The following is a 106,892-nucleotide window of genomic DNA, read 5'->3' as shown; positions in this document are numbered from 1 at the left end:
GTGCCGGGCCACCGCCTTCTCGTCGCCACCGAAGGCGTTGAGCAGCCAGGAACGCGCCGAGCCGGCGTTCGTGATCGTCTCGATCGTGGTGAACGTCTTCGACGCGACGATGAACAGGGTCTCCGCCGGGTCCAGGTCCCGGGTTGCCTCGTGCAGGTCGGCGCCGTCCACGTTGGAGACGAACCGGAATGTCAGGTCCCGTGCCGTGTACGGGCGCAGCGCCTCGTACGCCATGGCGGGGCCGAGGTCGGAGCCGCCGATACCGATGTTGACGACGTTCCTGATCCGCCTGCCGGTGTGGCCGGTCCACTCGCCGGAGCGGACACGGCCGGCGAAGTCGCTCATTCTGTCGAGCACCGCGTGCACCTTCGGGACGACGTTCTCGCCGTCGACCTCGATCACCGCGTCCCCGGGGGCGCGCAGGGCGGTGTGCAGCACGGCCCGGTTCTCGGTGACGTTGATCCTCTCGCCGCGGAACATGGCGTCGCGCAGCGCGAACACGCCGGTGGCGGTGGCGAGTTCCTGCAACAGGGCCAGCGTCTCGTCGGTGATCAGGTGCTTGCTGTAGTCGATGTACAGGTCGCCGACCCGTACGGTGAACCGCTCGGCGCGGCCGGGGTCCGCGGCGAACAGGTCGCGCAGGTGCGGTTGCCCCTCGGCACGGTGGTCGGCGAGAGCCGTCCACTCGGGCCGGTTGGTGAGCTTCGGGAACTCGGACTCTGCCATCTCAGGCGTTCTCCTTGGCGGCCTCGCCCTTGAGGGCGACGGCGTACATCTCGTCGGCGTCGAGGCGGCGCAGCTCCTCGGCGATGAGTTCGGAGGTGGGGCGGACCTTCAGGGCGAGCGTGCGCGGCGGCTGGCCCGGCAGGGACAGCGTGGCGAGCGGGCCCTCGGGGCGGTCGATGACGACCTCGCCGTGCTCGGTGCCCAGACGCACGGCCGTGACGAACGGGCCGGCGGACGGCACCCGGCCGACCGGAACGCGCAGCCTGGCCTCCAGCCAGCGGGCGAGCAGCTCGGCGCTGGGGTTGTCCGCCTCGGCCTCCACGGCCGCCGACGTCACCTTCTCGCGAGCCTGGTCCAGGGCGGCGGCCAGCATCGACCGCCACAGGGTGAGCCGGGTCCAGGCGAGGTCGGTGTCGCCGGGCGCGTAGTTGCGCATGCGGGTCTGCAGGACCTCCAGCGGCCGGTCGACCGCGTACAGATCGGTGATCCTGCGCTGCGCGAGGGCGCCGAGCGGGTCCTCGGACGGGGCTTCGGGCGCCTCCACGGGCCACCACACGACCACCGGGGCGTCCGGCAGCAGCAACGGCAGCACCACCGAGTCGGCGTGGTCGGACACCTCGCCGTAGGTGCGCAGCACGACCGTCTCGCCCGTGCCCGCCTCGGAGCCGACCCGGACCTCGGCGTCCAGTCGGGAGTGGGTGCGGTCGCGCAGGGTGCGCGCGTGCCGCTTGATGACGACCAGGGTGCGCGAGGGGTGCTCGTGCGAGGCCTCCTCGGCGGCCTTGATCGAGTCGTAGGCGTTCTCCTCGTCCGTGACGATGACCATCGTCAGGACCATGCCCACGGCAGGGGTGCCGATGGCGCGGCGGCCCTGCACCAGCGCCTTGTTGATCTTGCTTGCCGTGGTGTCGGTCAGGTCGATCTTCATGGCCTGCGCCAGCTCCGTCCGTCTCGTGCGAGCATCTCGTCCGCTTCCCTCGGTCCCCAGCTGCCCGACGCGTACTGCGCCGGCCGGCCGTGCGCCGCCCAGTACTCCTCGATCGGATCGAGGATCTTCCAGGACTCTTCCACTTCCTGGTGACGGGGGAACAAATTCGCGTCGCCGAGCAGCACGTCCAGGATGAGCCGCTCGTACGCCTCCGGGCTGGACTCCGTGAAGGACTCGCCGTAGGCGAAGTCCATGGAGACGTCCCGGATCTCCATCGAGGTGCCCGGCACCTTGGAGCCGAACCGCACGGTCATGCCCTCGTCGGGCTGGACCCGGATCACGATCGCGTTCTGGCCCAGCTCCTCCGTCGCCGTGGTGTCGAAGGGGGAGTGCGGGGCCCGCTTGAAGACGACCGCGATCTCCGTCACGCGGCGGCCGAGGCGCTTGCCGGTGCGCAGATAGAACGGGACGCCCGCCCAGCGGCGGTTGTCGATGCCCAGCTTGATCGCGGCGAAGGTGTCGGTCTTCGACTGCGGGTCGATGCCCTCCTCCTCGAGGTAGCCGACGACCTTCTCACCGCCCTGCCAGCCTTCCGCGTACTGCCCGCGCACGGTGCTGCTGCCCAGGTCCCTGGGCAGCCGTACGGACTTCAGCACCTTCAGCTTCTCGGTGAGCAGCGCCTCCGCGTCGAACGCGATGGGCTCCTCCATGGCGGTGAGCGCCATGAGCTGGAGCAGGTGGTTCTGGATGACGTCACGGGCGGCGCCGATGCCGTCGTAGTAGCCGGCCCGGCCGCCGATGCCGATGTCCTCGGCCATGGTGATCTGCACGTGGTCGACGTACGACCGGTTCCAGATCGGCTCGTACATCTGGTTGGCGAAGCGCAGCGCCAGGATGTTCTGGACGGTCTCCTTGCCGAGGTAGTGGTCGATGCGGAACACCTGGTCCGGCTCGAACACGTCGTGCACGATCGCGTTCAGCTCGCGGGCGCTGGCCAGGTCGCGGCCGAACGGCTTCTCGATGACGGCGCGCCGCCAGGAACCCCGGGGCGGATTCGCCAGGCCGTGCTTCTTCAGCTGCTGGACGACCTTGGGGAAGAACTTCGGCGGCACGGACAGGTAGAACGCGAAGTTGCCGCCGGTGCCGCGGGAGGCGTCCAGCTCCTCCACCGCGTCCTTGAGCTGCTTGAACGCGGTGTCGTCGTCGAAGTCGCCGGGGATGAACCGCATGCCTTCGGCGAGCTGCTGCCACACCTCCTCGCGGAACGGGGTGCGGGCGTGCTCCTTCACGGCGTCGTGCACGAGCTGCGCGAAGTCCTGGTCCTCCCACTCGCGGCGGGCGAAACCGACCAGGGAGAAGCCCGGTGGCAGCAGACCGCGGTTGGCCAGGTCGTACACGGCCGGCATCAGCTTCTTGCGGGACAGGTCACCGGTCACGCCGAAGATGACCAGTCCGGACGGGCCGGCGATGCGGGGGAGCCGGCGGTCGCGGGCGTCGCGCAGCGGGTTGTCCCAGTCGGCGGCCGGGGCCACCGGGACCCGTACCGCTCCGGACGCGGGCGCCTCGGGTGCGGCCGCCTGCGCGGCGGGTGCCTTCTCGGTCATCGGGCGTCAGCTCCCTTGCTCTTCAGGGACGTCGCCACGGCGTCCAGCAACTCCTGCCAGGCCGCCTCGAACTTGGCGACGCCCTCGTCCTCCAGCTGCTGGACGACCTCGTCGTAGGAGATGCCGAGCCGTTCGACGGCGGCCAGGTCGGCGCGGGCCTGCGCGTAGCCGCCGGTCACCGTGTCGCCGGTGATCTCGCCGTGGTCGGCGACGGCGTTCAGCGTGGCCTGCGGCATGGTGTTGACGGTGCCCGGCGCGACCAGCTCGTCCACATACAGAGTGTCCTTGTACGCGGGGTCCTTCACACCGGTGGACGCCCACAGCGGACGCTGCTTGTTCGCCTTCGCCCCGGTGAGCGCCAGCCAGCGGCCGGAGCCGAACACCTCCTCGTACGCCTCGTAGGCGAGGCGGGCGTTGGCGAGGGCCGCGCGGCCCTTGAGGGCCAGGGCCTCGCCGGTGCCGAGGGCGGTCAGCCGCTTGTCGATCTCGGAGTCCACGCGTGAGACGAAGAAGGACGCCACCGAGTGGATGCCGGAGAGGTCGATGCCGCGTTCGCGGGCCTTCTCCAGGCCGGCCAGGTAGGCGGCCATGACCTCCCGGTAGCGCTCCAGAGAGAAGATCAGGGTCACGTTGACGCTGATACCCAGCCCGACGACCTCGGTGATCGCCGGCAGGCCGGCCCTGGTCGCCGGGATCTTGATCATCACGTTGGGGCGGTCGACCAGCCAGGCGAGCTGCTTGGCCTCGGCGACCGTGGCCGCCGTGTCGTGGGCGAGGCGGGGATCGACCTCGATGGAGACCCGGCCGTCCCGGCCGCCCGTGGCGTCGTACACCTCCCGAAGGACGTCGGCGGCGTCCCGCACGTCGGCGGTCGTCATCATCCGCACCGCCTCGTCCACCGTCACCCCGCGCGCGGCGAGGTCGGCGAGCTGCTCCTCGTAGCCCTCGCCGGAGCCGATGGCGGCCTGGAAGATCGAGGGGTTCGTCGTGACACCGACGGCGCTGCCGCTCGCCACCAGTTCGGCGAGGCCGCCCGAGGTGATCCGCTTCCGCGACAGGTCGTCGAGCCAGATCGACACGCCCTCGTCGGCGAGGCGCTTGAGGGCTCCCGGGGTCGCGATTGCTTCGGTCACAGTGATCATTCTTCTTTCGGGTCGTTGTCGGGCGTCGGTGTCAGGCGCGCGCCGCGGCGAGGGACTCGCGGGCCGCGGCGGTGACGTTCTCGGGGGTGAAGCCGAACTCGGCGAACAGGGTTCCCGCGTCGGCGGAGGCGCCGAAGTGCTCGAGGGAGACGATCCGGCCGGCGTCACCGACGTACCGGTACCAGGTCAGGCCGATGCCGGCCTCCACGGCCACCCGGGCCTTCACGGCCGGCGGCAGTATCCGCTCGCGGTACTCGCGCGGCTGCTCCTCGAACCACTCCACGGACGGCATCGACACCACACGCGTGCCGATGCCCTCGGCCTCCAGCAGCTCCCGCGCGGCCACGGCCAGCTGCACCTCGGATCCCGTCGCGATGACGATCACCTCCGGGACCTCGGTCGAGGACTCGCGCAGCACATAGCCGCCCTTGGCCGCGTCCTCGTTCGGCGCGTACACCGGCACGCCCTGGCGGGTGAGCGCGAGCCCGTGCGGGGCGGGGCTGGTGGCGTGCCTCTTCAGGATCTCGGCCCAGGCGACCGCGGTCTCGTTGGCGTCGGCCGGGCGGACGACGTTCAGGCCCGGGACGGCGCGCAGCGAGGCCAGGTGCTCGACCGGCTGGTGGGTGGGACCGTCCTCGCCGAGGCCGATGGAGTCGTGCGTCCAGACGTACGTCACCGGCAGCTGCATCAGCGCCGACATACGGACGGCGTTGCGCATGTAGTCGGAGAACACCAGGAAGGTGCCGCCGTAGATCCGGGTGTTGCCGTGCAGGGCGATGCCGTTCATCTCCGCGGCCATGGAGAACTCGCGGATGCCGAAGTGGACGGTACGGCCGTACGGGTCCGCCTCGGGCAGCGGGTTGCCCTTCGGCAGGAAGGAGCTGGTCCTGTCGATGGTGGTGTTGTTGGAGCCGGCGAGGTCGGCCGAGCCGCCCCACAGCTCGGGGATCACCGGGCCGAGCGCCTGCAGCACCTTGCCGGAGGCGGCGCGGGTGGCGACGGACTTGCCCTCCTCGAAGACCGGGATGCTGTTCTCCCAGCCCTCGGGCAGCTCGCCCTTGCTGATCCGGTCGAACAGTTCGGCCCGCTCCGGCCGGGCGGCCCGCCACTCGGCGATGCGCTTGTCCCAGGCCGCGTGCGCCTCGGCGCCCCGGTCCAGGGCCTGCCGGGTGTGCTTCAGGACGTCGCCCTCGACCTGGAAGGTCTGCTCGGGGTCGAAGCCGAGCAGGCGCTTGGTGGCGGCGATCTCCTCCTCGCCGAGCGCGGAGCCGTGGGAGGCCTCGGTGTTCCGCGCGTTCGGGGCGGGCCAGGCGATGATCGTGCGCATCGCGATGATGGAGGGACGCCCGGTCTCGGCCCGAGCGGCCCTCAGCGTGGCGTACAGGGCGGGCACGTCGATGTCGCCCTCGGCGGTGGGCTCGACGCGCTGGGTGTGCCAGCCGTAGGCCTCGTACCGCTTCAGCACGTCCTCGGAGAACGCGGTCGCGGTGTCGCCCTCGATGGAGATGTGGTTGTCGTCGTAGAGGAGGACGAGATTGCCGAGCCTCTGGTGGCCGGCGAGCGAGGAGGCCTCGGCCGAGACGCCCTCCTCCAGGTCGCCGTCCGAGACGATCGCCCAGACGGTGTGGTCGAACGGGGAGGTGCCCTCGGGGGCCTCGGGGTCGAACAGACCGCGCTCGTAGCGGGCCGCCATCGCCATGCCGACGGCGTTGGCGACGCCCTGCCCGAGCGGGCCGGTGGTGGTCTCGACGCCGGCGGTGTGCCCGTACTCCGGGTGGCCCGGCGTCTTGGAGCCGTGCGTCCGGAACGCCTTCAGGTCCGCCAGCTCCAGCTCGTACCCGGCGAGGTACAGCTGCGTGTACAGGGTCAGCGAGGTGTGGCCGGGGGAGAGGACGAATCGGTCCCGGCCGGTCCACTCCGGGTCGGCGGGATCGTGACGCATCACCTTCTGAAAGATCGTGTACGCGGCAGGCGCCAGACTCATCGCCGTCCCGGGGTGGCCGTTGCCCACCTCCTGCACGGCGTCGGCCGCCAGAAGACGGGCGGTGTCCACGGCACGCCGGTCGAGGCCGGTCCATTCGAAGCCATCGGGAGTGTGCGTGGTCATCTTCAAGAAGTCCTCGTTCAGTGCGGAAAGGTCGGCCTGACGCGTTCAAACTTAAAAGTCTGACTTTTTCGGGGGAAGGTCGGGGTGTGTCAGCCTGTGGTGAATCTGGGACAGTGATCGCGCGACAGGGATGGCACGAAAAGGACATGGCCGACAGAAGACCCCCAGGCGGCGGCGAGGGTACGGGCCGCGCGGGGACCGAGGACGACGACGGCATCAGAACCCTCCCCTTCCCGGCCGAGCGGGCCGTCGGCGGCGTCGGCATGCAGATCGGCCCCATGGGGACGGACCACACCTGGCACACCGACGCCCCCCTGCACCGCGTCCACCGCATCGACTTCCACATCGTCATGCTGTTCAGCGGCGGCCCCGTACGGCACATGATCGACTTCGCCGAGTACGAGGCGGGCGCCGACGACCTGCTGTGGATCCGCCCCGGACAGGTCCACCGCTTCTCCCGCGAGGCCGTGTACCGCGGAACCGTCCTGACCATGCAGCCCGGCTTCCTGCCCCGCTCCACGGTCGAGGCCACCGGCCTGTACCGCTACGACCTGCCGCCCCTGCTGCATCCGGACCCGGACCGGCTCGCCGCGCTCCGGGCGGCCCTCGACCAGCTGCGCCGCGAGTACGCGGACACCACGACGCTCCCGCTCAGCCTGCACACCGCCGTCCTGAGGCACACGCTCACCGCGGTGCTGCTGCGCCTCGCCCACCTCGCGGCCAGCTCCGCCGAGGCCGGCCGGCAGCAGACGGACAGCACCTTCACCCGCTTCCGGGACGCCGTCGAGCACGGCTTCGCCACCAACCACAGCGTCAGCGCCTACGCCGACGCCCTCGGCTACTCCCGGCGCACCCTCGTCCGCGCCGTCCGTGCCGCCACCGGCGGGACGCCGAAGGGCTTCATCGACAAACGCGTCGTCCTGGAGGCCGAACGCCTCCTCGCCCACACGGACATGCCGATCGGCCGCGTCGGCGCGGCCGTGGGCTTCCCCGACGCGGCGAACTTCACCAAGTTCTTCCACCTGCACACCGGGCAGACCCCGGTGGCGTTCCGCGCCGAACTGCGCTGAGCCCCGTCGGGCCGTGCCCGGGGCTCTTCGCCGGCCGCTCTCACGGGTGCGGCCGGACCGTGACGGCGCCGGTGGCCGGCTGTGCGGGACGGTCGGCCACCGGCACCGGGCGGCTCAGTGGCCGAAGTCGAACCAGTTCACGTTCACGAAGTCGGCCGGCTGGCCGCTGCTGAAGGTCAGATAGACGTCGTGGGTGCCGGTGACCGAGCCGATGTTGGCCGGGACCGTCCGCCAGGACTGCCAGCCCCCGGTGTTGCCGACGGCGAAGCTGCCGACGGGGGCGTTGCTCCGGCTGTCCAGGCGCACCTCGACCAGCCCGCTGACGCCGTCGGCCGCGCCGCTCGCCACCCGGGCGTAGAACTGGGTGGCCGGGGTCGAGCCGAAGTTCACGCCCTTGTACAGCGCCCAGTCGCCGTTCGCGATCCAGCCGATGTCCTGGCCGCCGCCGGTGTCGGACGAGGTCTCGGTGCTGATCCCCGACTGGCTGTCGTAGGACTCGGCCTGAACGGCACTGTAGGCGTCGCGGTTGCCGCTCGGCGGGGGAGTGGTACCCCCGCCGCTGCCCGAGGACTGCAGGACCTGGACGTAGTCGACGACCATCGGGTGGCCGGACTCCGTGGCGCTGGTGGGGCCGCCGCCGAACGCCGCGGGGAAGCCGCCGCCCATCGCCACGTTCAGGATGACGAAGAAGCCGTGGTTCGTGGCGTTCGCCCAGGTCGTCGCGTCCATCTGGTTCGACGTGACCGTCTGGTAGTTGACCCCGTCGACGTAGAAGCGGATCGCCTCCGGGCTCACCGAACGGTCCCACTCCATGGTGTAGGTGTGGAAGCCCGACTGGCAGGTGGTGTTCGGGCAGGCGGTGGAGTTGCCGAGGCCCGTGGTCTCGTTGCAGGGGCCGCCCGGGTCGGTGCCGCAGTGCATGGTGGCCCAGGTCTTGTTCAGGCCGTTGACGTTCTCCATGATGTCCAGCTCGCCGACGCTCGGCCAGTTCTGGTAGTTGCCGCGGAACGGCGCGCCCAGCATCCAGAACGCGGGCCAGTAGCCGGCGGCCGCGTTCCCGGTGACGTCCGGCATCTGGATCCGGGCCTGCACGCGCAGCTTGCCGCCGGCCGGGGGCTGGAAGTCGGTACGGGTGGTCTCGATCCGGCCGGAGGTCCAGTTGCCAGAGGCGTCACGGCGCGGGGTGATGAGCAGGTCGCCGTTGCCGTCCAGGGCGACGTTGTTCGTGCTGGAGGTCATCGACTCGACCTCGCCGGTGCCCCAGTTCGCGGCGCCGCCCGGATAGGAAGTTCCGGTGTCGTACTGCCAGTTCGACGTGTCCACGCCGGAGCCCGCCGGGCCGTTGAAGTCGTCAAGGAAGACCTGGGACCAGCCGGAGGGAGGTGTGGGGGCGGTGGCGTTCGCGGGCGCGGTGGCCGCCGCGGCGGCGGCCGCGGCCAGGCCGAGCGTGGCGACGACGGCGACGAACGCGCGCCGCAGCGGGCGAGGTCTGGGTATGCCGGAGGATGCGCTCATGGGGAGGCCTCTCGGGTACGGGGAGTTGTGCGGGGGGTCCTCGAAGAGGGCTCCCAGGATTTCTGAGAGCGCTCTCACAATTCCGCCAATGTGCTCCTCGCCCTTGCGGTCGTCAAGCCTTGAAACAAACAAAGGTCCATCCTTGTACGGGAGTTCAGGGGGTGAAGTCACCCGTACCGGCTCAAGCCGTCCACCGAGCCCCGTCCGCGCCCCTCGGGCGCGGACGGCGCTCGCGGTCCGACCGATCCCGTCAGCGGTGGTCGTGGTCGTGGTGGTGGCCGGCGCCATGGCCGCCGCCGTCGTGGTCGCCGTGGCCGACGATCGTCCACGGACGCATCAGGTCGTCGTCCTCGTGCTCGAGAAGGTGGCAGTGGTGGACGTACGTCGCCGGCAGTTCGGTGCCGCTGCCCGGAATCGATGCGATGTCGCGCTTCGGCGGGATGAACTCATCAATGATGATCCTGGTCACCATCTCCGCATGGGCCTTGACCGTGTCCTTGCGGGACAGTGCTTCGTCCGGCTCCGGCGGAATCGGTGGGCCGGTGAAGTAGTCGGCCAGCACCGGCCGGTCCTCCGGTTTGCGGCCGCCGTAGACCCACTTGTCGTAGTCCGCCTGGTAGCGGGCGGCGTCGATCGGCTGCCTGTTCAGCACCTGGAAGTTGACGAGGTGGACATGCATCGGGTGGGCGTCGTGGTTGGGATTGATGTACTCCCAGATCTCGGCCGAGCCCTCCTTGACGAAGTCCTGGGACGGCTCCATGAACGGCACCGCGTTGAACGTCATGGTCGCGAAGAGCTTGTGCTGGTACACGACCCATTCCCGCCGCCGGGTGTGCGGTTTCGGCCTGATGGGTGCGACCCTCGGCAGCCTGAGTCTGTCGGGCGTCGTCGTCCTGTCCCCGCCCCCGGACAACGGCTTGGTGACCTGGAACTGCATGATCTCCGCGATCTCAGGTCCCTCGCCGGGTACGCCGGGGTAGTGCACCGGCGTACCCGGATAGTTCCTCATGGTGACCTTGGTGCCCATGGGCAGCCCGCCGAAGTCGACGATCAGGTCGTACCGCTCGGCCGGACCGATCAGGAATTCCAGCATCTGCAGCGGAGCACGGAGGCCGCCGTCGGTGCCGATCAGCCAGAACGGGAGCTGGGGCTCGAGCAGTACGTCCGTGGGAACGTCGAACCTCAGCCGCCAGAAACGCTCGTTCGAAGCGTTGAGGATGCGCAGCCGGTAGCGTCGCGGCTCGACGGCCAGGAAAGGGTATGCCTTCCCGTTGACGACCGGGGTGTCCTCGCCCTCCCGCCGGGTCATGGTGTAGGCGAGCGAGCCGTCCGGCTTGAAGGTCCGGTCCTGCAGGACGAGGGGGACCTCGAAGTCGCCTCGCGGCAGCCCGAGCCGCTCGTCGGCGGGATCACGGATGAAGTAGAGACCGGCCAGGCCCGCATAGACGTTGAGGCTGGTCATCCCCATGCCGTGATCGTGGTACCAGAGCATGCACGAATGGTCGTGGTTGGTGTACGCGTAGATCGCTTCGTTGGGTTTGACCCGGCCCGGGTCCAGGGTGCTGTAGGACGCGGCATGGACGCCGTCCGGACTGAACGACTGCAGCGGCATGCCGTCGGACTGCGGTGCCGTGTAACCGCCGTGCTGGTGCACGACGTTCCACACGTTCACGTTCGGGGGAAAGGGCTGGACCGCCTCGTAGGGAGGCGGAGGGGTCGGGGTGAGCTGGTCGCACCCGCTGCGGATGGCGTCGATCACGAACTGGAACATGTGGATGGTCGGCAGTTCGTTGCGGTACTTGACGACCGTCGGATGGTCCCTGGTCGTGTTGATGGTCGGCCCCAGATAGCCCATGCCGATCGACTTGTCGGGATCGTGCGGGTTCGTGGCCCAGTAACCCCAGACGGGTGAGGGTCCGAGATCACGGTGGAAGCGCCACGTGCCCTGACGCATCGTGATCTCGTAGTAGTCGGCGCCCGGATAGACGGAGGGATCCGGGACGGCCGTCGCCGGCCTGGGCAGCGGGTCGACGAACATCTCCAGCGGAGGGGTGTGCCACTCCGGCACGATCGGACACCTTGCCTCGTGCGCCGTCGTCGCGTACGCCCGCGTTCCCGGAACTCCCCGCGGAAGCATGGCCGCACCCGCCATGGCTCCGGCCATGAGGAACTTCCTTCGCTCGACCATCGTCCCCAGCCTTCCGTCGCCGCACATGGCGTTCAACAGATACTGGGCCGGCTCGGAACGGGGCGGCAGCGCGCCGATTCGGCCGAAGAAAGCCACTCATTGAGTCGATCCCGGAAAAATTCAGCAGAAAAGTGGAATGGCGGCAGAATTACCGCTGTCAGCGCCGCGGCGCGCCGTCCGAAGCACCCTGAACGCACCGAGGTTTCACCGGGCACCGTTCACGCGCTGCCCGGCGGCAGGGGTGCGGACCCAACCGGCCTCCGGCTCCTGAACCGTCACTGCCCGCGCCGCTCCGGCTGCCAGCCGAGCGCCCGGGAGATCCCGCGGGCCGCCAGCCGTACAGCCGGGGTCAGGGTCGGCACCTGGGCACCCGCCCGGGGCACCACCACCGACACGGCCGCGACCACGTCCCCGCCGGGCCCGCGCACGCCCGCCGCCACCGACAGCGCGTCCTCCGTCACCTGACGCCCGCTCACCGCCACCCCGGAGCGCCGCACTTCGGCGAGGGTACGGCGCAGCCGCTCCGGATCGGTGATCGTGTAGGGCGTGAAGGCGGCCAGCGGCCCGGCGCAGTACTCCTCCTGCAGATCGGGGGCGGCGTGGGCGAGCAGGACCAGGCCGACGCCGGTGGCGTGCAGCGGCCAGCGTGCGCCGACCCGGATGTGCACACCCACCGCCGAACGGGCCGACAGCCACTCGATGTAGACGACCTCCGTGCCGTCCCGCACCGCCAGCTGCACGTTCTCGTGTGTCGCCTCGTACAGGTCCTCCAGGTACGGCAGCGCCAGCTGTCTCAGGCCCAGGCCGCGCGGGGCGAGCGCGGCCACCTCCCACAGGCGCAGCCCCACCTGGTACACCCCTGACGGCTCGCGCTCCAGCGCGCCCCATGCGGTCAGGGTGCCCACCAGCCGGTGCGCGGTGGTCAGGCTGAGCCCGGCCCGGCGGCTGATGTCCGTGAGGGACAGGGCGGGGTGCTCGTGGTCGAACGCGGCGAGCACGGCCAGCAGCCGGTCGGCCGCGGACCGCTCGCTCACCCGCACCTCGCCCTGTCGCCGTACGTCCTCGCCCGGATCGTAGCCGACGTCCCGGAACGCCGCCGCCCGATCGTGTCGTGCACGAGTCCTCGGGGCGTCAGTGGCCGTGAAGGGGGTGACGGGCAGCGCCCGGGAGACGATCCGGAGTCGCCGGGCCGGCCGCCGCCACCGGGCCGGTCTTCCCGGCGCACCCGCGGCCGCGGCAGCCCGGCCGAGGCGATGCCGACCGCGGCGGCCTTCGGGTTCCGTACGACCGGGCAGCTCTCGACGTGCAGGTCGTGTGTGCGGTCGTCGACGACGCCGGAGGCGTTCCCAGGACGCGCGGGGTCCGGCTGCGGTGCGGTCCGCCGCGGATACCCTTCGTCGGCGGGCCCTTTCGCCGAGGACGATCCGCGCTGCACGCCGACCGGATCGTCCCCGGGCACCCGCGGGGCATGTCCCGGCGGGCAGGTGAGCGGGGCGTGGTCGAGGCTCGCGCGGCCGGGTCTGCTCGCCGGCTCGGCCGAGTTCCCGGGCAGAGGGAGGGCGAGGTCTGCGGCCCCGGGGGCCCTGGACGTGGTGGTCTGGGACGTACCGGTGGGCGCGGCACCCCGGTCCTCGTTGAAGGACGCGCATGTCGAAGTGATCGTGGCAGGAAAGGTGCAAGCGTGAAGCTGACGATTCTGGGCGGTGGCGGCTTCCGCGTCCCGCTCGTGTACGGGGCGCTCCTGACGGACCGCGCCGAGGGCCGCGTCACCCGGGTCGTGCTGCACGACCTCGACGCGGGCCGGCTCTCCGCCGTGACCCGCGTCCTGGCCGAGCAGGCCGCGGGGGTGTCCGGCGCGCCCGAGGTGAGCGCGACCACCGACCTCGACGAGGCCCTGCGCGGCGCCGACTTCGTCTTCTCCGCGATCCGCGTCGGCGGCCTCGAGGGCAGGGCGGACGACGAGCGCGTTGCACTGGCCGAGGGCGTCCTCGGCCAGGAGACGGTCGGCGCCGGCGGGATCGCCTACGGTCTGCGCACGGTACCGGTCGCCGTCGGCATCGCCCGGCGGGTGGCCCGGCTCGCCCCCGACGCCTGGGTCATCAACTTCACCAATCCCGCGGGCCTGGTCACCGAGGCCATGTCCCGCCACCTCGGCGACCGCGTCATCGGCATCTGCGACTCGCCGGTCGGCCTCGGCCGCCGTATCGCCAGGGTGCTCGGCGCGAACCCGAAGGAGGCGTGGATCGACTACGTCGGCCTCAACCACCTCGGCTGGGTGCGCGGCCTGCGCGTCGCCGGCCGCGACGAACTCCCGCGCCTGCTCGCCGACCCCGGCCTGCTCGGCTCCTTCGAGGAGGGCAGGCTCTTCGGGGCGAAGTGGCTGCAGTCGCTCGGCGCGATCCCCAACGAGTATCTGCACTACTACTACTTCAACCGCGAGGCCGTCCGCGCCTACCAGCAGGCGGAGAAGACCCGGGGCGCCTTCCTGCGGGACCAGCAGGCGCGGTTCTACGAGCAGATCACGCGGTCGGACGCCTCCGCCCTCGCGGTGTGGGAACGCACCCGCGCCGAGCGGGAGGCGACCTACATGGCGGAGAACCGCGAGAGCGCGGGCGCCGGCGAACGCGAGGCCGACGACCTGTCCGGCGGCTACGAGAAGGTCGCCCTCGCCCTGATGCGGGCCATCGCGCGGGACGAGCGCACCACTTTGATCCTCAACGTCCGCAACCGCGCCACGCTCTCCGTCCTCGACGACGAGGCGGTGATCGAGGTCCCGTGCCTGGTCGACGCCAACGGGGCGCACGCGGTCGCGGCCGACCCGCTGCCCGGCCACGCCACCGGCCTGGTCTGCGCGGTCAAGGCGGTCGAGCGCGAGGTGCTCGCCGCCGCCGACTCCGGTGACCGGGAGAGGGCCGTGCGGGCGTTCGCCCTCCATCCGCTGGTCGACTCCGTGAACGTGGCCCGCAGACTGGTCGACGGGTACACGGCGGTCCACCCCGGGCTCGCTTACCTCAGGTGAGCGAGCGGCCCTGGAGCAAGGCCCTCGAGATCCTGGGCCTGCGCCGCGCCGGGGCGGCCGGCCCTCGTGGGACCGGCCGCCGGTTCGGTGGTGTCAGCCGGTGAATCCGGCCGTGATGGAGGTGAACTGCCAGTCGTTCTGGCTGATGCCGGAACAGTTGCTCACCACGCCCCCGCCCGCGCAGGGCCGGTCCCGGTTGACCGCCCAGAAGGCGAGCCGCGCGATGTGGTGGGAGTTCGCCCAGTCCCGGATCTGGGTCCAGATCGCCGGGGTGGTCGTCTCCTGCTGGTCGGACAGGCCGTTCATGCCCGAGATGCCGATGTGGGCGTAGGCGGTCGCGTCGTCCCAGCCGAAGGTCGACTTCAGCTTGTTCTTCAGGCCCTCCGCGGCGTTCACGGTGTTGCCGTACATGTCCGAGCCGCCGCCGAAGTCGAACGGCATGATGGTGAACACGTCGATGTCCGCGCCGAGGGACTGCGCCTGCTCGATCAGCCGGTTGCCGTAGTACGTCGGCCCGGTGGTGGAGGTGCCGAAGGTGACGATGGTCTTCAGGCCGGGGTTGTTCGCCTTGACCGTCTTCAGCGCGGTGAGGATCTTCGCCTGGACGGCCTCGTTCTCGAACTCGTCCGTGTTCTCGATGTCCATGTCGACGGCCTTCAGGCCATAGGCGTCGATCACTTTCTGGATGGCGCCGGCGAGCGCGGCCGCCGAGGAGCAGTTGGCGCCCAGCTTGCTGCCCTGCCAGCCACCGAAGGACGGCACGACGTCACCGCCGGCGGATCGGATCGCGTTGATCGCGCTCTGGTCGGCGCCGCCGGTGAGCGGCCGGCTGCCGTCCCAGGCCGGGGTGCAGCCACCGGAGTCCAGCACGAACGCCATCGTGAACCACTTGATCCCGGTCGCGCTCATCACCGTCGTCGGGCTCGGCGGATCGCCCCACCCCTCGTACAGGTACGGCGCGGCCTGCGTGAGACCGGTTCCCCCGCCGCTGCCCGCGCTGGTCGTCACGGTGACGGCGTCGGAGGCGGCCGAGACGTTCCCGGCCGCGTCGTGCGCCTTCACGGTGAAGGTGTACGACGTGCTGGGCGACAGCCCGCTGACCGTGGCGGACGTGCCGGAGACGGTCAGCACCTGGTTCGAGCCGCTGTAGACGTCGTAACCGGTCACGCCCACGTTGTCGGTGGCGGCGTTCCACGACAGGGAGACGCTCGACGACGTCTTCCCGGTCGAGGTCAGGCCCGTCGGCGCGGTCGGCGCCTGGGTGTCGCCGCCGCCTGAGCCGCCACCCGGCCCGTCCAGGCTGATGTCGTCGGCCCAGTAGGTGCCCTGGGCGTACCAGCCGTGGACATAGACGGTGGCGCTGGTCTGCGAGGCGCCGGTGGTGAAGGAGACGCTCAACTGGCTGTACGCCGTCGGCGACGTCGTCCAGGTCGAGGCGCCGCCGTTCACGCCGAGGTACACATAGCTGCCGCGTACCCAGCCGCTGAGGGTGTACGTCGTGTTCGGCTGGACGGCGACCGTCTGGCTGCACTGTGCGTCGTCGCTGTCGCTCACCGCGCCCTGGAGCGCCTCGGCGCCGCTGTGCACGGGGGAGGAGACGACCGAGCCGAGGTTGCCGGTGCAGGTCCAGGGGGAGAGGCCGCCGGACTCGAAGCCGGGGTTGGTGAGGATGTCGGCCGCCTGAGCGGTGGCCGGGAGGGCGATGGCCCCGCCGACCGCGAGGGCGACGGAACCGAGGAGGGCGAGAAGCCGACGTCTGCGACGTCCGAGTGGATTGCGCACGCGATCTCCCTGTGGGGAAGGGGGTGTTCGGGAGTGCAGAGGTGTGCGGAGGTGCGCTGAAGAATTTGGTATGGACCAATCCTGCTGTCAAGGGATGCGGCGGGATTGGTCCATACCCCTGGTTGCGAGCGCCTAGATCGGCAGGGCCTCCACCGCCGAACCCGCCTGCACCGGCACCGCCGGAAGCGGCGTCTTCGCCTCCCTCTGCTGCGGAAGCACCGCCGGTACGGGCAGCAGCGACCGCGGTCCCGCCACCACCGTGTAGTCCTGACCCAGGAACGGCGGCTCGATGACCCCGGGGTCCTCGCCCAGCGCCAACTGCACGGCCGCCCACGGCGCGTTCACCCCGCACAGCGACAGCTGGTGCAGGCCACCCGCGGGCCGCGTGTTGACGTCCATCAGCACCGGCCGGTCGCCCGACATCCGGAACTGGACGTTGGACAGATGGTGCAGCCCGAAGCCCTCCGCGATCAGCCGGGCCGGCTCCAGCCACCGCTCGTCCAGCGTGAAACCCCTGCGGCGCCCGTTCTTGGTGCGGCCCACCGCGAGCCGCAGCCGGTTGTCCGTCCCGGTCAGGCAGTCCACGGACACCTCGGGCTGCTCCAGACGCGGCATCACCAGCCAGTCCACCGGCTCCCCGGACCGCCGCAGCGCCTCGACGACGAGGTCGAGCTGGACGTACGGGCCCGGGAATCCCTCGAGATGGGCCAGCGAGAACGGCGCGCGGGTGATCACCCGGAAGCCGACCCCGCCCGCCCCGGCGGCCGGCTTGAAACACGCCCTGTGCCCGTCAGCCTCCAACTCCTCGACGGACGCGAGGAGTTCGTCCGCGGTGCGGACCCGCCACCACGGTGGCACCGGGACTCCCACCGAGCGCACCGCCTCGTACGCGGTCGCCTTGTCCTCGAAGACGGCCACCGCCTCGGGCGTCGGCGCCAGCAGTGCCGTACCGGCCGCCGCGAAGTCCGCGCGGTGCGCCACGATCGCCGCCTGGTGCAGCCGGGGCACGAACACGTCGATGCCGCGCCGGGCGCACTGGTCGAGGGCGTACTCGACGTACGCGGCCGCGGACAGCCCCTCCGGCTCCAGGTCGGCGGTGTCGGCGGCGGCCAGGACGGGGGAGTCGGGATCGGCGTGCGTGGCGTGGATCTCCACCGCGCGGTCGCCGGGGTTTCTGCGCAGCTGATCCATGAAGAACACGTTCTCCGCGTACGTGCGGTTGAGCCAGACGCGTACGCGAGAGAGCATCCAGGCCGCCTTTCATGGTGTGCGGGCAGGACTCAGCGGCCCGTGCCCGGGCAGGAGGGAGGAAGGGACACCGGAGCACCCCTGCGAAAAGGGAGGTGGGGGTGATGGTGTCGGGGCGATCATACGGCTTTCAAGAGCCCGCGCGTGCAACGCGGACGTTACGGATTTCCGGTGCCCGTCCAGGAGGCGCGCCGGGGTCCGTACGGCCGCTGCTCGCCATGGCCGCGCGCCGCCGGCAGGCGGCCGGGGAGCGTCTTGTCCGGTCTGCGGAAATGTGTTCTCGTGGTCCCGGCAGAGAATGATCGGAAGGGGAGCCGGGTGGAGTCTGTGGCCGGGGCCGGACAGCTGCTGGCCATCAGCGACCTGCACATCGGCTATCCGGAGAACCGCGCCCTGGTCGAGGACATGCGGCCCGCCGGCGACGAGGACTGGCTGATCGTGGCCGGTGACATCGCCGAGACGGTCGCCGACATCCGCTGGACGCTGGAGAAGCTCGCGGCCCGTTTCCGCAAGGTGCTGTGGGCGCCCGGCAACCACGAGCTGTGGACCCATCCGAAGGATCCGGTCACCCTGCGCGGTGTGGCCCGCTACGAGCACCTGGTCGGGCTCTGCCGAGAGCTGGGCGTCGTCACCCCCGAGGATCCCTATCCGGTGTGGCAGGGCCCCGGCGGCCCGGCTGTCGTGGCCCCACTGTTCCTGCTGTACGACTACTCGTTCCTGCCGCCCGGCTGCGCCACCAAGGCCGAGGGCCTGGCCTACGCCGAGGGCACCGGCGTCATCTGCAACGACGAGTACCTGCTGCACCCCGATCCCTATCCGAGCCGTGACGCCTGGTGCCGGGCGCGGGTCGCCGAGACCGAGCGCAGGCTCGCCGAGCTGCCCGCCGGCCTGCCGGTCGTACCGGTCAACCACTATCCGCTGCACCGGCATCCCACCGAGGTGCTGTGGTACCCCGAGTTCGCCATGTGGTGCGGTACCCGGCTCACCGCCGACTGGCACCTGCGGTTCCGGGTCACGACGATGGTCTACGGCCATCTGCACATCCCCCGCACCACGTGGCACGACGGAGTCCGCTTCCAGGAGGTCTCCGTGGGCTATCCCCGAGAATGGCGCCGGCGCCCGGAGCCGCCGGGCAGACTGCGCCGCATCCTGCCGATGGAGGTCGAAGCCGGTGATCGAGGAGCTGCTCCCGGAGTCGGTCGTGGCCGTGGAGGCGCACGGTGACGACCCGCTGTGGGATGCCGGGTTCTACCCCGGGGAAGCAGCGCTCGTCGCGCGTGCGGTGGCCAAGCGCCGCCGTGAGTTCGCCGCCGTACGCGGCTGCGCCCGGCGCGCGATGGAGAAGCTCGGCGTGCCCGCGCAGTCCGTTCTGCGCGGCGAGCGGGGCGCACCGCGCTGGCCGGCCGGCCTGATCGGCAGCATGACCCACTGCGACGGCTACTGCGCCGCGGCCCTGGCCCGCGCCGGCGACCTGGCCTCGCTCGGCATCGACGCCGAACGGCACGCGCCGCTCCCGAAGGACGTGGGCCACTTCGTCCTCCTGCCCTCCGAGGCCGAGCGGATCGCCCGGCTGCGCGAGCGGCATCCCGCCGTGCACTGGGAGCGGATCCTGTTCAGCGCCAAGGAGTCCGTCTACAAGGCGTGGTTCCCGCTGACCGGTGCCTGGCTGGACTTCTCCGAGGCCGACATCAGCCTCCACCCGGGTCCCGGCGACCGGCCGCACGGCACCCTGCGCGCCGAACTCCTCGTCCCCGGGCCCCGGGTCGGCGGTCGTCGGCTCCAGACCTTCGACGGCCGGTGGGCCGTACGCGACGGCGTGGCCGTCACCGCCGTGGTCCTCCCGCACGACTGAGGCCCTCCGGCGGTCGCTCCTGCCCCGCGGTCAGGCCGGCGGGCACCAGTCGCGCAGCAGACGGAAGAACTCCTTCTCGTTGCCCGCGAGGCCCGCGTGCTCCAGGGCGCGCTCCGCCTCGGCCAGCACGGCGGGCGGCACCACGGCGGGCCGGCCGCTGTCCGGTGGCCCGTCGAAGGCGGCGCGCACCGTGTGCAGCAGCCGCAGATAGGCCTGTACGGCGGTGCGCTCATGGTCGGTCAGTACGGCGGTGGGCATCGGTCGGCTCTCCCCGAGTAGGCGTCACGGTCGCGCGCCGTGCGGCGCATCTCTCCAGCTTGCCGCCCACCACTGACAACGCCCCCCGGCTCCGCTCCGGTTCGCCCGCTCAGCGCAGCCCGAAACCCTCCGCCGGAGTCCGGAAGGGTGGCCCGGCGCGGGGTACACCGCGCCGCGGACCGCCGACCGACCGCGGCGGGCGCCGCCCGCGCACCGGTACCGGCCCCCGCTTCGTGCGGCCGTCCGGATCAGCCCTGCGGCCCCGGATACCCCAGCGACGCCTCGATGCGCCCCGCCACGTCGTCGCGCTGCACCGGACCGCGCAGGGCCGAACCGGCGAGCCAGGTACGGCACTTGCTGGCCAGCAGCAGCCCGAACGTCTCGGCCTGCCGCTCCTCGGTGAGGTCGAACCGGGTCCGTGCCGCGACCCGCTGCACCGTGGCCTGCAGCGCCTCCTGGTCGGTGTCGTCGTGCAGCAGTCGCGTGGCGACCCCGACCCCGTCCACATGGTGTCCGCGGTGGTCGGCCTGCATGTGCCACAGCTCGTGGCCGAGAATCACCAACTGGTGGTCGGGCGCGGTGCGTTCCTCCACGACCACGAGATCACGGTCGGTCAGGTCCAGCCACAGCCCGCTCGCCGTGCCCGTCGGGAACGCGGCCGCGCGGAAGTGCACCGGGCGGCCCCGGCGGCGGCTCATCGCCTCGCACAGTGCTCCGTACAGCTCGCCCGGCGGCGCGGGAGCGGGCAGCCGTACCCCGCCCACCAGCTCGTTGCACAGGCGGCGCATGTCCCTGCCGATGCCCACAGTCCTCCCCCGGCTCACGACTCGGGTCGCTTGACGCTCTCCAGGAGCATGTCGAGCCACTCCGCGACCTTGTCCCGGTGCTGGTCGGTGGGCAACTGCGCGGCCCGCCACGCTATTCCCCGCACCCCGTGGTCCTGCAGCAGCCGCTCCAGCGCATCCTCCTCGGTCCCGGCCGCGGCCCGCTCCCGGTCGGCGAGCTTGGTCAGCAGCTCCTGCTCGGTGCGCTGCAGCGCACCGGCCAGCGCCTCGGGGTCCTCCGCGGTGAGGAATCCGGCGTGCACCTTGAAGAAACGCTGCAGGGCGTCGCAGTGCTCCATCGTGGGCCGCCGGTCGCCGTTGATGAGCGCCCCGGCCTGCTGCCGGGACATGCCCGCGCCGTCGGCGATCTCCTGCTGGGTGTACCTGCGGCCGTTCGGTTTCAGCCGGGTCCTTCGCAGCAGGCCGAGGCGCTGCAGAAAGCGCGCCTGGACGTCCGGTTCGCCCGCGGGCCGGCCGGCGAGCAGGGCCTTGACCACAGGCTCGGGCACCCCGCAGGCCACGGAGAGCCGCCCGACGTCGAAGACCTCGGCGTGCGGCACGCCGAGCCGGTCGGCGAGCGCGGTGACGCGGGCGACGACGGCCGGCAGCTGGGCGGTCGCCGTGGCGCCCGGATCCTCGTAGCCATCCGTCACCGACAGAACTCCTACGTCTCTCGAGGGCTTCAGATGTGTCCGTGTTTCTGAGTCGGTGCTTCTCACGAGCGATCGCCGTGAACTTCCCGGAGAGTAGCGGGTGCCGCGAACCCACAGCCAGGTGTCGCCACAACTGTGGCGAATTTCAGCCGTCAACGACCGCGGAATGCCACGATAGTTGACACGGTCTTGCCGGGGGCCGCAGGATCGCAGGGCCGCGTGAAGGCCGCAGAGGCAAGAGGGGTGACCTCCCGATGGCACATCAGGCAGGAGGGCAGCGGCCGGCACCGCGGCCCGTCCCCGAGACCTGCGCGACCCAGGCGTTCCTCCAGGACTACGCCGTCCTGCTGGAGTCCCTCGCCTGCCCGTCCATGGTCGTCGACCACCGCTGGGACGTCGTCATGGCCAACGGCGCGTTCGAGACACTTTTCCGTGGGGTGCGCCGGCACGCGACGGCCATGCCCGGGGAGAACTTCCTGCGGTTCGTCCTGTTCCATCCGGACGCGGGCGATGTGCTCGGCGAGCACGAGCAGGGCTGGTGCCTGCCGATGATGGCCCACCTCAAAGCCGCCCTGGAGACGTACGGTCACGACCACGAACTCCAGGCGATCCGCCGCGACCTCGCCCAGGATCCGCTCATGGAGGCCGCCTACCGGCAGGGCCTGCCGCACTGGATCCGTGCCGTCGGCGAGAGCGCGGCACGGCTCGACGGGGCCGTGCGGCTGCTGCGCCACGTGGACCCGCGCCGCGGCTGCGTCGAGTGCCGTGTCGTCGAGGAGACGCCGTACGCCCTGCGGGACCTCGGCCACCGGCGCCTGACGCTGGTCCTGCGCGAGAACCGCCGGCCCGCCGCGCCGGTACGCCGCCCGGCCGCCCACCTCACCGTCGTCCCGGCCCCCGAGGACTGACCCGGCACCGCCGGCGTTCAGGTCGCCGGCGGCGCCGGGTCGAAGGAGAGCGAGATCCGGGCAACCGGAAGCGGCGTCCCTGTGCTGGCGCGATGACACCGGCGTTCGTCCCTTTCGCCGTGGTGGCCTGCGCCCGGGCGCTTGCCAACTGCCCGAGACGGCAGTGGTTCCATGCGATGAGCGGGCTACCGAGCCCCTCGGCGGCCTCGCCGGCCCGTACGGCGGCGGTCCTCCACGCGAGGTGGGCTGATCTCGCCGCGATCTTGCCGCGGTCGCCGACTTCGCGTGGGTGGCCCTGCGGACCCGGCGCGCCCGGCGGCGACCGGCGGAGTGACGCCCAGGATCCGTCCGACGGCCAGTCCGGTGCGCTGAACGTGTACGTCAACGGGGCCAGGCTCGCCAGGACCCTGCCGGTGACGTCCACCTACTCGTACATCGACACCGGCTGGATCCCCGGCGCCAAGACGCACCGCTTCTTCGACGACACCCGGATGCTGCTGGGCCAGAACGTCCAGCCCGGTGACAAGGTCGCCGTCGAGGCGACCGGCACGCAGGTCACGGTGGACGTCGCCGACTTCGAGCAGGTCGCGGACCCCGCCACCCCGCCCGCGGGCTCGGTGTCCGTCGTCTCCAAGGGCGCGGACCCCACCGGCACCGGCGACTCCACCCAGGCCTTCCGGGACGCCGTCGCCGCCTCCCGGGACGGCACGGTCTGGATCCCGCCGGGCGACTGCCGGATCACCTCGTCGCTGAGCGGCGTGCAGAACGTGACGCTCCAGGGCGCCGGCGACTGGTACTCGGTGGTGCACACGTCCCGGTTCATCGACCAGTCCGGCTCCGCCGGGAACGTCCACATCAAGGACTTCGCCGTCATGGGCGAGGTCACCGAACGCGTCGACTCCAGTCCCGACAACTTCGTCAACGGCTCACTCGGGCCCGACTCGTCCGTCTCCGGCATGTGGATCCAGCACATGAAGTGCGGGATGTGGCTGACCGGCGTCAACGACAACCTGGTCGTGGAGAACAGCCGCTTCCTCGACACCACCGCCGACGGCATCAATCTCAACGGCACCGCCAAGGGCGTCGTCGTCCGCGACAACTTCCTGCGCAACCAGGGCGACGACGCCCTCGCCATGTGGTCGCTCTACTCCCCGGACGCGAACTCCAGCTTCGAGAACAACACGATCTCGCAGCCCAACCTCGCCAACGGCATCGCGATCTACGGCGGCACGGACCTGTCCGTGAAGAACAACCTGATCTCCGACACCAACGCCCTCGGCAGCGGCATCGCGATCTCCAACCAGAAGTTCATGGATCCCTTCTTCCCCTTGTCCGGCACCATCACGGTCGCCGGCAACACCCTGGTCCGCACCGGCGCGACGAACCCCGACTGGAACCATCCGATGGGCGCCCTGCGCGTCGACTCCTACGACAGCGCGATCGGCGCGACGGTGAACATCACCGACACCACCGTCACCGACAGTCCGTACAGCACCTTCGAGTTCGTCTCCGGCGGCGGGCGCGGCTACCCGGTGGGGAACGTCAACGTGACCGGCGCGACCGTCAGGAACACCGGCACGGTCGTCGTCCAGGCCGAGACTCAGGGCGCGGCGGCCTTCCAGAACGTCACCGCCACCCGGGTCGGCTCCGCCGGCGTCTACAACTGCCCCTACCCGGCGAACTCCGGCTCCTTCACCCTGACCGACGGCGGCGGCAACTCCGGCTGGTCCAGCACCTGGTCGGACTGCTCCACCTGGCCCCAGCCCGGCCAGGGCAACCCCGAGCCCGACCCGAACCGCGACCTCGCCAAGGGCCGGCCTGCCTCGGCGACCGGTTCGCAGGACGTCCACACGCCGGGCAACGCGGTCGACGGGGACGCGAACTCCTACTGGGAGTCCACCAACAACGCCTTCCCGCAGTCCTGGACGGTCGACCTCGGCTCGTCCTACGCCGTGCGCCGCCTGGTGCCGAAGGTGCCGCCGTCCTCGGCCTGGGGCGCCCGCACCCAGACCGTCAGCGTGCTCGGCAGCACCGACGGCGCCGGCTACTCCACCGTGCTCGGCGCGCACGACCACCGCTTCGACCCGGCCACCGGCAACACGGTCACCGTCCCCCTGCCGGACGGCACCCGACCGCGGTACCTCCGCCTCACGGTCGGCGCCAACACGGGCTGGCCGGCGGGGCAGTTCAGCGAGGTGGAGGCCTATCTGACGAGCTGACCCCCAAGGGGCGCCCAGCCCCTCTCCGGTGCGGTGTGCCGGCCGTCGGCCCCGTGTGTGAGCAGCCGGTCACGAAACGTTCCGCCGCGCCGTGCACCGCACCGGAGAGGCTCTGAGGGTCCCGTGACGTTCCCCTCACGCCTCGGCAGGACGGCGGCGCGACGCCGGGCCCATGACCGACACCACTTCCGGCACCCCGGCCCCGGCCGTCACTCCGAGCCTGTTCGAGCAACTCGGCGGCGAGGACGCCGTCGCGGCCGTCGTCGACGCCTTCTACGCCAAGGTCCTCGCCGACCCCGCCCTGCAGCCGTACTTCGCGGCAGTGGAACTCGACCGACCGAAGCGGCACCAACGGCGCTTCATCGGCCGGGCGCTCGGCGCCGCCCACCCCTGCACCGGCCGCTCCGTGCGCAAGGCCCACGAGCATCTCTCGGTGACCGGGGCCGCCTTCGACAGCGTCGTCACCCACCTGGCCGCCGATCTGTCCGAGGCCGGGGTCGTCGAGGGGACGATCGGCGCGATCGCCGAGGTCCTGCCGCCCCTGAAGGAGGACATCGTCACCGCGTGAAGGTCCGGCCGCCCCTCACAGGTCCAGCACCAGCCGGGCGCCCCTGCACCGGGACACGCAGATCATCATCGTGTCGCCCGCCGCCCGTTCCTCCTCGGTGAGGACCGAGTCCCGGTGGTCCGGAGTGCCCTCCAGCACGTCCGTCTCGCAGGTGCCGCACGTCCCCTCCGCGCAGGAGTACAGCACCTCGACCCCGGCGGCACGCACCGCGTCCAGCACGGAGACGTCCGGAGGGACGGTGACGGTGCGGCCGCTGCGGGCCAGGGCGACCTCGAACTCGCCGTCCTCGCCCGCCTGTCGCTCCTTCGGCCGGAACCGCTCCACCCGCAGCGCACCGGCCGGGCAGCGCTTCTCCACGGCGTCCAGCAGCGGCCCCGGACCGCAGCAGTACACCAGGGTGTCCCCGGGGAGGTCGTCCAGCACCGGGCCAAGGTCCAGCAGGCCGGTCTCGTCCTGCGGGGCGAGGGTGACCCGGTCGCCGTAGCGGGCCAGTTGCGCCGTGAACGCCATGGCGGAGCGGGTGCGCCCGCCGTAGAGCAACGTCCACTGTGCGCCCGCCTGTTGGGCCGCGGCGAGCATCGGAAGGACCGGGGTGATGCCGATGCCGCCCGCGATGAACCGGTAGCGGGGCGCGGGTTCCAGCCGGAAGTGGTTGCGCGGCCCGCGCACCCGAACCGTCCCGCCCTCGCTCATCCGCTCGTGCACGTACTGCGACCCTCTCCCGGCCTCCGGCCGGGGGGACCCCGGTCGACCGGCGCCCTCGCGCAGCACCGCGATCCGCCACGCCGACCGGTCCGCCGGATCGCCGCACAGCGAGTACTGCCGTTCCAGTCCCGGCCGGAGCAGCAGGTCCACATGGGCGCCGGGCTCCCAGCCGGGCAGCCCACGGTCCAGCGGATCGCGCAGGGTCAGGGCCAGCACCCCGTCGGCCACCAACTGCCGTCGGCTCACGACAAGTTCGAATTCGGTCACCGCACGTCCTCTTCGCCGGTGCCGTGTCCTTCGGGATGCGCCAGCATCCACTCCCACATCAGCACCGGGTCCTCGGCGGAGTGCTCCGCGCCGCAGTGACAGGTGCCGTGCAGCACATCGGTGCCCGGAAGCCAGTCGATCCGGTGGACCTCGCCGGTGCCGGGACTCACCGGACCCCCTCGACCGGCTTGTCGCCCTCCTCGACCAGACGGGCCAGGATACGGCGGGCGGCGAGGCCGCCGGTGTCGATGTTGATGCTCAGTTCCTGGTAGCCGGTGCGTTCGGTGCCGAGCGTGCGCTGCAGCAGGTTGAGCGCGTCCACGTCCTGCATCACCACGGTGTGGTTGTTGGCCCGCAGGAACTCGCTGACCTCGGTGTCCTCGGTCGCCCAGTCCCGGGACACCGCCCAGAAGTCGTACACCTTGCCGTCTGTCGACGGGGTGATGGCGTAGGTGATCCCGGTGTGGAAGCCGTGCGGATCGCTGCCGTCCGGCTCGGGCTCGACGCCCGTCGGCGCGATACGGCTGTGCAGCAGATACAGGCAGGGCGCGTGGTACTCGATGTCCTGCCAGCGGGTGATCCGGCCCTCGATGCCGGTCGAACGGGCGTAGAACGGCGGGCACTCGGCATCGTCCATGTGCCGGCTGACCCGGACCACGCCCGCGCCCTCGTCCACCTCGGTGGTGATGGGCGTCTCGGCGACCTCGGGGGTGCCGATGTAACCGCCGTGCAGATACGTCTCGTGGGACAGGTCGAGGAGGTTGTCGACGAGCAGGCCGTAGTCGGCGTCGATCGGTTCCATGCCGCGTACGGTGGTCCAGCCGGGGGAGTCCAGGTGCCGGGCCCGGGGGATCGGCTGCGGGTCGGCGAGCGCCGGGTCGCCGATCCACACCCAGATCAGCGAGTCCTGCTCCACCACCGGGTAGGAGGCGACACGCGCGGTGCGCGGGATGCGTCGCTGTCCCGGCACGTACACGCAGGCGCCGGTGCGGTCGTAGGTGAAACCGTGGTAACCGCACACGATACGGTCGCCGTCCAGGCCGCTCGAGGACAGCGGAAACCTGCGGTGCACGCACCGGTCGTGCAGGGCGACCGGGGTTCCGTCCTCCTCGGAGCGGTACAGAACGAGCGGTTCCCCGAGGATCGTCCGGCCGAGCAGTTCGCGCCCGACCTCCTCGCCGTACGCGGCGACGTACCACTGGTTCCTCGCGAAAGCGGTCATGTGCGGCATGGTTGCGGCTCCCGTCCGTGGATGTGGCCACATCGTCGGGAGGCACCGCACGGGGCGCAACGCCGACTTCCGTCAGGCGGAAGGGAATCCGTCCCGTGCCTGCCACGTGGCGCGGCCCGGCGAGACTCCCTGACAAGCGGCCGGGTTGGCCACTACGCTCGTGAACGTGAGCTGGCAGAGTGCCGACACCGCGTTCACCCGGACCTCGGACGATGCCGTGCGCTGCATCCTGTGCCCGTACCGCTGCCGGTTGCGGGACGGCGAGAGCGGGGCCTGCAAGGTGCGGCGACGGCACGGCCGGACCGTGCAGACGCTCACCTTCTCCACGACCGTCCGGCACTGGGACGCGGTCGAGCGCAAGCCCTTCTACCACTTCCGGCCCGGCAGCAGGGTCCTGACCCTGGCACCACCCGGCTGCTCCTTCCGCTGCGACTACTGCGTCAACCACCGGCTGTCCCAGTACGGCAGGGGGCAGGGCCCGGACGCCGGTCCGTCGCCCGAGCCCGTGGACGTGCCGGGTCTGGTGCGTGCGGCGGCGCAGGAGTCCGCGTCGCTCGGGCTGTCGTACTCGGAACCCTCGCTCGCACCCGAACTCACCCTCGCGCTCGCCGCCGAGGCCCGTCCCGCCGGTGTCCCCGTGGTGTGGAAGAGCAACGGCTTCCTCACTCCCGAGGCCACCGCCCTGCTCGCGCCCGCCCTGTCCGCCGTCAACATCGACATCAAGGCGGCCGAAGAGGAACCGCACCGCAGACTGACCGGGGCGCCTCTCGCTCCCGTGCTGGACACACTGCGCCGCATGCACGCCGCGGGCGTGTGGGTGGAGGCGACCACTCCGCTGATCCCCGGCAGCAGCGCCGACGAGACCCAACTGGCCTCCATCGCAGGCTTCCTGGCCGCCGTCGACCCGGACATCCCCTGGCACCTGCTGCGGTTCACACCCACCTACCGGATGGGCGACCACCCGCCGACCGTCCCGGGCGACCTGGATCGGGCGCGCGCCATCGGCCGCTCCGCCGGGCTGCGGCACGTGTACGTCGAACGGGCCCTGGGCGCCGACGGGCGCACCACCTACTGCCCCGGGTGCGGAGCCGCCGTCGTGCGCCGGGACATCTGGGCCCTGGCGCACCTGGGACTGGATGCGCAGGGGCGGTGCCGGGAGTGCCGCACACCGATCAAGGGGATCTGGACATGAGGGGGAACCGCGAATGACGGAGAACGAGAACGGCACGGTGCCCTCCGCTCCGGTGTACCGGCTGGTGGACTCGCTGCCGGACCTCATCGATGCCGCGGAGTACCCGAGGCACCCAGAGGGCCGCCTGGTCCGGATCCGGCTGACCTGGAGCAGCGCCGGGGTGGACGTCCTGGGGGACGCCTTCCGCCCCGACCTGCTGGAGCGGCTTCTCGAAGGACTCGGACCGGACGAGATCGAGCAGATGATGTGCGGTTGAACGTACCGTCGGCGGGCGGGACTACAGTTCCGCCAACACGGACGTCAGCACGTCCGTCAGGCGTTCCGGGACCGGATCGGGTGCCAGCGTCCAGCAGTCGGCCTCCTCGCTCGTCGTGGGCACACCCGGATAGTGGACGCGGATCGTGAGCAGACCGGGGACGCAGAGGCGCGCCTGGTGGGGATGGGTGAGCAGCACGGCGCGCGGGGCGCCGCCGGTGCCCGCCGCCAACCTCGCCAAGGAGGCGTTCGTCAGCTCCGCCACCCGTACCGGATCCGGCGGCGCGGGCGGCACCACCTGCCACAGCCGGCGCAGACCGCTCGGCCCGGTCAGCGGCACCGGGCCGGTCAGCCCGTCGAGCCCGATCAGCTCCACCTGGCGGCCCGCGCCGGCCAGCGCGTCGGCCAGGGCATGTGCGCACACCCGCAGACAGGTGCCGACGCGCCCGTGGGCCGCCGGGCCGGTGTCGAGCACGAGCACGGCACTGCGCGTCGCGGGCGGCGCGGCACTGCGGCGGGTCCGGTAGAGCAGCGCGGCCTGTGCGTGGAGAGCCGCCAGCACATCGCCCGGAAGCGTCAGTTGACTGGGCACCATGCGGTCCGGCGGGCCGTGCCGCACCAGGTCCGCGGGATCTCCGGCCGCGGTCGGGCCGGTGATCCCGTCCCCCACGGGAGACTTGGGAAGCCGCAGTCCGGCGACGGGGTGACGTCCGTCGAGGACCGGGCCGGGCCGGCCCAGCCCCCGGGCCACCCGGTGCACCAGACCCGGGTCCTGCCGTACGGCGTCGGGGCCGAGAAGCCGCAGGGCGGGCAGCAGGGCTGTCCGGGTCCGCTCCAGTGCGACCGCCAAGTCACCCGCAGCGGACGGGAGCCCGGGAAGGTCCTGCGCGGGGCCGGTGAGTCCGCGACGCAGCGCCGCGCGCAGTTCGGCGCCCGGGACGCCGGACGGTGCCGCGAACCGGACGTCCGGCGGGAGCTGGGAGGCCGCGACGGCGGCCAGGGCGGGGTGCGCCTCGGGCGGCCAGTTCAGAGCGCGCAGTGCCGCGGCCGCACGGGTTCCGTACAACAGCCCCGTGGGTCCGGTGGGCCGGTCGGCGGCGGGAGCGCCGAGCAGGCCGGCCAGTTCGGCGAGGACCGACAACGGGACGGCCGCCTCGGCGGCAGCTGCCGCGCCGCCCAGTTCGGCCAGCCGGGGCGCGGGCAGGGGAAGCGGCACGGTGGCCGAGAGAGCGCCGGCGGGGTGCAGCTCCCAGAGGAGCACGGTGCCACCGCCGTACGTGGTGACGAGGCGACGTCCGTCCGGCGACCAGCGGACCGCCCACAGCGGGCCCGGTACCCGCGTGGGTTCGAGGGTGAGCAGCACCGCGCCCTCCGTCACGTCCCAGATCTGCACGGCGGACGGTGACCTGCCGGGGCCCGGGGCCGCCAGCAGCCTGCCGTCCGGCGACCAGGCAAGGGCGGGTGCCCAGCCGACGCCGCCCGGGGCGCCCAGCTCCCGGTGGATCTGCCAGTCCGCGGTCTCCCAGACCACGATGGGGCCTTGTCCGGCCTCCGGGGTGGCGGCCAGCCAGGAGCCGTCGGGGGACCAGGCGACCCGGGTCGCGAAGGCGCCGGACCGCAGCCTCAGTCGCGGGCTGGTCCGGGTGAACTCCGGCATGCGCCACAGCAGTACCTCGCCCAGGGTGCCGGCCGCCAGCCGGGAACCGTCCGGCGACCAGGCGGGCCGTCCGACCCGCCGGGGCACGGGGCGGCTCACCGGGCGGACCGGGGACGAGGGTTCGCTGAAGTCGTACAGGTACAGATGGGCCGGACGGGGACCGGGCTCGGGTACGACCAGTCGCGCGCCCCCGGTGGGGCACCACACCGGCGCCTGACCGCCGGGGCAGCGGGCGAGGACGGTGCCCGTGGCCGCGTCCAGCACGCTCAGCGGCGCGGCACCCTGCCGGGTGGCGACGGCGAGGGCGGCTCGGGACGCGGAGGCGGCGGCAGGGGCGAGAGCCTCGGCGGAGGGCTCGATGTCGACCGCCCCCCAGGACCCGGTCGGCACAGCCGCCGTCCACACCGGCCTCGGCACACCGGGGACGGTGAGCGAGAGCAGCCCCGGCCGCGACTCGGCGACGGTGGCGTCCGCGTTCAGCCAGGCGAAGCCGGGAGCCAGCGGGCGCCGGATGCCGCCCTCGGCTGCGCCCTGCCGCGCCGGCGCCTCCCGTTCCTTGGTGCCCTCGTCCGCGCCCTCCTGCGTGCTCGTCGTCTCGCTCCCGTCCGCGCCCTGCGCGTCCACCTCCGAGGCGAACGGGCGCGGTGGTCCCGCGGTGAGGGCGGCCGTCCCTCCCTCCGCGGGGAGCCGGCGTCCCACCGAACCGCACATCGCGGCCACCCAGCGGCGCACGGCCGCGTCCGCGCGCCGGCCGGTCGACGGCTCGCCCGCGTCGGGCAGCTCCCACAGCGCGTATCCCACCGTGGCGTCGTGCTCCGTCCGCACCAGCAGCCGGCCCGCCGCGCAGACGCCGAAGTCGGCCCCGGAGCGCGGCGCGGCCGGGATCTCGGAGACCTGTCGCAGCGCCGGGTCGAGGACCAGCACACCGCCGGCGGCTGCGACGGCGAGGAAGCGGCCGGTGCGGCTGAATCCGAGGCCGTACACCCCGGTGACGGCACGGGAGGCCGGGACCTCCGTGCCGTGGGCGTCTGCCAGGTGCACGCCCTCGGCGTCGGCGAAGGCGAGGGTTCTGCGGTCGGGAGACCAGGCGACCGCGTGCACACCGGTGCGCCCGGCGCAGGGGGTGGCGTGCGGACTGCGCGCCGCCGGACTCCACAGCTGCAGCGCGGTCGTGGTGGCCACGCACAGCAGCCGGCCGCCGGGGTCCCACACCAGGTCGGCCACCGGGCCGCCGACCGGGAGGTGGACGGACGCGCCGGTGCGGCGGTGGCGCACCGTCACGGTTCCGGGCCCGGAGAGCAGGGCGGTGCGCAGCCCGTCCGGGGCGACCGCGAGCCCTCGGCCGGCTGTTCCCCGGACCGCACGGAATCGGAGGCGCTCGGTACCGGTGAGGGCGTCCAAGGCGCGGACCACCGAGCCGCCCGTGAACACCAGTACCTCGCCGGCCCGTTCCGCCCAGGCCGCCGTCACCGGCATCGGACCGTCCGCCGGCACCGACCAGACGGTGCGTCCGCCGTCGTCCACCGCGTCCAGGGCCCCCGCAGCGGAGCGCAGGTACACCGTGCCGTCGGGACAGAGCCCGCCACAGTCGTCCGCAGTCTCCCGGAACCAGCGGCGGCGCGGCAGGTGGTCCGAGATCTGTGTGCTCACTCCGCGTCCCCGAGCCGCAGGGCAGCCTGCTCGAACAGGCGGCCGGCCTCCAGCGGGTCGCCGGCCGCGCGGTACGCCTCGGCGGCCTCCAGCAGATGCCCCTCGGCACGCAGCCGGGCCGCCCGTTCCAGCGCCGGGGTGACGTCCTCTTCGTCCGGGTCGGGAAGCAGGACCTGGTCCTGCGGCGAAGTCGGCACGCTCGGCCGGTCGGCCGTCAGCTCCTCGAAGGCCACGAGGAGTTCGAGGGCCACCTCGGACAGGCCGGGGGCCGTGATCGGTGGCTCCGGCGGGGTCCACAGGGTCCATGCCGGCACGAGCGGGTCGAGCCGGAAGACGGACCGCCCGCCCTGCCAGCACGCCACCGCCACGCCCGTCCGCAGTCCCAGCGCACGGATACGCGCCCCGGCGGGAAGCTCGGGCACCAGCTCGAAGCCTGACTGGACGAAGCAGGCTCCCGGCCCCACCCGGCGCAGGGGCGCGCCGAACGGCACGGAGGCTGCCATGCCCGTCGCGTCGACCAGCAGATGGACGCCGTCCCCCACGGCCAGGAAGGCCTGCTCGGCCAGCGTCCGGCCGAGCAACAGGCGACGCAGTAAAGGCAGTTCGGAATCCGTGAGCAGGACCGCGTCCACCCGTGTGTCCGCGTCGGGACGCGGTGCCACCCGTACACGGACCTCGGGCGGAACGGCAGGCGGGCAGGCCGGCTGCCGGGCGGCGGCCGCGGGCGCGTCCGGCAGGCGCTGGACCTCGAGCGGTGCCGGGCTGCTCAGCAGCCGCAGTGCGACGGGTGGCTGTTCACCCGAGTCCCCGAGCAGCCACAGCTCCCCATCGGCCACATCGGGCCGCAGGACCGCCTCGTCGAGCGGTGCGTCCAGTCGCACCTCCAGCAGCAGCCGGGCGCAGTGGGCGGCCGGGCGACAGACGGAGGTGCGGGGCAAGGAGAGCAGCGAGTGAACGAGTCCGTCGGGCAACGCAGGGTCGGTGTCCAAAAACCCCGGACCGTCCCCGGCGGCACGGGCGCGCAGCAGCACCAGCAGGCGGTCCTCCGAGGGCGCCGGCCGGGTGTCCGGGAACAGCGGACGCGTCCGGGTCCGTACGAACGACACCTCGGCCCGCGCCGACTGGGCCAGCCGCACCACGGTCGCCAGCAGGGCCGGCGCCGTCAGCACGTACAGCAGGGTGTGGCCGGTCGAGGGGGGTCCGTGGGTGGGGAAGGCGGCCAGCAGTTCGACCACCGTCACCTCCGGCCAGGACCGCACCTCCTCGGCGTCCCGGGAGTGTGGGCTGTCCAGCGGCGCGGGCCGCCCGCCGTGCAGCGCGATGACATCGGCGGCGGCCGGGCCGGGCAGCGTCGTCAGCAGCCAGTAGGCCGACCGGTCTCCCGCGCTCGGTCCGGGCTGCCGGTGGCAGGCCCAGTCCGCCGCGCCCGCGCCGTACAGCGAGCCGAGCGCGGCCAGCGTCTGCCCGGCAGAGACGAAACGGCCCGCGCAGCGCCAGCGGACGCCGTCGTGCCGGGGCGGCCCGGCGTATGCCGCGCCGAGGTCCTGATGTGGTCGGCCGCTGCCGACACCCCACGATTCCGACACGGCTCACCCCGAGGCGGTGGGCAGCCAGGCGGTGTCGCCGAGCCGGAGCGCTGCCCACTCCTGCCACCGGGCCAGCACCTCGGGCCGCCCCGCCGCCTGGTCCGGGCGCGCCCGGTAGGCGGCCTCGAACAGCCCGGCGGCCCGGTCGAACCGCTCGATCCGATCGGCCGCGGCCACCCCCCAGTCCAGCAGCCGCAGCCGCTCGGTGTGGGCGGACAGGGTGGGGATCAGCGCCTCGGCCTCCCTGAGCAGGCCGAGCAGGGGGCCGTCGTGGCGCAGCGGACCCTGCGGGGCGGGTTGCGCGAGCCTGCGGTGCAGGGCTACGGCGAGTTTCAGGCGCAGCAGCGGAGCCGGTCCGGTGGCCGGGGCGCGGGCGGCCGTCGCCAGCAGCGAGCCGGCCGCGGTCGGCCGGCCGGCCAGCAGCAGTTCCCAGCCCGCCTCCAGCGGCCTGCCCGCGTCCTGCCAGCAGCGGGCGGCCCGGTCGGGTCGGCCGAGCAGCCGGTAGCAGTCGGCGGCGCGATCCGGGTGGCCGGCCTTGCGGTAGGTCTCGGCCGCGTGTTCCAGGTCTCCCGCGCGGTGGTAGGCGTCCGCCGCGCTCCACCGCCGGCCCAACGCGTCGTAGCAGCGGGCCGCGTCCGCGTGGGCGCCTGCCTCGGCATACGCGCGGGCGGCGCGCAGCAACAGGTCGGCGCGGCGGCTCACTGCGTGCCCCGCTCTGCGTCCTCGGACTCCTGCTCCTCGTCCCGGTAGCCGTCCCCGACGCGTCTGACGGGTGACCAGAGCGAGGCATCCGCCCGGAACGCCGGCTCGACCGGTCGCACCTCCTCGACCTCGGGCCGGCACGCGGCGACCGCGCCGATCTCCGCGCTGATCCGGTCGTGCTCGGCGTCGTGCTCGGCCCCCGCCGCCCGCACACCGCCCGCCCGGCCGGCGTCGATGTCCTCGACCTGGAACAACTCCACCTCCCCGGAGGCGGCGTTGAAACGGAACCGCACCCTGACCCGCATGGCTCACGTCCCCATCTCGAACTCGATGTCGACGCAGCCGTCCGACTCGTCGACCTGCACGTTCCGTGCCCCGTGCTCGCGGGCGTACGCGACCAGCGCCTCCCGGTACGCGGTCGCCAGCACGGCGTTGACCGCCCGCAGCACGTCCTGTCCGAGCTGCTCGACACGGACCCGGTTGGCCGCGTCGAGTTCGTCCCGGACCCGGGCCCGCTCCGCCTCCAGACGGGTCGTGGCATCGGCCGCCGCCGCCTGCCGTACCCGCTCCTCGGCGTCCCGGCGGGCGGCGGCGGAGGCCTCCTGGGCGCGCCTGCGCACGCTGTCCAGGACCGCCCGCGCGTTGCGCTCCGCGTCGCTCTCGGCCCTCTGGCGGGCCTTCTCGCGGGCCTTCTGCTCGGTCCGGCCGAAGTGGCTGTCGTCGAAGTAGCTGCCTTCGCCCTCGCCGTGCGCCACGTCGGAGACGGTGCCGCCGAGGGTCTCGGCCGCGGTCCCCTCGACGTGAGCGGTGTCCGTCAGCCGGGCCCGCACGACGAGGTCGCCGGTGGCCGGACGGTAGGTCACCGAGCCGTCCCGCAGCTCCAGTTCCAGACTGCCGTCGGCAGCCTGCAGCCACTGCGGGTCGCGGGCGAGCGCGCGCTCGAAGATCGCGCGGGTACGGGCGCCGAGGGTGCCCCCGAAGGGATAGGAGATCTCCAGTTCGCTGACGACGGTGTCGCTCATCGCGACCCGCCGCTCCAATTCGACCTGCCAGGCCTCGGCGACCTCACGGGTCGCGGTGACCCTGACGCGGCGCGGATTGCACATGTCCTGTCGGCTCCCCTGTAGCGGGCTTGTCGTCCTGGCCCGCTCTCAACGGGGCAGGAGTTCGAGCGTGTCGGTGATGATGGTGCTCAGCTCGGCGCACGCGGCCTCGTCCCGCGGCCGCCGCCGCTCCAGCTGAAGCCGGAGCACGTTCAGCCCGCGCAGCGTCGCCTCGGTGGCGGCCGCGGTCGGTGCGGAGCCGAGCCGGTGAACCAGCTGCCTTGCCTCCGCGAGCAACTGCCAGGTCGGCCGATCCTGCACGCCGTCCTCCTCCGTGTCCACGACCCCGGCGCACCGACTCACCGTCTCCGCGACGACCGTCTCGTGCACCGGGTCCGACCAGAAATGGCGCAGCGGCCACAGGTCGCGGGGCTCGGCGCGCACGCGTTCGTCGCGCAGCGCTGCCGCAGCGACCAGCCGGGTGCCGCGCACGATCCTGCGGTCCGACAGCGTCACGCCCTGCCCGAGCAGCTCGCGGATCAGCGCCTGGTAGGCCGCGGCGGCCGGGCTCAGATCGACCCGGTCCACCTGACGGCCCAGCCGCCTCAGGGCCTCCTCGGTGAGCCACTGCTGGTCGGCGGCCGGATCGTCGGCGTGCGGGGCGAAGTGTCCCGCCAGCAGCTCCTCCAGACGGGTCCCGGCGACCGGAGCGACGTGCATCCGCAGCAGGAAGCGGTCCGCGAAAGCCAGCAGCGACGCGTCGCGGGGCAGCGCGTTCGCGGCGCCGATCAGGGTGATCAGGGGCAGCTCGACGGGGCCGGGACCGTCGTGGAACAGGCGCTCGTTCATCACCGTCAGCAGGGTGTTGAGGATCGGGCTGCCGGCCTGGAACACCTCGTCCAGGAATACGATCGACGCCTGCGGAAGCATGCCCTCGGTGCGGGTCTCGATCCGGCCCTCACGGAACGCGGCCACGTCCATCGGGCCGAACACCTCCGCGGGCTCGGTGAAACGGGTCAGCAGCCGGACGAACGGCCGTGTGCCAAGCCCGGCCGCGAACCGGGACACCAGGTCGGTCTTGCCGGTGCCGGGCGGCCCGAGCAGCAGGACGTGCTCCTGCGCCACGACGGCGATCTCCAGCAGGTCCAGGGCCTGTCGGCGACCCGTGAAGTGCGACTCGACGCTGCGTCCCAGGGCACGCAGCGTACGGATGGCCTTGAGGTCCTCGGCGCTCCAGCCGGGCGCCGCCCGGCCCGCCCCGCTCGTCGTGGGTGCCGTCACTGCTGCGCCTTGCGCTGTCGCCGCTCGTGCTGCAGGAGCCCCACCAGCCGGCCCATCTGCAGGGCGTCGGGCGAAACGCCGTGCAGATGTTCCTCGACCGAGGCGTCCCGCATGAGGGAACGCAGTTCGTCGCCGTTCCAGGCGGCGGTCGCGTCGCTGATCAGTTCCAACAGTTCGTCCTCCAGACGTACGCCGTACCGCCCGGCGTGGTGGCGCAGGATCTGTCGCCGGGCTGGTAGGTCGGGCAGGTCGATGTGGATGCTGCGGAAGCGGCTGGGGCGCAGCAGCGCGGGGTCGATGATGTCGATGCGGTTGGTCGTGCCGATGACCAGCATCTGCACGTCGGGGCGGAACCCGTCCATCTCGGTGAGGATCTGCGCCACGACGCTGTTGCCGACCCGCGCACCGCCGTCCTGGCGGGTGGTGCGCTCGGAGGCGATGGCGTCGAACTCGTCGAAGACGATGACCGAGGGGGCGCTGCGCCGGCCGTTGGCGAACACCTCGCGCACCGTCCGCTCGCTCTCGCCGACGTACATGTTCAGCACCTCGGGGCCGGAGATCACCTGGATGGTCGCCTCCATGACGTTGGCGATCGCCTTGGCGAAGAGCGTCTTTCCGGTGCCCGGCTCGCCGTGCAGGATGAAGCCGCGGGGCACCAGTTCGCCGCGCACCCCCTCCAGCGACTCCGGCAGCGCGCGGACCCCGGTGATGATGGACAGGGCCTGGGTGATCTCCTTCTTGACGTCCTCGTAGCCGCCGATGTCGTCGAGGGTGACGTCGGGCACGTCGAAGCTGGTGGACTGCCGCGCCTTGAAGGAGCGAAGGGTGGCGCGCAGGTCCTTGACGGTGGGGCGCCGGTCGTCCGGCGCCCGGTCCGTGTGCACCCGGTGGGCGTACCGCATGGCCTGGCGCAGCCGGACCGGGTTGAGGCCGGCCACGTGCTTGTGGAACTCCCGCGGCCTGAAGCCCTGGAAGCAGGCCGCCTCCTGGGCAGTCACCAGCGCGGTCCCCAGCGGGATGCGGGGCCGGCCGGGCTCGTGCCGGTCCGGCACCGTGGGCGGCACACCCGTGATGGAGACCCGGACGCTGAACCGCTCGGCGAGCACGTGCGGCAGCGGCAGCGAGGTGTCCGCGAACGCGAGCACCGGCCGGTCCGGGTACTCGTACAGCAGTTCCACGAGCTCCCTGGCCTCGGCGTGCCGGCCCAGGTCCTCCCCGCCGCACAGCAGGTCGAGGTGCGGCAGGACGACGACATCGCGGTCCTTCAGGCGCGCCAGGTGCTCGCGCAACTGCGACAGCCGGCGCTGCCGGGAGCCCTGGTCCGCGTCGTCCTCCAGGCCGCTCGCCAGGGCGGCCGCCGCGTCGGCCGCCGCCTGCTCGGGCGTGGTCCGGCCGACCGCGGCGGCGGCCATGTCCCGTGGCCCGTCCAGCAGCACCGGCTGCAGCAGGGCGAGCGTGGTCATCTGCGGCCAGAGGTGCCCGACGACGAGCTTCTCGGTGACGACCAGGACGGGCAGGTTGGCCCGGAGCAGGGACGCCACCTCCTCGATGTGCTCCCAGTACGCCAGATGCACTGCCTGACTGTCCGCCAGCTGTTCCGGATGTGCTGTCTCCTGGTGCCGGGGCGGTTCCCCGGCCGCGGGCTCGGCTGCCGCCGGGCACGCCACCACGGGCTCCACCGCGAACCGGTTCCACGGCAGGCCCAGCAGCGGCTCCGCCACCGGGTCGAGGAGCACGCAGGCACCTGAGGCGAGCACATCGCGCAGCGGCATCGTCGGTGGCGTCGCCAGCAGGTCGGCGCGTGCCTCGACGGAACGCACCAGCACCCGCAGCCGATGGGGGACTTCGCTCATCGGGCCGCCAATCCGCGCAGCCCGGCCCGGGCCCGCACACTCCGGTGCAGTCGGCACAGCCGAAGCGCGTCGTCGTAGTCCCGCAGCAGGGCCCGGGCACGCACCTCCGCGCCGTGCCGATGGGTCAGCACGGCCAGCGGACGCCACCAGTCGGCGAACGCCTCCGCCTCGTCCAGCTCCCGGCCCAACTCGGTGTTCCGTTCGCCGGGCCCGGGCGGCAGCGGGCCGGCGGCCGCGAGTACGGAGGCCGCGTGTGCGGTGCGGCGGCGCAGTACCGGCCGGTGGTGCAACAGCGCCGTCTCGTAGACGTCGTAGACCCACTGCCGGTCCTCGGGGGTGAACCTCCGGCGGCTGAACAGCCCGGCACGCCGCAGCGCGGCCCGCGGGCCGGCGGGGGGTTCGGCGAGGGCGGTGGTGACGGTGGTACGGCCCTCGGGGTGGGCGAGCAGCAGTTCCAGCGATTGTTCCTCCGCCGCCTCGGCGCCGGGCGCGGCGGCGGGGCTCAGCAGCAGACCGGTCAACGGCGAGTGTCGCAGCAGCTCCGCTCCGAGACGCTCGCCGGGCGCGAGCACCGGGCCGCCGGCCCACAGCGTCCGCCGGACCAGTCCGTGCCGGGCCAGCAGATCCCGTGCCGAGGCCGGCGGGGACACCGCATCCAGCGGGAGGCCGGCCGCCTCCGGGCAGTGGCGCAGGGCCACGGCGGTGGCCAGCAGCAGCGCGCCGAGCCCTGCCGGCCGGGGGTCGCCGAGCGGCGGGTCGGACAGCCGCAGCCGGGCGGCCGTGACGGACGCCAGCCGCTCCACCGCCGTGGCCGCGTCGCCGTCGTCGCACGGCGGCACGGAGTCCAGGGGCGGGGAGGTGTCAGAGGCGGCCCAGTGAAGGACGGGTAAGACGGTACGGCGCAGTGTCGTCATCTCGGCTCCACAGGGGGCACGCTTCCATCGAGGTCTCGGTCCGGCTGTAGCAGCGCACGACGCGCCGGCCGCCCGAGATGTTGATCAGGGCGGCGACCTGCCAGGGACGGCGGAAGGTGGCCCGGTGCAGTTCGACGTCGGTGGGGGACAGGCCCATGCCCCCGGCGGCCGAGAAGAGGTGGGTGTGGTACCAGCCGACCAGTTGGTCGTCGGGGTGGCGCTCCTCCATGACCCGGCTCATGGCGCGGAACGAGTCCCCGGTGAAGGTGAAGTGCATCTGCGAGGCCCCGGAGTGCTCGGCCGGCAGCACCTGTTCGACGATCACCACGTGGCCGTCGGCCCCGTCCGGCCTGCGGTACACCTTGCCCAGCAGGAAGCCGCCCTCCTCGATCTCGTCCGAGAGGGGCAGGTCGCGCTCCAGGAGCCGTTCGACATGCGGAGGCAGCAGCACGGTCACCGGGCGCACCTCCAGATCGCGGGGCAGCGCCGCGCCGTGCGTGTCGGCGGAGCCGATGCGTGGCACCTCCGGCTCCTCCGCGCGGCGCACCCCGAAGGAGAGCCGTGCGGAGCGGGTGACGTCGACATCCGTGGTGCCCGTCACGATCGGCGGCAGTCGGAAGGGGTCGCGGTCGGCGAGCCGGCGGGGGCGCCGGACGGCGGGGCCGAAGCCGGTGTCGCGGTCGAAGCCGGCGCGGCGGGCGTCGTCATGGCGTTGCGGCAACTCGCGCAGCAGGGCCGAGTCGACGCGGAACGACCAGCGCGGCTGCCCGGGGTCGAGGGTGCGGCCCACGGCGGCCAGCATCGGTCCGAGCAGCCCGGTCACCGTGTGCCGCCGCTTGTAGACCACCGCGTCCCCGACGTGCGCCAGGACCGTCACGTGGCCGAAGTCGGGGCGCAGGTTGATCACTTCGGGCGGTCCCTCGTACAGCTGGCGCCCCGCGAACTGGTGGAAGACCAGCACGAAACCGAAGCCGGGGTCCTCCGCGTACTCGCCCACCTCGCAGGCGAGGACCGCGTCCAGCAGGGGCACCAGGGGAAGCCGGCGGGTGACGTGCGTGGCGTCGCCCCGGTACAGCTCGACCTCGGGTTCGCTGTCCATCTCCAGGCCCACGCCCGGCCATCCGCGCGCACCGGCGTCAGGTGTCATCGCCGACCACGCGCGCCTTGCGGAGCCGCAGGACCTTCACCCGCGGGCTCGAATCGTCGCCGTCCGGGTTCTCCTGTGGCGGTGCCGCCGGAACGCCACCGATCGCCCTGATCATCGCCTCCCCCTTCTCCGAGGCGGCCCACCGCGCCGCGCGCGCGTTGAACCACCCCTCACCGCCCTCATTGTGGTGGCGGACCTCATAGGTCTGGTAGGCCGCGATGTCGACCAGCATCTGGCAGAGCCTGCCGAAGTCCATCGTCGGCCGGTACGCCCGCTGCAACGGTCCCAGACACACCAGTCCGTCGGGGGCGTCCTCCGGAAATCCGGTGGGTCGCTCGGGCCCCAGGATGTTCGGGTGGAACACCGGGGACCTCCAGACCGCGAAGGGCGCCGCATAGGGGAACTCCGGACCGAGCCAGATGGTCACGCTGTGCTCGTTCTGCGGCATCGGGGGCGAACCGGGGGGCGCGTCCGCGGGCGGGGGGCGGAAACCGGGCGCGTCGAAGGAGATGTCGTAGCGGGTGGGGAACTCGGGGTCGTCCATGCCGTCGATACGGAAGCTGTCCCTGTGCCGTTCGGCGTACTGCCGGATCTCCCGGCGCACCCGCAGGATCGCCCGGGTCCGCGCGTGCGGCGCGCCCGCACCCGCCGTGCTCTCGGGGAAGACGTGCAGGGTGTCGCCGTCGCGCACCCCTGAGTCGTACAGCGTCCGGGACAGGTCGGGCAGCCGCTGGAAGCTGCCGTCGGGCAGCACCCGGTCGACGACGGTACGGCGCCGCTGCCTCACCCGGTCGCGCAGCTCGTCCCCTCCGTAACCGAGGACGGCGGCGGCGATGTCGTGGCCGGTGGTGGTGGAGGGGACGTTGTCGAAGACGAGGGGCTGCTGGTCGGGGCCCTGGGCGTGCAGTTGCTGGAACAGGTACGGGCGGTGCCTGTGGACCTGCTGCTGGATCTCCAGGTCCCCCGGGGCGCCGACCTGGCGCAGCAGGTTCTCCAGTGCCCCGACCTCCTGGGCGGACAACGACTGGGACAGCAGCATCGCGACCTGGCCGACGGGAGCGCCGGCGCCGGAGCTGACGTAGAGCAGCTCCGCGGAGCGGTCGGTGCGTTGGACCGCTTGGATGAACTCCACGTGGTGACTGGCCGCGATGAACACCAGGACGTGGTGGTTGGCCGACGGCGAGGGCTCGTGCCGTCCCTCGTGCCCCGGTGCCGCGGGGCTCTCCTGAGGATGCTGCCGCCCGGAGTGCGGGGGTGGCGGAGCCGGCTGCCCGTTGCCGAAGGGAACGCCGTGGTCCACCGGGGGCGGAGGCGGTGCGACCTGGGTGCCCGGGTAGTACGGGGGGCTGGGCCAGGCGCCCGGGGCGGGAGCCGGCTGAGGGTACGCGGGCGGCGACACCGGGGGCACTGCGTAGGGCCCGTAGCCGTAGCCCGGGTGTGCCGGTCCCTGGGGAGGGATGCCGTGGGGTCTCGCGGCCGCTCGCTCGCCGAGTTCGGTGCGCAGGACGCGCTGCAGCACCTCGTTGCCCGGGAACTGCGGAGCGATGTGCCACAGCAGCCTGAACTCTCCGTCGGTCACGACGCCCGCCGAGAGCAACTGCCGCAGCTGGGCCCAGAACTGCTGCGGGCTGACGTTGAAGTTCAGCCGGTCCATGGGAAAGTGGATCGCCTGCAGGTTGATCTCGGCCTCGTGCAGGCTCAGCACGCGCGCCAGCGTCTGGTACAGCTCGTCCTTCAGCTCGTCTCTCATGGGTTCGCCCCGTCCCCGCCCAGTTCCAGATACCGCATTCCGCTTCCGTCGCGCCGCGTCACCACCAGCACCTCCCCGGGTGCCACCCCGACCTCCCGCAGGGTGGCCCCCACCGGTGCGTCGCGCAGCCGGAACGCCGCCGAAGGAGCGTCCGGGGGCGCACCGGCCGACCGGAAACCCGCCCAGCCGAGCGGCTCCTCGTCGTCCTCCGCGTGCCGGAGCAGTTCCCGTACCCGGGCCCCGGTGTCCAGGGGGAGCCGCCGTACGGTGCCGGGGTCGATGCGTTCGTGCAGCGGGCAGTTTCCGGCCGCGGTGTCCATCGAGCCCGCGGCGGCCACGGGCACGGTGGAGCCGTAGGTGTCGATCCGCAGCGGCCAGGGCTCCACCGGCAGTGCGAGCAGCAGCCGTACGGCGTGACCGGCCAGCCAGGAGCCGACCAGGAACGCCACCGGCGCGGTCGCGCCGACGGGCAGTCCCGCGTGGGTCGGCGCGGCGCACGACCAGGGGCTGTCCGCCACCGCCAGCTCGGCCGGCGGTGTCCCGCAGGCCCAGCAGCGACCGCCGGGCGGGAAGTAGGCGACCTGGCCACCCCAGTCGTGGGTGCCGCCGTCGAGCATGCCGACGCCGACCAGGTTGCAGCGGGCGGCCAGTTCGATGCGGGCGGCCCGGCTGTCGAGGCAACTGACGACCAGGGAGGCGGCCCGCAGCTCGGCCAGGCCCACACCGGACACGAGCGGGGCCGGGCGGGCCTCGGCCCGGATGCCGGGGGCCAGGCGGGCGAGCGCCGCCGCAGCGGTCCGTGCTTTGGAACGACCGATGTCGTCGGTGCCGAAGAGCGGGCAGCGGCTGAGGTTGCTGGGATCCACCACGTCCGGGTCGCACAGCAGCAGTCGGCCGACGCCGGCCAGGGCGAGGGACTGGCAGACGACGTTGCCGAGCGCTCCCACGCCCATCACGGCCACGGTCGCCGAGCCGAGCCGGTCCTGGTCCCAGCCGGGGACGAGGGCGTGGCGGGTGTAGCGGCCGGGGAGGTCCCGGGGGCCGCCGGCCGGACTCCCGTCGTCCGCCCGGAGGACGGGCTTCGCAGCCGTGGCGCAGCGGTCGGCGGATGCCACCGGCGCGTGCACCGGGGGTCCCCCCGACCCAGGGCCGGCGCAGGGAGTGGGACCACAGGGCCTTGCGGCGGAGGTGTCGGTCATCAGCCGCTGCCGCCTCCTACACACGGAACGGTGGAGTTGTGGGCCCGCCAGTTGTCGTAGCAGAGGTTGCCCCGCTCCGGGTCGCGGTGGATCGCACCGAGGCAGCCTGGCCTGTCGGGGGAGCATGTGCAGTGGATGACGAGATCGCCGGGGCGCAGCGTCATGTCGCAGGCCCAGCAGCGGAACCGGATGGGCGGCCCACCGCCGGGGTTCGCGTACACGGTGAGCAGTTCGTCGCCCGGAGCCAGCCGTCTGGGGCTCATGTCGCGCGAGGGCGGATTGGTCTCGTCCAGCCCGCGGTGGAAGTCGGCGGCCAGCCGAGCCGTGTGCGGGTCCGGGGCCCCGCCCTCGCCGCAGCCCAGCAGCCTGCGCCGGTGCCGCAGGGTGAACGAGCCGGTCGCGGCGTCCCGGCCCACCGTCACCTCCTCGCCGGGCCGGAAGGTGTGGTGGCACGCGCTGCAGATCTGCCCGGCCCGGCCCAGCTGGTCCAGCAGCCGTTCCGTCACCACCGTCGTCCCGGTCGCCGGCCCGCCGGCCTCCGTGGTCTCGTCGGCCTCGCTCAGGCCGCCCGCCAGGCCCAGTTCGAAGTCGGCAGCCACTGCGCTGCGCACGCGGTCGGCCTTGGCGGCGCGGGCGTCGAACTCCCTCTGGTGTGCCGCCCAGTCGAATCCGCTCAGGTCTCCGATCGCCCAGCCGCCCGGGTCCGGGTCGTCCGCGGATGCGCTCACGCGGTCTCCTTCCCGGCCCCGGCCCGCCGGTCGCCCGGCACGAGCCTCAGCCCCTGCGCGTCCCCGGCGGTGACCGTGACCTGCGCCTTGCCGAGCTCGAAGGCGGCCGGGACCTCGCTGCCCCGGCGCAGAGCCTCGTAGAAGCCCCGGCTGAAGGCGCGCGCGTCGCGGTCGCGCAACCGGGACGTGGCCCCGATCGACAGGTCCGCGCACTGTCCGAAGTCCTCCAGATCTCGCCCGAGGTGACAGCTCGTCAGTACCAGGCAGTGCACCCCGCCGACGGCTGCGAGCGCATCGGCCAGCCAGGGGGTCCGCACCGGTGCCATGCCCCCGCCGGGGCCCTCCATCAGCAGATGTCCGTTGGGCGAGCCGTGCCCGGCGAAGTGCAGGATGTCGGGCCGGGCCGTGTCCAGGGCCGACACCACGTCGGTGTTGCGGGCGGCGGCCCGCAGCGTCAGTTCGATCCGTCGGCTGCCGGGGACGGCGACCGCGTCCTGGACCGTGTCGAACTCCTCGCCCAGCGCCAGCGGTTGCTCGGTGCGCGGGCCCGACATCAGGAACAGCGCCCGGGCCGGGTCGGGCAGCCCGGCGCCGACGGCCGGGGCGGGCCCGCGGGGTGCGGCGAGGAACTCCGCCAGGCGGGGCGCGCCCGGGTACTCGGCGACGACGGCGTCGAGCAGTTCCTCCAGGGTGAAGGGGAACGCGCCGTGCTCCGCGAGCCGGCAGATCCGGAACCAGCGAACGACGGGCGACGCGTGGTAGTCGACCCGGGAGAGGGTGCCACCGAGGCCTTCCAGCAGCATGCCGGTTTCGTCGAGGCCCAGGTACAGATCCGCCAGGACCTGGACGATCCCCTCCCGTTGCAGCCGAGCAGCCGTGAGCTTCTCCACGTGGCCCCCCTCGGATCAGCGTGACGGCGCCGGACTCCACCCGCACTGTGGCGCGGGCCGGTCCGGCGGGAACAGCTTGGCACATCACCACATCCGATGTGACGGAACCCGCTTCATGGAACCGGCTTCCGGGAACCTGCGCAAAGCCCCGTTCCGGGTGGAGCGGAATGTGGTAAACCTCTGCCCCTGTGTGTATTGCGAGCGCGCCGGCTTGGGGGGAGGTCGCGGCTCTTGAGCGAGGAGTTCCGCGGAGAGAGGCCCGCTGGGCCACGGGGGCAGCGGGTGCCGTTCCGCATCACCCGGGAGACCGGGAAGAACGCCCATTTCATCTGTGACGGCTGGGACATGACGCGGTACCGCCGTGACCTGACTGGCCATCAGCTCATGGTCAAGTCGGGCCGTGCCGGCGCCGACACCACAGGTCTGCACCGGGAGTTCGACAACACGGCGGACGTGGTCCGGCTGCTCGGCCGCGACCACGTGCCCCGCCAGCTCGCCCATGTGCTCGCCCGGGACGACTCCGGTCCCACCGGCCCCCGGCTGCTGCTGGACTGGCGCGGACGCAGGATCGCCGACTGGACCTCGCCCGACCCGCTGCACAGCAAGCTGCACGGCGCGGTCCGTGACCTGTTCGCCGCTGTCTCGACGCTTCACCACTGCGGCCTGGTGCACGGCCGGCTCGACCTGGAGCACCTGTGGTGGGACGGCGACGGCCTGCAGCTCTCGGGCCTCGACACGGCCGTACGGCGCGGCGAGACGCTGCCCGCACGCCCGCGCACCGTCTGGGACCCGCCGGACTTCGGGCACGGCCGCGTCGCGGACGAGCAGGACGACGTGCACAGCGCCGCACTCCTCGCCTTCTGGATGGCCACCGGCGAGACCTTCCCGCAGGGCACCACACGCGGTCAGCTGCGGGACCTGGTGGACCCGCACGAAGCGTGGATCCGCGACCTGATGCTGCGGATCTTCTCGGACACCGGCCCGGCCCAGGACCCGCCCAGACTGCCCGCCGCGGCCGAGGTCAGAGAGTGGCTCGACCCCCAACCGCTGCGTGGTCAAAGGCTGCTGCTGCAGCGCCGGGACCAGGAACTCGAGCGGCAGTTACGGGACGCCCGCAAGGACTTCGCCCAACTCCGCGATCGCCAGCGGGTGTTGCGGGAACAGCGGCGCCGGCGCGAGCGGCAGGCCGAGGGAGAGCGGGCCGAACGTCCGCGGGCGGCTGCGGCGGCAGCCGCCCGCACCGCCGAGGACGCGGCCGGCCCGCCGTCCGCATCGCACCCGGCGCCGAGCCCCCGGACCCGGGGCATACGCGGCCTGTTGAACCTGCTCATCGGCCAGACGCACGAGCCGGTCGTCCCCCCGCCGCCGCGACCGCCCACAGCGCCCGCGAGCGGGCGACCGCGCCGACAGCCCCGACGCGTCGAGTGCCCGGTCTGCCTGAACGACCTCGACTGGGACAGCCTGCCCCGCGGCGAGTACGACAAGCTGCACCTGCCCGCCACGCGCCAGGACCCCGAGGAGGAGCGGCGGCGGCCGGCCGCGGAGGCGGGCGAACGCGCCCGGACGGCCCAGGAGGCCCGCTCTTTCCGCACCTGCCCCGGCAACGACCACATCACCCCGCATGCCATCCCCGAGCGCTACCCGTCCTACGGCACGCCGGTCCGCATCGGGCTCATCGGGGCCACCGCCACCGGCAAGTCCCATCTGCTCGCCGCGATGATCCACCAGGTGATGGACGCCGGGGTGGCCCACCAGTACGGCCTGGAGGTGCAGCCCCTGGATCTGCGCCAGTACAACGAGTACCGGGCCGCGACCGTCGACCGGCTGATGAAGGAGCGCCGGGAGCTGGCGGTCACCTCCGAGACGGCCTCGGTGGACTTCGCGGTCGGGCTCATCGTCACCGACCTGACCTCCGGCCGCCGTCACACGGTCGTCTTCTTCGACATCGCCGGCGAGCGGCTGCAGCGGTCCGGCCCCGAGGTCGACTTCCTCGGCGGCCTCAACGCCCTGCTGTGCGTGGTCGACCCCAGGGCCGTACCGGGACTGCGCCGGCTCGGCAGGCCCGGCTCCGGACAGGGCGAGGACCGGGCGGTGGCGGCCGTACGCACCCGGCTCAAGGCGCAGAAGAGCCCCACCGACGGGCACCTGCTGCCGCTGCCGTGCGCGCTGGTGGTCACCAAGTCGGACCTCCTGCGGCACCTGCGGCTGGCCGAGGCCGAGCCCTGGCTGCCCGGCGGAACCGAATCCGACGCCGATCTGACCGGCGTGGAGCGGGAGAGCGAGGACGTGTACGCGATGCTGTGGGCCCGCGGCGGCCGACGTGCCCTGGACCTGGTCCGCGAGTGTGAGGACGCCACCCTGCACCTCGCCTCCGCCACCGGCACCTACTCGGAGCCGGACGAGAACGACGAACCCCGCTTCGGCGACGGCTTCGGCCAGCACCGGGTGCTGGCCCCGCTGCTGTCCCTGCTGGTGATGAAGGGGGTGCTGACCGGGCCGGCCGCCCGGCTCGGCGGGCACCGGGACGACCCGGCGCTGGAGGGCACATGAGCCTGGCCCCCGGCGACCCGAGGAGCTATGCCGACCTCACCGTCTACCGCTGGTCGCAGCTGTCGCTGACCGGCGGCGACGGCGTGGGTCCGGTGGCCACGTCACTGGGCCGTGAGGACCTGGTCCGCTGGGACGCCCGGCTGACCCGGCTGGTCTGGGCCGCACAGGGCAGCATCCTGCCGGGCCACATGTATCTGACCTACGGCGACGAGGCGGCCGTCCTGCGCAAGCTCTCCGTGCGGGACGCCAACGGCCGCAGCGGATCGACCCTCACCTACGTGCTCACCGGGCCGGCCGACGACCTCGACCTCCGGCTGGCGCTGACTCTGTGCCGCAGTGCCTGGAACTGGTTGCCGCCGGGCGGAGCCGAGGGCACCCAGGAACGGCTGCCGCCGGTTCCGCTGGACCGACTGCGGCCCCACCTGGCGGACGAGGCGGCCGAGTTGGACCGCATGGCGGCCGAGGTGCCGGACTCGCTGCTGGCCCCGGTGGCCGCCGCCGTCCTGGACGGCCCCGCACGACCCCTCACGGTCGTCGGGTCTCCGGTCCCGGGGGAGGTGGTGATCCAGGCGCTCAGCGGCTGGCTGGGCCTGCTGACCGCGGGTGACTGGACGTTCGCGACCCGGGAGGAGAGCGACGCGGGCACGGGCCTGCCCCGGTTCGTGTTCCTGGAGCGCGAGCGTGACACACCGCACCTGGGAAGCGGACGGCAGGTGGTGCGGGCCGGCGCGACCGGCGAGGAGGCCGACCTCGCGACGGCCCGGGGGCTGCTGCGGCAGTACCGCCGACGCGGCTCCCGGGGCATCGACCGGCTGCGGCCCGAGCGGCCCCTGAGCACCGCGGAGGCGGTCCGGGCCTGGCGGGAGCGGACCTGCTCGCCGTCCGGGATGGTCGTGGACGTCGCCGGGATGCTGCAGGACGCCGCGCACGGTGTGCTCGAACCCGACGAGAAGGCGTTCCTGCGGGCCCGCTCGAGCGTCGCCCAGGTGGAGCTCCAGCTGCGCCGGACGAAGCCGGAGGAGCTCACGGCCCTGCTGCGGGAGTGGTCCGCACGCCGGCAGGACCTCGGTGACCTGACGGCCGTCCGGGACCTGCTGCACACCGAGGCGCTGCGCCGCGTTCTGCGTGCCGAGACCGACCCGGGCGCCCTCACGGCCGCGGAGACGGAGCCGGGCCTGGCACCCGCGTTGAAGGCCGCCCGGCCGGAGCCGGCCCTGGTCCGGGAGCGCCTCCACGCGGAGATCGAACTCGCCCGGCGCCGGGCGCTGCCCGTCGACGTGCTGAGCGTCCTGCTGGTGGCGCACGGCGCGGGACTGCCCACCGGCGACCTGGTGACCGCACAGCGCGGGCTGACCCGCTCCGACACGCCCGTGCACGTCCTGCTGGCACAGGTCGACCGCGTCGCCACGGCCCACGTGACGCTCGCCCGGGAGCTGCTGAAGCTCTGCGTCCACCAGCGTACGCGCCGAGACCGGCGGCCCCCGATCGCGCAGGTGCTCGCCGACCGCCGCTTCCTGGTCCGGGCCGTGGAGGCCATGGCGGAGGGGCAGCCGCACCTGGCCGTCCAGTACTTCAAGTGGCTTGTGCACTGCCTGACCTGTGGTGAGTCCGTCACGCGCAGGGACGTGCACGAGGTACTGCACATGGCCGGGTCCGGCCTGCCGGACCAGACGCTGGCCGCCCTGCTGAAGGCCCTCGGGGAGCTGGGCAACAGGTATGCCGTGCAGACGGTCACCGAGATCGCGAGCAACGAGTTCTTCCGGCGGAACCTGAGCCCACGCCTCCCACCCCAGTACCCCGCGGAACTCTCCGCACCCCCGCGCCGGGAGACCGACGAACCCGGCGCCCGCCCCAGGTGAGAAAGGCGCACGGTGACCGCCAAGAGCAGCAACACGCCCCGTCCGGGGCCGTCCCAGTCCCCCGACCGGCCGCAGGCCACCCCCGAACTCGGCCGCGCGGCGCAGGAACTGAGGCGACTGGCTCGCCAGTCCCCCAGCGGGACCGGGCGTGAGGTGCTGGGCCGGGTGGCCGCCGAGGCGGCCCAGGGCGGCCGGGCGCTGATCGGCCTCGACCTGCTCCGGGTCTATCCGCCGCACCTGCTGGTGCCGGACGCGCCGATGCCCCGGCAGCAGGCCCTGGGCTGGCTGGCGGTCGTACGGGACGTCCTGGTCTTCACACCGATCCTGCTGACCTGGCTCTCCCTCGGCTCGGCGCTGGCGAAGTACCACGACGGCGCCGACTTTCTGCGGCTGTGGGCGGACGACTACGGCAACGCGGCCGTGGTGGGGGTCGTGGGGCTGATCAGCCTGGTGATCGCCATCACCCTCGGACTTCACGCGCTGCGCCTGCAGGGAGGGCGGTCCGCCTCGCGCGCGGCGGTACGCAGGGCGGTGGGCGAACAACTGGCAGTGATCACGCTGGAGTTGTCGGTGTCCGCGTCACAGCAGGCGGCGGCCGTGCCCAGCGGGCAGCTCGTACGGGCGGCCACGGAGATCACCGGGGCCACCGACCGGCTCACCCGGATCCTCGGCGACGCCACGGAGCGGCTTGCCCAGATCTTCGACCCCGGTCCGGAAGCCGGTTTCACCAAGGCTCTGCGGGGTTGGACGGCGTCCGCCGACGCGCTCCAGAAAATGGGCGAGTCGCTGACGGTTCCGCACCAGCTCATCAAGGACTTCGCCGCGATGCGCGAGACGCTGCGCAAGGACGAGGAGGCCACCCGGCGCTCGCTGACGGAACTGCTCGGCGAGCTGAACGAGGCGACGGAGACCTCCCGGGTCTCCGACCAGGCGCATGTCCGGGTGGCCGAGGTGGTGCTGGAGGGGACCCGGCAGGTGCGGGAGGCCATGGAGCGGTTCGTCGGACGCACCCAGCTGCTCGACATGTACATGGAAGCGATGATGCGCACCCTGGACCGCCTCGACCAGAGCTGGGCCGACGCGCCCCCGACGAGCCCCGCCACGGGACCCGCCGAGTTCTACGACCCGATGCGCGACGACGGATTCGCGCGGCTGCTCGGCGACGACGACAACGGGCCCGAGCCGGCCGCCGACCGGGACCGTGCCGCGACCGGGGAACCGGGCCACGCCGCCGTCCGGCCTCCCGGCGACGGACCCGACATCAGGACGAACCCGTACGACGACGATCTCCGGCCGGCCGCCCAGGACGACGACGGCCCGGACACGGACGACTGGTACGACGACGGAGGACGCCGGTGAGCACCGGGCCCGGAACCGTGGAAACGGAGGCGTTCGAGGACGAGGAATGGCCCCCGGCCGACGGCTCCCACCACGCCGAACGCGCTCCGATAGCACCGCGCCACCTCGCCGGCTGGCTCTTCGCCGACCTCTTCCTGGTGCTGTTCGTGCTCGTGCTCGGCTTGCTGCCGGAGCACCCCGAGGGCGCGACACCGGCCGGCCCCGCCGGCGCTTCCCCGGCGAGCAGCGGCAAGCACGGCGGCGGCAGGAAGGAAACCGAGGTCGGGGGCATCGATCCCCACTACCACCAGGTCGCGATCCGGCTGTCCTCCGGTGCCACCGCGGAGGCGGGGCTGCGCAAGGGGCTCACCGCGGCCGACGCCGTCAAGGTCACGGACGCGGTGGCCCGGGAGGTGGCCAGGAGCGGCCGCGGTCGCAGGATCGGCATGCTGCTCACGTTCGGTGGCGCCCCCCAGTTCGAGGAGAACGCCCGTACCTTGGCCGGACAGACCAACGCTGCATTGATGGCGCGCAAGCCCCAGCTCTTCTGCGGCAGGAATGTCGGGACCCGCAAGTTCTGGGACGGGGACCCCTTTTCGGACCACCACCACAGCCGGCCCGACGACGCGGTACGCGTCGAGATCTACTACACCAACTCCTGTGACAAGCGATGACAGCCCCACAGCAAGCGGACGGGAGCACCCGCATGGACCCCGAAGAGAAGCCGGAAACCGGCAGCATCCGAATCACCGCCGACAACGAGGTCGAACGATTCGACGGTGCGGACTGGCAGCCGTACACACAGCTCCCCGACGACGGCGACGAGAGCCTCTTCCGGGGCGACGCGTCCGGAGAGCAGGAGCGGGCATGAGCGGATCCCCGCCTTCCGCAGAGCCGTCGGAGCCCGTCACCGCCGACCAGCCGCTCGTCCCCGCCGCCCGGGCCGCCGTCGCCGACATGCGGGCCACCGCCCGCTGGTCCATCGCGACCACCGGAGCCGTCGGCGGAGTGATCCTCGGGGGCTTTCCCCTGACGGCGGTCGGGAAGCTCCACGGCGGCGGCGACATCGCGCTCGCCGCATGCGGTCTGGTGCTGGGCATGGTCGGCGTGTGCTGGGCCGTGTGGTCCACGGGCGAGGTGCTGACGCCACGTTTCACCACACTCCGGTCGCTGGCGGAGCCCGGCCTCGGCACTCTGCGCGTGGAGATGGAGGCGGCCCCGACGGCCTTCTTCGGGCCGTTCGGCCCGGCGGCGGCCGACCTGGAGGAGGCCTGCCGCACCCACACCACGATGGTGGTCCGGCTCGCCGCGCTGCACGACCGGGAGACCGACGAGGCGCGCCGCGCCGGACTCGCCCGTGCCCTCGCGGACGCGCGCGTCAACGCGGCGCGGGCGACCGCACGCCGGCGGGCCCTGCTGGAGCTGATCCACGCCTGGCAGGTGCGTCGGGCGCTGCGTCGCGCCCGGATCCACACCCTGCTCGGAGCCATCGTCGTCGTGGCGGGAGCGATCATGTTCCTGGTGGCGACGGGCGGTGGCAAGTGAAGACCGGGACGGTTGCCGGGCGTTCCTGAAGCGGTGCCGTCCTCGGCCGCGGGCCGGCGCCGGCACCACACGGACCGCCGACTTTCACACAGGCGCCATCGCACCCTTCCCTGACGTTTGCTGCTCTTGGAACACTCGCTCCGCGCAGATTCCGTCAGTCGAACGGCATCACGTACGTCAGGACGAGAGGACCCTCAGACCCATGCCCGAAGTCAACCGGCGCCGCTTCCTCCAACTCGCGGGAGCCACCACGGCGTTCACCGCGCTGTCCAACAGCATCCAGCGCGCCGCCGCGCTGCCCGCGCACCACCGCACCGGGACGGTCCAGGACGTCGAGCACATCGTCGTCCTCATGCAGGAGAATCGATCCTTCGACCACTACTTCGGCACGCTCCGAGGCGTCCGCGGCTTCGGCGACCCCCGGTCCGTCTCGCAGAACGGCAGGTCCGTCTGGAACCAGTCCGACGGCACCAAGGACATCCTGCCCTTCCACCCCGACGCCGACGACCTGGGTCTGGCCTTCATCCAGGACCTGCCGCACGGCTGGCAGGACACGCACGCCGCCTTCAACGGGGGCACGTACGACAAGTGGGTGCCGGCCAAGGGCACCACCACCATGGCGTACCTGACCCGCAAGGACATACCGTTCCACTACGCGCTCGCCGACGCCTTCACCATCTGTGACGCCTACCACTGCTCGTTCATGGGCTCCACCGACCCGAACCGCTACTACATGTGGACCGGGTACGTCGGCAACGACGGCCAGGGCGGCGGCCCGGTCCTCGGCAACGACGAGAAGGGCTACGGCTGGACGACGTACCCCGAGCGCCTGGAGAAGGCCGGGGTCTCCTGGAAGATCTACCAGGACGTCGGCGACGGTCTGGACGCAGCGGGCGGCTGGGGCTGGATCGAGGACGCCTACCGCGGCAACTACGGCGACAACTCCCTGCTGTACTTCGACCGGTACCGTGACGCCGAGCCGGGCGACCCGCTGTACGACAAGGCCCGCACCGGCACCGACGCCCGCAGGGGCGAGGGCTTCTTCGACCGGTTGAAGGCCGACGTGAAGGCCGGCAAGCTGCCGCAGGTCTCCTGGATCGTCGCCCCCGAGGCCTTCACCGAGCACCCCAACTGGCCCGCCAACTACGGCGCCTGGTACGTCTCCCAGGTCCTGGACGCGCTCACCTCCGACCCCGAGGTGTGGGGGAGGACCGCACTGCTCATCACCTACGACGAGAACGACGGCTTCTTCGACCACGTCATACCGCCGTTCCCGCCGGCCTCGGACGCCCGGGGCAGGTCGACGGTGGACGCCTCGCTCGACCTGTACAAGGGCGACGCGAGTCATGACGCCGGCCCCTACGGGCTCGGCCAGCGCGTGCCGATGCTGGTCGTATCCCCATGGAGCAAGGGTGGTTACGTCTGCTCGGAGACCTTCGACCACACCTCGATCATCCGGTTCATCGAGCGCCGCTTCGGTGTCCACGAGCCGAACATCTCGCCCTGGCGCCGTGCCGTCGTCGGCGACCTGACCAGCGCCTTCGACTTCTCGCGCACGGACACCGAGCCGGTCGCGCTGCCGTCCACGGCCGGCTACGAACCGCCGGACCGCAACCGCCACCCCGACTACGTGCCCAAGCCGCCCGCCCACCCCGCCCTGCCCAGGCAGGAGCGCGGCAGCCGGCCCACCCGTCCGCTCAAGTACGCCCCGGTGGTGGACGGTTCCGCGGACCCCTCGGCCGGCACCCTCACGCTCACGTTCGCCTCGGGGGCGCACAAGGGCGCGGCCTTCCTGGTGACCTCGGGCAACCGCTCCGACGGCCCCTGGACCTACACCACCGCGGCCGGCGTGTCGCTGTCCGACACCTGGAGGTCGGCCTACTCCGGCGGCGTGCACGACCTCGCCGTGCACGGCCCGAACGGCTTCCTGCGCCTGTTCAAGGGCAAGGGAGAGGCGGCGGGCCCGGAGGTGACGGCCCGGCCGGCGGGCGACCACCTGGAACTCACCTTCACCAACAAGGGGACCGGCACCGTGAAGCTGAAGGTCGTCAGCGGGTACGGCGGCCACTCGGTCACCGTGAGCGTCCGGCCCGGCGCGACCGTCCGGCACGCCGTGGACCTCACCGCGACCAGGCGCTGGTACGACGTGACGGTCACCTGCGAGGCCGACCCGGACTTCCTGCGCGGCTTCGCCGGCCATGTCGACAACGGCCGCCCCGGCGTCAGCGACCCGGCCATCGCCGCGGAGTGAACGGGCGATGAGGACCGCTCCGTGCGGACTGGTCAGGTACCGGTCATATCGAGGTAGTGTGCCCCGGTGACCACGCAATCGAACACTCCGGCAGGCTGGTACCCGGATCCGCACGGAGCGCCGCAGACGCTCCGCTACTGGGACGGCGCGCAGTGGACCCAGCACACCAACCCGGCGCAGCAGGCCGCCGGTCAGGTGCCGCAGCAGGAGCCCGCGCCCCAGCAGTACGGCGCCCCGCAGGCGCAGACCGCCGACCCCAAGGTGCAGCGCCAGGTGCAGCAGCAGGCCGGGGTCGCGGCCGGCGGACCCGGCGGCGGCACGCTCTTCACCGAGCCCGTCCTGGTCGTGAACCAGAAGGCCAAGCTGATCGAGCTGACCAACGAGTACAAGGTCATGGACCAGAACGGCCGGGAGATCGGCTCGGTCACCGAGGTCGGGCAGGGCGCGCTGAAGAAGACCCTGCGCTTCGTCTCCAGCCTCGACCAGTTCATGACCCACAAGCTGGAGATCCGTGACGCCTACGGTCGGCCGCAGCTGCTGCTGACCCGGCCCGCGAAGTTCTTCAAGTCCCGGGTGATCGTGTCCCGTCCGGACGGCTCGCAGGTCGGCGAGATCGTCCAGCAGAACATGATCGGGAAGATCAACTTCGCGATGAACGCCAACGGTCGGCAGGTCGGCGCGATCAAGGCGGAGAACTGGCGGGCGTGGAACTTCGCGATCGTCGACCACGCGGACAACGAGGTCGCCCGGATCACCAAGACCTGGGAGGGCCTCGCCAAGACGCTCTTCACGACCGCGGACAACTACGTCCTGCAGATCCACTACCAGCTGCCCGAGCCCCTGCTGAGTCTCGTGGTCGCGACGGCCCTGACCGTCGACACCGCCCTCAAGCAGGACTCGCGGGGCTGGAACTGAGCGGGCCCCGACGGGGGAGAACGCAACACACGGAGTCGGCGACGGCGGCCGGCGCGCGCACGGGTGGCGGGCACCGGCCGCCGTCGCCGTGCGCGGGGCCCGTCGTCCTCGAGGGCGCCTCTGAAGAACCTCAAATCCCTTGCCGCTCAAGGGTCCGGCGGCCAGCATGATCTCCATGGCGATTTTCCCGGGACTGAACAGGAAACACGACGTCGTGCCGGTCGTCCGGGACGCGGACGTGGTCGCCGCCGCGCTGCGGGCGGTGCTGGCCGAGGCATCGCCCGGGGAGCGCCCGGGCCTGGAACGTGCCGTGACACTCGTCGAGTCGACCGCGGCCGCCACCGAGGGGCAGGTGCGCGCCCGCTGGACCCGGTCCCGGCTGGCCGCTGTGGGCTTCGACGGGGACATCGCCTCGGTCGCGGCGGTGAAGGCACTGCGCCGGGCCGAGCCGGGGCTGAGCCTGCTGGCGGCCGTGCAGCTGCAGAAGGAAGCACTGGCCCACCCGGAGTGATCCGGTGACCGCGGCTCAGGTGCAGGCGCGGGACCGGGTTCGCCGGTCGCTCCGGCGCGTTCGGGAGCCCCGGGCGTCAGAGCACCGTGAGATGTCCGGGCTGTTCCGGTTGCCGCGGTACCAGGGCCGGTTCGGCCGCCGCCGTGTCCGGTTGCAGGGCCAGCACCCGGGCGACGGGGTGATCCTCCTCGGGTCGCACCGGCTCCGGCGCGACCCGGGTGAGCAGTACCACGCCCCAGGACGCCAGACCCGCACCGGCGAGGGCCAGCAGGACGCCGGCCGCGCCGCCCCGGAGGCCCTGGCCGAGCAGGGTGAGGCCGATGACCGCGGCGGCCACCGGGTTGGCGAGGGTGACCAGGGCCAGCGGGGCGCCGAGTCCGCCGCGGTAGGCGGTCTGCGACAGCAGCAGGCCGCCGACGGCGAACGCGGCGACGAGCACGGCGCCCACGATCACCTCGGTGCTCAGCAGCGGGCCCGTGGGCTCGGTGGCCGCCACGGTCACCGTCTGGGTGAGCGCCGAGGCGACACCGGAGGCGACCCCGGACGCCGTCGCGTGGCGGAGCCCGGGCCGGGCGCCGGGCCAGGAGAGCATGCCGATCGCGGCCGCCGTCGTACCGGCGACGGCCAGCGCCTCGGTGAGCGACAGCACCCGCGCGGGTGCCGGACCGGAGGCGGTGACGAGCAGCGCGGCGAGCCCGGTCAGAGTCAGCGCCGTACCGCGCCACTCCGACGTGCTGACCCGGCGCCCGGCCGCCCGCGCGCCGAGCGGTACGGCCGCCACCAGGGTGAGTGCGCCCAGCGGCTGGACCAGGGTGAGCGGACCGTACCTGAGGGCGACGACGTGCAGCAGCGCGGCACCCGCGTTCAGGCCGACCGCCGACCACCAGGCGCCCGTGCCGAGCAGCTGCAGCAGACCGGCGCCGGTGGTGCGGGAGGCCAGGCGTTCCTGGGCGACGGCGGCGAGCGCGTAGGCGACGGCGGAGACGAGGGACAGGGCGACGGCGATCACGGCGGCGCTCATCGGCCCGCTCCCGCCAGGACGGCCTCGCGCCGCGCGGGCCGGGCAGTACCGCTTCCGGTCGTGGTGTCCGTCCGGTGCGGTGGGCGGATCACCACGAGGACGACGCCCAGCATGGCGGCGGCGGCGATCGCGTCGAGCCAGTAGTGGTTCGCGGTGCCCACGATCACCAGCAGGGTGATCAGCGGGTGCAGCAGCCACAGCCAGCGCCGGCGGGTCCGCGTGGCCACGATCAGGCCGATCGCCACCATCAGCGCCCAGCCGAAGTGCAGCGACGGCATCGCCGCGAACTGGTTGGACAGGTGGTCGCTGGAGGGCGGGCCGTACACGTCGGGGCCGTAGATCCGCGCGGTGTCCTCCAGGCCGGTGCCGGCCAGCATCCGCGGCGGGGCCAGGGGGAACGTGAAAGGCAGCGCCAGAGCGACCGTGGTGAGGACCGCGAGGACCCGGCGCGCCCACACGTACTGCGCGGGGCGCCTGAGGTACAGCCAGACGAGGAAGGCCAGCGTCGCCGGGAAGTGGACGGTGGCGTAGTAGGTGTTGGCGAGATGCACGAGGGTGCTGCCGTGCAGCAGTACGGACTGCATCGCGTTCTCGTGCGGGAGGTGCAGTGTCCGCTCCAGGTGCCACACGCGGTGGGCGTTGTGCAGGGCCTCCGAGGTGTGCCCCGTGGCCAGTTGCCGGCCGAGCTTGTAGACGAGGAAGAGCCCCGCGACCAGTAGAAGCTCACGTATGAGTGCCGGGCGCTCGGTCGCGTCCGGCGGCTCCGGTGCTGCCTCTGCAGGCTCGGTTCGGGCAGTCATCCCCCGGCCCCTTCGCTGACGGTGTGCTGTGGTGGTGCGGACGGACCCCGCGGTGGACGGGGCTCATCGATACGCCAATGTACCGATACGCCCATGTACCGATACGGAAGTGTACCGATACGACTGAGTACCGGTACACTGGCGTATCGATTGATGTGCGACACACTGGAACCACAGGGTCGGAAGCCCGGCTCGAGCCCGGCTCGAACGAAGCTTCAGCGGGCCGGAGTTGCCGGACACGAGTGAGAGGAAGCAGCGCATGACGTCGCAGGCCGCGGACGGACCGGAGACGGTCGTCGCCTCGCGCCGCTCCAAGATCACGCCGGAGCGTGAGCGGGAGTTCTTCGACGCCGTGCTGGACCAGATCCGCGAGTGCGGTTACGAGTCCGTCACCATGGAGGGCGTCGCCGCCAGCACCCGGTGCAGCAAGTCCACGCTGTACCGGCAGTGGAAGACCAAGCCCCAGTTCGTCGCCGCCGCACTGCGCGCCAGCCGCCGGGTGCGGTTCGCCGGCATCGACACCGGATCGGTCGCCGAGGACCTGCGCCGGGCCGCTCGGGCCGCGGGGGACTGGTCCGGCAAGGACACCAGGCTGCTGCAGGCGCTGGGACCCGCCGTGACCGCCGACCACGAACTGGCCCAGGCGTTGCGCGAGGCGCTGGTGACCCCCGAGATCGCGGCGCTGCAGGAGATCCTCGCGCGAGGCGTCGACCGGGGCGAGATCAGGCCCGGTCATCCGGCGCTGGAGTTCGTCCCGGCCATGATGTTCGGCGTACTGCGCGTGCGGCCGGTGCTCTGCGGCGAGTACGCCGACTCCGACTATCTGAGCCGGTTCGTGGAGGCCGTCGTGCTGCCCGCGCTGGGACTGGCCGAGAGGCCGCCGCGGGACCAGGACCGACCCGAGCCCAGGCCGCCGTTCACGGGATGACGGAACGGTGACCTGTCCGCGCCGCACCGTGGGGACGGGGGCGGCGCGCACCCCCGGCCGGGTGGGGCACCTCTTGAGCGGAGGGGTGCCCCGCCCGGCCGCACGTGTCCGGGCGCGGGTTTTCCGGGCCGGGAGGGTCAGACGTCCTGGCCGCTGCCGTCGCCGGACGAGACCTTGATCCCCTTGAGGATGTCGTCGATCACCGACGTCTTCTGCCCGACGTCGATGCCGAGGCGCACCACCACGAGCCGCTTGGCGTCGTCGGGCGAGGGAAAGGCGACCGACTCCACATAGCCGTCGGCGCCCTTGCTGGTGACCGCCTTCCAGCGCACCATGTAGCCCTTCTGCCCCGCCACCGTCACCGCGCCGGAGCCCAGCACCTGATGCGAGGTGATGCTTCCGTAGGTGGTCCCGCCGTAGGACTCCTTGGCGTTGGCCGCGATGTCCGCCTTGGCGACCTCCTCGGCCGTGTCGCCCTCGGTGCCCAGCGCCTGCGCCGGAGCCGAGTAGGCGCCGCCCGAGGTGCAGGTCTGCGAGGAGTCGCCCGGGCACTTGTAGGAGTCGTCGGAGGTCACCTGCGCGCCGACGCTGAGCGCCTGCCCGGTCCAGCCCTGCGGCACCGGCAGGCTGATGCCGTTGACCTGGTCCGGGACCGTGCCGCCACCCGGCACCTTGGGCGCCTCGGACTGGTTCGGCGACGGCGAGGCGCCACCGGAGCCGCCCTGGCCGCCGAAGCCCCCCGATCCGCCGGACCCGCCCGGCCCGCCGAAGCCACCGCCCGGCCCGCCCCGACCGCCGTCCGGTCCGCCCGCCGCCCCCTGCCGGGACCCCGCCCGGTCGGCGCCGCGGCTGCCGGTGCCCTTGGTGAGGGCCCACGTGCCGACCCCGATGCTCACCAGCACTGCGGCCGCAACCGCCACGGCTATACCGGTGCGCACCCCGCGCCGTGACCCGGCCGGGGGCGGTGCGGGGTAGGGCGGATACGCCGGATGGCCGGGCTGCGCGCCGTAGGCCGGCGCCGCCGAGGGCGCCGCCGGCGGTGCCTGCTGCGATGCGCCGGCCGCCGGGGGCTGCGGCGGGGGACCCCAGGCGGCGGCCGTGCCCGCGAGGCGGGTCAGGTCCGTCCAGGCCTTGCCGTCCCACCAGCGCTCGGTGGGCGGGCCGTCGTTCGTCTGCCCGGGGTCGGGGTACCACCCGGGGGGAGTCACCTGCGTCATGACCCCACCGTATGAGGCATCGGTGAAAGTGGGATGAGAGGATCCGCCGCCAAGCGACCGGACCGGACATTTCACCACCGGGATTCTTCTCCACGGCTATCCACGGCCGCACCCCTCGGTACCCTTGTCCGCCCGGCCGGCCCCGGCACGTCCGGACCACCCCCACCGAGGTGCTCTCGCGGGCCCGCGCCCCGCCCCGGCCGGCGCCCTCCGCTGCCGAACAGGCACCCGGCCCGGCCGAACGTCGCCCAGCCGCACCCGCTTTCACCCGCCGGGGCAGCAGCTGCCCCGTGCGGTCACCACGCGTCTCACCGGAGGGCTACGCTCGGGCCTGTACGTCGTTCGGGCGACCTGGGGAGGGAACGGGATGACGGAGGGACGCCCGTCGGCGGCTGCCCCGGCTTCCCTGTGGGAGCGGGACGCGGAACTCGCCGCCGTCGCGCGGGCACTCGACCTCCTGTGCGACGACCAGTCGTCCACGGGCAGTCTGCTGCTCTTCCGCGGCGAAGCGGGAATCGGCAAGACGGCTCTGCTGGGCGAGATCCGCCGCACCGCCGAACGCCGCGGCTGCACGGTGTGGTCCGCCCGCGGCGCCGAGACCCTGCGGTCCGTCCCGTTCCACGTGGTCCGGCAGCTGCTCCAGCCCGCCCTGCTGTCCTCAGGTCCCGAGGAGGCCCGCGAGTACCTCGGCGACTGGTACGACATCGCCGGTCCCGCGCTCGGCATAGCGGACCCGCAGGAGGGCAGCGCCGACCCGCAGTACGTGTGCGACGGCCTGGTCGCCGCCGTACGCCGGCTCGCCCGCCGCGAGTGGCCGCTGGTGCTGCTGGTCGACGACGCGCACCGGGCCGACCAGGAGACCCTGCGCTGGCTCGCCGCGTTCGCCGAGCGCCTGGACGACCTCTCCGTCCTGGTCGTGGTCGCCCGCCGCCCCGGCGGCGTCGGCGGCGACAGCGCCCGCCACCTCGACGCGGTGGCCGCCGCCGCGTACCGTCCCGTCGGCAACCTGAGGGCCCTCACCCCCGACGCCGCCGCCGCACTCACCCGCGCCACCCTCGGCCGGCACGCCGACGACGCGTTCTGCCGCGAGGTCTGGGCCGTCACCGCGGGCAACCCCTACGAGACCACCGAGCTCCTCGCCAAGGTGCGGGACGGCGAGGTGCGGCCGGTCGAGGCGAGGGCCGGCGAACTGCGCGCCCTGAACCGCGCCGCACGCGGCGGCGGACTCGTCGACCGGATCAAGGGACTCGGCCTGGAGGCCACCCGGTTCGCCTGGGCGGCCGCCATCCTCGGCACCGGCATCACCGTCGACATGGTCGCCCGCCTCGCCACCATGGACGAGTCCGTCGCCCGGCACTGCGCCGGTCTGCTGTGCGCCGCCCGCATCCTCACCGCGTCCGGCCCCGGGCGCGAGGACGGCGAGCTGGAGTTCGCCCACCCGCTCATCGCCGGCGCCGTCTACGACTCCGTCCCGTCCGGCGTGTGCACCGCCATGCACGGCGTCGCCGCCCAGATCGTCACCGAGCTGGAACGCGGCGCCGCCCAGGCCGCCCGGCACCTGCTGAAGGTGCATCCCGACGGCGACGAGGAACTCGTCGAGCAGCTGCGCGAGGCCGCCCGCGAACACCTTGCCGTCGGCGCGCCCGACGCCGCCCGCACCTGCCTCGAACGCGCGCTGCGGGAACCGCCGCTCCCCGAGGTCCACGCCCACGTCCTGTACGAACTGGGCTGCGCCACCCTGCTCACCGCGCCCGCCGTCACCGTCGAACACCTCCGGCACGCCCTCGGCATGCCGGGCCTCGATCCCGAACGCCGGGTCGACGCGGTGGTCCGGCTCTCCCAGGCGCTCCTCCACAACGACCAGTTGGAGGAGGCCGTCCACACGGTCGAGGCCGAGGCCGCCCGGCACGAACCGGGCCCCGTGCGGATGCGGCTGCAGGCCGTGCAGTGCATGTGGGAGGGCATCCACGGCGAGACCGTCTCCCCGGCCCGCTCCCGGCTCCTCGCCGAACTCGCGAACACCTGCAACGGCCGCGACAACTCCGAACGCGCCCTGCTCATCCTGCGCGGCTTCGACGCCATGGTCCACGGCGAGAGCGCCGAGGAGGTGCTGGAACTGTGCGACCGCGCCCTCGTCGACGGCCGCCTCGCCGCCGGTCTCGGCTGGACCGACCCCGAGTGGGGCATCGAGCTGCTGATGATGCTCGGCAGCGCGTACGCCTACGCAGACCGGCTCGACCGCGCCGAGAGCCTCTTCGCCGAGGCGCTGCGCGTCTACACCACCGCCGGCTGGCGCGGCGGCCACCTCTCCCTGGCCAACGCCTTCCTCGGGCTCGCCCACCGCAGGCGGGGCCGACTGCGTGACGCCGAGTCCACCCTGCGCGAGGCCCTGGTCCTCGCCGAACGGGTCGGCCGCCGTCTGCCGCTGTACTGGTCGGCGACCTGCGGACTGGTCGACACCCTGCTGGCCCGCGGCCGGACCGACGAGGCCTGGTCGATCGCCGAGGAGTACGGTTTCGCACCGCCCTACCCGTCCACGATCGTGCTGCCCGACATCCGCTGCGTGCGCGGCCGGCTGCTGCTCGCGGTCGGCCGCACCGAGGACGGCATCCACGAACTGGAGGCCGCCGAGAAGACCGCCGCCTCACGCGGCGGCCACAACCCGGTCCTCTCCCCGTGGTCCATCGACCTCGCCAAGGCGCTCGCCGGACAGCACCCGGAACGCGCCGCCCAGCTCGCGGCCGACGCCCGCCGGCAGGCCGAACGCTTCGGCACCGACACCGCCATGGGTGAGGCCCTGCGCTGCGCCGCCGCCCTGGAGACGGGCAGCCGCGCCGTCCAGCTCGCCGGACAGGCCGTCACCTACCTGGAATCCTCACCCTGCCAGTACGAACACGCGGCGGCCCGCGTCGAGTACGGCATCGCCGCCCGCTCCGTCACGGAACTCACCCGCGGCCTGGACCTCGCCCGGGCCTGCGGCGCGGAAGGACTCGTGGCCCGGGCGAGGCAGGCGCTGGAGACGGAGCGGGGGCTGCGGTAGGCCGCCGACCGTACGCAGTGCGCCGTGTTCCGTCGACCGGTGGCTGTATACCGAGCGAGGGCAGGCGTCGGCATCCGGTCGACCGCCGGCTGGGTGCGGGCGCCGGCATTCAGCCGGAAGGCGACGGTGCGCGGGCGCCGGAATCCGGTCGCGCCGCCCGCCGCGGAGCAGCGCGGCCCGGCCTGCCGTCCCGTGCCGCCGGGGCGCCGGTCGTATGCCGTCGACTCCGTACGGCAGCTCTCACATCGTCAGCAACTGCTCCGTGACGGCCGCCAGTCGCTTGCGCACCTCCGGGTCGTACGTCTCCTCGTGCGCCCGTGCCCGCCGCGTCCCGTCGAAGTAACCTCCGCTGCCCGACTCCTCCGTGGCCAGGGCCAGCACGCCGGGTGCGCCGTCGGCGACCGAGTTCCACGGGCCGATCCCGCTCTCGCGGACCATCGCGGTGTCCATGAAGGTGGCCGGGTGCAGCACGTTCACCGACACCCCGCTGCCCGAGAGTTCCTCGGCGAGCGTGAAGGTGTGCGCGGCGAGGGCGAACTTGCTGCGGCAGTACGCCGACATCCCGGTGTAGCCGCGGGTCAGCTCCGGGTCGGTGAAGTCGAGGGGTTCCTGACCGGCGGAGCCCACGTTCACGATCCGGGCCGGCGCGCCGGCCCGCAGGACCGGCAGCAGGGACCGGGTGAGGACGACGGGCGCGAGATAGTTCACGGCGAGCCTCAGCTCGTGCCCGTCGTCGCTCAGCTCCCGCCCGGAACCGGGCGTGCCGCCGCCCACCCCGGCGTTGTTGATCAGCACGTCGACGTCGGGACGGGCCTCGGCGACCCGCGCGCCCAGCTCGCGCACCTCGGCGAGACGCGCCAGATCGGCGACGAACCCCTCGGCCTCGCCCTCGGTGCGCAGCTCCGCGACCAGCCGCTCGGTGCGGTCCCGGTCCCGGCCGTGCGCGAGGACGACATGGCCGGAGCGGACCAGTTCGAAGGCGACGTACCGGCCGAGTCCGGAGGTGGCGCCGGTGATCACAATGGTGGACATGGTTCCACCCTAGGCGCGGCCCGGGGCCGTGAGGGAGGTGCCGCCGAAGCTACGACCAGCAGGGTCACCCTCCGCCCTGCGCCTGCCGCTCCTCCCGTTCTCCTTCCGGCCCTTCCTCCTCCAGCGCGGCGAGGACCCGCTGGGCCGTCGCGAACGCGGAGTTGGCGGCCGGCACGCCGCAGTACACGGCGGTCTGCAGCAGCACCGCGCCGATCTCCTCCGGGGTGAGCCCGTTGCGTCGCGCCGCCCGGACGTGCATCGCCAGCTCGTCGTAGTGCCCGTGGGCGACCAGCGCGGTCAGTGTGACCATGCTGCGCTCGCGCCGGGACAGTGTCGGATCGGTCCAGATCTCGCCCCAGGCGTAGCGGGAGATGAAGTCCTGGAACCGGGCGGTGAACGGGGTCTGGCGGGACTGCGCCCGGTCCACGTGCGCGTCGCCCAGCACCTCCCGGCGCACCGCCAGTCCGCTCGCCGGCGACCCGCCGAACTGGGTGCGCAGCGCCGCCAGCACGGCCCGCGGGCACTCGGCCGGCGCCAGATGGGAGGCGCCGGGCAGCTCCACCAGCGTCGAGCCGGGCACCGCGTCCGCGATCTCCCGCAGATGCGTGGGCGGTGTCGCGGGATCCTGCTTGCCCGCCACGAGCAGCGTCGGTACGGCGATGGCACCGAGCCGGTCGCGCAGGTCGAACGCGGCGAGCGCGTCGCAGCAGGCGGCGTACGCCCCGGGATCGGCCTCCCGGTGGTCCCGGACCAGTCTCGGCACGGTGAACCCGGGGGTGAACCAGCGTGCGTCGGCGCTCTCCACCAGCCACTCCATGCCCTCTCGGCGCACCCGCTCAGCTCGCTCCCGCCAGGGCGCCCCGCCACCGAAGTGGGCGGAGGAACAGATGACCGCCAGGGAGGTCAGCCGGTCGGGGTGGTGCACGGCAAGGTGCAGGCCGACCGCGCCGCCGAGGGAGACACCCGCGTAGCCGAACCGGTCGATGCCGAGCGCGTCGGCGAGGTCCAGCACCAGCGCCGCGAGGTCGCCGACACTCGCGCCCGGCCCGATCAGCTCCGGCGCGGAACCGCCGTGTCCCGGCAGGTCCCAGCGCACCACGCGGTGGCCGGCCGACAACTCGGGCGCGACCGCGTCCCACAGGGCGTACGAGGTGCCGAGCGAGGGTCCGAGCAGCAGCGCGGGAGCCGAAGCGGAACCCTCGGCCCGGTGGTTGAGGAGTTTCCCGGTCAACGTCGCTCCAGGGCACGGTCGGTGAGGGCACCGGCGAAGCCGGTGTAGCGAGCGGGGTCGGTGAGGGCGGCCAGGTCCAGGTCGTCCAGTCCGGGTTGCTCGGCGAGGAGTTCGCCGAGCGAGCGGTGCTCGGCATGGGTGCGGTGGGCGAGTGCGGTGAGCAGCTCCTTGGCCCGGGCACGGCCGAGCCGGGGCGCCAGGACGGCGGAGAGCCGCTCGGAGACGATCAGTCCACGGGTCAGGTCCAGATTCCGGCGCATGGCGTCGGCGTTCACGCGCAGGCCCCCGGCGAGCTCGGCCGCGTCCCGTGCCGCACCGCCGATCAGCCGGAGCAGGTCGCGCAGCGGCTCCCACTCGGCGTGCCAGGCCCCGGCCGGCCGTTCGTCGCCGGCGGCGACACAGCCGTACAGGGTGGCCGCGAGCTGCGGGGCGCGCCGGGCCGCGGCCGCGAGGAGCGTGGAGCGCACGGGGTTGGCCTTGTGCGGCATGGCGGACGAACCCCCGCCGCTGCCCTCGGTCAGCTCGCCGATCTCGGTGCGCGACAGGGTGAGCACGTCCTCGCCGATCCTGCCCAGGGCGCCCGCGGTGAACGCCAGACAGCCGGCCAGGTCGGCGACGGGGGTGCGCAGGGTGTGCCAGGGCAACGGCGGTGCGACCAGGCCGACTTCACGTGCGTAGGTCTCCGTCAGCGCCACCGGATCCCCGGCGCCGTACGCCTCGAAGGCGGCCAGCGTTCCGGCGGCACCGCCCAGTTGTGCGGGAAGTGCCCGGCGTACCGCGGTGATGCGGTCCCGGGCGTCGAGGACCAGCGACCGCCAGCCCGCCGCCTTCAGGCCGAAGGTCGTCGGCACCGCGTGCTGGGTGAGGGTGCGGCCCGGCATCGGCGTGTCCCGGTGTGCGTCGGACAGGTCCGCCAGCGCACGTCCGGTGCGGTCGAGGTCGGCGCGGACCAGGTCCAGGGTGCGCGCGGCGACCAGCATGAGTGCGGTGTCCAGGATGTCCTGGCTGGTCGCGCCCCGGTGCACATACGGTCCGTACGGCTCCCCCACGGCGGCGGTGAGATCGGCGACGAGGGGGATGACCGGGTTGCCGCCGCCGCGGGCGCGTTCGGCGAGGGAGCGCACGTCGAAGCGGGCGGGGTCGGCGGCCCCGGTCACCGCCCCGGCGGCCTCGGCCGGGGCGAGGCCGAGCGCGGCCTGGGCCCGGGTGAGGGCGGCCTCGGCGTCCAGCAGGGCCCGCAGACACGCGCTGTCACCGGTCGCGTCGGCAGCCGGGGAGCCGGCCCACCCCGGGGCGAGCAGCCCGGTGTCGCCGTGCCTGTCGTCGGATGTCACTGGTACTCCAGGAAGACCGTCTCGCCTTCGCCCTGGAGGCGGATGTCGAAACGGTAGGTGCCCGCGTCCTCCTCGGTGGCGATCAGCGTGCCGCGCCGGTCACCCACCCGGGTGAGCAGCGGGTCGGCGGCGAGCGCGGCCTCGTCGCCCGGCAGATAGATCCGGGTGAACAGGTGTACGAGCAGGCCGCGGGCGAGGACACAGACGCTGAGGTACGGCGCGCCCCGGCCCCGTGCGCCGGGGCGCAGCGTGCGGGCGTACCAGTGACCGTCGGCGTCGGTCTGGATCCGGCCCCAGCCGGTGAACTCCACGCCGTTGCGGCCGAGATGGCCGCCGGTGGCCGGATCGCGCCGGAGGGAGCCGTCCACCTGCGGGACCGTGCCGTCGGGGTGCGGACCCCACAGCTCGACGAGCGCGTCCGGCAGCGGCTCGCCCGCGCCGTCGAGGACGTACCCGTGCACGGTGACGGTGTCCGGGTGGCCGAGCGGGGCGATCTCCTCGCCGCCGCGGAAGGGTAGGGCGTAGCCGTAGAAGGGGCCGACCGTGTGGGACGGGGTGGGCGGCACCCGCTCCGGGCCGCTCGTGTCGATCTTCGTCATGGTGGTCAGCGTCCTTCTTCGATCCAGGTGGCGGCCGGGCCGTCCAGCACGATGTCCCAGTGGTAGCCGAGCGAGAACTCGGGCACCGACAGGCCGTGGTCGTAGGTGGCGACCAGCCGCTGCCGGGCCGCGTCGTCCGTCACCGACTGCAGGATCGGGTCGTACGGGAAGAGCGGGTCGTGCGGGAAGTACATCTGCGTCACCAGCCGCTGGGTGAAGGCCGTGCCGAACACCGAGAAGTGGATGTGGGCCGGGCGCCAGGCGTTCACATGGTTGCGCCACGGGTACGGGCCCGGCTGGATGGTGGTGAAGTGGTAGCGGCCCTCGGCGTCGGTGAGGGTGCGGCCGAAGCCGGTGAAGTTCGGGTCGAGCGGCGCGTCGTGCTGCTCGCGCTGGTGGGCGTAGCGGCCGGCCGAGTTGGCCTGCCAGATCTCGATCAGCTGGCCGCGCACCGGGCGCCCGTCGCGGTCGAGCAGTCGCCCGGAGACGGTGATCCGCTCACCGACCGGTTCGCCACGGTGGTGCCGGGTGAGGTCGTTGTCGACCCCGGTGATGTCCCGCGCCCCGAAGGCGGGGGAGTGCAGCTCCACCAGTTCGGGGTCCTGGGCGGTGTCGATGGCGACCAGGGGTTGCTTGGGGTGGCGCAGGACCGAGGAGCGGTACGGCGCGTAGTCGCGGCGCGGGTGGTGCTCGACGGGCGCGCCGTCGGCGACGCGCTTCTCGTACGCCGCGTGCTCGGCGGCGATCTCCTGGTCGATGTCCTGCTGGGTGAGAGCCATGGCAAGTCCTGGGGGTCAGCGTTCGAGGACGAGGGCGAGGCCCTGGCCCACGCCGATGCGGAGGGTGGCCACGCCGGTGCCGGAGCCGCGGCGGGCGAGCTGGTGGGCGACGGTGCCGGCGAGGCGGGCACCGGCGAGGAGTTCACGGATCGTGGGGGCGGCGAGGTCATCGGGGCGTACGGAGGCGAGGGCGCCGTCGTAGCGGCCGATGGGGGTGCGGACGGCGTCGACGACGTCAACCGTGTTGCTCGCGTTCACAGCAGGTTCTCCGTGATGACGAGTTCGGCGTCGGTGCGGGCGACGACGTCGTCGACGGCGACACCCGGGGCGCACTCGGTCAGGACGAGACCCTGCCCGGTGACGTCCAGCACCGCGAGATCGGTGACGACCCGGTTCACACACGCCTTGCCGGTCAGCGGCAGCGTGCACTCCTTGAGGATCTTGGGGGAGCCGTCCTTCGCGGTGTGCGTCATCACCACGATCACCTGCCGGGCGCCGTGGACGAGGTCCATCGCACCGCCGATCCCGGTGACCAGCTTGCCCGGCACGGCCCAGTTGGCCAGGTCGCCGCCGGCGGAGACCTGCATCGCGCCGAGCACGGCCACGTCGATGTGCCCGCCCCGGATCAACGCGAAGGACAGCGCCGAGTCGAAGAAGGACGCGCCCGGCAGTACCGTGACGGTCTCCTTGCCCGCGTTGATCAGATCCGGGTCGACCTGGTCCTCGGCGGGGTAGGGGCCGGTGCCGAGGATGCCGTTCTCGCTCTCCAGGACGACCTCGACGCCCTCGGGGAGGTGGTTGGGGATCAGGGTGGGCAGGCCGATGCCCAGGTTGACGTACTGACCGTCCCGCAGCTCCCGCGCCGCGCGGGCGGCCATCTGTTCGCGTGTCCAGGCCATTCAGTGGCTCACCGTCCGCTGCTCGATCTTCTTGTCCGCCGCCTGCTCCGGGGTGAGCGCGACCACTCGCTGCACGAAGATGCCCGGCAGGTGCACGGCGTCGGGGTCGATCCCGCCGGGCTCGACCAGTTCCTCGACCTCGGCGACGGTGATCCGCCCGGCCATCGCGGCCGGCGGGTTGAAGTTCCGGGTGGACCTGTTGAAGACGAGGTTGCCGTGCCGGTCCCCGCGCGCCGCCCGGACCAGCGCGAAGTCGGTGCGTATGCCGCGTTCGAGGACGTACTCGGTGCCGTCGAACTCCCGCACCTCCTTCGCCGGCGAGGCCAGCGCGACGCCGCCGGAGCCGTCGTACCGCCAGGGCAGCCCGCCGTCGGCGACCTGTGTACCCACCCCGGCCGGGGTGTAGAACGCGGGGATTCCGGCCCCGCCCGCCCGCAGCCGCTCGGCCAGCGTGCCCTGCGGGATCAGCTCGACCTCGAGCTCCCCGGCCAGGTACTGGCGGGCGAACTCCTTGTTGGCGCCGATGTAGGAGCCGGTCACCCGGGCGATCCGGCCCGCGGCCAGCAGCACCGCGAGACCCGTGTCCATGGCCCCGCAGTTGTTGGAGACGACCGAGAGACCGCCGACTCCGCGCTCGAAGAGCGCCTGGATCAGCACGTTCGGCACGCCGCTCAGCCCGAACCCGCCGACCGCGAGCGACGCGCCGTCCGGCACATCGGCCACCGCCTTGGCGGCCGTGGCGACCACCTTGTCCATCCGTGAAGCCCCATCTCTCCGCTATTAATCAGCACACTGAGTATTTCAGCGAGGTATCCATCACGCTGCCACCGGAGGGACCACCCGTCAAGAACTGAGCTTTTACCAGTTTCCAGCGGCGACAAGCTACCGGGCTGCCCGGTATCGTTCAGTACACCTACGAATAGATGAGGGGAGTGCACATGGCCGCGGTGGACCTCACCACCCATCCCGGGCACCTGGCCCGGCGGCTGCAGCAGGCGCACTACCTGCTGTGGAACACGATGGTCTCCGAGGAGATCACCTCGCCGCAGTTCGCGGTCATGAACGCGCTCGTCGCCGAGCCGGGCCTCGACCAGCGGACCGTGGGGGATCGGGTGGGCCTGGACCGGTCGACCGTCGCCGAGGTCATCAGCCGGCTCGGCCGCCGCGGGCTGCTGCACAAGGTGCGCGATCCGCGGGACGGCCGGCGCTTCCTGCTCCGGCTCACCGACGAGGGGCTGCGCACCCACCGCAGGCTGACCGTGCGCACCGCCCGGATGAACCAGGTCCTCCTCGCGCCGCTGTCCGCCGAGGAGCAGACCGTGTTCTTCGACCTGATCCGCCGGGTCGCGGACGCGGCCGAGGGTCTGCGCAACCCGGCCGAGCCGCTCGCCGCGCAGGGCTGACCGCGCCGGAGCGGCCCGGCCTGCGCGCCGAACCGCCGCGCACCGTCACGGCGCCGGGCGAACACCACCCACACCCGGCCGTCGGCGAAGTTCACCCGGCTGCCGTCCGCCGTCGTGAACGTCGTACCGTCCGCCGCGGCCGGCCGTGACCAGGAGGCGTCGAAGGACCGGCCGTCGCGCAGCACCTGCGCCCTGCCCGAGCCGACCGTCTCGGTGTACGGCGTGGGGCTGCCGAGGACGTCGTGGTAGCGGGACGTTCTGATCTTCACGTACTGCACGACGACCGTCGCCGCCGTCACCCGTGCGCCGTCCGTCGTCACCGTGGGCGTGCCGTCCGCCGAGACCAGCCAGCGGTGTCGTCCGGGCGACCAGCCGAAGCCGAAGCGGGCGGCCGGGTAGCGGACGGTGCGCGAAGTGGTGGGGGTGCCGCCGGACGGGGCCGGGCCGTAAACGAAGCCGGTCGTCAGCGCCGTCCTGCCAGGGGCGGACGACGGCAGCCGGGAGGGGTTCGGCGCCGGTCGCCACGGGTACCCGGCCGCCACCGCGAAACGCCCACGCGAGCGAGGGAGCGCGACCCCATGAAGGCAGTCACTTGGCAGGGCAGGCGGGACGTCCGGGTCGAGGAGGTGCCCGACCCGCGGATCGAGGAGCCCACCGACGCCGTCATCCGCATCACGTCCTCCGGACTGTGCGGCTCGGATCTGCACCTTTACGAGGTGCTCACACCGTTCATGACACCGGGGGACATTCTCGGGCACGAACCGATGGGCATCGTCGAGGAGGTCGGCCCCGCAGTGCCGGACCTCAAGGCCGGCGACCGTGTCGTGGTGCCGTTCCAGATCGCCTGCGGCAACTGCTGGATGTGTCTGACCGGACTGCCGACCCAGTGCGAGACCACTCAGGTCACCGGGGAGGGCATGGGCGCCGCCCTGTTCGGCTACACCCGTCTGTACGGCGCGGTGCCCGGGGCCCAGGCCGAGTATCTGCGGGTACCGCAGGCGCAGTTCGGGCCGATCAAGGTGCCCGAGGGCCCGCCGGACGACCGCTTTGTCTACCTCTCCGACGTCCTGCCCACCGCCTGGCAGGCCGTCGAGTACGCCGCCGTGCCGCCCGGTGGCACGCTCGCCGTCCTCGGCCTCGGTCCGATCGGCGACATGGCCTGCCGGATCGCCCGGGTGCGCGGCGCGGAGCGCGTCTTCGGCATCGACCTGGTGCCGGAACGGCTCGCCCGCGCCGAGCGTGACGGCGTGCAGACGTACGACCTCACGGCCTTCGACGACGAGAAGGCACTGGTCAACGCGATCCGCGACGAGACCGGCGGCAGGGGCCCGGACGCAGTGATCGACGCCGTCGGCACCGAGGCGCACGGCAGCGCCGCGGCCAAGCTCGCCCAGACCGCCACCGGGCTCCTGCCCCGCAAGATCGGCGCGCCGCTCGCGGAACACTTCAGCGTCGACCGGCTGGGCGCCCTCCACATGGCGATCGAGCTGGTCCGGCGCGGCGGCACCGTCTCGCTGAGCGGCGTGTACGGCGGCATGGCCGACCCGATGCCGATGCTCACCCTGTTCGACAAGCAGATCCAGATGCGCATGGGCCAGGCCAACGTCCGCCGCTGGAGCGACGAGATCATGCCGTATCTCATCGACGAGGACCCGCTCGGCGTCGACGACTTCGCCACCCACCGGCTGCCGCTCGCCGAGGCACCGCACGCCTACGACATGTTCCAGCACAAGCAGGACGGCGCCATCAAGATCCTCATGCACCCCTGAGACGCGCCCCTGAGGCCTGCCGTCAGCTCCGGTCCCTCCCGGCCTGCCGTCAGCTCCGGTCCTACTCGCCCAGGATCTCCGCGAGGTCGTAGCGCACCGGCTCCTCCAGCTGCGCGTAGGTGCAGCTCTCCGGTGTGCGGTCCGGGCGCCAGCGACGGAAGCGTGCGGTGTGCCGGAAACGCCGGCCGTTCTCCATGTGGTCGTAGGCCACCTCGGCGACCCGCTCCGGCCGCAGCGGCACCCAGGACAGGTCCTTCTTGCCCGACCAGCGGCTCGGCGCGCCGGGCAGCCGGGCCGTCTCGTGAGCGGCCTCGTCCGACCAGGCCGCCCACGGGTGCCCGGCAACGTCGTCCATGCGCAGCGGCTGAAGCTCCTCGACCAGCTCGGCCCGCCTCTTCATGGGGAAGGCGGCGGACACCCCCACATGCTGGAGCCGCCCCCGGTCGTCGTACAGGCCGAGCAGCAGCGAGCCGACCACCGGGCCGCTCTTGTGCAACCGGTACCCCGCCACGACGACATCCGCCGTCCGCTCGTGCTTCACCTTGAACATGACCCGTTCGTCCTGCCGGTACCGCAGGTCGAGCGGTTTGGCGACGACCCCGTCGAGTCCGGCGCCCTCGAACCGCTCGAACCAGTGCCGTGCCACCTCGATGTCGGTCGTCGCCGGCGCCACGTGCACCGGTGGTGTCGCGCCGGCGAGCGCCCGCTCCAGCAGGGCCCGGCGGTCGGTCAGCGGCACCTCGAGCAGGGACTCGTCGTCCAGGGCGAGCAGATCGAAGGCGACGAAGGACGCCGGGGTCCGCTGCGCCAGCATCCGCACCCGGGAGTCGGCCGGGTGGATCCGCTCGGTCAGCGCGTCGAAGTCGAGATGGCCGTCGTGCGCGATCACGATCTCCCCGTCCAGCACGCACCGTTCGGGCACCCGCTCCTTCAGCGCCGCGGCCAGCTCGGGGAAATACCTGGTCAACGGCTTTCCGGTACGGCTGCCCAGCTCGACCTCGGCCCCGTCCCGGAACACGATCGAACGGAACCCGTCCCACTTCGCCTCGTAGTGCATGCCCGGTGGGATCTTCGCCACCGGCTTGGCGAGCATCGGCTTCACGGGCGGCATGACGGGGAGATCCATGACACCGATTCTGCTCGCATCCCTCCGCTGTCGCCCGGTGTGCGAGCGGTGCGGGGTGCGCCTACCGTGGCCGCATGGGTGCTGCGGTGGAACTGGAGGTGGACGGCCGGACCGTACGGCTGTCCAGCCCGGACAAGGTCTTCTTCCCGGAGCGGGGCTTCACCAAGCTGGACCTCGCCCAGTACTACATCGCCGTCGGCCCCGGCATCCTGCGCGCGCTGCGCGACCGCCCCACCACCCTGGAGCGCTACCCGGACGGCGTCGGCGGCGAGTGGTTCTTCCAGAAGCGGGCCCCGAAGGGCATGCCCGACTGGATCCCGACCGCTCACATCACCTTCCCCAGCGGCCGCAGCGCCGACGAGATGTGCCCCACCGAGCAGGCCGCCGTCGTCTGGGCCGCCCAGTACGGCACGCTCACCTTCCACCCCTGGCCGGTGCGCGCCACGGACGTCGACCACCCCGACGAACTCCGCATCGACCTCGACCCCCAGCCCGGCACCGACTACGACGACGCGGTCCGCGCCTCCCACGAACTGCGCGCCGTCCTCGAGGAGTTCGGCGGGCTGCGCGGCTGGCCGAAGACCTCCGGCGGCCGGGGCCTGCACGTCTTCGTCCCGATCGAACCGCGCTGGACCTTCGCCCAGGTGCGCCGCGCCGCCATCGCCGTCGGCCGGGAGATGGAACGCCGGATGCCCGAACTGGTGACGATCAAGTGGTGGAAGGAGGAACGGGGCCGCCGCGTCTTCCTGGACTACAACCAGACGGCACGAGACCGCACCATCGCCTCCGCGTACTCCGTGCGCCCCCAGCCGAACGCCACCGTGTCCGCACCCCTTCGCTGGGAGGAGGTCGGCGCGGCCCACCCCGCCGACTTCGACCTCGCCACCATGCCGGCCCGCTTCGCCGAGGCCGGTGACGTCCACGCCGACATGGACGACCACGCCTACTCCCTCGAGGCCCTGCTGGAGCTGGCCCGCCGGGACGAACACGACCACGGCCTGGGCGATCTGCCGTATCCGCCCGAGTATCCGAAGATGCCCGGCGAACCCAGACGCGTCCAGCCCAGCCGGGCCCGGCGCGAACCGACGTCCTGACGCGACGCCCCCGACGGCAGCGGGCGGTGCCGCCACCCCTGGTCCGGCCCCGTGGGGCACTTCCGGCCACCGGGTCGGGCGGGCCCGGCGCCCCGCGCAGCCGTCCCCGGATCCGCCGGCGCACTCGCCGCGCGCGGCGAGGATGCGGCGGCGGTCGGCCGGCAGGGCCTCGTCCGAGGTGACGTCGTGCCGGTCGGCCGTCCGGCAGGGCGGTCGTTGCCGTAGCGGCGAGGGAGAACGGTTCCGCGCGTATCAGGGGCAGGGCCGGGGCCGCCCCCGGACCCGTCCCGGCCAGGCACGCGGCCACGGCGGGGCGATGCTGCCGTTGCGTCGGGTATCGCTCCAGCAGGGCGCCGGGGGAGGCCTCGCACGCACGCCCCCTGGGCGCCGGCCGGCCGGGCGGCGGGTGTCCTGCGCCGCGGCACCGCCGGTCTCTTCCCCCCACGGTTATCCTGACCTGCAGCCGCCGAGGAGGAGTCCCGAAGTGACCGAGGCAATGTCGCGTCCGACGCTGGAGGCCGTGGCCGCGCGTGCCGGCGTGTCCCGGGCCACGGTGTCACGGGTGGTCAACGGCGGCGACGGGGTGCGCGAGCCCTTGGCCGAGCGAGTACGGCAGGCCGTCGCGGAGCTGGGATACGTCCCCAACCAGGCGGCCCGCAGCCTTGTCACCCGGCGGCACGACGCCGTCGCCGTCGTCGTCGCCGAGCCCGAGACCCGGGTCTTCGCCGACCCCTTCTTCGCGCTGCAACTGCGCGGCATCAGCAAGGAACTGACCGCCCACGACAACCAGTTGGTGTTGCTTCTCACCGAGGGCCGGGACGACCACGCGCGCGTGGCCCGGTATCTCGCCGGAGGTCATGTCGACGGTGCGCTCGTCTTCTCCCTGCACCTCGACGACCCGCTGCCCGGCCTCATCCGCGACGCCGGCGTGCCCACCGTGTTCGGCGGGCGGCCCGGCTGGGTCGACGACGGCCGCGCGGCCGGCGCCGCTCGCAGCACGCGGGACGTGCCGGACGTGGTGTACGTCGACTGCGACAACCGGGGCGGGGCACGCGCGGCCGTCCGGCATCTGGTGGCGCTCGGCCGCGGACGCGTCGCCCACCTCACCGGCGCCCTGGACCAGACGTCGGCGGTGGACCGGCTCGAAGGTTACCGGGACGTCATGGGCGAGGTGCCGGGCGGATACGACCCGCAACTGGTCGTGGAGAGCGACTTCACCCCGGCCGGCGGCGAACGCGCCATGCGCGAGCTCCTCGACCGCTGCCCGGACGTGGACGCCGTGTTCGCCGCCAACGACCTCACCGCGCTCGGGGCCCTGCGGGTGCTGCGCGCGAGCGGCCGACGCGTGCCCGAGGACGTGGCCGTGATCGGCTTCGACGACATGCTGCCCGTCGCCGAGGAGGCCGACCCGCCGCTGACGACGGTCCGTCAGGACATCGAGGGGATGGGCCGCCTGATGGCCCGGATGCTGCTGCGCGGCCTGTCCGGTGGCCGCCATCGGACCGGCGACCGTGTGCGGAGCGCCGGCGGAGGACGCGCCGGCGGCCGTGAGGGAACGGAGGTGCGCCAGGGCGCCGATGGCCGCGAGGGGACTCGTGGCCGTGATCGGGCCGACGGCGAGCGCACCGACGGTCGCGACCGGACCTGGTCCGCGGTGGACGGGACGCCCGCCGGGGGCGTGATCCTGCCGACCACGCTGATACGACGGGCGTCCGCCTAGGGCGTGTTGCGAAAGTGGCGTCGTCCGCCCGGAGGGCGGGGTCCGCGGCGTCTGGTGCGGTGCATCGCAAGGCGGAGGGTCGTCCTCGTACCGGGCGTACGTGGACGATCCGACAACGCGGCGAGGTGCCGTGCCAGGCGTCGCGGACCAGACGGGACTTTCGCAACACGCCCTAGTCGCGGCAACGGCGCCGGCGGAGCCGGCCGGCCCGTCTCACCCCTGCCGCGCCTCGCTCCTGATGACCGCGAAGCGGGCGCCGTACGGATCGGCCAACTTGGCCATGCGGCCGACGCCCTCCGAGGTCGTCGCCGGCATCCGCACCTGGCCGCCGAGCTGCTGCGCCCTCTCCGTCACCGCGTCGGGGTCCTCGACCTCGAAGTACGGCAGCCAGTACGGGCTGCCTCCGGCCTCGGACGGGTCGTCGGCCAGGCGCACGATCCCGCCGAACATCGCGTCCTCGCCGCCCGTGGCGGGATTGACGCAGGTGTACGTCCCGCCCGGGAAGGGCGCGGCAGAGGTCTCCAGGCCGAGCACCTGGTGGTAGAAGGCGGCGGCCGCCGCGATGTCCGGGGTGTACAGCTCGACCCAGCACAGGGAGCCGGGTTCGCTCGCCACGTCGACGCCCTTGGTCCGGCCCGGCTGCCAGATCCCGAAGGGCACGCCCGCCTGGTCGGCCAGGACCGCCATGTGCCCCTGGCCCATCACGTCGATCGGCTGGAACAGCACACTGCCGTGGGCCTGTTCGGTCGCCTTGGCGGTGGCCTGCGCGTCCGCGCTCTGGAAGTACACCGTCCAGGCGGGCGGGCCCTGCTCGGGGCCCACCTGCATGCCGCCCGCGACGGTCCTGCCGTCCAGCTGGAAGAAGCCGTAGCCTCCGGCGTCCGGCCCGGCCGACTGGAACTGCCAGCCGAAGAGCCCGCCGTAGAAGGAGGCGGCGGCGCCGATGTCGGGAGTGCCGATGTCGAGCCAGTTCGGAGCGCCGTCGACGAAACGGGTGGTGAGCATCTTCGCCCTCCTCGGAAGGGGTCCCGTCCTCTGCACTGCCGAGTCTGGCACCCCCCACCGACAATCGCCGCCGGAGCGGCGCGACGCGCCGGGCCGCGTCCCCTCTCACCGTGGGTAACCGGCCGCGCTCGCCGGGTTTTTGTCCCGGGCCCGCGCGCCGCCGTGCGCCGGTGCGGTGCCGGGGAGCATCATCGGGTCGGCCGGAGGCCCTGCCCGGCCGCGTTGACCCGGCGTTGATCGAACGTTTTTCGCCGCACGGCACGATCCTGGCCATGCACTTCGAAGCGATCACCCCGGCCGACGAGACCTGGCAGGCACAGGCCCTGTGCGCGCAGACCGGGCCGGAATTCTTCTTCCCCGAGCCCGGCAGCTCGGTGCGCGAGGCGAAGCGCATCTGTGCCATGTGCGAGCTGCGCCCGGCCTGCCTGGACTACGCGCTGGCCAACGACGAGCGGTTCGGCGTCTGGGGCGGCCTTTCCGAGAAGGAGCGGCTCGCCCTGCGCCGTACGTCCCACTGACACCCTGCGCGGACGATCGGACCGAAGCAACCGAGGTGTCGACGCCGCCCGGCCACCCGCCCACCGGGAGCGCCGGCCGGTCGGGCGGCCGGCGCCGCAGCGTGTCAGGCCTGGACGCGGCCCGCCATCCGGGCCTTGCGGGCGGCCAGCTTCTCGTCGAACTTGGCGGCCTCCGCGTCCAGGCCCCCCATGAACAGGCCGAGTTCCTCCTGCGCCTGGCGCCCCTCGGGGCCGAGGCCGTCGATCTCCATGACCTTCAGGAAGCGCAGCACGGGCTGCAGCACGTCGTCGTGGTGGATGCGCAGGTTGTAGACCTCGCCGATGGCCATCTGCGCGGCGGCCCGCTCGAAGCCGGGGATGCCGTGGCCGGGCATGCGGAAGTTCACCACGACGTCCCGGACCGCCCGCATCGTCAGATCGGGGGCGAGCTCGAACGCGGCCTTCAGTAGATTCCGGTAGAACACCATGTGCAGGTTCTCGTCGGTCGCGATGCGGGCCAGCATGCGGTCGCAGACCGGGTCTCCGGACTGGTGCCCGGTGTTGCGGTGCGAGATCCGGGTGGCCAGTTCCTGGAAGGCGACGTAGGCGATCGAGTGCAGCATCGAGTGCCGGTTGTCGGACTGGAAGCCCTCGCTCATGTGCGCCATGCGGAAACGTTCCAGTTTGTCCGGGTCCACGGCGCGCGAGGCGAGCAGATAGTCGCGCATCACGATGCCGTGCCGGCCCTCCTCGGCCGTCCAGCGGTGCACCCAGGTGCCCCAGGCGCCGTCGCGCCCGAACAGCGTGGCGATCTCGTGGTGGTAGCTCGGCAGGTTGTCCTCGGTGAGCAGGTTGACCACGAGGGCGATGCGGCCGATCTCGGTGACCTTGGACTGGTCCTTGTCCCAGGCCTCGCCGTCGTCGAACACGCCGGGGAAGTTGCGGCCGTCGCTCCACGGCACGTACTCGTGCGGCATCCAGTCCTTGGCGACCTTCAGATGCCGGTCCAGCTCCTTGTCGACCACTTCCTCCAGCGCGAACAGCAGCCGTGCGTCGGTCCATGCGGGACTGCCGAGGTGCGGGGAAGTGATCGTCACGAGAACTCCAGGGGGACGCCGAACGAGAGGGGAGAAGAAGGGGGATGGTCCGGCGAGCGGCGCCGGGAACCTACGTGATCGTAGGCTACGAATCCGTAGGTTACGAAACCGTAGGTTAAGGACGCTGTAAAGATCGCTGATCAGCAGGCCCCTCACCCGGCCGTCGATGTCCCGGCGTCCTCGGCGCACGCCCCGGACGTACCGACGGACCCGGGAACACGCAGATCCCGGGCCCGTCGGGAGGGACGGGGCCGCCCGTCAGGCGTACAACTCCCGCAACCGCACCGAGAGGCAGGTCACACAGCCCTCGAGCTTCTCGAACTCGCTGATGTCCACGGTGACCACCTCGTGCCCGAGATCGGTCAGCAGCTCCGCGGTCTTCGGGGCGCTCGCCGCCATCAGCAGCCTGTGCCCGCCGAGCAGCACCACGTGCGCGCCGGACTCCTCCGGCACCGACAGGAAACGGGGGAACAACGACGGGCGGTCGACCTTCGGGATGTGTCCGATCACCGTGCCGTCGGGCAGCGCGGTCACCGCCGACTTCAGGTGCAGGACCTTGCTCACCGGCACGGCCACCACGCGCGCGCCCAGCGGCTCGAAGGCGGCCCGCACCTGCTGCACACCGGCCGCGTTGGTGCGTCCGCCGCGGCCGACGTACACCGTGTCGCCGACCTTGAGGACGTCACCGCCGTCCAGGGTGCCCGGCTCCCAGATCCAGTTCACCGAGCAGCCGAGGCGTGCCACCGCCTCCTCCACGCCGACGGTCTCCATACGCCGGGACTCGGCGCCGGGCCGGGTGATCAACGCCACGTTCTTGTACATGACGACGGTGTCCTCGACGAACACCGAGTCCGGGCAGTCGTCCTCGGGGTCGACCTCCATCGTCTCCCAGCCGTGCGTGCGCAGGGCCTCGACGTAGGCCTCCCACTGCTCGACGGCAAGCCCGACATCGACCTTCTCCCGCTCGATGTGCGTCACCAGGCCTTCGGTGAGGCGCGGGCTGGGGCGGCGGACGAGGGCCTTCTTGCTGGGCACGAGGGGCCTTTCGAATCGGTGGTGCGGTGCTGGTGCCGGTGTACCCGGCACCGAACCGCCATCATGCAGGCCACGGCGGCCTGCACAAAACCCCCGTTGTCAGGCTGTGGCCCTCCTGAGACGCAGGACGTCCTCCGGCGTGATTTCCGTCAGTTCCCCCTGCTCCATCAGCAGCCACCGGGTGACGCCGATCGACTCCAGGAACGGCAGATCGTGCCCGGCCACGAGCAGCGCGCCCTCGTACGACTCCAGCGCCGAGGTCAGCTGTCGCACGCTCGCCGTGTCGAGGTTGTTGGTCGGCTCGTCGAGCAGCAGCAGCTGTGGTGCCGGCTCGGCGAGCAGCAGCGCGGCCAGGGCCGCCCGGAACCGCTCGCCGCCCGACAGCGTGGCCGCCTTCTGGTCGGCCCGCGCGCCCCGGAACAGGAAGCGCGCGAGGCGCGCCCGGACCCGGTTGTCGGTGGCGTCCGGCGCGAACCGGGCCACGTTCTCGGCCACCGACAGGTCGTCGTCCAGCACGTCCAGCCGCTGGGGCAGAAAACGCAGCGGCACGTGCGCGCGTGCCTCGCCGGACACCGGGGCCAGTTCCCCGGCGACGGTCCGCAGCAGCGTCGTCTTCCCGGTCCCGTTGCGGCCGACCAGCGCGATCCGCTCAGGTCCGCGCAGATCGAGGATGCCCCGGATCCGCGCGCCATGGGCCATGGCCAGGTTCTCCAGGGTGAGCACCTGCCGGCCGGGCGGTACGGCCGTGTACGGCAGGTCGACGCGGATCTCGTCGTCGTCCCGTACGGCCTCGACCGCGTCGCCCAGGCGGTCCCTGGCCTCGGCGAGCCGCTCCTCGTGCATGATGCGGTGCTTGCCCGCCGACTCCTGGGCGGCGCGTTTGCGGGCGCCCATGACGATCTTCGGTTCGCGTTTGGCGTCCCACATCTTCTGCCCGTACCGCTTGCGGCGGGCCAGTTTGACCTGGGCGTCGACCAGTTCGCGCTTCTGCCTGCGCACATCCGCCTCGGCGACGCGCAGCATCCGCTCGGCGGCCTCCTGCTCCACGGCGAGGGCCTCCTGGTACGCCGAGAAGGTGCCGCCGTACCAGGTGACCTCCCCGCAGCGCAGATCCGCGATCTGGTCGACCAGGTCGAGCAGTTCCCGGTCGTGGCTGACGACGACCAGCACGCCCGGCCAGGCGGCCACGGTCCGGTACAGCCGGCGGCGCGCGTACAGGTCGAGGTTGTTGGTGGGTTCGTCCAGCAGCAGCACGTCCGGGCGGCGCAGCAGCAGCGCGGCCAGCCGCAACAGCACGGCCTCGCCGCCGGAGACCTCGCCGGCCGTGCGGTCCAGGCCGATGTGGCCGAGACCCAGCTCGCCGAGTGTGACGAGGGCGCGTTCCTCGACGTCCCAGTCGTCGCCCAGCGTCTCGAAGTGCTCCTCGGTGGCGTCGCCCGCCTCGATGGCGTGCAGGGCGGCACGCCGTTCGGCGATGCCGAGCGCCTCGTCGACACGGAGAGCGGTGTCGAGGGTGACGTTCTGCGGCAGGTACCCGACCTCTCCGGAGACCTTGACGGTGCCGTCGGCCGGGGTGAGTTCTTCGGCCAGCAGTTTCAGCAGGGTCGACTTCCCCGAGCCGTTGACGCCGACGAGTCCCGTCCGGCCGGGGCCGAAGGCGACGTCGAGGCCGTCGAAGACGGCGGTGCCGTCGGGCCAGGTGAAGGACAGGGACGTAGCGGTGAGGGAAGCTGACATGAGGGCCTCGCAAGGGTTCGTGCGGTCGGTGGGCGCATGTCGAGACACCGCGAGGCGGGAACCGAAGGGCCGTGGGGCACGAAGAGGCCATGAAAAAGGGCCTGTGCCGGAGGACGGCTCGGACGCCGAGGTCGTAACGCCGCGCGCACACCCGAACGGTGCGACGCGATGTCTCAGGACCTCAGACGAGCAACGTCCTTCTCCAATCGACGGCAACAGGACCGAGGTAGACGTTAGAAGGGGGCCGGAGGACTGTCAACGCAATTGAGCTCGCGGCCCACGCGCGCGCTCGCCGAACGGGCCGCACGTGCGTGCCGCGCTCAGCAGGCGTCGCGCATCAGCTCGGCCAGGCCGTGGTCGAGGTCCAGCTGGAGGTGTTCCAGGCCGACGGGCACGAGTTCGCTGGAGGCCTCCAGGAAGCGCCGGATCTCGCCCGAGCGCACGTGCACGATCGCGGTGCCCTCCGGTGCGTGGAACTCCAGCACCGTACGGTCGTAGCCGTACGGCCGCACCCGCACGTCCCCGTGCCCCTCGGGCCCCTGCAGTCCGGCCGTGAGCAGCTCGCGGGAGAAGGTCCAGCACACGTCGACCCCTTCGAGGGTGGCCGGGGCCGGGAAGGTCATGACGACGGCGAACGGATCGCTCCGGTCGTAGCGCAGCGTGGCGGGAATGCTCGGCATGCGCGGTGCGGCGGCGACGAGACGCGCCTCCACGGGCTGCTCGATGACGGTGGACAACGCCTTGCTCCCTCGTGACGGCTGGACTGCGCCCGGGTGTGCACCACCCGGCACTGGAAGAGACGACGGATCCGGCCGATCCGTGCACAGGCGGCACGAGTGACCTCGGTCACCGCATTCATGCACCATGAGAGGCTGGTCATTTCGCCCGTACGACGGGCAGTTGGCCCTCTGGACGGCACCCTGCCGGTGGGCTAGCTTCGCCCGCCATGAGGCGCATGGGGAGCACGCGACGCAGAGGACGCACGAGCAGACTGGTGGCGGCGGGGGTGGCGTGCGGGGCGGCGCTCGCCGCGCTGACCGTGCCGACGGCCGCGGCGGGGCCGTTCGGGCAGGGGAGCGTGCACTGGGCACCCAAGGACCCGGGCACCCCGCAGGTCCGCTTCCGGGGACTCGCTGCCGTCGACCGGCGCACCGCCTGGCTGGCCGGCACCGGCGGCACGGTGCTGCGCACCACGGACGGCGGAACGAGCTGGCGAAACGTCTCCCCGCCCGGCGCGCAGGATCTGCAGTTCCGGGATGTCGAGGCGTTCGACGCGCGGCGGGCCGTGGTGCTGGCCATCGGCGAGGGCGAGGCGTCCCGCGTGTACCGCACCGAGGACGGCGGAGCCACCTGGACGGAGTCCTTCCGCAACACCGACCCCCACGCGTTCTACGACTGCATGGCCTTCTTCGACCGCCGGCACGGCCTTGCGACGAGCGACCCCGTGGACGGACGGTTCCGCATCCTGGCCACGAGCGACGGCGGCCGCTCCTGGCGAGTGCTGCCCTCGGCCGGCATGCCGCCCGCCCTGGACGGCGAGGCGGGCTTCGCCGCCGGTGGCCAGTGCCTGGTCACCTCCGGGTCCGAGGACGTGTGGCTGGCCACCGGCGGCGGCGCCCACGCGCGCGTGCTGCACTCCGCCGACCGCGGAGTGACCTGGACGGCCGCCGACACACCCCTCCCCGCCGGCGATCCCGCCAAGGGCGTCTTCGCACTCGCCTTCCGTGACCGCGACCACGGCCTCGCCGTCGGCGGCGACTACCGCACCGGCCGGCCCTCACCGCGGGCCGCCGCCGTCACCGCCGACGGCGGACGCACCTGGACCCCGGCCGCCACGCCCCCGCCCGCCTACCGCTCCGGGGCCGCCTGGCTCCCGCACAGCCGCACCGCCGCGCTCGCCGTCGGCCCCACCGGCACCGACCTCACCACCGACGCGGGCCGCACCTGGCGCACGATCGACACCGGCTCGTACGACACCGTGGACTGCACGCCCGACCTCAGCTGCTGGGCGGCCGGCGAGCAGGGCAGGGTGGCGCGGCTGGAACGCTGAGGTAGAGAGCCGGAACCGGGGTACTCGTCTCCCGCCGCACAGGGCCTGCGCAAGGCCCTTGCGCAGGCCCGTCGTACAGGAAGGGAGCGATCATGCCGGCCGGTTCCAGCGCCAAGCGCGAACGCCAGTACGAGCACATCAAGAAGAGCGCGCAGGACCGGGGCGAGAGCGCCGGACGCGCCAAGGAGATCGCCGCGCGGACGGTCAACAAGGAACGCGCCCGCTCCGGCGAATCGAAGACCGCGAGCCGCAGCTCGACGCAGGACATGTCCTCGGGCAAGCGCGGCGGCCAGCGGTCCGGCAACCGGGTCGGCTCCCGGGGCCCGACCCGCGACCAGCTGTACAACGAGGCGAAGCAGCGTGGCATCGAAGGCCGTTCGCACATGAACAAGGACGAGTTGCAGCGCGCGCTGAACGCCGAGAAGGGGTAGCGGCGAGGATCAGTTCGGCGTCTGCCGGTGGCGGGCCAGCTCCGGCGCCGTCTTCGTGGCGGTGAACTCCGTGATCCGGTACGTGCACACGCCGCCGGTGAGGAAGGGGTCGCCCGCCACGATCTCCTCGATCCGCGCCCGGTCCCCGGCGAGGACCATCCCGCCGTCCCGGGGGTTCTTGCGCCCGGAGGCCAGGAAGAAGCCCTTCTCGTACTGCGTCTCCAGCCAGGCCACATGGTCCGGCAGCAGCGCGTCGACGGCGTCGAGGGGTGCGGTGTAGGTCAGCTCCAGCACGAACATGATCGCGAGACTACCCCCGGGCTCCACAAGGTGCCGAACGCCCGTACAGTCGACGTCACCATGACGACCGTAGGCGTACCCGCGGGCTGGCCCGCGACCGAGGAAGAGGCCCGTGCGGTGCAGGACGCGCTGCGCGGGCGGGTGGTGCTCGAGGAGCGCGGCCCCGAGCCCGGGAGCGGCCGGGTCACCGGCGTCGACGTCGCCTACGACGACGAACTCGACCTCGTCGCCGCGGCGGCCGTCGTGCTGGACGCCGCCACGCTGGACGTGGTCGCCGAGGCGACGGCCGTCGGCCGGGTCTCGTTCCCGTACGTGCCCGGCCTCCTCGCCTTCCGGGAGATCCCCACCGTCCGGGCCGCCCTGGATCGGCTGCCCTGCCCGCCGGGCCTCGTCGTGTGCGACGGCTACGGCAGGGCCCACCCGCGCCGCTTCGGCCTCGCGAGTCACCTCGGCGTGCTCACGGGCCTGCCGGTCATCGGCGTCGCAAAGAACCCGTTCGTCTTCACCCATGACGAGCCCGGTGCGCTGCGCGGCGCTGCGGCTCCGCTGCTCGCGGGCACCGAGGAGGTCGGGCGCGCGCTGCGCACCCGCGACGGCGTCAAACCCGTCTTCGTCTCGGTCGGCCACCGGGTGAGCCTGGACAACGCCGTGGCCCACACCCTCGCCCTCACCCCGCGCCACCGGCTGCCGGAGACCACGCGCCGGGCGGACGCGCTGTGCCGCCGGGCGCTGCGGGACGCGGCACAGCGCGCCGCGGGTGCTCAGGAGGCGACGACGCGCCAGGCGCCGACCTCCTGATACGCGGAGTCGTGGACGGTCGATCCGTCTCCCGGTTCGAGGGCGTAGTGGCGGAGGTTGCCGCCCCGGTAGCGCAGGATGCGCCCCAGCTCGCCGGCCCGGTCCTGGGCCGGCGCGTTCTTGTCCACGGTCACTCGAGCACGAACTTCATGCCTCTCTCGGCCCCTTCCCTCTCGGCTGCCTGAGCCTCCATCGTGTCATTGAAGAACCCTGGAGACTTTTCCGGCGACGGCCGCGGCCCGGCTGCGGGCTGGAGCGCGGAAGTCTCAAACGGAGGAGGGGACCGGGTCGGCGGCCGCGACCCGGAAGGTGATCCCGGCGGCGCGCAGCCGCTCGGTCAGGGCGTCACCCATCGCCTGCGCCGTGGTGACCTGCCCGGCCGTGGGCGGGAGGTCGTCGAAGACCAGGCTGAGCGCCGCCTCGGCGAACATCTTCGCCGTCTCGTCGTAGCCGGGGTCGCCGCCCGAGACCTCCGTGAACACGCGCCGGCCGCCGCCCTCGCCGACGAACCGCACCGCGAACCGGCTGCGCGCCCGCCGCTGCGCGCTCGGCCCGTCTCCCGGCCGCAGCCGGTTCGACAACCAGCGCCGCGCGGGCGGCAGTTGGGCGGCCGTCAGCACCGCGCCGACGGCGGTGACCCCGCCCAGGGCGACCGGGAGCCGCCGCACGGCCGCGTAGTGCCGGTAGCGGAAGTCGGGGCCGTACCGCTCGAGGGCCTTGGCCGAGCGGCGCACGATCTGCGGGTCGACGGTCGGCAGCGGCAGCGCCCATGCGCCCACCTCGCCGGCGAACCGCGGCGCGCCCGTCGCCGCCGTGATCCTGCGCCCGATCAGCCGCGGCTCGTGCCGGCGCCGTTCGCGCGCGGCGGCCAGCAGTTGCCGGCCGCGTGCGAACTGGTTCAGCGCCGAGGCCAGGGTGCCGCCGGAGAAGGCCGCGTCGGCGGTCACGTAGCCGTCCACGCTGAGCGGGACCCCCTCCGGCAGCTGCCGGACGGTGAAGTACACGCCCAGGTCATGGGGTACGGAGTCGAAGCCGCAGGCGTGCATCAGTCGGGCGCCCGTCTCCCGCGCGCGTGTGTCGTACCGGACGTAGGTCAGGTCCACGAACTCCGGCTCGCCGGTCAGGTCGAGGTAGTCGGTCCCCGTGTCCGCGCAGGCGGCGACCAGGTCCTCGCCGTAGAGCACGTACGGCCCGACGGTGGTCGCGACCACGCGCGCGTGCTCGGCGAGGGCACGCAGGGACGCGGGCTCGCGCACCTCGGCCCGCAGCACACCGATCTCCGCCGCGCCGGGAAGCCGCTCGCGCAGTCGCTCCAGCCTGCCCTCGTCGCGACCGGCCACCGCCCAGCGCAGGTCCTTCGGCGCGTGCGCGGCGAGATACTCCGCCGTGAGGGTGCCGACGAAGCCGGTGGCTCCGAAGAGCACGAGGTCGTACGGACGGTCCGCCCTGTTCAGCCTGCTCATGACACCCCTTGGTCCCGCAGCCCGCGCCGCTGTCGGTGGCTGAGGCTAGCGTGAGGAGTGCGAGTGCCGACGACCAGCCCGGAGGCAGTGGTGGCCGCAGCCAGGAACACCCCGACGAAGGGGGAGAAAGTCCGCGCGCCGTCGCCCGGACCACCGGGCCGTGGTGAGGAGATCCGGTGGGCGGGGCCGCCGGGGTGAGCGTCGTCGTCACGCCGTGGCGCACCAGCGGCATCGGCCGCGCCGCCCGCGCCCCGGCCGGCCTCCGGGATGCCGGGCAGCGCGGCGCACGCGTTTCACTCTCCCGGGTGATCCACGCGACCGCGAGCACTTGACTAAGCGCTTGCTCGTTAGGTCTTGTGCCGGGTGGAACACGTTCCTAGCATCACCGGTGTTACATCGTTTGTGTCACACACCCTCGGGAGCTGGAGCATGACGACGGCAGGGACGCCGGCGACGCCGGTCAGCGGTCCGCTCTCCGGCGTGCGCGTGGTCGAGCTGGCCGGCATCGGGCCGGGCCCGTTCGCCGCCATGCTCCTCGCGGACCTGGGCGCGGACGTGGTCCGGGTGGACCGGCCGGGCGGGCCCGGCCTCGGGATCGACCCCGCGTACGACGTCACCAACCGCAACAAGCGCTCGGTCGTGATCGACCTGAAGGCGCCCGACGGCCCCGCACGCGTGCTGGACCTCGCCGAACGCGCCGACATCCTCCTCGAGGGCTACCGCCCGGGCGTCGCCGAGCGGCTCGGCGTCGGCCCCGAGGAGTGCCGCGCCCGCAACCCTCGCCTGGTCTACGGCCGGATGACCGGGTGGGGCCAGGACGGCCCGCTCGCCGACCGGGCGGGCCACGACGTGGCTTACATCGCGGTGACCGGCGCCCTCGGGATGACCGGCCGCCCGGGCGAGCCCCCGGTCTTCCCCGCCAACCTGCTCGGCGACTACGCGGGCGGCGCCCTGTACCTGGTCGTCGGCGTGCTCGCCGCACTGCACCACGCGCGCGCGACCGGCACAGGACAGGTCGTCGACGCCGCCATCGTCGACGGCACGGCCCACCTGTCGGCGATGATCCACGGCATGCTCGCGGCCGGCGGCTGGCAGGACCGGCCCGGCGTCAACCTCCTGGACGGAGGCTGCCCCTACTACGGCACCTACGAGACGGCCGACGGCAAGTACATGGCCGTCGGCGCCCTGGAGGGGCGGTTCTACGCGGAGTTCCTGCGCCTGCTCGGCCTGGAGGACCTGGCACCGGCCCACACGGACGTCACCCGCTGGAGCGAGTTGCGCGAGCGTGTCGCCGCCCGCTTCAAGTCCCGGACCCGGGACGAGTGGACCCTGGTCTTCGAGGGGACCGACGCCTGCGTCGCACCCGTGCTGTCCCTGCGCGAGGCCCCGCACCACCCGCACCTGGCCGCCCGCGGCACCTTCACCGACCACGCCGGTATCACCCAGCCGGCCCCCGCCCCCCGTTTCTCCGTCACCCCCGCCTCCGTCCGCACCGGCCCCGCCCTGCCGGGCGCCGGCACGGACGCGGTGGCCCGCGACTGGGGGACACCCGCACCCGTGAACGACGACCCGGTCACCGACGCCGGCTGAACCCGGCCACCCCGCTCGGCCCACCCTTCCGAAAGGCACACCAGTGAGCACCGAAGCGTACGTGTACGACGCGATCCGCACCCCGCGCGGCCGCGGCAAGGCGAACGGCGCCCTGCACGGCACGAAGCCCATCGACCTGGTGGTCGGACTCATCCACGAGATCCGCGCCCGCTTCCCCGGCCTCGACCCGGCCGCCGTCGACGACATCGTGCTCGGCGTCGTCGGTCCCGTCGGAGATCAGGGCTCCGACATCGCCCGGATCGCCGCTGTCGCCGCCGGCCTGCCCGACACGGTCGCGGGCGTGCAGGAGAACCGCTTCTGTGCCTCCGGCCTGGAGGCCGTCAACCTGGCCGCCGCCAAGGTCCGTTCCGGCTGGGAGGACCTGGTCCTCGCGGGCGGTGTGGAGTCCATGTCCCGGGTGCCGATGGCCTCCGACGGCGGCGCCTGGTTCAACGACCCGATGACCAACCTCGCCGTCAACTTCGTGCCGCAGGGCATCGGCGCCGACCTGATCGCCACCATCGAGGGCTTCTCCCGCCGGGACGTCGACGAGTACGCGGCGCTTTCCCAGGAGCGCGCCACCACCGCCTGGAAGGAGGGCCGCTTCTCCCGCTCGGTCGTCCCCGTGCAGGACCGCAGCGGCCTGGTCGTCCTCGACCACGACGAGCACCTTCGCCCCGGCACCACCGCCGACTCCCTCGCGAAGCTCAAGCCGTCCTTCGCGGACATCGGCGAACTCGGCGGCTTCGACGCGGTCGCGCTGCAGAAGTACCACTGGGTGGAGAAGATCGACCACGTCCACCACGCGGGCAACTCCTCCGGCATCGTGGACGGCGCCTCCCTCGTCGCGATCGGCTCCAAGGAGGTCGGCGAGCGCTACGGCCTCACCCCCCGCGCGCGGATCGTCTCCGCCGCCGTCTCCGGCTCCGAGCCCACCATCATGCTCACCGGGCCCGCCCCCGCCACCCGCAAGGCCCTGGCGAGGGCCGGCCTCACCATCGACGACATCGACCTGGTCGAGATCAACGAGGCGTTCGCCGCGGTCGTGCTGCGCTTCGTCAGGGACATGGGCCTGTCCCTGGACAAGGTCAACGTCAACGGCGGCGCCATCGCCCTCGGCCATCCGCTCGGCGCGACCGGCGCGATGATCCTCGGCACCCTCGTGGACGAACTGGAGCGCCAGGACAAGCGCTACGGCCTCGCCACCCTGTGCGTCGGCGGCGGCATGGGCATCGCCACCGTCGTCGAGCGCATCTGAACTCCCCGCGGAACCACCAGACCTCAACGGAGACCACTGTCATGACCGAGAGCACCACCATCCGCTGGGAGCAGGACGGCACCGGTGTCGTCACCCTCGTCCTGGACGACCCCGACCAGTCCGCGAACACCATGAACGAGGCCTTCCGGGCTTCCATCACGGCGATCGCCGCGCGCGCCGAGGCCGAGAAGGACTCCATCCGCGGCATCATCTACACCTCCGCCAAGAAGACCTTCTTCGCGGGCGGCGACCTCAAGGACATGATCAAGGCCGGACCCGAGGACGCGCAGCGCGTCTTCGACACCGCGACCGAGATCAAGAGCGCGCTGCGCCGCATCGAGACCCTCGGCAAGCCGGTCGTCGCAGCCATCAACGGCGCGGCGCTGGGCGGCGGTTACGAGATCGCGCTCGCCTCCCACCACCGCATCGCGCTGGACGCCCCCGGCTCCAAGATCGGCCTGCCCGAGGTCACCCTGGGCCTGCTGCCCGCGGGCGGCGGCGTCACCCGCACCGTGCGCCTGATGGGCATCACCGAAGCGCTGCTGAAGGTGCTGCTGCAGGGCACCCAGTACAACCCGCGCCGCGCCCTGGAAAACGGCCTGGTCCACGACCTGGCCGCGACCGCGGAGGAGATGCTCGCCAAGGCCCGCGCCTTCATCGACGCCCACCCCGAGTCGCACCAGCCCTGGGACGTCCCCGGCCACAAGATCCCGGGCGGTACCCCCGCGAACCCGAAGTTCGCCGCCAACCTCCCCGCGTTCCCGGCCAATCTGCGCAAGCAGACGAACGGCGCCCCCTACCCGGCCCCGCGCAACATCATGGCCGCGGCCGTCGAGGGCGCCCAGGTCGACTTCGAGACCGCGAGCACCATCGAGACCCGCTACTTCACCGAGCTGGTCACCGGGCAGACGGCCAAGAACATGATCCAGGCGTTCTTCTTCGACCTGCAGGCCGTCAACTCCGGCGCCAACCGGCCCAAGGGCATCGAGTCCCGCCAGGTCCGCAAGGTCGCCGTGCTCGGCGCGGGCATGATGGGCGCCGGCATCGCCTACTCCTGCGCCCGCGCGGGCATCGACGTCGTCCTGAAGGACGTCTCCCTGGAGGCGGCCGTCAAGGGCAAGGGCTACTCCGAGAAGCTGTGCGCCAAGGCCGTCGCCAAGGGCCGTACCAGCCGGGAGAAGGCGGACTCGCTGCTCGCCCGGATCACCCCCACCGCCGACGTGTCCGACGTCGCCGGGTGCGACGCCGTGATCGAGGCCGTCTTCGAGGACACCGCGCTCAAGCACAAGGTCTTCCAGGAGGTCCAGTCCGTCGTCGCACCCGACGCCCTGCTGTGCTCCAACACCTCGACCCTGCCGATCACCACCCTCGCCGAGGGCGTGGAGCGCCAGGCCGACTTCATCGGGCTGCACTTCTTCTCGCCCGTCGACAAGATGCCGCTGGTCGAGATCATCAAGGGCGGGCGCACCGGAGAGGAGGCCCTGGCCCGCGCATTCGACCTGGTCCGGCAGATCGGCAAGACGCCGATCGTGGTCAACGACTCGCGCGGATTCTTCACGTCCCGGGTGATCGGCCACTTCATCAACGAGGGCGTCGCCATGGTCGGCGAGGGCATCGAACCCGCCTCCGTGGAACAGGCCGCCGCCCAGGCCGGCTACCCCGCCAAGGTCCTCTCCCTGATGGACGAGCTGACCCTCACCCTCCCGCGCAAGATCCGGGGCGAGACCAGGCGCGCCGTGGAGGAGGCGGGCGGTACCTGGAACGCGCACCCGGCGGAGGCGGTCATCGACCGCATGGTCGACGAGTTCGGCCGCACCGGACGCAGCGGCGGCGCCGGCTTCTACGACTACACCGAGGACGGCAAGCGGGCCGGGCTGTGGCCGGGCCTGCGCGAGCACTTTGCCAAACCGGGCCATGAGATCCCGTTCCGGGACATGCAGGAGAGGATGCTCTTCTCCGAGGCGCTGGACACCGTGCGCCTCCTCGAGGAGGGTGTCCTGACCTCCGTCGCCGACGCCAACATCGGGTCCGTCCTCGGCATCGGCTTCCCCGGCTGGACCGGCGGTGTGCTCCAGTACGTCAACGGCTACGAAGGCGGCCTGCCCGGCTTCGTGGCCCGCGCGCGGGAGCTGGCCGAGCGCTACGGCGAGCGGTTCACCCCGCCCGCGCTGCTCGTGGAGAAGGCCGGGAAGGGAGAGTCGTTCGCGGACTCAGTCCGTTCCTGACCGGGTGACCCACTCGCTCAGCTCCTCCCGCAGCGACCGCTGGAACGTCGTCAGCAGCGCCTGCACCACCAAGGGGTGCATGTGTGCCGACAGCGACCTCACGTCCTGGGCGTCACGCTCCGCGACCTCGCCGCGGAGGAGCTGGGACAGCTCGTGAGCCGCGGCGCGCGAGTGCTCGACGAGCACCTTGCGCGCCGCGAGGATCGCCTCCTGCGACAGCGGTACGTCCAGCAGCTGCACGCCGAGCCGGAGCAGCCCGGAGTCGACCCGGAAGGCGTCGTCCTCCGCAGCGGCGACCACGTTCATCGCCGCGAGCCGCTCCAGGTCCTCGTCCGTGAGCACCCGCCCCGACCGCCGCTCCAGCTCCCGCCGGGACACCGTCTCGACCACGTCGGGCGCCCAGGACGCGACCACCGCACGGTGAATGGCCAGGTCGTGCGGCGAAAGGTCGGCGGGCAGCTGCCGCAGGTAGCGCTCGATCGCCGACAGGGTCATGCCCTGCCGCTGCAATTCCTCGATCAGGGCCAGCCGCGCCAGGTGGTCCGGCCCGTAGTGCCCCACCCGGCGCGGGCCGATCACCGGCGGCGGCAGCAGGCCCTTGCTGCCGTAGAAGCGGACGGTGCGCACGGTGACGCCCGCCCGGGCGGCCAGCTCGTCGATGGTGAGGGGCGTGTCCCCGGCGTCGGTGGTCATGTGCAGCAGTATCGCTGTCTCACCAATGGTGTGAAACCTCTGGTGAACGTCGTGTGGACCCTTTGTTGATCATGTGAGAAGTAACGCTGTGTGACATGAACCACCGCATGGGGGCGGGTTCGTCTGGGAAGCTGCTGCCTCGGTCTGTGCCGCGACTCAACAGGGTGGTGCGGACCGAGCCCTGCACGTCCCCCGGACCCACGAGGACCGGGCGCACCAGGAAGTGAACCACCCGTGAGCAAGGACGCCGTGGAATCGGCACAGGTCATCGCCCGCACCCAGGCGGCCCGGACGCCCGCGGACGCGGGCGACGCCGGCTACAGCAAGGACCTCAAGGCCCGCCACATCAACATGATCGCGATCGGTGGCGCCATCGGCACCGGCCTGCTCCTGGGCGCCGGCGGCCGTCTGCACAACGCCGGCCCGGCGCTCGCGCTGGCCTATCTGGTCTGCGGCGTCTTCGCCTTCTTCGTCGTGCGGGCCCTGGGCGAGCTGGTCCTTTACCGGCCGTCCTCCGGCTCCTTCGTGTCGTACGCGCGCGAGTTCCTCGGCGAGAAGGGCGCCTACGTCGCCGGCTGGATGTATTTCCTGAACTGGTCGACCACCGGTATCGCCGACATCACCGCGATCGCGCTCTACACGCACTACTGGAGCTTCTTCACCTCGATCCCGCAGTGGGTGCTGGCGCTGATCGCCCTCGCGGTGGTCCTCGCCGTGAACCTGATCTCGGTGAAGATCTTCGGCGAGATGGAGTTCTGGTTCGCGATCGTCAAGGTCGCCACCATCGTCGGCTTCATGCTGATCAGCATTTTCCTGCTCGCCACCCGGCACAAGGTCGGCGGCCACACTCCCGGCCTCGGCGTCGTCACCGGCCACGGCGGCGTCTTCCCGCACGGTCTGATGCCGGTCGTCCTGGTCATGCAGGGCGTGATCTTCGCCTACGCCGCCCTGGAACTGGTGGGTGTCGCGGCCGGCGAGACCGCCGAGCCGGAGAAGGTCGTGCCCCGCGCGGTCAACTCGATCATGTGGCGCGTGGGCCTGTTCTACGTCGGCTCGGTCGTGCTGCTGGCCCTGCTGCTCCCGGGCTCCGTGTACTCCGCCGACGAGAGCCCGTTCGTCACGGTCCTGTCGAAGATCGGTGTCCCGGCGGCCGGTGACGTGATGAACCTGGTCGTGCTGACCGCCGCCATGTCCTCGCTGAACTCCGGTCTGTACTCCACCGGCCGCATCCTGCGCTCGATGGCCATGGCGGGCTCCGCCCCCAGGTTCACCGCCCGGATGAGCCGCAGCCAGGTGCCCTACGGCGGCATCCTGCTGACCTGCGCGGTCTGTGTCCTCGGCGTCGGCCTGAACTACCTGATGCCCAGCCAGGCCTTCGAGATCGTGCTGAACGTCGCCTCCCTCGGCATCGTCAGCACCTGGGTGATCATCATGATCTGTCACATGATCTTCGTCCGGCGCGCCCGCGCGGGCCTGGTGACCCGGCCGCACTTCCAGCTGAGGTTCAGCCCCGTCACCGAGATCGCCACGGTCGCCTTCCTGATGGTCTGTCTCGGCATGATGTGGAACGACCCCGGCGTCGGCCGGAAGACCATCCTGCTCATCCCGGTGATCGCCGTCCTGCTGGTCGCCGGCTGGTTCGGGGTGCGCCGCCGGGTGGACCGCCGCACCGACGAAGAACTCTCACAGCTGACGAGGTAGCGGGTCGGCGCCCCTGTCGGTGCATCGCCCACGGCCGCGCCGGGGCGGAGATCGGGGAAGTCCGGGGTGACGGCACCGCCCGCCCGCCGAGGGCGTCTGATCGCCCGTGTCTGCGACGACATCGGCGGCTGCTGGGAGGGCTTCGTACTCGCCCTCGCGCGGCGCCCGCCGGTGACCCGAGACGTCGTACCGCGCCCGGCACCGTGACCGCGCCCGCGGACGACTTCGTTCCGGGCGCGGTCCGGCGCGTTGCCGTGTACGGTCAGGGGCGCGTCCCGAAGGGTGCGCGGGGAACTGCGCGACCGGCTGCGCACGGCCCGCAGATCCCCCGCTCGGCGGATTCACGGCGAAGAGGCCCCCGGCCCGGCCCGCGGAGTTGCGCCGTGACGGTGTACGACCACGGAGAGGGCGGCGGATGAGCGCACACCCCGGGACGGACGTCCTGGTGCTGGGAGGGGCCGGCGTCGACACCATCATCCATGTCCCCGAACTGCCCCTGCCGTACGCCGACAGCTACATGATCGACTCCGGGATCCGTACCCGGGCCGGACAGACCGGCGACTTCGTCGCGCTGGGCCTCGCCGCACTGGGGCTGCGCACCCACCACCTCGACCTGCTCGGCGACGACCCGGAGGGCGGCCTCGTGCGCGCCCTGCACCGCGAGCACGGCATCGGACTGACCGCGCTGCCGCAGCCGGCCGGCACCAAGCGGGCGGTCAACCTCGTCGGCCCGGACGGACGCCGCCTCTCCCTGTACGACACCAGCCGCGCACGCCCCGGCGACCGCTTTCCGCCGGAGACGCTGCGCATGCTGGCCGGGGCGAGCCGGCACGTGCACGTGACGATCACCCAGCCCTGCGCCGAGGCCCTGCCGGTGCTGACGGCCACGGGCGTGAGCCTGTCCACGGATCTGCACGACTGGGACGGAGAGAACCCGTACCACGAGCCGTTCGCCCACGCGGCCGACGTCGTCTTCCTCTCGGCCGCCGCGCTGGCCGACCCCGAGCGCACCATGCGGCGCATCGCCGAGCGGGGCCGCGCCGAGGTGGTCGTCGCCACCGCCGGAGCCGAGGGCGCCCATCTGCTGACCGACGGCGAGCTGACCCATGTGCCCGCGGCGCAGCCGCCCGCACCGGTGGTGGACTCCAACGGCGCGGGCGACGCCTTCGCCGCCGCGTTCCTCTACGGCCGCCTCGCCGGCGAGCCCCCCGGGACCTGCGCCCGTTACGGCGCGGTCGCGGGCGCCCACGCCTGCACGGTCCCGGCCTCCCGAGCGGAGTCGATAGGCCGGGCCGAGCTTCTGGAGAGAGCGGCGGAAGGCAGACCTTAGCCGGTTCCCGCTCAGTGCCCGCGGGAGTCGTGGATGTCGTTCGTCGCCTCGATCTTCCGCCACGACACGGGCCGGGCCACCGCCGTGTCCGCCTGCGCCAGGGACGCGGCGCGTGCCGCGGGTGCGGCCGGCTTCGACGGCTGGTACAGCCAGGTGTGGAACAGCGCGGCGAGCGGTTTGCCGGAGACCTGCTCGGCGTACCGCTCGAAGTCGGCCACCGAGGCGTTGCCGTAGGCGTGCTCCTTCGGCCAGCCCTTCAGGATGCGGAAGAACGCGTCGTCCCCGACCGCGTTGCGCAGCGCCTGGATGGCGAGCGCCCCGCGGTCGTAGACGGCGATGTCGAACTGGTCGTCCGGGCCCGGGTCGCCGGGCTTCACCGTCCAGAACGCGTCGTCGGCCGGGTGGGAGGCGTAGACGTAGTCGGCGAGTTCCTGCGCGGTGCCCTCACCCTCGTGCTCCGACCACAGCCACTGCGCGTACCGGGCGAAGCCCTCGTTGATCCAGATGTCCTTCCAGTCCTTCAGCGACACGTCGTCGCCGTACCACTGGTGGGCCAGTTCGTGCACGACCACCGAGGTGTTGGAGCCGTTCGCGAACTGCCTGGGGCTGTAGTAGACCCGGGTCTGGGTCTCCAGGGCGTAGCCGGTGGTGGTGTTCGGGACGTATCCGCCGGCCGTGCTGAACGGATACGGCCCGAAGTAGCCGCTCAGCCAGTCCACGATCTCCCCCGTGCGCTCCACGCTCGCCCGCGCGGCCCCGTCGTTGTCGCCGAGGTCCTTGCTGTAGGCGTTGACGACCGGCACCCCACCCTCGGAGGTGCTCGTGGTGATGTCGAACCTGCCGATGGCGAGGGTGGCGAGATAGGTGGCCTGCGGCTTGTTCTGCCGCCAGATGTATCGGGTCCAGCCGAGTTTCGAACCGGTCGACTGGAGGGTGCCGTTGGAGATGGCCTGGGTGCCGTCGGGCACGGCCACCGACACGTCGTAGGTGGCCTTGTCGCTCGGGTGGTCGTTGCTCGGGAACCACCACCACGCGGCCTCGGGCTCGTCGGCGGCGACCGCGCCGTCGGGGGTGCGGTGCCAGGTGGTGAAGCCGTAGGCGCTCTTCGTCGACGGCACCCCGCTGTAGCGGACCACCACCGTGACCGGCGTGCCCTTGGCCAGCGGCGTCTTGGGCGTGATCACCAGTTCGTGCTGCTGGGCGTGTGTGAAGCCGGCCTTCGCGCCGTTGACCCGCACCTCGCTCACGTCCAGCAGGAAGTCCAGGTCGAAGCTGGACAGATCCTGCGTGGTCCTCGCCAGGATCGTCGCCGTGCCCTGCAGCTCGTCCGTCCTCGGCTGGTAATGGAGCCTCAGGTCGTAGTGCGAGACGTCGTAGCCGCCGTTGCCGTAGTACGGGTAGTAGGGATCGCCGATGCCCGGCGCGCCGGGGGAGTAGCTCGCGGCCGATGCCGGGATCGCCAGCAGGAGGGAGGCCGCCGCCAGTGCGCCGGGCGCGATGATTCTGCGGTGCACGTCAGCTCCAAGTCGTCGGGACCAAAGGTCCGTTCGGAAGATACTTCGGAGAACCGGTCCGGAGCCCATTCAGTCCCCGTGGCCCCCGGCCTGTCCATGGCACCTGCCGTCACACGATCGCCATTCGGCCGTCACGAGCCCACGGTTCGCCGTAAAGCCGTCTTCTGCACGGGAGTCGACCGCAGTACCGTCCGCGCATGCCGACACGTAGCCTCCTTCGCACGCGCTGCACGTTCTGGAGAGCGCTCGCCACAGTGGTCGCCGCCGTCCTGACGGCCGCGTTCCTCACCCCGACCGCCGCCCGGGCCGCCGGCGGCGCGAGCCGGGCCCCACGGGAGAGCCGGCCCGTCTACTCCTACGCCCACGCCATCCGCGAGTCCGTGTGGGTGGACACCGGGCTCGACGAGGACGGCGACGGCAGGACCGACCGCGTCGCCGCCGACATCGTCCGGCCGTCCGAGCCCGCCCGCCACGGCCGCAAGGTGCCCGTCGTCATGGACGCGAGCCCCTACTACGCCTGCTGCGGACGCGGCAACGAGAGCCAGGTCAAGACGTACGACGCGCAGGGCCGCGTCGTCCAGATGCCGCTGTACTACGACAACTACTTCGTGCCCCGCGGTTACGCCTTCGTCGGCGTCGACCTCGCCGGCACCAACCGCTCCGACGGCTGCGTCGACGTCGGCGGCCGCTCCGACATCCAGTCCGCGAAGGCCGTCGTCGACTGGCTGAACGGCCGCGCCACGGCGTACACCAGCCGGACCGGGACGCAAACCGTCCGAGCGGGCTGGACCGACGGACGGACCGGCATGATCGGCAAGAGCTGGGACGGCACGATCGCGAGCGGCGTGGCCGCCACCGGCGTCAAGGGCCTGAAGACCGTCGTCCCGATCAGCGCCATCTCCTCCTGGTACGACTACTACTTCGCACAGGGCGCCCCGCTGTACGACGGCGGCCCCGACGAGCTGGCCGGGTACGTCGAGAGCGACGCGGCGCACGCCCACTGCGCGGCCGTACGGAAGAAGCTCGCCGACGGCAGCCCGCGCACCGGCGACTGGACCGGGCTGTGGACCGAGCGGGACTACGTCAAGGACGCGGCCAAGGTGCGCGCGAGTGTGTTCGTGGTGCACGGCATGCAGGACCTCAACGTCCGGACCAAGCACTTCGGGCAGTGGTGGGACGCGCTGGCGAAGCACGGTGTCGAGCGCAAGATCTGGCTGTCGCAGACCGGGCACGTCGACCCCTTCGACTACCGCCGCGGCGCCTGGGTGGACACCCTGCACCGCTGGTTCGACCACGAACTCCTCGGCTATGACAACGGCATCGACCACGAGCCGATGGCCGACGTCGAACGCCACCCCGACCAGTGGGTCACCTCCCGGGTCTGGCCCCCGCAGGCCACCCGCACCGCGGTCCTCCACCCGGCCCCCGGCACCCGTGCGGGGGTCGGCACGCTCGGCCTGCGCCCGGCCACAGGCACGCAGACCTTCACCGACGACCCGAAGCTGAGCGAGACCGACTGGGCGGCCCACCTCACCACGCCGACCCCCGGGAAGGCGGGCTTCCTCACCGCGCCGCTCACGCGTGACCTGCGCCTGTCCGGCTCGCCCACGGTCACGGTGACCGCCACCCCGAGCACCACCGCGGCGCATCTGTCCGCCGTCCTGGTCGACCTCGGCCCGGACACCATCCGCGACTACGCCGACGCCGCCGAAGGCATCACCACACTGACCGACCGCAGCTGCTGGGGCGAGAGCACGGCCGGGGACAGCGCCTGCTTCAAGGACACGGCGGCGAAGACGGTCGAGGTCGGCTACACCGTGTTCAGCCGCGGCTGGGCCGACCTCGGCCACTACGCCTCCCTCACCCGGGGCGTCCCGCTCACCCCGGGCCGGGCGTACACGACGACCCTGCGTCTGGCGGCCACCGACCATGTCGTCCCCAAGGGGCACCGGCTGGCGCTGATCATCGCCGGTACGGACAGGGACCTGATCGACCCGCCGTCCACGAAGCCGAGTCTCACGGTGTCGCTGTCGGGTACGACGGCCGGGCTGCCGCTGGTCGGGGGCGCGGCGGCGTTCGCCCGGGCCACGTCCGGCAGCGCGGCGCCACAACCGGCGGCGACGGTCCTGAAGGGCGTCCGCGTACCGGGCGTGGCCCGGCACGTGCCGTCGGACTGAGCGGGGACGCGTCGTGGGGGTGCCCGGCCCCCGGCCGGCTCCGTCGTGGCCGGCCACGCGGTTCCCCCGCGCGCGCCACTCGGGGCGTCGCAGTGCCGTCGTCCGTGCGGCACCGCTGCCGCGGCCCGGGCAGGCACGGTTCTCATGCCGCGGGGAACGCCAGCCCGGCCGCCTCCCGTGCGCACCCCCACGCCACCGTGATCCCCGCCCCGCCGTGCCCATAGTTGTGCACCAGCACGCGCCCGTCGGGCAACTCCTGCCGTTCCAGCCGTACCGCATCCCGGGCAGGCCGCAGCCCCACCCGGTGGTCCAGGACCCTGGTCCGTGCGATCTCGGGGCGGACCGCCGCGCACCGGGCGACGATCGCCGCCGCGGTGGCCGGGTCCGGGTCCAGCGACCAGTCGTCCTCCTCCGCCGTGCCGCCGAGCAGCAGCCCGCCCGGCTGCGGGATGAAGTACGTCGACTCGGCGGAGGAGTGGTCGACGGAGGTGAACCAGCCGGTGATCCCCGGGTTCTCCACCACGACCAGTTGCCCGCGCACCGGCCGCACCGCCGGGTCCGGCACCAGCGAACGTGCCCCCAGTCCCGTGCAGTTGACGACGACCGGTGCCGGCACCGCGGCGAGGCCGGTCACCTCACGCGCCTCCACCACGCCTCCCGCCCTGGCGAGCCGCTCCCGCAGCCATGCCAGATGCACCGGCATGTCGATCACCGGCAGCCGCGCCGCGAGGCCGTCGGCCACGGCCCGCAGTCCCGGAACCCGGCCCGCCCAGCCGCCCAGTTCGTCCAGCCGGGTCCCGCGGTGTACGCCGTCGACCAGGCGTACGCCCGTCTGCTCCGGCCGGCCGGCCCACTCCTCGTACACGGCGAGGGACGCCAGTGCCCAAGCGCCCACCAGCGGCTCGGGTTCGATGCGGTAGGGCCACCACAGGCCGCCGGCGACCGCCGAGGTCGTACGCTCGCCGGGCTCCCGCGTCCACACCCGTACCCGGCGCCCGGACTCGGCCAGTGCCACGGCCGTCGTCAGACCCGCGATACCGCTCCCGACCACGATCACTTCGTCATTCGGCTCGCTGTCCACGCCAGGACGATAAGTCCCGTCCGCCCGACTCCGACATGCCGCGCTCACATTGCTGTCGGTGTGGGGATACTCACAGCATGTCTGCCGCATACGCGACCTTCGGCCTGGCACCGGCGATCCGCGCCGGCGGTGTGCTCGCCGACGGCGGCTACCAGGTCCACCGCGAGTTCGTGGACTTCGTCGTGGACGGCCGCCCGCTGCTGTTCCGGCTGTCCGACCTGGACGCCGTCTCCCCGCTCGCCTCGGACGTCCCACCCGCGATCTTCACCGCACAGGTGCGCGCGCTGCTGCTGGAGGCCGAACCGCCGCTCCCGGGCGGCCGGTTCGTCATCTACGGCTGCCCCGAGTGCGCGCACCTGGGCTGCGGAGCGGTCACCGCCGTCATCCAGCGCGACGGCGAGGACTACATCTGGCGGGACTTCGCCTGGCAGACGGACGAGCACGCCGATCTGGAGCTCAACGGCTACCACGGCATAGGGCCCTACCGGTTCCGGGGCGCCGAGTACCGCGCGGCGCTCGGCGCCCTGATGGGGACCACCGCCGCGCCCGGCCGCCGGGTCCTGCTGATCGGCGCCCGGGTCGCCGTGCTCGCCCGGCTGGCCGCCGCGCTGCGCACCATCGGCATCGGCGCCGACATCACCCAGGACGCCCGGGCCGTCCCCGCCGAGGAGCTGCGCCGCTACGGTGCCGTCGCCTTCGGCCGCGCGGTCGGCGAGGCCGAACGGGCCGCCGTACTGGAGGCCTTCGAGCGGGCCGGAGCCGAGGTCGCCCGGGTGGACGGGCTGGCTCCGATCGTGCCGCTGCTGGTCGCCCAGATCGAGCACGCCCTGGACCGCAGCCCGCTCCCGCAGCGCCGGCTCACCGGGTTCACCGCCGCCGACGGCTCCGCGGACGTCGAGGTGACCTCGGCCTGCCGGGTACGGATCACCGCCTACCGCCTCGACCGACTCCACCGCACCCACACCCGCGAGGTGTTCGACGGCGTTCTGGAGCCGGGCCGGCACCGCCTCCCGCTGGACCCGAGGGCGGTCGGGGGAGAGGCGTACCTCGTCGCCCGTACGGCCGGTGGCGTGCTCACCGCACCGGCCACCGGCGGAGGACGCGGCTGAGCGGCGGGCGCCGGGGGCCCATTAGGATCGGCGTCCTGATGACTGCCACACTCGTCGCGAAGAACCTCGCCGCCGGGCACGGCGACCGTTCCCTCTTCTCCGGGCTCGACCTCGTCGTCGCGCCCGGCGACGTGATCGGTCTCGTCGGTGCCAACGGCGCGGGCAAGTCCACCCTGCTGAGGCTGCTCGCCGGGCTCGCCCAGCCCGAGCACGGCGAGCTGCGGCTGTCCCCGCCGGCCGCGACCGTCGGCCACCTGCCGCAGGAGCCGGAGCGCAGGCCGGGGGAGACCGTGCGGGAGTTCCTGGCCCGCCGCACCGGCGTCGCCGACGCCCAGCGCGTCATGGACGAGGCCACCCAGGCGCTGGTCGACGGCGCGCCCGGCGCCGACGACGCCTACGCCACCGCCCTGGAGCGCTGGCTCGGCCTCGGCGGCGCCGACCTGGAGGAGCGCGCGGAGGAGGTCGCGGACTCGCTGGGCCTCGCCGTCGACCTGGACACGCCGATGACCGCCCTCTCCGGCGGCCAGGCGGCCCGCGCCGGCCTCGCCTCCCTCCTGTTGTCCCGCTACGACGTCTTTCTCCTCGACGAGCCCACCAACGACCTGGACCTCGACGGCCTGGAGCGTCTGGAACGGTTCGTCACCGGGCTGCGCGCGGGCACGGTCGTCGTCAGCCACGACCGCGAGTTCCTCGCCCGCACGGTCACCAAGGTCCTCGAACTCGACCTGGCACAACGGCAGATCAATCTCTACGGCGGCGGCTACGAGGCCTACCTGGAGGAGCGCGAGGTGGCCCGCCGGCACGCGCGCCAGGAGTACGACGAGTACGCCGACAAGAAGGCCGCGCTCCAGGACCGCGCGCAGATGCAGCGGGCCTGGATGGACAAGGGCGTGAAGAACGCCCGGCGCAAGGCGGGCAACGACAACGACAAGATCGGCCGCAAGTTCCGCAGCGAGGCCAGCGAGAAGCAGGCGGCCAAGGCCCGGCAGACCCAGCGCATGATCGAGCGGCTGGAGGTGGTCGACGAGCCGCGCAAGGAGTGGGAGCTGCGCATGGAGATCGCCTCCGCCCCGCGCTCCGGAGCGGTCGTGGCCACCCTCCGGGACGCCGAGGTGCGGCGCGGCGCCTTCACCTTCGGCCCGGTGTCCCTGCAGATCGACTGGGCGGACCGGGTCGCGGTGACCGGGGCCAACGGCGCCGGCAAGTCGACCCTGCTCGGCGCCCTGCTGGGCCGGGTCGCGCTGGACCGCGGGCACGCCGCGCTGGGCTCGGGCGTCCTGGTCGGCGAGGTCGACCAGGCCCGCGGGCTCTTCCACGGCCCCGAGACCCTGCTCGACGCGTTCTGCGCGGCCGTCCCCGACACCGAGCCGGCCGAGGTGCGCACCCTGCTCGCCAAGTTCGGTCTGAAGTCCGGCCATGTGCTGCGCCCGGGCGCGACCCTCTCGCCGGGCGAACGCACCCGCGCGGCCCTGGCGCTGCTCCAGGGCAGGGGGGTGAACCTCCTCGTCCTGGACGAGCCGACGAACCACCTCGACCTGCCCGCCATCGAACAGCTGGAGTCCGCCCTCGACTTCTACGACGGCACCCTGCTCCTGGTCACCCACGACCGGCGCATGCTGGACGCGGTTCGGGTGACGCGGCGTCTGGAGGTGGCGGACGGCAAGGTGACCGAGCGGTAGCGTTCCGCTGCGCCGGTCGCGAACTGCCGGCTGTCCGCTGACGTCGTGCCTGGCCGCTCTCGCGGGTTCTCGGCTTCCCCCGAACCGGGGGGACCCGACGCGGCGGAGCCGCGTGTCGGCACGGCCCCGCGGACCTTCGGGGGACAGCCCTTCCGGCGCCGGACCAAGGCACCCTCCGAAGAGGGTGCCTTTTCGACCGACCGGCACCATGAGCCCCGCCCGGCCCCGCGGGGTCAGCGCTTCTTCGGGTCGAGCAGTCCCGCCCGGCGCAGTGCGTCCGCCATCGCACTGTTGGCCGGTGCCGGTGCCTGCCGGGCGCCCCGGTCGCCCCCGCGGCCCTCGCGCCGTCCCTGGCCGCCGCCCTGCCGCTGCTGCGGCGGCCGGGTGCCGCGCTGCTGCCGGCCGCCGCCCTGACCCTGCTGAGCGGCCTCGTCGTCCAGGCGCAGGGTCAGCGCGATCCGCTTGCGCGGGATGTCCACGTCCAGGACCTTCACCTTGACGATGTCGCCCGGCTTGGCCACGTCCCGCGGGTCCTTGACGAACGTCTTCGACATCGCCGAGACGTGCACCAGGCCGTCCTGGTGGACGCCCACGTCGACGAAGGCGCCGAACGCGGCCACGTTCGTCACCACGCCCTCCAGGATCATCCCGGCGGTCAGGTCGGAGATCTTCTCCACGCCCTCCTTGAAGGTGGCCGTCCTGAAGGCGGGACGCGGATCGCGGCCCGGCTTCTCCAGCTCCTTGAGGATGTCCGTCACGGTGGGCAGACCGAACGTGTCGTCCACGAAGTCGGCGGGCCTCAGCGAGCGCAGCACGCCGGTGTTGCCGATGAGGGAGGCGACCTCCTGGCCGGTGGTCTTCACCATGCGCCGGACCACCGGGTAGGCCTCGGGGTGCACGCTGGAGGCGTCCAGCGGGTCGTCGCCGCCGCGGATGCGCAGGAAGCCCGCGCACTGCTCGTACGCCTTCGGGCCGAGCCGCGCCACCTTCCTCAGCTCCGCGCGGGAGGTGAAGGGGCCGTTGGCGTCCCGGTGCGCCACGATGTTCTCCGCGAGGCCGGAGGAGATGCCCGACACGCGTGCGAGCAGCGGCACGGACGCCGTGTTCACGTCCACGCCGACGCCGTTCACACAGTCCTCCACGACCGCGTCGAGCGAGCGGGACAGCTTCACCTCCGACAGGTCGTGCTGGTACTGGCCGACACCGATGGACTTCGGGTCGATCTTCACCAGCTCGGCCAGCGGGTCCTGCAGCCGCCGGGCGATGGAGACCGCGCCGCGCAGCGACACGTCCATGTCCGGCAGCTCCTGGGAGGCGTACGGGGACGCCGAGTACACCGACGCGCCCGCCTCGGACACCATCACCTTGGTGAGCTTCAGCTCCGGGTGCCTGGCGATCAGTTCACCGGCGAGCTTGTCGGTCTCGCGGGAGGCCGTGCCGTTGCCGATCGCGACCAGCTCGACCGCGTGCTCCTCGGCGAGCCGGGCCAGTTTCGCGAGGGCCTCGTCCCACTTGTTCGCCGGGACGTGCGGGTGGATCACGTCCGTGGCGACGACCTTGCCGGTCGCGTCGACGACGGCGACCTTCACACCCGTACGGAAACCGGGGTCCAGGCCCAGCGTCGCGCGCGTGCCGGCCGGAGCGGCCAGCAGCAGGTCGCGCAGGTTCGCCGCGAACACGTTCACCGCCTCGTCCTCGGCCGCCGTACGCAGCCGAAGCCGCAGGTCGATGCCGAGGTGGACGAGGATCCGGGTGCGCCAGGCCCAGCGGACCGTGTCGGTCAGCCACTTGTCGGCGGGACGGCCCCGGTCGGCGATCCCGAACCGGTGCGCGACGATGCCCTCGTACGACGACGGGCCCTCCGTGGGTTCCTCGGGCTCCAGGACGAGGTCCAGCACCTCCTCCTTCTCGCCGCGCAGCATCGCCAGGATCCGGTGCGAGGGCAGCTCGGTGAACGGCTCGGCGAAGTCGAAGTAGTCGGCGAACTTCGCGCCCGCCTCCTCCTTGCCCTCCCGCACCTTGGCGGCGAGCCGCCCCCGCACCCACATGCGCTCGCGCAGCTCGCCGATCAGGTCGGCGTCCTCGGAGAACCGCTCGGTGAGGATGGCCCGCGCGCCCTCCAGCGCGGTCTGCGGGTCGGCGACGCCCTTGTCGGCGTCCACGAACGCGGCGGCCGCCGCGAGCGGCTCCACCGCCGGATCGCCGAGCAGGCCCTCCGCCAGCGGCTCCAGACCGGCCTCGCGTGCGATCTGGGCCTTGGTGCGCCGCTTGGGCTTGTACGGGAGGTAGATGTCCTCCAGGCGCGCCTTGGTCTCGGCGCCCCGGATCCTCGCCTCCAGTTCCTGAGTCAGCTTGCCCTGCTCGCGCACCGACTCCAGGATCGCCGTGCGCCGCTCCTCCAGCTCCCGCAGATAGCGCAGCCGCTCCTCGATCGTGCGCAACTGCGCGTCGTCGAGCATCTCGGTCGCTTCCTTGCGGTAGCGGGCGATGAAGGGCACGGTCGAACCGCCGTCGAGCAGTTCCACCGCGGCCTTCACCTGCCGCTCCCGTACGCCGAGTTCCTCGGCGATCCTGCCTTCGATGGATCCTGGTTCGATGGATCCGGGTGTCGTCACGATCCCGTACCGCCTTCTCCACTGAGGTTGCGCGGCAATTGTGGCAGGTGACACCGGCAACCGGGGATCAGGGCGGCGCGTGGCGACACACCGGGTGCGGCTCAGGCACGGCCCCCGTGCGCGGACGACGAGGCCCCGCCGAACAACCGTGCCACGGCGCGGAACGGCAGCGTCACCACGGTGGCGACGGCACCGCCGATCTGCCGCAGGACGTCTGCGATGGCAGCGAACACGGAAATCTCCTCCTCCCGCGGGCCGACCTGCCTTCGGGTACCGCACCGGCCGCCCCTTCACTCCCGGCCGTCGCGGCCCGCCCCTCATGGCAGGAAGGGTGGGAAACACGTCATTGCGGCCATCCGCGGGGCGGCGAAGAATCGGGACATGCCGCAGCGAACGCTTCTCTTCGTCCTCTTCGACGGGGTCCAGAGCCTCGACGTCACCGGGCCGCTCGAGGTGTTCACCGGTGCGGAGAAGCACACGCCGGGCACCTACCGCATCCGTACGGCCTCCCTGGACGGCGCCCCGGTGCGCACTTCCAGCGGCCTGACCCTCGTACCGGACGAGGCGCTCGGCACCGCCGCCGACCCGCACACGCTGCTGGTGCCGGGTGGCGAGGGCACGCGCCGCGCGGACCCGCGGCTGATCGACTGGCTGCGGGCCCGCGGACCGCTCGCGCGGCGCCTGGTCTCGGTGTGCACGGGCGCCATCCTGGTCGCCGCAGCCGGTCTCCTCGACGGCCGCCGGGCCACGACCCACTGGGCGTACTGCGACAGACTCGCCCGCGACCACCCGGCCGTCGCCGTGGATCCGGAGCCCATCTACGTCCGGGACGGACACGTCGCCACCTCGGCCGGGGTGACCTCGGGCATCGACCTCGCCCTCGCGCTGGTCGAGGAGGATCTGGACCGGGACGTCGCGCTCGCGGTCGCCCGGCACCTCGTGGTCTTCCTGCGCCGGCCCGGCAACCAGGCGCAGTTCAGCGCCCAGCTCGCCGCGCAGACCGCCCGGCGCGCACCCCTGCGGGAGGTCCAGCGCTGGATCACCGAGCACCCCGCGGGCGATCTGACGGTCGACGCGCTGGCCGAACGCGCCCGCCTGTCACCGCGCCACTTCGCACGCGCCTTCCTCGCGGAGACCGGCGTGACACCCGGCCGCTACGTCGACCGGGTCCGCCTGGAACACGCCCGCCGGCTGCTGGAGGACACCCCCGCCGGCATCGAGGAGGTCGCCCGCGACAGCGGCTACGGCACCTCCGAGGCCATGCGCCGAGCCTTCGTCAAGGCCTTCGGCACGTCCCCGGCGGAGTACCGCCGCCGCTTCCGCCCCGCCCCGGCCCACTGAAGCGGGGCCGGGCACGCCGCTGCCTGCCCGTACCGCCACGCCCGAACCGCCACCGCCGGACGCTTCCTCGGCGCAGCCCGCCGAGCCGCCCCGGCGCTGACGTCAGACCCCACCCACACCGAAGGGACGTCCCTCATGCAGATCGCCATCCTCGTCTACGACCGCTTCACCGCCCTCGACGCCGTCGGACCCTACGAGATCCTCTCCCGGCTCCCCGGTGCCGAGACCGTCTTCGTCGCCGAGCGCACGGGGCCCGTCCGCACCGACACCCGAGCCCTGGGCGTCGTCGCGGACCGGTCACTGGGCGAGGTCACGCGGCCGGACGTGGTGGTCGTGGCGGGCGGACCCGGTCAGAGCGACCTGATGGAGCACCGGCCGCTGCTGGCCTGGCTGCGCGACGCCGACGCGGGCAGCACCTGGACCACCTCCGTGTGCACGGGCTCGCTGCTGCTCGCCGCCGCCGGGCTCCTCGACGGGCGCCGCGCCACCTCGCACTGGCTCGCGCTCGACCAGCTGACGCGGTTCGGCGCCGAGCCGACCGGGG

At 72.8% G+C, this 106,892-nt stretch carries 93 protein-coding genes and 1 pseudogene (1 of these 94 only partly in view); 39 read left to right on the top strand and 55 right to left on the bottom strand.

Features of this window, described 5'->3' with window-relative positions; translation table 11 throughout:
- The 5 genes from AC5WRT_RS17440 to tkt all read right to left on the bottom strand — a co-directional run.
- Positions 1 to 726 (bottom strand): phosphoglucose isomerase-related protein (locus tag AC5WRT_RS17440; protein WP_496094225.1); only part of this gene is annotated, 726 nt, incomplete at its 3' end.
- A 1-nt stretch (position 727) separates the two neighbouring features.
- On the bottom strand, positions 728 to 1,654 hold the full coding sequence (opcA, locus tag AC5WRT_RS17435) for a glucose-6-phosphate dehydrogenase assembly protein OpcA (protein ID WP_496094226.1): 927 nt from the start codon (positions 1,652 to 1,654) through the stop codon (positions 728 to 730).
- A complete protein-coding gene (zwf, locus tag AC5WRT_RS17430) occupies positions 1,651 to 3,258 on the bottom strand; it encodes a glucose-6-phosphate dehydrogenase (RefSeq protein WP_496094227.1) in 1,608 nt (535 codons plus the stop codon). The genes opcA and zwf overlap by 4 nt, the downstream gene beginning before the upstream one ends.
- On the bottom strand, positions 3,255 to 4,400 hold the full coding sequence (tal, locus tag AC5WRT_RS17425) for a transaldolase (protein WP_496100361.1): 1,146 nt from the start codon (positions 4,398 to 4,400) through the stop codon (positions 3,255 to 3,257). The genes zwf and tal overlap by 4 nt, the downstream gene beginning before the upstream one ends.
- 31 nt (positions 4,401 to 4,431) lie before the next feature.
- Positions 4,432 to 6,507 (bottom strand): transketolase, encoded by a 2,076-nt coding sequence (tkt, locus tag AC5WRT_RS17420; RefSeq protein ID WP_496100360.1) that lies wholly within the window; start codon positions 6,505 to 6,507, stop codon positions 4,432 to 4,434.
- A gap of 146 nt (positions 6,508 to 6,653) precedes the next feature.
- Here tkt and AC5WRT_RS17415 point away from each other — a divergent pair, with 146 nt between their 5' ends.
- Positions 6,654 to 7,577 carry a helix-turn-helix domain-containing protein gene (locus AC5WRT_RS17415; RefSeq protein WP_496094230.1) on the top strand — a complete coding sequence of 308 codons (924 nt, stop codon included), beginning with the start codon at positions 6,654 to 6,656 and terminating at the stop codon, positions 7,575 to 7,577.
- 114 nt (positions 7,578 to 7,691) lie between these two features.
- Here the strand turns inward: AC5WRT_RS17415 and AC5WRT_RS17410 are convergent, their stop codons facing one another.
- The 3 genes from AC5WRT_RS17410 to AC5WRT_RS17400 all read right to left on the bottom strand — a co-directional run bounded on the left by AC5WRT_RS17410 (position 7,692) and on the right by AC5WRT_RS17400 (position 12,314).
- On the bottom strand, positions 7,692 to 9,092 hold the full coding sequence (locus AC5WRT_RS17410; protein ID WP_496100359.1) for a glycoside hydrolase family 16 protein: 1,401 nt from the start codon (positions 9,090 to 9,092) through the stop codon (positions 7,692 to 7,694).
- A gap of 250 nt (positions 9,093 to 9,342) precedes the next feature.
- Positions 9,343 to 11,160 (bottom strand): multicopper oxidase family protein, encoded by a 1,818-nt coding sequence (locus tag AC5WRT_RS17405; protein WP_496094232.1) that lies wholly within the window; start codon positions 11,158 to 11,160, stop codon positions 9,343 to 9,345.
- Positions 11,161 to 11,555: 395 nt separating this feature from the next.
- A complete protein-coding gene (locus tag AC5WRT_RS17400) occupies positions 11,556 to 12,314 on the bottom strand; it encodes an IclR family transcriptional regulator (RefSeq protein ID WP_496094233.1) in 759 nt (252 codons plus the stop codon).
- A gap of 647 nt (positions 12,315 to 12,961) precedes the next feature.
- Here AC5WRT_RS17400 and AC5WRT_RS17395 point away from each other — a divergent pair.
- Complete coding sequence (locus AC5WRT_RS17395) at positions 12,962 to 14,299, top strand: 6-phospho-beta-glucosidase (RefSeq protein ID WP_496094234.1); 1,338 nt, start codon at positions 12,962 to 12,964, stop codon at positions 14,297 to 14,299.
- A gap of 93 nt (positions 14,300 to 14,392) precedes the next feature.
- Here the strand turns inward: AC5WRT_RS17395 and AC5WRT_RS17390 are convergent, their stop codons facing one another.
- Entirely contained in the window at positions 14,393 to 16,081 is a 1,689-nt protein-coding gene (locus tag AC5WRT_RS17390) for a carbohydrate binding domain-containing protein (protein ID WP_496094235.1), read from the bottom strand.
- Positions 16,082 to 16,213: 132 nt separating this feature from the next.
- A complete protein-coding gene (locus tag AC5WRT_RS17385; RefSeq protein WP_496094236.1) occupies positions 16,214 to 17,329 on the bottom strand; it encodes an ATP-grasp domain-containing protein in 1,116 nt (371 codons plus the stop codon).
- Between the two features lie 318 nt (positions 17,330 to 17,647).
- Here AC5WRT_RS17385 and AC5WRT_RS17380 point away from each other — a divergent pair, with 318 nt between their 5' ends.
- Positions 17,648 to 18,553 (top strand): metallophosphoesterase family protein, encoded by a 906-nt coding sequence (locus AC5WRT_RS17380; protein ID WP_496094237.1) that lies wholly within the window; start codon positions 17,648 to 17,650, stop codon positions 18,551 to 18,553.
- Positions 18,501 to 19,181 carry a 4'-phosphopantetheinyl transferase family protein gene (locus AC5WRT_RS17375; RefSeq protein WP_496094238.1) on the top strand — a complete coding sequence of 227 codons (681 nt, stop codon included), beginning with the start codon at positions 18,501 to 18,503 and terminating at the stop codon, positions 19,179 to 19,181. The genes AC5WRT_RS17380 and AC5WRT_RS17375 overlap by 53 nt, the downstream gene beginning before the upstream one ends.
- Before the next feature lie 30 nt (positions 19,182 to 19,211).
- Here the strand turns inward: AC5WRT_RS17375 and AC5WRT_RS17370 are convergent, their stop codons facing one another.
- From AC5WRT_RS17370 to AC5WRT_RS17360, 3 genes are all read right to left on the bottom strand, one after another.
- Positions 19,212 to 19,439, bottom strand: a complete 228-nt coding sequence (locus AC5WRT_RS17370) for a hypothetical protein (protein ID WP_496094239.1) — start codon at positions 19,437 to 19,439, stop codon at positions 19,212 to 19,214.
- Positions 19,440 to 19,687: 248 nt separating this feature from the next.
- The gene (locus tag AC5WRT_RS17365; protein WP_496094240.1) at positions 19,688 to 20,245 is read right to left on the bottom strand and encodes a toxin-antitoxin system, toxin component; all 558 of its coding nucleotides are present in this window, start codon (positions 20,243 to 20,245) and stop codon (positions 19,688 to 19,690) included.
- A 14-nt stretch (positions 20,246 to 20,259) separates the two neighbouring features.
- Positions 20,260 to 20,916 carry a helix-turn-helix domain-containing protein gene (locus AC5WRT_RS17360; protein WP_496094241.1) on the bottom strand — a complete coding sequence of 219 codons (657 nt, stop codon included), beginning with the start codon at positions 20,914 to 20,916 and terminating at the stop codon, positions 20,260 to 20,262.
- A gap of 254 nt (positions 20,917 to 21,170) precedes the next feature.
- On the opposite strand from AC5WRT_RS17360, the gene AC5WRT_RS17355 reads away from it, so the two are divergent.
- The 3 genes from AC5WRT_RS17355 to AC5WRT_RS17345 all read left to right on the top strand — a co-directional run bounded on the left by AC5WRT_RS17355 (position 21,171) and on the right by AC5WRT_RS17345 (position 24,611).
- Positions 21,171 to 21,824 (top strand): MmyB family transcriptional regulator, encoded by a 654-nt coding sequence (locus AC5WRT_RS17355; RefSeq protein ID WP_496094242.1) that lies wholly within the window; start codon positions 21,171 to 21,173, stop codon positions 21,822 to 21,824.
- A gap of 92 nt (positions 21,825 to 21,916) precedes the next feature.
- The gene (locus tag AC5WRT_RS17350) at positions 21,917 to 24,043 is read left to right on the top strand and encodes a discoidin domain-containing protein (protein WP_496094243.1); all 2,127 of its coding nucleotides are present in this window, start codon (positions 21,917 to 21,919) and stop codon (positions 24,041 to 24,043) included.
- A gap of 172 nt (positions 24,044 to 24,215) precedes the next feature.
- Positions 24,216 to 24,611 carry a group I truncated hemoglobin gene (locus tag AC5WRT_RS17345; protein WP_496094244.1) on the top strand — a complete coding sequence of 132 codons (396 nt, stop codon included), beginning with the start codon at positions 24,216 to 24,218 and terminating at the stop codon, positions 24,609 to 24,611.
- Positions 24,612 to 24,626: 15 nt separating this feature from the next.
- Here the strand turns inward: AC5WRT_RS17345 and AC5WRT_RS17340 are convergent, their stop codons facing one another.
- The 3 genes from AC5WRT_RS17340 to AC5WRT_RS17330 are packed head-to-tail and all read right to left on the bottom strand — an operon-like array spanning position 24,627 to position 26,814.
- Positions 24,627 to 25,583, bottom strand: coding sequence for a PDR/VanB family oxidoreductase (locus tag AC5WRT_RS17340; protein WP_496100358.1), 957 nt, complete (start codon positions 25,581 to 25,583; stop codon positions 24,627 to 24,629).
- On the bottom strand, positions 25,580 to 25,753 hold the full coding sequence (locus AC5WRT_RS17335) for a hypothetical protein (RefSeq protein WP_496094246.1): 174 nt from the start codon (positions 25,751 to 25,753) through the stop codon (positions 25,580 to 25,582). Before AC5WRT_RS17335 ends, AC5WRT_RS17340 begins: the two co-directional genes overlap by 4 nt.
- Positions 25,750 to 26,814, bottom strand: coding sequence for a Rieske 2Fe-2S domain-containing protein (locus AC5WRT_RS17330; RefSeq protein WP_496094247.1), 1,065 nt, complete (start codon positions 26,812 to 26,814; stop codon positions 25,750 to 25,752). The genes AC5WRT_RS17335 and AC5WRT_RS17330 overlap by 4 nt, the downstream gene beginning before the upstream one ends.
- A 166-nt stretch (positions 26,815 to 26,980) precedes the next feature.
- Here AC5WRT_RS17330 and amrS point away from each other — a divergent pair, with 166 nt between their 5' ends.
- Entirely contained in the window at positions 26,981 to 28,006 is a 1,026-nt protein-coding gene (gene amrS / locus AC5WRT_RS17325; protein WP_496094248.1) for an AmmeMemoRadiSam system radical SAM enzyme, read from the top strand.
- A 13-nt stretch (positions 28,007 to 28,019) separates the two neighbouring features.
- Entirely contained in the window at positions 28,020 to 28,262 is a 243-nt protein-coding gene (locus AC5WRT_RS17320) for a radical SAM-modified peptide, FtsH ternary system-associated (RefSeq protein WP_496094249.1), read from the top strand.
- 21 nt (positions 28,263 to 28,283) lie between these two features.
- On the opposite strand, the gene AC5WRT_RS17315 is transcribed toward AC5WRT_RS17320, so the two are convergent.
- The 13 genes from AC5WRT_RS17315 to AC5WRT_RS17255 form a co-directional block, all read right to left on the bottom strand.
- Complete coding sequence (locus AC5WRT_RS17315; protein ID WP_496094250.1) at positions 28,284 to 31,568, bottom strand: hypothetical protein; 3,285 nt, start codon at positions 31,566 to 31,568, stop codon at positions 28,284 to 28,286.
- Positions 31,565 to 33,154: a DUF8588 domain-containing protein gene (locus AC5WRT_RS17310; RefSeq protein ID WP_496094251.1), complete on the bottom strand. Its 1,590-nt coding sequence runs from the start codon at positions 33,152 to 33,154 to the stop codon at positions 31,565 to 31,567. The genes AC5WRT_RS17315 and AC5WRT_RS17310 overlap by 4 nt, the downstream gene beginning before the upstream one ends.
- A gap of 3 nt (positions 33,155 to 33,157) precedes the next feature.
- Positions 33,158 to 33,856, bottom strand: a complete 699-nt coding sequence (locus AC5WRT_RS17305) for a hypothetical protein (protein ID WP_496094252.1) — start codon at positions 33,854 to 33,856, stop codon at positions 33,158 to 33,160.
- Positions 33,853 to 34,161 carry a hypothetical protein gene (locus AC5WRT_RS17300; RefSeq protein ID WP_496094253.1) on the bottom strand — a complete coding sequence of 103 codons (309 nt, stop codon included), beginning with the start codon at positions 34,159 to 34,161 and terminating at the stop codon, positions 33,853 to 33,855. The genes AC5WRT_RS17305 and AC5WRT_RS17300 overlap by 4 nt, the downstream gene beginning before the upstream one ends.
- 3 nt (positions 34,162 to 34,164) lie before the next feature.
- Positions 34,165 to 34,962, bottom strand: a complete 798-nt coding sequence (locus tag AC5WRT_RS17295; protein WP_496094254.1) for a hypothetical protein — start codon at positions 34,960 to 34,962, stop codon at positions 34,165 to 34,167.
- A 45-nt stretch (positions 34,963 to 35,007) separates the two neighbouring features.
- Complete coding sequence (locus tag AC5WRT_RS17290; RefSeq protein ID WP_496094255.1) at positions 35,008 to 36,180, bottom strand: AAA family ATPase; 1,173 nt, start codon at positions 36,178 to 36,180, stop codon at positions 35,008 to 35,010.
- Positions 36,177 to 38,033 (bottom strand): ATP-binding protein, encoded by a 1,857-nt coding sequence (locus AC5WRT_RS17285; RefSeq protein WP_496094256.1) that lies wholly within the window; start codon positions 38,031 to 38,033, stop codon positions 36,177 to 36,179. The genes AC5WRT_RS17290 and AC5WRT_RS17285 overlap by 4 nt, the downstream gene beginning before the upstream one ends.
- On the bottom strand, positions 38,030 to 38,947 hold the full coding sequence (locus tag AC5WRT_RS17280; protein ID WP_496094257.1) for a hypothetical protein: 918 nt from the start codon (positions 38,945 to 38,947) through the stop codon (positions 38,030 to 38,032). The genes AC5WRT_RS17285 and AC5WRT_RS17280 overlap by 4 nt, the downstream gene beginning before the upstream one ends.
- Positions 38,895 to 40,094: a JAB N-terminal domain-containing protein gene (locus tag AC5WRT_RS17275; protein WP_496094258.1), complete on the bottom strand. Its 1,200-nt coding sequence runs from the start codon at positions 40,092 to 40,094 to the stop codon at positions 38,895 to 38,897. The genes AC5WRT_RS17280 and AC5WRT_RS17275 overlap by 53 nt, the downstream gene beginning before the upstream one ends.
- Positions 40,084 to 41,844: a ubiquitin-conjugating enzyme family protein gene (locus AC5WRT_RS17270; RefSeq protein WP_496094259.1), complete on the bottom strand. Its 1,761-nt coding sequence runs from the start codon at positions 41,842 to 41,844 to the stop codon at positions 40,084 to 40,086. Before AC5WRT_RS17270 ends, AC5WRT_RS17275 begins: the two co-directional genes overlap by 11 nt.
- Positions 41,841 to 42,959, bottom strand: coding sequence for a HesA/MoeB/ThiF family protein (locus tag AC5WRT_RS17265; protein ID WP_496094260.1), 1,119 nt, complete (start codon positions 42,957 to 42,959; stop codon positions 41,841 to 41,843). Before AC5WRT_RS17265 ends, AC5WRT_RS17270 begins: the two co-directional genes overlap by 4 nt.
- Before the next feature lie 83 nt (positions 42,960 to 43,042).
- On the bottom strand, positions 43,043 to 43,771 hold the full coding sequence (locus AC5WRT_RS17260; RefSeq protein ID WP_496094261.1) for a hypothetical protein: 729 nt from the start codon (positions 43,769 to 43,771) through the stop codon (positions 43,043 to 43,045).
- Entirely contained in the window at positions 43,768 to 44,661 is an 894-nt protein-coding gene (locus tag AC5WRT_RS17255; RefSeq protein WP_496094262.1) for an effector-associated domain EAD1-containing protein, read from the bottom strand. The genes AC5WRT_RS17260 and AC5WRT_RS17255 overlap by 4 nt, the downstream gene beginning before the upstream one ends.
- Before the next feature lie 282 nt (positions 44,662 to 44,943).
- Between AC5WRT_RS17255 and AC5WRT_RS17250 the strand changes: the two genes are divergently transcribed.
- The 9 genes from AC5WRT_RS17250 (at position 44,944) to AC5WRT_RS17210 (ending at position 55,630) form a co-directional block, all read left to right on the top strand.
- Positions 44,944 to 47,211: a hypothetical protein gene (locus AC5WRT_RS17250; protein WP_496094263.1), complete on the top strand. Its 2,268-nt coding sequence runs from the start codon at positions 44,944 to 44,946 to the stop codon at positions 47,209 to 47,211.
- Positions 47,208 to 49,070, top strand: a complete 1,863-nt coding sequence (locus AC5WRT_RS17245; RefSeq protein ID WP_496094264.1) for a hypothetical protein — start codon at positions 47,208 to 47,210, stop codon at positions 49,068 to 49,070. The genes AC5WRT_RS17250 and AC5WRT_RS17245 overlap by 4 nt, the downstream gene beginning before the upstream one ends.
- 12 nt (positions 49,071 to 49,082) lie before the next feature.
- Positions 49,083 to 50,429, top strand: a complete 1,347-nt coding sequence (locus tag AC5WRT_RS17240) for a hypothetical protein (RefSeq protein ID WP_496094265.1) — start codon at positions 49,083 to 49,085, stop codon at positions 50,427 to 50,429.
- Positions 50,426 to 51,082 (top strand): hypothetical protein, encoded by a 657-nt coding sequence (locus tag AC5WRT_RS17235; protein ID WP_496094266.1) that lies wholly within the window; start codon positions 50,426 to 50,428, stop codon positions 51,080 to 51,082. Before AC5WRT_RS17240 ends, AC5WRT_RS17235 begins: the two co-directional genes overlap by 4 nt.
- A 32-nt stretch (positions 51,083 to 51,114) precedes the next feature.
- Complete coding sequence (locus tag AC5WRT_RS17230) at positions 51,115 to 51,279, top strand: hypothetical protein (RefSeq protein WP_496094267.1); 165 nt, start codon at positions 51,115 to 51,117, stop codon at positions 51,277 to 51,279.
- On the top strand, positions 51,276 to 51,953 hold the full coding sequence (locus tag AC5WRT_RS17225) for a hypothetical protein (RefSeq protein ID WP_496094268.1): 678 nt from the start codon (positions 51,276 to 51,278) through the stop codon (positions 51,951 to 51,953). The genes AC5WRT_RS17230 and AC5WRT_RS17225 overlap by 4 nt, the downstream gene beginning before the upstream one ends.
- 202 nt (positions 51,954 to 52,155) lie before the next feature.
- Positions 52,156 to 54,204: a phosphocholine-specific phospholipase C gene (locus tag AC5WRT_RS17220; protein WP_496094269.1), complete on the top strand. Its 2,049-nt coding sequence runs from the start codon at positions 52,156 to 52,158 to the stop codon at positions 54,202 to 54,204.
- A gap of 66 nt (positions 54,205 to 54,270) precedes the next feature.
- The gene (locus tag AC5WRT_RS17215) at positions 54,271 to 55,119 is read left to right on the top strand and encodes an LURP-one-related family protein (RefSeq protein WP_496094270.1); all 849 of its coding nucleotides are present in this window, start codon (positions 54,271 to 54,273) and stop codon (positions 55,117 to 55,119) included.
- 175 nt (positions 55,120 to 55,294) lie between these two features.
- A complete protein-coding gene (locus AC5WRT_RS17210) occupies positions 55,295 to 55,630 on the top strand; it encodes a hypothetical protein (RefSeq protein WP_496094271.1) in 336 nt (111 codons plus the stop codon).
- Positions 55,631 to 55,706: 76 nt separating this feature from the next.
- On the opposite strand, the gene AC5WRT_RS17205 is transcribed toward AC5WRT_RS17210, so the two are convergent.
- Both AC5WRT_RS17205 and AC5WRT_RS17200 read right to left on the bottom strand, forming a co-directional pair.
- A complete protein-coding gene (locus tag AC5WRT_RS17205; protein WP_496094272.1) occupies positions 55,707 to 56,651 on the bottom strand; it encodes a DMT family protein in 945 nt (314 codons plus the stop codon).
- Positions 56,648 to 57,451: a phosphatase PAP2 family protein gene (locus AC5WRT_RS17200; RefSeq protein ID WP_496094273.1), complete on the bottom strand. Its 804-nt coding sequence runs from the start codon at positions 57,449 to 57,451 to the stop codon at positions 56,648 to 56,650. Before AC5WRT_RS17200 ends, AC5WRT_RS17205 begins: the two co-directional genes overlap by 4 nt.
- Positions 57,452 to 57,710: 259 nt before the next feature.
- On the opposite strand from AC5WRT_RS17200, the gene AC5WRT_RS17195 reads away from it, so the two are divergent.
- Positions 57,711 to 58,379: a TetR/AcrR family transcriptional regulator gene (locus tag AC5WRT_RS17195; protein WP_496094274.1), complete on the top strand. Its 669-nt coding sequence runs from the start codon at positions 57,711 to 57,713 to the stop codon at positions 58,377 to 58,379.
- 137 nt (positions 58,380 to 58,516) lie between these two features.
- Here the strand turns inward: AC5WRT_RS17195 and AC5WRT_RS17190 are convergent, their stop codons facing one another.
- Positions 58,517 to 59,596 carry a DUF2510 domain-containing protein gene (locus tag AC5WRT_RS17190; RefSeq protein WP_496094275.1) on the bottom strand — a complete coding sequence of 360 codons (1,080 nt, stop codon included), beginning with the start codon at positions 59,594 to 59,596 and terminating at the stop codon, positions 58,517 to 58,519.
- A 367-nt stretch (positions 59,597 to 59,963) separates the two neighbouring features.
- Between AC5WRT_RS17190 and AC5WRT_RS17185 the strand changes: the two genes are divergently transcribed.
- Positions 59,964 to 62,636 (top strand): ATP-binding protein, encoded by a 2,673-nt coding sequence (locus AC5WRT_RS17185; protein WP_496094276.1) that lies wholly within the window; start codon positions 59,964 to 59,966, stop codon positions 62,634 to 62,636.
- 240 nt (positions 62,637 to 62,876) lie between these two features.
- Here the strand turns inward: AC5WRT_RS17185 and AC5WRT_RS17180 are convergent, their stop codons facing one another.
- The 8 genes from AC5WRT_RS17180 to AC5WRT_RS17145 all read right to left on the bottom strand — a co-directional run bounded on the left by AC5WRT_RS17180 (position 62,877) and on the right by AC5WRT_RS17145 (position 69,266).
- Positions 62,877 to 63,668 (bottom strand): SDR family NAD(P)-dependent oxidoreductase, encoded by a 792-nt coding sequence (locus tag AC5WRT_RS17180; RefSeq protein ID WP_496094277.1) that lies wholly within the window; start codon positions 63,666 to 63,668, stop codon positions 62,877 to 62,879.
- Between the two features lie 64 nt (positions 63,669 to 63,732).
- Positions 63,733 to 64,899, bottom strand: a complete 1,167-nt coding sequence (gene pcaDC, locus AC5WRT_RS17175) for a bifunctional 3-oxoadipate enol-lactonase/4-carboxymuconolactone decarboxylase PcaDC (protein WP_496094278.1) — start codon at positions 64,897 to 64,899, stop codon at positions 63,733 to 63,735.
- Positions 64,896 to 66,233: a 3-carboxy-cis,cis-muconate cycloisomerase gene (pcaB, locus tag AC5WRT_RS17170; protein ID WP_496094279.1), complete on the bottom strand. Its 1,338-nt coding sequence runs from the start codon at positions 66,231 to 66,233 to the stop codon at positions 64,896 to 64,898. The genes pcaDC and pcaB overlap by 4 nt, the downstream gene beginning before the upstream one ends.
- The gene (pcaG, locus tag AC5WRT_RS17165) at positions 66,230 to 66,832 is read right to left on the bottom strand and encodes a protocatechuate 3,4-dioxygenase subunit alpha (RefSeq protein WP_496094280.1); all 603 of its coding nucleotides are present in this window, start codon (positions 66,830 to 66,832) and stop codon (positions 66,230 to 66,232) included. The genes pcaB and pcaG overlap by 4 nt, the downstream gene beginning before the upstream one ends.
- Before the next feature lie 5 nt (positions 66,833 to 66,837).
- On the bottom strand, positions 66,838 to 67,611 hold the full coding sequence (gene pcaH, locus AC5WRT_RS17160; protein WP_496094281.1) for a protocatechuate 3,4-dioxygenase subunit beta: 774 nt from the start codon (positions 67,609 to 67,611) through the stop codon (positions 66,838 to 66,840).
- 15 nt (positions 67,612 to 67,626) lie between these two features.
- Entirely contained in the window at positions 67,627 to 67,869 is a 243-nt protein-coding gene (locus tag AC5WRT_RS17155) for a hypothetical protein (protein WP_496094369.1), read from the bottom strand.
- Positions 67,866 to 68,510: a CoA transferase subunit B gene (locus AC5WRT_RS17150; RefSeq protein ID WP_496094282.1), complete on the bottom strand. Its 645-nt coding sequence runs from the start codon at positions 68,508 to 68,510 to the stop codon at positions 67,866 to 67,868. Before AC5WRT_RS17150 ends, AC5WRT_RS17155 begins: the two co-directional genes overlap by 4 nt.
- On the bottom strand, positions 68,511 to 69,266 hold the full coding sequence (locus AC5WRT_RS17145) for a CoA transferase subunit A (RefSeq protein ID WP_496100357.1): 756 nt from the start codon (positions 69,264 to 69,266) through the stop codon (positions 68,511 to 68,513).
- A 182-nt stretch (positions 69,267 to 69,448) separates the two neighbouring features.
- Here AC5WRT_RS17145 and AC5WRT_RS17140 point away from each other — a divergent pair, with 182 nt between their 5' ends.
- Complete coding sequence (locus tag AC5WRT_RS17140) at positions 69,449 to 69,913, top strand: MarR family winged helix-turn-helix transcriptional regulator (RefSeq protein WP_496094284.1); 465 nt, start codon at positions 69,449 to 69,451, stop codon at positions 69,911 to 69,913.
- Between the two features lie 125 nt (positions 69,914 to 70,038).
- Here the strand turns inward: AC5WRT_RS17140 and AC5WRT_RS17135 are convergent.
- Positions 70,039 to 70,455 (bottom strand): annotated as a pseudogene (locus tag AC5WRT_RS17135) (DUF3048 C-terminal domain-containing protein); the annotation flags it as partial.
- A gap of 36 nt (positions 70,456 to 70,491) precedes the next feature.
- Here AC5WRT_RS17135 and AC5WRT_RS17130 point away from each other — a divergent pair.
- Positions 70,492 to 71,682 (top strand): zinc-dependent alcohol dehydrogenase, encoded by a 1,191-nt coding sequence (locus AC5WRT_RS17130; protein WP_496094285.1) that lies wholly within the window; start codon positions 70,492 to 70,494, stop codon positions 71,680 to 71,682.
- Positions 71,683 to 71,743: 61 nt separating this feature from the next.
- Here the strand turns inward: AC5WRT_RS17130 and AC5WRT_RS17125 are convergent, their stop codons facing one another.
- Positions 71,744 to 72,808: an ATP-dependent DNA ligase gene (locus AC5WRT_RS17125; protein ID WP_496094286.1), complete on the bottom strand. Its 1,065-nt coding sequence runs from the start codon at positions 72,806 to 72,808 to the stop codon at positions 71,744 to 71,746.
- Between the two features lie 74 nt (positions 72,809 to 72,882).
- Here AC5WRT_RS17125 and ligD point away from each other — a divergent pair, with 74 nt between their 5' ends.
- Entirely contained in the window at positions 72,883 to 73,902 is a 1,020-nt protein-coding gene (ligD, locus tag AC5WRT_RS17120; protein WP_496094287.1) for a non-homologous end-joining DNA ligase, read from the top strand.
- A gap of 484 nt (positions 73,903 to 74,386) precedes the next feature.
- Positions 74,387 to 75,622, top strand: coding sequence for a LacI family DNA-binding transcriptional regulator (locus AC5WRT_RS17115; protein WP_496094288.1), 1,236 nt, complete (start codon positions 74,387 to 74,389; stop codon positions 75,620 to 75,622).
- A gap of 213 nt (positions 75,623 to 75,835) precedes the next feature.
- On the opposite strand, the gene AC5WRT_RS17110 is transcribed toward AC5WRT_RS17115, so the two are convergent.
- Positions 75,836 to 76,627, bottom strand: coding sequence for a VOC family protein (locus AC5WRT_RS17110; RefSeq protein WP_496094289.1), 792 nt, complete (start codon positions 76,625 to 76,627; stop codon positions 75,836 to 75,838).
- Positions 76,628 to 76,899: 272 nt separating this feature from the next.
- Here AC5WRT_RS17110 and AC5WRT_RS17105 point away from each other — a divergent pair, with 272 nt between their 5' ends.
- The gene (locus AC5WRT_RS17105; protein ID WP_496094290.1) at positions 76,900 to 77,145 is read left to right on the top strand and encodes a WhiB family transcriptional regulator; all 246 of its coding nucleotides are present in this window, start codon (positions 76,900 to 76,902) and stop codon (positions 77,143 to 77,145) included.
- 104 nt (positions 77,146 to 77,249) lie between these two features.
- On the opposite strand, the gene AC5WRT_RS17100 is transcribed toward AC5WRT_RS17105, so the two are convergent.
- The 4 genes from AC5WRT_RS17100 to ssgD all read right to left on the bottom strand — a co-directional run bounded on the left by AC5WRT_RS17100 (position 77,250) and on the right by ssgD (position 81,730).
- Positions 77,250 to 78,221 (bottom strand): acyl-ACP desaturase, encoded by a 972-nt coding sequence (locus AC5WRT_RS17100; protein ID WP_496094291.1) that lies wholly within the window; start codon positions 78,219 to 78,221, stop codon positions 77,250 to 77,252.
- A 258-nt stretch (positions 78,222 to 78,479) separates the two neighbouring features.
- On the bottom strand, positions 78,480 to 79,256 hold the full coding sequence (gene ddaH, locus AC5WRT_RS17095; RefSeq protein WP_496094292.1) for a dimethylargininase: 777 nt from the start codon (positions 79,254 to 79,256) through the stop codon (positions 78,480 to 78,482).
- A 99-nt stretch (positions 79,257 to 79,355) separates the two neighbouring features.
- Positions 79,356 to 80,993, bottom strand: a complete 1,638-nt coding sequence (locus AC5WRT_RS17090) for an ABC-F family ATP-binding cassette domain-containing protein (protein WP_496094293.1) — start codon at positions 80,991 to 80,993, stop codon at positions 79,356 to 79,358.
- A 320-nt stretch (positions 80,994 to 81,313) separates the two neighbouring features.
- Positions 81,314 to 81,730 (bottom strand): spore wall synthesis regulator SsgD, encoded by a 417-nt coding sequence (ssgD, locus tag AC5WRT_RS17085; protein WP_496094294.1) that lies wholly within the window; start codon positions 81,728 to 81,730, stop codon positions 81,314 to 81,316.
- Between the two features lie 218 nt (positions 81,731 to 81,948).
- On the opposite strand from ssgD, the gene AC5WRT_RS17080 reads away from it, so the two are divergent.
- Entirely contained in the window at positions 81,949 to 83,043 is a 1,095-nt protein-coding gene (locus AC5WRT_RS17080) for a WD40/YVTN/BNR-like repeat-containing protein (protein WP_496094295.1), read from the top strand.
- A 92-nt stretch (positions 83,044 to 83,135) separates the two neighbouring features.
- Entirely contained in the window at positions 83,136 to 83,474 is a 339-nt protein-coding gene (locus AC5WRT_RS17075) for a plasmid stabilization protein (RefSeq protein WP_496094296.1), read from the top strand.
- A 9-nt stretch (positions 83,475 to 83,483) separates the two neighbouring features.
- Here the strand turns inward: AC5WRT_RS17075 and AC5WRT_RS17070 are convergent, their stop codons facing one another.
- Entirely contained in the window at positions 83,484 to 83,774 is a 291-nt protein-coding gene (locus tag AC5WRT_RS17070; protein ID WP_496094297.1) for a YciI family protein, read from the bottom strand.
- 60 nt (positions 83,775 to 83,834) lie between these two features.
- On the opposite strand from AC5WRT_RS17070, the gene AC5WRT_RS17065 reads away from it, so the two are divergent.
- Positions 83,835 to 84,572, top strand: coding sequence for an endonuclease V (locus tag AC5WRT_RS17065; protein WP_496094298.1), 738 nt, complete (start codon positions 83,835 to 83,837; stop codon positions 84,570 to 84,572).
- Here AC5WRT_RS17065 and AC5WRT_RS17060 read toward each other — a convergent pair.
- Both AC5WRT_RS17060 and AC5WRT_RS17055 read right to left on the bottom strand, forming a co-directional pair.
- Positions 84,536 to 84,706, bottom strand: a complete 171-nt coding sequence (locus AC5WRT_RS17060) for a hypothetical protein (protein ID WP_496094299.1) — start codon at positions 84,704 to 84,706, stop codon at positions 84,536 to 84,538. The genes AC5WRT_RS17065 and AC5WRT_RS17060 overlap by 37 nt on opposite strands.
- Before the next feature lie 132 nt (positions 84,707 to 84,838).
- Positions 84,839 to 86,035 carry a saccharopine dehydrogenase family protein gene (locus AC5WRT_RS17055; protein ID WP_496094300.1) on the bottom strand — a complete coding sequence of 399 codons (1,197 nt, stop codon included), beginning with the start codon at positions 86,033 to 86,035 and terminating at the stop codon, positions 84,839 to 84,841.
- Positions 86,036 to 86,464: 429 nt separating this feature from the next.
- On the opposite strand from AC5WRT_RS17055, the gene AC5WRT_RS17050 reads away from it, so the two are divergent.
- From AC5WRT_RS17050 to AC5WRT_RS17040, 3 genes are read left to right on the top strand one after another with little or no spacing between them, the layout of a single operon-like run.
- A complete protein-coding gene (locus AC5WRT_RS17050) occupies positions 86,465 to 87,625 on the top strand; it encodes a CaiB/BaiF CoA transferase family protein (RefSeq protein WP_496094301.1) in 1,161 nt (386 codons plus the stop codon).
- Positions 87,626 to 87,668: 43 nt separating this feature from the next.
- Positions 87,669 to 88,883, top strand: coding sequence for an acetyl-CoA C-acetyltransferase (locus tag AC5WRT_RS17045; RefSeq protein WP_496094302.1), 1,215 nt, complete (start codon positions 87,669 to 87,671; stop codon positions 88,881 to 88,883).
- Positions 88,884 to 88,924: 41 nt separating this feature from the next.
- Positions 88,925 to 91,108, top strand: a complete 2,184-nt coding sequence (locus tag AC5WRT_RS17040; protein WP_496094303.1) for a 3-hydroxyacyl-CoA dehydrogenase NAD-binding domain-containing protein — start codon at positions 88,925 to 88,927, stop codon at positions 91,106 to 91,108.
- Here the strand turns inward: AC5WRT_RS17040 and AC5WRT_RS17035 are convergent.
- Positions 91,094 to 91,801: a MerR family transcriptional regulator gene (locus AC5WRT_RS17035; protein ID WP_496094304.1), complete on the bottom strand. Its 708-nt coding sequence runs from the start codon at positions 91,799 to 91,801 to the stop codon at positions 91,094 to 91,096. The genes AC5WRT_RS17040 and AC5WRT_RS17035 overlap by 15 nt on opposite strands.
- 234 nt (positions 91,802 to 92,035) lie before the next feature.
- On the opposite strand from AC5WRT_RS17035, the gene AC5WRT_RS17030 reads away from it, so the two are divergent.
- From AC5WRT_RS17030 to AC5WRT_RS17020, 3 genes are all read left to right on the top strand, one after another.
- A complete protein-coding gene (locus AC5WRT_RS17030; RefSeq protein ID WP_496094305.1) occupies positions 92,036 to 93,502 on the top strand; it encodes an amino acid permease in 1,467 nt (488 codons plus the stop codon).
- A 66-nt stretch (positions 93,503 to 93,568) separates the two neighbouring features.
- Positions 93,569 to 93,709 carry a hypothetical protein gene (locus AC5WRT_RS17025; RefSeq protein WP_496094306.1) on the top strand — a complete coding sequence of 47 codons (141 nt, stop codon included), beginning with the start codon at positions 93,569 to 93,571 and terminating at the stop codon, positions 93,707 to 93,709.
- Between the two features lie 208 nt (positions 93,710 to 93,917).
- Positions 93,918 to 94,832, top strand: coding sequence for a PfkB family carbohydrate kinase (locus AC5WRT_RS17020; RefSeq protein ID WP_496094307.1), 915 nt, complete (start codon positions 93,918 to 93,920; stop codon positions 94,830 to 94,832).
- A gap of 11 nt (positions 94,833 to 94,843) precedes the next feature.
- On the opposite strand, the gene AC5WRT_RS17015 is transcribed toward AC5WRT_RS17020, so the two are convergent.
- Entirely contained in the window at positions 94,844 to 96,346 is a 1,503-nt protein-coding gene (locus AC5WRT_RS17015) for a M1 family metallopeptidase (RefSeq protein WP_496094308.1), read from the bottom strand.
- Positions 96,347 to 96,543: 197 nt separating this feature from the next.
- Between AC5WRT_RS17015 and AC5WRT_RS17010 the strand changes: the two genes are divergently transcribed.
- The gene (locus tag AC5WRT_RS17010) at positions 96,544 to 98,523 is read left to right on the top strand and encodes a Xaa-Pro dipeptidyl-peptidase (protein ID WP_496100356.1); all 1,980 of its coding nucleotides are present in this window, start codon (positions 96,544 to 96,546) and stop codon (positions 98,521 to 98,523) included.
- Positions 98,524 to 98,665: 142 nt separating this feature from the next.
- Here AC5WRT_RS17010 and AC5WRT_RS17005 read toward each other — a convergent pair whose 3' ends face one another.
- A complete protein-coding gene (locus tag AC5WRT_RS17005) occupies positions 98,666 to 99,580 on the bottom strand; it encodes an FAD-dependent oxidoreductase (protein WP_496094364.1) in 915 nt (304 codons plus the stop codon).
- 101 nt (positions 99,581 to 99,681) lie between these two features.
- On the opposite strand from AC5WRT_RS17005, the gene AC5WRT_RS17000 reads away from it, so the two are divergent.
- Positions 99,682 to 100,713, top strand: a complete 1,032-nt coding sequence (locus AC5WRT_RS17000) for an oxidoreductase (RefSeq protein WP_496094310.1) — start codon at positions 99,682 to 99,684, stop codon at positions 100,711 to 100,713.
- 38 nt (positions 100,714 to 100,751) lie between these two features.
- Positions 100,752 to 102,392 (top strand): ABC-F family ATP-binding cassette domain-containing protein, encoded by a 1,641-nt coding sequence (locus tag AC5WRT_RS16995; RefSeq protein WP_496094311.1) that lies wholly within the window; start codon positions 100,752 to 100,754, stop codon positions 102,390 to 102,392.
- A 233-nt stretch (positions 102,393 to 102,625) separates the two neighbouring features.
- On the opposite strand, the gene AC5WRT_RS16990 is transcribed toward AC5WRT_RS16995, so the two are convergent.
- Together AC5WRT_RS16990 and AC5WRT_RS16985 are read right to left on the bottom strand one after the other, a co-directional pair.
- Complete coding sequence (locus tag AC5WRT_RS16990; protein WP_496094312.1) at positions 102,626 to 105,007, bottom strand: Tex family protein; 2,382 nt, start codon at positions 105,005 to 105,007, stop codon at positions 102,626 to 102,628.
- A gap of 101 nt (positions 105,008 to 105,108) precedes the next feature.
- On the bottom strand, positions 105,109 to 105,240 hold the full coding sequence (locus AC5WRT_RS16985; RefSeq protein WP_496094313.1) for an LPFR motif small protein: 132 nt from the start codon (positions 105,238 to 105,240) through the stop codon (positions 105,109 to 105,111).
- 148 nt (positions 105,241 to 105,388) lie between these two features.
- On the opposite strand from AC5WRT_RS16985, the gene AC5WRT_RS16980 reads away from it, so the two are divergent.
- Together AC5WRT_RS16980 and AC5WRT_RS16975 are read left to right on the top strand one after the other, a co-directional pair.
- On the top strand, positions 105,389 to 106,348 hold the full coding sequence (locus tag AC5WRT_RS16980) for a GlxA family transcriptional regulator (RefSeq protein WP_496094314.1): 960 nt from the start codon (positions 105,389 to 105,391) through the stop codon (positions 106,346 to 106,348).
- A gap of 135 nt (positions 106,349 to 106,483) precedes the next feature.
- On the top strand, positions 106,484 to 106,892 hold the 5' portion of the coding sequence (locus tag AC5WRT_RS16975) for a DJ-1/PfpI family protein (protein WP_496094315.1). The gene runs 242 nt beyond the window's last position; the window shows 409 of its 651 coding nt (coding positions 1-409); it begins with the start codon at positions 106,484 to 106,486; the stop codon falls past the right edge of the window.

This window comes from Streptomyces sp. NTD91 (assembly GCF_059510455.1).
The sequence above is the reverse complement of the archived record's forward strand: the minus strand, read 5'-3'. Positions and strand labels throughout refer to the sequence as shown.

Bases quoted from the DNA above. Each gene is read 5' to 3' on its own strand.
- AC5WRT_RS17295 (WP_496094254.1), bottom strand. From the start codon at position 34,962: ATGTGCAATCCGCGCCGCGTCAGGGTCACCGCGACCCGTGAGGTCGCC.
- AC5WRT_RS17140 (WP_496094284.1), top strand. From the start codon at position 69,449: ATGGCCGCGGTGGACCTCACCACCCATCCCGGGCACCTGGCCCGGCGG.
- AC5WRT_RS17205 (WP_496094272.1), bottom strand. From the start codon at position 56,651: ATGAGCGCCGCCGTGATCGCCGTCGCCCTGTCCCTCGTCTCCGCCGTC.
- AC5WRT_RS17275 (WP_496094258.1), bottom strand. From the start codon at position 40,094: ATGACACCTGACGCCGGTGCGCGCGGATGGCCGGGCGTGGGCCTGGAG.
- tal (WP_496100361.1), bottom strand. From the start codon at position 4,400: ATGATCACTGTGACCGAAGCAATCGCGACCCCGGGAGCCCTCAAGCGC.
- AC5WRT_RS17345 (WP_496094244.1), top strand. From the start codon at position 24,216: ATGACCGACACCACTTCCGGCACCCCGGCCCCGGCCGTCACTCCGAGC.
- AC5WRT_RS17185 (WP_496094276.1), top strand. From the start codon at position 59,964: ATGACGGAGGGACGCCCGTCGGCGGCTGCCCCGGCTTCCCTGTGGGAG.
- AC5WRT_RS17180 (WP_496094277.1), bottom strand. From the start codon at position 63,668: ATGTCCACCATTGTGATCACCGGCGCCACCTCCGGACTCGGCCGGTAC.
- AC5WRT_RS17210 (WP_496094271.1), top strand. From the start codon at position 55,295: ATGGCGATTTTCCCGGGACTGAACAGGAAACACGACGTCGTGCCGGTC.
- AC5WRT_RS17285 (WP_496094256.1), bottom strand. From the start codon at position 38,033: ATGAGCGAAGTCCCCCATCGGCTGCGGGTGCTGGTGCGTTCCGTCGAG.
- tkt (WP_496100360.1), bottom strand. From the start codon at position 6,507: ATGACCACGCACACTCCCGATGGCTTCGAATGGACCGGCCTCGACCGG.
- AC5WRT_RS17050 (WP_496094301.1), top strand. From the start codon at position 86,465: ATGACGACGGCAGGGACGCCGGCGACGCCGGTCAGCGGTCCGCTCTCC.
- AC5WRT_RS17150 (WP_496094282.1), bottom strand. From the start codon at position 68,510: ATGGCCTGGACACGCGAACAGATGGCCGCCCGCGCGGCGCGGGAGCTG.
- AC5WRT_RS17230 (WP_496094267.1), top strand. From the start codon at position 51,115: ATGGACCCCGAAGAGAAGCCGGAAACCGGCAGCATCCGAATCACCGCC.
- AC5WRT_RS17200 (WP_496094273.1), bottom strand. From the start codon at position 57,451: ATGACTGCCCGAACCGAGCCTGCAGAGGCAGCACCGGAGCCGCCGGAC.
- AC5WRT_RS17000 (WP_496094310.1), top strand. From the start codon at position 99,682: ATGTCTGCCGCATACGCGACCTTCGGCCTGGCACCGGCGATCCGCGCC.
- AC5WRT_RS17080 (WP_496094295.1), top strand. From the start codon at position 81,949: ATGGGGAGCACGCGACGCAGAGGACGCACGAGCAGACTGGTGGCGGCG.
- zwf (WP_496094227.1), bottom strand. From the start codon at position 3,258: ATGACCGAGAAGGCACCCGCCGCGCAGGCGGCCGCACCCGAGGCGCCC.
- AC5WRT_RS17270 (WP_496094259.1), bottom strand. From the start codon at position 41,844: ATGAGAGACGAGCTGAAGGACGAGCTGTACCAGACGCTGGCGCGCGTG.
- AC5WRT_RS17010 (WP_496100356.1), top strand. From the start codon at position 96,544: ATGCCGACACGTAGCCTCCTTCGCACGCGCTGCACGTTCTGGAGAGCG.
- AC5WRT_RS17300 (WP_496094253.1), bottom strand. From the start codon at position 34,161: ATGCGGGTCAGGGTGCGGTTCCGTTTCAACGCCGCCTCCGGGGAGGTG.
- AC5WRT_RS17035 (WP_496094304.1), bottom strand. From the start codon at position 91,801: ATGACCACCGACGCCGGGGACACGCCCCTCACCATCGACGAGCTGGCC.
- pcaG (WP_496094280.1), bottom strand. From the start codon at position 66,832: ATGACGAAGATCGACACGAGCGGCCCGGAGCGGGTGCCGCCCACCCCG.
- AC5WRT_RS17220 (WP_496094269.1), top strand. From the start codon at position 52,156: ATGCCCGAAGTCAACCGGCGCCGCTTCCTCCAACTCGCGGGAGCCACC.
- AC5WRT_RS17075 (WP_496094296.1), top strand. From the start codon at position 83,136: ATGCCGGCCGGTTCCAGCGCCAAGCGCGAACGCCAGTACGAGCACATC.
- AC5WRT_RS17415 (WP_496094230.1), top strand. From the start codon at position 6,654: ATGGCCGACAGAAGACCCCCAGGCGGCGGCGAGGGTACGGGCCGCGCG.
- AC5WRT_RS17070 (WP_496094297.1), bottom strand. From the start codon at position 83,774: ATGTTCGTGCTGGAGCTGACCTACACCGCACCCCTCGACGCCGTCGAC.
- AC5WRT_RS17370 (WP_496094239.1), bottom strand. From the start codon at position 19,439: ATGCCCACCGCCGTACTGACCGACCATGAGCGCACCGCCGTACAGGCC.
- AC5WRT_RS17195 (WP_496094274.1), top strand. From the start codon at position 57,711: ATGACGTCGCAGGCCGCGGACGGACCGGAGACGGTCGTCGCCTCGCGC.
- AC5WRT_RS17130 (WP_496094285.1), top strand. From the start codon at position 70,492: ATGAAGGCAGTCACTTGGCAGGGCAGGCGGGACGTCCGGGTCGAGGAG.
- AC5WRT_RS17410 (WP_496100359.1), bottom strand. From the start codon at position 9,092: ATGAGCGCATCCTCCGGCATACCCAGACCTCGCCCGCTGCGGCGCGCG.
- opcA (WP_496094226.1), bottom strand. From the start codon at position 1,654: ATGAAGATCGACCTGACCGACACCACGGCAAGCAAGATCAACAAGGCG.
- AC5WRT_RS16995 (WP_496094311.1), top strand. From the start codon at position 100,752: ATGACTGCCACACTCGTCGCGAAGAACCTCGCCGCCGGGCACGGCGAC.
- AC5WRT_RS17245 (WP_496094264.1), top strand. From the start codon at position 47,208: ATGAGCCTGGCCCCCGGCGACCCGAGGAGCTATGCCGACCTCACCGTC.
- AC5WRT_RS17350 (WP_496094243.1), top strand. From the start codon at position 21,917: ATGACACCGGCGTTCGTCCCTTTCGCCGTGGTGGCCTGCGCCCGGGCG.
- AC5WRT_RS17110 (WP_496094289.1), bottom strand. From the start codon at position 76,627: ATGCTCACCACCCGTTTCGTCGACGGCGCTCCGAACTGGCTCGACATC.
- AC5WRT_RS17105 (WP_496094290.1), top strand. From the start codon at position 76,900: ATGCACTTCGAAGCGATCACCCCGGCCGACGAGACCTGGCAGGCACAG.
- AC5WRT_RS16980 (WP_496094314.1), top strand. From the start codon at position 105,389: ATGCCGCAGCGAACGCTTCTCTTCGTCCTCTTCGACGGGGTCCAGAGC.
- AC5WRT_RS17355 (WP_496094242.1), top strand. From the start codon at position 21,171: ATGGCACATCAGGCAGGAGGGCAGCGGCCGGCACCGCGGCCCGTCCCC.
- pcaH (WP_496094281.1), bottom strand. From the start codon at position 67,611: ATGGCTCTCACCCAGCAGGACATCGACCAGGAGATCGCCGCCGAGCAC.
- AC5WRT_RS17020 (WP_496094307.1), top strand. From the start codon at position 93,918: ATGAGCGCACACCCCGGGACGGACGTCCTGGTGCTGGGAGGGGCCGGC.
- ligD (WP_496094287.1), top strand. From the start codon at position 72,883: ATGGGTGCTGCGGTGGAACTGGAGGTGGACGGCCGGACCGTACGGCTG.
- AC5WRT_RS17090 (WP_496094293.1), bottom strand. From the start codon at position 80,993: ATGTCAGCTTCCCTCACCGCTACGTCCCTGTCCTTCACCTGGCCCGAC.
- AC5WRT_RS17145 (WP_496100357.1), bottom strand. From the start codon at position 69,266: ATGGACAAGGTGGTCGCCACGGCCGCCAAGGCGGTGGCCGATGTGCCG.
- AC5WRT_RS17320 (WP_496094249.1), top strand. From the start codon at position 28,020: ATGACGGAGAACGAGAACGGCACGGTGCCCTCCGCTCCGGTGTACCGG.
- AC5WRT_RS17385 (WP_496094236.1), bottom strand. From the start codon at position 17,329: ATGCTCTCTCGCGTACGCGTCTGGCTCAACCGCACGTACGCGGAGAAC.
- AC5WRT_RS17055 (WP_496094300.1), bottom strand. From the start codon at position 86,035: ATGAGCAGGCTGAACAGGGCGGACCGTCCGTACGACCTCGTGCTCTTC.
- AC5WRT_RS17040 (WP_496094303.1), top strand. From the start codon at position 88,925: ATGACCGAGAGCACCACCATCCGCTGGGAGCAGGACGGCACCGGTGTC.
- AC5WRT_RS17125 (WP_496094286.1), bottom strand. From the start codon at position 72,808: ATGGATCTCCCCGTCATGCCGCCCGTGAAGCCGATGCTCGCCAAGCCG.
- AC5WRT_RS17330 (WP_496094247.1), bottom strand. From the start codon at position 26,814: ATGCCGCACATGACCGCTTTCGCGAGGAACCAGTGGTACGTCGCCGCG.
- AC5WRT_RS17190 (WP_496094275.1), bottom strand. From the start codon at position 59,596: ATGACGCAGGTGACTCCCCCCGGGTGGTACCCCGACCCCGGGCAGACG.
- AC5WRT_RS17280 (WP_496094257.1), bottom strand. From the start codon at position 38,947: ATGACGACACTGCGCCGTACCGTCTTACCCGTCCTTCACTGGGCCGCC.
- AC5WRT_RS17225 (WP_496094268.1), top strand. From the start codon at position 51,276: ATGAGCGGATCCCCGCCTTCCGCAGAGCCGTCGGAGCCCGTCACCGCC.
- AC5WRT_RS17065 (WP_496094298.1), top strand. From the start codon at position 83,835: ATGACGACCGTAGGCGTACCCGCGGGCTGGCCCGCGACCGAGGAAGAG.